Source organism: Glaciecola sp. XM2 (assembly GCF_018595715.1).
Taxonomy (GTDB): domain Bacteria; phylum Pseudomonadota; class Gammaproteobacteria; order Enterobacterales; family Alteromonadaceae; genus Glaciecola.
Map to the genome: position 1 here is coordinate 1 of NZ_JAHEOJ010000027.1, position 81,668 is coordinate 81,668.

The 81,668-nt window shown below is 44.9% G+C and carries 68 protein-coding genes and 1 tRNA gene; 39 read left to right on the top strand and 30 right to left on the bottom strand.

Going from position 1 to position 81,668, the window contains the following annotated elements:
* The first annotated feature begins 128 nt into the window (after nt 1-128).
* Both KJ365_RS14810 and KJ365_RS14815 read left to right on the top strand, forming a co-directional pair.
* Nucleotides 129-1,106 carry an integron integrase gene (locus KJ365_RS14810; protein ID WP_214452458.1) on the top strand — a complete coding sequence of 326 codons (978 nt, stop codon included), beginning with the start codon at nt 129-131 and terminating at the stop codon, nt 1,104-1,106.
* A gap of 452 nt (nt 1,107-1,558) precedes the next feature.
* On the top strand, nt 1,559-4,276 hold the full coding sequence (locus tag KJ365_RS14815) for a TonB-dependent receptor plug domain-containing protein (RefSeq protein ID WP_214452459.1): 2,718 nt from the start codon (nt 1,559-1,561) through the stop codon (nt 4,274-4,276).
* A 142-nt stretch (nt 4,277-4,418) separates the two neighbouring features.
* On the opposite strand, the gene KJ365_RS14820 is transcribed toward KJ365_RS14815, so the two are convergent.
* Complete coding sequence (locus tag KJ365_RS14820) at nt 4,419-6,848, bottom strand: zinc-dependent metalloprotease (protein WP_214452460.1); 2,430 nt, start codon at nt 6,846-6,848, stop codon at nt 4,419-4,421.
* A gap of 192 nt (nt 6,849-7,040) precedes the next feature.
* Here KJ365_RS14820 and hemB point away from each other — a divergent pair, with 192 nt between their 5' ends.
* Nucleotides 7,041-8,039, top strand: coding sequence for a porphobilinogen synthase (gene hemB / locus KJ365_RS14825; protein ID WP_214452461.1), 999 nt, complete (start codon nt 7,041-7,043; stop codon nt 8,037-8,039).
* Here the strand turns inward: hemB and panC are convergent.
* The 7 genes from panC to sfsA form a co-directional block, all read right to left on the bottom strand.
* Nucleotides 8,029-8,877: a pantoate--beta-alanine ligase gene (gene panC / locus KJ365_RS14830; protein ID WP_214452462.1), complete on the bottom strand. Its 849-nt coding sequence runs from the start codon at nt 8,875-8,877 to the stop codon at nt 8,029-8,031. The genes hemB and panC overlap by 11 nt on opposite strands.
* 1 nt (nt 8,878) lies before the next feature.
* Entirely contained in the window at nt 8,879-9,673 is a 795-nt protein-coding gene (gene panB, locus KJ365_RS14835) for a 3-methyl-2-oxobutanoate hydroxymethyltransferase (protein ID WP_214452463.1), read from the bottom strand.
* Between the two features lie 10 nt (nt 9,674-9,683).
* A complete protein-coding gene (gene folK / locus KJ365_RS14840) occupies nt 9,684-10,202 on the bottom strand; it encodes a 2-amino-4-hydroxy-6-hydroxymethyldihydropteridine diphosphokinase (RefSeq protein WP_214452464.1) in 519 nt (172 codons plus the stop codon).
* Nucleotides 10,199-11,473 carry a polynucleotide adenylyltransferase PcnB gene (gene pcnB / locus KJ365_RS14845; RefSeq protein WP_502793497.1) on the bottom strand — a complete coding sequence of 425 codons (1,275 nt, stop codon included), beginning with the start codon at nt 11,471-11,473 and terminating at the stop codon, nt 10,199-10,201. Before pcnB ends, folK begins: the two co-directional genes overlap by 4 nt.
* Before the next feature lie 83 nt (nt 11,474-11,556).
* Nucleotides 11,557-12,468: a tRNA glutamyl-Q(34) synthetase GluQRS gene (gluQRS, locus tag KJ365_RS14850; protein WP_214452466.1), complete on the bottom strand. Its 912-nt coding sequence runs from the start codon at nt 12,466-12,468 to the stop codon at nt 11,557-11,559.
* 118 nt (nt 12,469-12,586) lie between these two features.
* A complete protein-coding gene (gene dksA / locus KJ365_RS14855) occupies nt 12,587-13,033 on the bottom strand; it encodes an RNA polymerase-binding protein DksA (protein ID WP_214452467.1) in 447 nt (148 codons plus the stop codon).
* 188 nt (nt 13,034-13,221) lie between these two features.
* Nucleotides 13,222-13,923, bottom strand: coding sequence for a DNA/RNA nuclease SfsA (gene sfsA, locus KJ365_RS14860; RefSeq protein WP_214452468.1), 702 nt, complete (start codon nt 13,921-13,923; stop codon nt 13,222-13,224).
* 48 nt (nt 13,924-13,971) lie between these two features.
* Here sfsA and pepB point away from each other — a divergent pair, with 48 nt between their 5' ends.
* Nucleotides 13,972-15,252, top strand: a complete 1,281-nt coding sequence (pepB, locus tag KJ365_RS14865) for an aminopeptidase PepB (RefSeq protein WP_214452469.1) — start codon at nt 13,972-13,974, stop codon at nt 15,250-15,252.
* A gap of 69 nt (nt 15,253-15,321) precedes the next feature.
* Here the strand turns inward: pepB and KJ365_RS14870 are convergent, their stop codons facing one another.
* Nucleotides 15,322-15,504, bottom strand: a complete 183-nt coding sequence (locus KJ365_RS14870; protein ID WP_214452470.1) for a helix-turn-helix domain-containing protein — start codon at nt 15,502-15,504, stop codon at nt 15,322-15,324.
* A gap of 97 nt (nt 15,505-15,601) precedes the next feature.
* Here KJ365_RS14870 and KJ365_RS14875 point away from each other — a divergent pair, with 97 nt between their 5' ends.
* On the top strand, nt 15,602-16,207 hold the full coding sequence (locus KJ365_RS14875; protein WP_214452471.1) for a YhgN family NAAT transporter: 606 nt from the start codon (nt 15,602-15,604) through the stop codon (nt 16,205-16,207).
* Nucleotides 16,208-16,225: 18 nt separating this feature from the next.
* Nucleotides 16,226-16,822 (top strand): YjaG family protein, encoded by a 597-nt coding sequence (locus KJ365_RS14880; protein WP_214452472.1) that lies wholly within the window; start codon nt 16,226-16,228, stop codon nt 16,820-16,822.
* On the opposite strand, the gene rsmD is transcribed toward KJ365_RS14880, so the two are convergent.
* Nucleotides 16,788-17,399 (bottom strand): 16S rRNA (guanine(966)-N(2))-methyltransferase RsmD, encoded by a 612-nt coding sequence (gene rsmD / locus KJ365_RS14885; RefSeq protein WP_214452473.1) that lies wholly within the window; start codon nt 17,397-17,399, stop codon nt 16,788-16,790. The genes KJ365_RS14880 and rsmD overlap by 35 nt on opposite strands.
* A 117-nt stretch (nt 17,400-17,516) precedes the next feature.
* Between rsmD and ftsY the strand changes: the two genes are divergently transcribed.
* The 3 genes from ftsY to ftsX are packed head-to-tail and all read left to right on the top strand — an operon-like array spanning nt 17,517 to nt 20,411.
* On the top strand, nt 17,517-18,704 hold the full coding sequence (ftsY, locus tag KJ365_RS14890) for a signal recognition particle-docking protein FtsY (protein WP_250884274.1): 1,188 nt from the start codon (nt 17,517-17,519) through the stop codon (nt 18,702-18,704).
* 40 nt (nt 18,705-18,744) lie between these two features.
* Nucleotides 18,745-19,434, top strand: a complete 690-nt coding sequence (ftsE, locus tag KJ365_RS14895; protein WP_214452475.1) for a cell division ATP-binding protein FtsE — start codon at nt 18,745-18,747, stop codon at nt 19,432-19,434.
* Entirely contained in the window at nt 19,431-20,411 is a 981-nt protein-coding gene (gene ftsX / locus KJ365_RS14900) for a permease-like cell division protein FtsX (RefSeq protein ID WP_214452476.1), read from the top strand. Before ftsE ends, ftsX begins: the two co-directional genes overlap by 4 nt.
* A gap of 3 nt (nt 20,412-20,414) precedes the next feature.
* Here ftsX and KJ365_RS14905 read toward each other — a convergent pair whose 3' ends face one another.
* Together KJ365_RS14905 and KJ365_RS14910 are read right to left on the bottom strand one after the other, a co-directional pair.
* Nucleotides 20,415-21,635, bottom strand: coding sequence for an EAL and HDOD domain-containing protein (locus KJ365_RS14905; RefSeq protein WP_214452477.1), 1,221 nt, complete (start codon nt 21,633-21,635; stop codon nt 20,415-20,417).
* 1 nt (nt 21,636) lies between these two features.
* Nucleotides 21,637-22,875: an EAL and HDOD domain-containing protein gene (locus tag KJ365_RS14910; RefSeq protein ID WP_214452478.1), complete on the bottom strand. Its 1,239-nt coding sequence runs from the start codon at nt 22,873-22,875 to the stop codon at nt 21,637-21,639.
* 247 nt (nt 22,876-23,122) lie between these two features.
* On the opposite strand from KJ365_RS14910, the gene rpoH reads away from it, so the two are divergent.
* On the top strand, nt 23,123-23,974 hold the full coding sequence (rpoH, locus tag KJ365_RS14915) for an RNA polymerase sigma factor RpoH (RefSeq protein ID WP_214452479.1): 852 nt from the start codon (nt 23,123-23,125) through the stop codon (nt 23,972-23,974).
* A 135-nt stretch (nt 23,975-24,109) separates the two neighbouring features.
* Here the strand turns inward: rpoH and KJ365_RS14920 are convergent, their stop codons facing one another.
* Nucleotides 24,110-24,679: a hypothetical protein gene (locus KJ365_RS14920; protein ID WP_214452480.1), complete on the bottom strand. Its 570-nt coding sequence runs from the start codon at nt 24,677-24,679 to the stop codon at nt 24,110-24,112.
* 347 nt (nt 24,680-25,026) lie between these two features.
* Between KJ365_RS14920 and KJ365_RS17070 the strand changes: the two genes are divergently transcribed.
* Together KJ365_RS17070 and KJ365_RS14930 are read left to right on the top strand one after the other, a co-directional pair.
* Nucleotides 25,027-26,433: an ATP-binding protein gene (locus tag KJ365_RS17070; protein ID WP_214452481.1), complete on the top strand. Its 1,407-nt coding sequence runs from the start codon at nt 25,027-25,029 to the stop codon at nt 26,431-26,433.
* On the top strand, nt 26,423-27,814 hold the full coding sequence (locus tag KJ365_RS14930) for a sigma-54-dependent transcriptional regulator (RefSeq protein ID WP_250884275.1): 1,392 nt from the start codon (nt 26,423-26,425) through the stop codon (nt 27,812-27,814). The genes KJ365_RS17070 and KJ365_RS14930 overlap by 11 nt, the downstream gene beginning before the upstream one ends.
* 97 nt (nt 27,815-27,911) lie before the next feature.
* On the opposite strand, the gene KJ365_RS14935 is transcribed toward KJ365_RS14930, so the two are convergent.
* The 3 genes from KJ365_RS14935 to pip all read right to left on the bottom strand — a co-directional run bounded on the left by KJ365_RS14935 (nt 27,912) and on the right by pip (nt 30,283).
* Nucleotides 27,912-28,814 (bottom strand): bifunctional GNAT family N-acetyltransferase/hotdog fold thioesterase, encoded by a 903-nt coding sequence (locus KJ365_RS14935; protein WP_214452482.1) that lies wholly within the window; start codon nt 28,812-28,814, stop codon nt 27,912-27,914.
* 78 nt (nt 28,815-28,892) lie between these two features.
* Nucleotides 28,893-29,330: a D-aminoacyl-tRNA deacylase gene (dtd, locus tag KJ365_RS14940; protein WP_214452483.1), complete on the bottom strand. Its 438-nt coding sequence runs from the start codon at nt 29,328-29,330 to the stop codon at nt 28,893-28,895.
* Nucleotides 29,330-30,283, bottom strand: a complete 954-nt coding sequence (pip, locus tag KJ365_RS14945) for a prolyl aminopeptidase (RefSeq protein ID WP_352109424.1) — start codon at nt 30,281-30,283, stop codon at nt 29,330-29,332. The genes dtd and pip overlap by 1 nt, the downstream gene beginning before the upstream one ends.
* A 167-nt stretch (nt 30,284-30,450) precedes the next feature.
* Here pip and KJ365_RS14950 point away from each other — a divergent pair, with 167 nt between their 5' ends.
* A complete protein-coding gene (locus KJ365_RS14950) occupies nt 30,451-31,104 on the top strand; it encodes a DUF2959 domain-containing protein (protein ID WP_214452484.1) in 654 nt (217 codons plus the stop codon).
* On the opposite strand, the gene metJ is transcribed toward KJ365_RS14950, so the two are convergent.
* The gene (gene metJ / locus KJ365_RS14955; RefSeq protein ID WP_214452485.1) at nt 31,101-31,418 is read right to left on the bottom strand and encodes a met regulon transcriptional regulator MetJ; all 318 of its coding nucleotides are present in this window, start codon (nt 31,416-31,418) and stop codon (nt 31,101-31,103) included. The two genes, KJ365_RS14950 and metJ, sit on opposite strands and share 4 nt — an antisense overlap.
* Before the next feature lie 138 nt (nt 31,419-31,556).
* On the opposite strand from metJ, the gene metF reads away from it, so the two are divergent.
* A complete protein-coding gene (gene metF / locus KJ365_RS14960; protein WP_214452486.1) occupies nt 31,557-32,444 on the top strand; it encodes a methylenetetrahydrofolate reductase in 888 nt (295 codons plus the stop codon).
* 80 nt (nt 32,445-32,524) lie between these two features.
* A complete protein-coding gene (locus tag KJ365_RS14965; protein ID WP_502793496.1) occupies nt 32,525-33,496 on the top strand; it encodes a virulence factor BrkB family protein in 972 nt (323 codons plus the stop codon).
* Between the two features lie 33 nt (nt 33,497-33,529).
* Here KJ365_RS14965 and KJ365_RS14970 read toward each other — a convergent pair whose 3' ends face one another.
* The 3 genes from KJ365_RS14970 to mutH form a co-directional block, all read right to left on the bottom strand.
* Nucleotides 33,530-34,795 (bottom strand): threonine synthase, encoded by a 1,266-nt coding sequence (locus tag KJ365_RS14970; protein ID WP_214452487.1) that lies wholly within the window; start codon nt 34,793-34,795, stop codon nt 33,530-33,532.
* A gap of 206 nt (nt 34,796-35,001) precedes the next feature.
* Nucleotides 35,002-35,247 (bottom strand): YfhL family 4Fe-4S dicluster ferredoxin, encoded by a 246-nt coding sequence (locus tag KJ365_RS14975; protein WP_214452488.1) that lies wholly within the window; start codon nt 35,245-35,247, stop codon nt 35,002-35,004.
* Between the two features lie 68 nt (nt 35,248-35,315).
* Nucleotides 35,316-35,993 (bottom strand): DNA mismatch repair endonuclease MutH, encoded by a 678-nt coding sequence (mutH, locus tag KJ365_RS14980; RefSeq protein WP_214452489.1) that lies wholly within the window; start codon nt 35,991-35,993, stop codon nt 35,316-35,318.
* Between the two features lie 87 nt (nt 35,994-36,080).
* Here mutH and rppH point away from each other — a divergent pair, with 87 nt between their 5' ends.
* From rppH to KJ365_RS15005, 5 genes are read left to right on the top strand one after another with little or no spacing between them, the layout of a single operon-like run.
* Nucleotides 36,081-36,611 carry an RNA pyrophosphohydrolase gene (gene rppH, locus KJ365_RS14985; protein WP_214452490.1) on the top strand — a complete coding sequence of 177 codons (531 nt, stop codon included), beginning with the start codon at nt 36,081-36,083 and terminating at the stop codon, nt 36,609-36,611.
* 30 nt (nt 36,612-36,641) lie between these two features.
* A complete protein-coding gene (gene ptsP, locus KJ365_RS14990) occupies nt 36,642-38,927 on the top strand; it encodes a phosphoenolpyruvate--protein phosphotransferase (RefSeq protein WP_214452491.1) in 2,286 nt (761 codons plus the stop codon).
* Nucleotides 38,927-39,733: a sulfite exporter TauE/SafE family protein gene (locus tag KJ365_RS14995; protein WP_214452492.1), complete on the top strand. Its 807-nt coding sequence runs from the start codon at nt 38,927-38,929 to the stop codon at nt 39,731-39,733. Before ptsP ends, KJ365_RS14995 begins: the two co-directional genes overlap by 1 nt.
* Before the next feature lie 3 nt (nt 39,734-39,736).
* Nucleotides 39,737-40,588 (top strand): prolipoprotein diacylglyceryl transferase, encoded by an 852-nt coding sequence (gene lgt / locus KJ365_RS15000; protein WP_214452493.1) that lies wholly within the window; start codon nt 39,737-39,739, stop codon nt 40,586-40,588.
* 1 nt (nt 40,589) lies between these two features.
* A complete protein-coding gene (locus KJ365_RS15005; RefSeq protein ID WP_214452494.1) occupies nt 40,590-41,441 on the top strand; it encodes a thymidylate synthase in 852 nt (283 codons plus the stop codon).
* A gap of 4 nt (nt 41,442-41,445) precedes the next feature.
* On the opposite strand, the gene KJ365_RS15010 is transcribed toward KJ365_RS15005, so the two are convergent.
* Entirely contained in the window at nt 41,446-42,903 is a 1,458-nt protein-coding gene (locus KJ365_RS15010; protein ID WP_250884276.1) for a capsule assembly Wzi family protein, read from the bottom strand.
* Between the two features lie 267 nt (nt 42,904-43,170).
* Between KJ365_RS15010 and KJ365_RS15015 the strand changes: the two genes are divergently transcribed.
* The gene (locus KJ365_RS15015) at nt 43,171-44,226 is read left to right on the top strand and encodes a response regulator (protein WP_214452496.1); all 1,056 of its coding nucleotides are present in this window, start codon (nt 43,171-43,173) and stop codon (nt 44,224-44,226) included.
* A complete protein-coding gene (locus tag KJ365_RS15020; protein ID WP_214452497.1) occupies nt 44,226-45,173 on the top strand; it encodes a sensor domain-containing diguanylate cyclase in 948 nt (315 codons plus the stop codon). The genes KJ365_RS15015 and KJ365_RS15020 overlap by 1 nt, the downstream gene beginning before the upstream one ends.
* Nucleotide 45,174: 1 nt before the next feature.
* Here the strand turns inward: KJ365_RS15020 and KJ365_RS15025 are convergent, their stop codons facing one another.
* The 4 genes from KJ365_RS15025 to rapA all read right to left on the bottom strand — a co-directional run bounded on the left by KJ365_RS15025 (nt 45,175) and on the right by rapA (nt 50,239).
* Nucleotides 45,175-45,498, bottom strand: coding sequence for a hypothetical protein (locus KJ365_RS15025; protein WP_214452498.1), 324 nt, complete (start codon nt 45,496-45,498; stop codon nt 45,175-45,177).
* 135 nt (nt 45,499-45,633) lie between these two features.
* Nucleotides 45,634-46,632: a DUF3530 family protein gene (locus tag KJ365_RS15030; RefSeq protein ID WP_214452499.1), complete on the bottom strand. Its 999-nt coding sequence runs from the start codon at nt 46,630-46,632 to the stop codon at nt 45,634-45,636.
* Nucleotides 46,633-46,720: 88 nt separating this feature from the next.
* Nucleotides 46,721-47,389, bottom strand: a complete 669-nt coding sequence (locus KJ365_RS15035; RefSeq protein ID WP_214452500.1) for an RluA family pseudouridine synthase — start codon at nt 47,387-47,389, stop codon at nt 46,721-46,723.
* A 24-nt stretch (nt 47,390-47,413) separates the two neighbouring features.
* A complete protein-coding gene (gene rapA, locus KJ365_RS15040) occupies nt 47,414-50,239 on the bottom strand; it encodes an RNA polymerase-associated protein RapA (protein ID WP_214452501.1) in 2,826 nt (941 codons plus the stop codon).
* A gap of 223 nt (nt 50,240-50,462) precedes the next feature.
* On the opposite strand from rapA, the gene KJ365_RS15045 reads away from it, so the two are divergent.
* The 5 genes from KJ365_RS15045 (at nt 50,463) to KJ365_RS15065 (ending at nt 58,071) form a co-directional block, all read left to right on the top strand.
* On the top strand, nt 50,463-51,893 hold the full coding sequence (locus KJ365_RS15045; RefSeq protein WP_214452502.1) for a PhoH family protein: 1,431 nt from the start codon (nt 50,463-50,465) through the stop codon (nt 51,891-51,893).
* Nucleotides 51,894-51,994: 101 nt separating this feature from the next.
* On the top strand, nt 51,995-52,861 hold the full coding sequence (locus KJ365_RS15050) for a hypothetical protein (protein WP_214452503.1): 867 nt from the start codon (nt 51,995-51,997) through the stop codon (nt 52,859-52,861).
* A 98-nt stretch (nt 52,862-52,959) separates the two neighbouring features.
* Nucleotides 52,960-55,494, top strand: a complete 2,535-nt coding sequence (locus KJ365_RS15055) for a TonB-dependent receptor (RefSeq protein ID WP_214452504.1) — start codon at nt 52,960-52,962, stop codon at nt 55,492-55,494.
* A 134-nt stretch (nt 55,495-55,628) separates the two neighbouring features.
* Nucleotides 55,629-56,756: an adenylate/guanylate cyclase domain-containing protein gene (locus KJ365_RS15060; RefSeq protein ID WP_250884277.1), complete on the top strand. Its 1,128-nt coding sequence runs from the start codon at nt 55,629-55,631 to the stop codon at nt 56,754-56,756.
* A 145-nt stretch (nt 56,757-56,901) separates the two neighbouring features.
* A complete protein-coding gene (locus KJ365_RS15065) occupies nt 56,902-58,071 on the top strand; it encodes an HDOD domain-containing protein (RefSeq protein WP_214452505.1) in 1,170 nt (389 codons plus the stop codon).
* Between the two features lie 74 nt (nt 58,072-58,145).
* Here the strand turns inward: KJ365_RS15065 and gorA are convergent, their stop codons facing one another.
* Nucleotides 58,146-59,504: a glutathione-disulfide reductase gene (gorA, locus tag KJ365_RS15070; RefSeq protein ID WP_214452506.1), complete on the bottom strand. Its 1,359-nt coding sequence runs from the start codon at nt 59,502-59,504 to the stop codon at nt 58,146-58,148.
* A 247-nt stretch (nt 59,505-59,751) separates the two neighbouring features.
* Here gorA and prlC point away from each other — a divergent pair, with 247 nt between their 5' ends.
* From prlC to KJ365_RS15105, 7 genes are all read left to right on the top strand, one after another.
* Nucleotides 59,752-61,818, top strand: a complete 2,067-nt coding sequence (prlC, locus tag KJ365_RS15075) for an oligopeptidase A (protein ID WP_214452507.1) — start codon at nt 59,752-59,754, stop codon at nt 61,816-61,818.
* 3 nt (nt 61,819-61,821) lie between these two features.
* A complete protein-coding gene (locus KJ365_RS15080) occupies nt 61,822-62,523 on the top strand; it encodes a DNA-3-methyladenine glycosylase I (RefSeq protein ID WP_214452508.1) in 702 nt (233 codons plus the stop codon).
* Between the two features lie 175 nt (nt 62,524-62,698).
* Complete coding sequence (gene ubiE, locus KJ365_RS15085) at nt 62,699-63,481, top strand: bifunctional demethylmenaquinone methyltransferase/2-methoxy-6-polyprenyl-1,4-benzoquinol methylase UbiE (RefSeq protein ID WP_214452509.1); 783 nt, start codon at nt 62,699-62,701, stop codon at nt 63,479-63,481.
* On the top strand, nt 63,482-64,126 hold the full coding sequence (locus tag KJ365_RS15090) for a ubiquinone biosynthesis accessory factor UbiJ (protein ID WP_214452510.1): 645 nt from the start codon (nt 63,482-63,484) through the stop codon (nt 64,124-64,126). It abuts the gene before it with no gap.
* The gene (gene ubiB, locus KJ365_RS15095; RefSeq protein ID WP_214452511.1) at nt 64,123-65,754 is read left to right on the top strand and encodes a ubiquinone biosynthesis regulatory protein kinase UbiB; all 1,632 of its coding nucleotides are present in this window, start codon (nt 64,123-64,125) and stop codon (nt 65,752-65,754) included. The genes KJ365_RS15090 and ubiB overlap by 4 nt, the downstream gene beginning before the upstream one ends.
* A 138-nt stretch (nt 65,755-65,892) precedes the next feature.
* A complete protein-coding gene (locus tag KJ365_RS15100) occupies nt 65,893-66,474 on the top strand; it encodes a hypothetical protein (protein ID WP_214452512.1) in 582 nt (193 codons plus the stop codon).
* Between the two features lie 361 nt (nt 66,475-66,835).
* A complete protein-coding gene (locus KJ365_RS15105; RefSeq protein WP_250884278.1) occupies nt 66,836-70,180 on the top strand; it encodes a TonB-dependent receptor domain-containing protein in 3,345 nt (1,114 codons plus the stop codon).
* Nucleotides 70,181-70,295: 115 nt separating this feature from the next.
* On the opposite strand, the gene KJ365_RS15110 is transcribed toward KJ365_RS15105, so the two are convergent.
* Complete coding sequence (locus KJ365_RS15110; protein WP_250884282.1) at nt 70,296-71,726, bottom strand: Ppx/GppA phosphatase family protein; 1,431 nt, start codon at nt 71,724-71,726, stop codon at nt 70,296-70,298.
* 93 nt (nt 71,727-71,819) lie between these two features.
* The gene (rhlB, locus tag KJ365_RS15115) at nt 71,820-73,118 is read right to left on the bottom strand and encodes an ATP-dependent RNA helicase RhlB (RefSeq protein WP_214452514.1); all 1,299 of its coding nucleotides are present in this window, start codon (nt 73,116-73,118) and stop codon (nt 71,820-71,822) included.
* Nucleotides 73,119-73,217: 99 nt separating this feature from the next.
* Between rhlB and trxA the strand changes: the two genes are divergently transcribed.
* Both trxA and rho read left to right on the top strand, forming a co-directional pair.
* Nucleotides 73,218-73,544, top strand: a complete 327-nt coding sequence (gene trxA, locus KJ365_RS15120; protein WP_214452515.1) for a thioredoxin TrxA — start codon at nt 73,218-73,220, stop codon at nt 73,542-73,544.
* Nucleotides 73,545-73,834: 290 nt separating this feature from the next.
* The gene (rho, locus tag KJ365_RS15125) at nt 73,835-75,100 is read left to right on the top strand and encodes a transcription termination factor Rho (protein ID WP_214452516.1); all 1,266 of its coding nucleotides are present in this window, start codon (nt 73,835-73,837) and stop codon (nt 75,098-75,100) included.
* 43 nt (nt 75,101-75,143) lie between these two features.
* Here rho and KJ365_RS15130 read toward each other — a convergent pair whose 3' ends face one another.
* Entirely contained in the window at nt 75,144-76,202 is a 1,059-nt protein-coding gene (locus KJ365_RS15130; protein ID WP_214452517.1) for an SMP-30/gluconolactonase/LRE family protein, read from the bottom strand.
* Nucleotides 76,202-79,528: a S41 family peptidase gene (locus tag KJ365_RS15135; protein WP_250884279.1), complete on the bottom strand. Its 3,327-nt coding sequence runs from the start codon at nt 79,526-79,528 to the stop codon at nt 76,202-76,204. The genes KJ365_RS15130 and KJ365_RS15135 overlap by 1 nt, the downstream gene beginning before the upstream one ends.
* Before the next feature lie 326 nt (nt 79,529-79,854).
* On the opposite strand from KJ365_RS15135, the gene purE reads away from it, so the two are divergent.
* The 3 genes from purE to KJ365_RS15150 all read left to right on the top strand — a co-directional run bounded on the left by purE (nt 79,855) and on the right by KJ365_RS15150 (nt 81,599).
* Nucleotides 79,855-80,340 (top strand): 5-(carboxyamino)imidazole ribonucleotide mutase, encoded by a 486-nt coding sequence (gene purE, locus KJ365_RS15140; RefSeq protein ID WP_214452518.1) that lies wholly within the window; start codon nt 79,855-79,857, stop codon nt 80,338-80,340.
* Nucleotides 80,340-81,485, top strand: a complete 1,146-nt coding sequence (locus tag KJ365_RS15145; protein ID WP_214452519.1) for a 5-(carboxyamino)imidazole ribonucleotide synthase — start codon at nt 80,340-80,342, stop codon at nt 81,483-81,485. Before purE ends, KJ365_RS15145 begins: the two co-directional genes overlap by 1 nt.
* 38 nt (nt 81,486-81,523) lie before the next feature.
* A tRNA-Thr gene (locus KJ365_RS15150) sits at nt 81,524-81,599 on the top strand.
* The last annotated feature ends 69 nt before the right edge of the window (nt 81,600-81,668 follow it).

Below are 81,668 nucleotides of genomic sequence, written 5' to 3' on the forward strand. Positions count from 1 at the left end.
ATATTTGTGTAGGCCCCAAAGCACAAGCATTTTTGTCATGCCGCCTTTTTGCGGGGAGGGAAATGCGGAGTTTTTCGCAAACATGCTGTTAGGCGTATGGGATAAGTTTTTTAATCAATGGAGTGATTATGTCGTCTGTGTTTTTGGCAGAGATATCGGAGTTAATGTATCGCAAGCGTTATGCTAAGCGCACAATTGACATCTATCTAAAGTTTATAAAGGCATTTATTCGTTTTCATCAATACAAACATCCTAAAACCTTGCATGATGCTGAGGTGGAGGCATTTTTGAGTCATTTGGTACATATCAAAGATGTGTCTGCCAGCACACAAGCACTTGCTCTAAACGCATTGGTGTTTTTGTATAAACATGTTTTACATCAGCCGCTAAGTGTTGAGCTTGGGTTTGTACGCAGCCGTCACCGCCCAAAACTGCCAGTGGTGCTAACGCAATCGGAAGTTACTCAGTTTTTCAACAACACGTCACCCGAAACTAAATTACCCATTGCGCTTTTATATGGCAGTGGGTTGCGGTTAATGGAATGTTTACGCTTGCGCGTGCAAGACATCGATTTTGACTATAAAGCCGTTAAGGTTTGGAATGGCAAAGGGGGCAAGCATCGCATTGTGACGCTCTCTCAGCAATTAATTCCCGAACTCCTTACGCAAATAAATACCGTAAAATCTTATCTATCTATCGACTCAAGCAACCCAAACTATGCAGGGGTGTATATGCCGCACAGGCAAAGAGATAAGTTCCCAAATGCCGCATATGATCTTAGCTGGCATTACTTATTTCCCTCGGCAAAACTATCAAAAGATCCAGAAGACAATAGCATTCGCCGCCACCATATCGATCAACGAACATTGCAAAAAGCAGTGAAAAAGGCGGCGCAAAAAGCCGGGCTTGAAAAGCAAGTCACACCGCATACTCTCAGGCATTCCTTTGCCACTCATTTATTGCAAAATGGCGCAGACATTCGCACCGTCCAAGAACAGTTAGGCCATACCGATCTTCGAACCACCCAAATTTACACGCATATATTACAAAGAGGGGGCAATGCCGTTGTTAGTCCATTTGAGCGAATAGCCAATATCGTTGGCTAGCGTGCCATCAAAATACTTCAGAATGAGAATGGGTGCACCCAGCTCTCTTTTTTTAAATATTATGCACAAACTTAGTGCTCAAAATGATTTCCTTTGCACCATTTTAGCGCCACAAATCACACAATAACAATATGTCGCCTTTTTATTTATCAGATGAACTAGACCACAGGCGTGGTCTAGCGGTCGCTTTAACTTATTGATTTCTTATAAGTATATGTAATTATTGGGCTTTTTATAGCGTTTGACTGAGGTTAGAAGAAGCTTGTGTTTCGGGCGCAAACCTAAATAAATGATGGTACGTTGATTGCTCCTAGTGTAAGTTGTCTGTGAAGGTTTTGAAAAGTATGTATTTTTGCAAAACATTCAACGTTCACGCTCTCTTATAAAAACAAAAGCAAGTAGACGAGTTTGGGTGTCATCGACACCAATTAATCTAAATCATAGGGAAAATCATGAAACATAAGTCTTACAAACATAAGAGCTTTAAGAAAAATGCTATTGTTTTAGCGTGCGCTATACCATTAGCAACGTCGCTTCCTTTTCATACTTCTGCTCAAGAAGAAGATGAAGCCACCGAGCAGATTATCGTTACCGGTACGAGGATGACCAATCGTTCTGCAGCCGATTCACCTGTTCCTGTAGATGTTATCAGTGGTGAAGAGTTCCGTCAGAATTCTTCATCAGATGTTCAAGATATGCTGCGCACAGCCGTACCTTCATTTGATATCAACACCCAGCCAATCAGTGATGCAGCCACAATAGTGCGCCCTGCTAACTTACGTGGTCTCTCACCAGACAATGTATTGGTATTGGTAAACGGTAAGCGCCGTCACCGTGGGTCAATTATTTCTTTCCTTGGCGGTGGTATCTCTGATGGTGCTCAGGGTGTAGATATTTCAGCTATTCCTTCAATGGCGCTTAAAAGAGTAGAAGTGTTAAGAGACGGTGCCTCTTCACAATATGGTTCTGACGCAATAGCCGGTGTACTTAACTTTATTCTAAGAGACAGCTCGGAAGGCTTTGAAGTTAACGCAAGATACGGTTCAACCTATGAAGGTGATGGCGATAACTTTATTGTTTCAGCCAATGCGGGCTTTGCGCTAGGGGATGCTGGTTTTGTTAACGTTACCGGTGAAATCAGAGAAGTAGATGGCACCATTCGTTCTGTTGTTCGTGACGACGTAGCCTTTCAAATTGCAAATGGCTACACACCAGTGGCCGACTTCCAAGCTATAAACACTTACACCAGCGAAGTGCCTCAATACTGGGGGCAACCTGATGTAGAAGATGATATTAAGCTTTTCATAAACTCTGAGTACGATATAACTGACACCGACCAAATTTACCTTTTTGGTAACTATGGTGAGCGCATGGTTACCGGTGGCTTTTTCTACCGTAACGTAGTGGGCGGCCCATCAGGTCAGCGCGGCGGTGTTTACCGTGGTCCGTTGGTCGATCCTGCAACAGGTTTGTCAGATCCAAACGGTGTGCCATCGGTCTTAGTGGGTGATTTAGATGGGCTAGGTGTAGGCGGTTCATGTATCGACGGTATTCCATTGGGCGGGCAAGGCGGTGTTAACCCTGACCAAACCTTATTTGGCCAAGTGGCAGCTGACGATAACTGTTTCTCGTTCTTAGAAACCATTCCAGCCGGTTTTGTGCCTCGTTTTGGCGGTACCAACGAAGATATGGCCCTTACGGTAGGTATTCGTGGTGAATTGGCAGTGGGTAATGGCTTAACATATGATTTGAGTGCACAACGCGGCTCAAACAGAACCGATTTCTTCATCAACAATACTATCAACGCATCGCTCGGTCCTGATACACCTCGTAACTTTGTACCAGGCGGGCAAGAACAAACCGAAACGTTGTTTAACCTTAACTTTGTATACACCATGGATGTTGGCCTATATTCTGACCTAAACATTGCGTTTGGTGCTGAATACAGAGAAGAGGAGTTTGATTTGTTTGCAGGTGATGCGGCATCTTTTGCATTAGGTCCGCTAGCAAGCCAAGGTTTTGCGTCTAGTTCAAACGGTTTTGGTGGCTTCCCTGAAACTACCACAGCGTCTCAAGACAGTACTGCATTTTATGTTGACTTTGAGGCTGACATTACTGAGCAGTTAACTGTTCAGGCAGCGGTTAGGGCAGAAGACTTCAGTGAATTTGGTAACACAACCGACTTTAAATTAGCCGGTATTTATCACCTTTCTGACACCGTTCGCTTACGTGCTGCGTACTCTACTGGATTCCATGCGCCAACTGCCGGCCAAGCAAACATCACTAACGTAACAACACAAAACGTAAATGGTGTGTTGATTGACCAAGGAACCTTGCCACTTTCATCAGTGGCTGGCCAATTAGCGGCAGACTTTGTAGAAAGTGCTGGAAATGGTCGTCCTCAGTTAGGTCCTGAAGAAGCGGTAAACTTCTCGTTTGGTATTGGGTTTGAAATTGCCGATTCAACATGGACAGTCGATTACTACAACATCGAGTTGACCGACCGTGTTGCTCTGGGTGCTAATGTAGATTTCTTGGATGCGCTTAACTTTACAGGCGGTGTAGGTTCAAACTTCACTAGTGTTTCTCAAGCCCTAACAGCTTTAGATGCAAGCGGTGTTATTGATCGTCAAGACTTTATTGGATTAGATGATTTGTCACAGTTCAGGTTCTTCTCTAACAGCTTCGACACCACCACAACTGGTATTGATATCGTGGGTAACTATACCTTTGATTTCTTGAGCGGTGAATCGCGTCTTACTGTTGCAGCCAACTACAACAAAACAGAGGTGGATGATGTAGGCACGGTTAACCCAATCAGTGATGGCCGTGTAAACGCAATTGAAGACTTGTTGCCGAATACTCGCGCAAACATTTCTTGGAGTCATACCGAAGGCAAATTTAGAACACTTGTACGTGCTAACTACTATGGCGGTTGGGATGACACAGGTAACGGCGTGCCGGGTATTGGCGCAGAAGTTTTGATTGATGCGCAAGTCGCTTATCAATACTCCGATAACCTAGAACTCACCGTAGGCGTCGACAACTTGTTTGATGCCTATCCTGAAGAAAACCCAAGCGCTGGTAGCTCAGGTCAATTGTATTCTGAAGCGAGCCCATTTGGTTTCAACGGCGGCACTTGGTATGTGCAAGCGCGTTATATTTACTAAATAACCCGCTTTGTAATACGTTAAAAGCCAAGCACTTCAGTGCTTGGCTTTTTGTTTAGAGCATTGCTCTGGTGTGGTTGCGAAAGTTCAAAAACAAGCGGTTGACGCTACTAAATCATTGCCCTTTCTCTCTCTTTATTACCTACTTGTTTTCCATCGCGTCATTAATGCGCGCAACAAGATCTTCGTAATGAATGATCAATGTACCGTCCATCTTTCTGCGAGATTTCAGCGCTGAAAGTAGCTCCTCTTTAAGCGAGTTTAGCTCAAAACGGCTTAACGCAGGCACTTCGGTTGCTAGCACTTCTTCATCTTCGGTGTTCATCGTTGCTGCTAATGTGTTGATGTAGGTACGCTGCAAATTACGTCTCACGATGTCAGATTTCACACGTGTATGAAATTCTGCAAATATACCTTTGCTCGTATCTGAAAAGAGTGCACGGGCAGTGTAGCTATCATCATTAAGGGCTTCAGTTTCTATCAAGCGCTTAATACGCGGCGTTTCCATCAATCGATTTAGCGAGCGTACTTGAAAGGCATTGATGCGCTCAACCACGTTGTTTGACTCAATGCGTTGTAATATTTCGTCGTTCATCAACCAATAAGGCGTTGCAAAAACGTTGTCATTTACCCATTTGACCGAGGCGGCCTGTTTTTCTTTTTCAACGTGGGTAAATACCGCACCGTCTTCATCTGAGGTTTTACGATACTCATAAATGCCGCCTACATAAGATGCAACATGGCCAGTATAGCGATTGAACTGCCCAAGCACTTGTCCGTAAAGCTCTTCTAAATCGTCATAACCAATTGCTTCTTGAGCAGACCATGTTGGTAGTTCAGGTAAAATGCGTTTCAAATTAGCTAAACCTAGACTACTGGCTTCTATCACATCATCACCAATGTCTTCGGTTTGTGACGTTGGATCTGGGCCACTTCTGCGCTGCTGGCCATAGCGAAAGTGTGGATTACCCGCGCGCTCTTTTACCCAACTGTTCAAGACTAAACGTTCTTCTTCGGCGCTTGATGCCTCTGGAATAGGGCGGTAACCATACATAATTGACCAAGTATCGTAAGGTCCAATTTTAGGTAAAAAGCCTACGCCTTCATCTTCCGGTTGGGCAACGTAGTTAAAGCGTGCGTAGTCCATTATCGAAGGTGCAACACCCATTTCTTGCACAAAACCAGGCGTGCGCAATTGCTCAATGGTGTAACCGACGCTTGAACCCATATTGTGCGGTAGCCCAAGGGTGTGACCAACTTCATGTGCAGATACAAAGCGAATGAGTTCACCCATCACTTCGGTGTCAAATTGCACTGCTCGTGCCTCTGGGTTGGCAGCAGCGGTTTGAATTAAGTACCAGTTGCGCAATAAATTCATTACGTTGTGATACCACAAGATATCACTTTCTAAAATCTCGCCGGTGCGAGGGTCATGCACGTGCGGGCCTTGGGCATTTTGTATGTCGGTGCTGATGTAGCGGATTACGCTATAACGTACATCTTCAGGTGACCAGTCAGGGTCTTCTTCGGCCGTGGGTGGCTCTTTAGCAATAATGGCATTTTTAAAACCGGCCTTTTCAAAGGCCACTTGCCAATCGTTTACGCCTTGCATGATATAAGGCTTCCACTCTTGTGGTGTGGCCGGGTCAACGTAATAGACGATTTGCTTAACAGGCTCAACGAGTTCACCGCGTTTCCACGCTTCCATATCCGACGGTTCAAGTCTCCAACGCGTAATAAAGCGTTGTTCCTTGGCTTTTTGTGCATTTAAGCTGTAGTTGAACTGCTCAATAGAAAAATACCCAACACGCGCATCGTAAACGCGCGGCTGCATTGGGTCGTCAGGCAGTTTGATGAACGACTGATTCATCTCAATAGACAGCGTACCGGTTAATTGATTGCTAGGTAGTTCGCTGCTGCCGGTGTAGGTAAGTACGTGTCTGACTTCTGTATTTTCTGGAAAGCTTTTTATCGATGAAATAAAGCTGCGCGACGTATCAAGCCCTTTTACGCCAAACTCTTTGCGATCGTCTGCTCTTAATGCACCAATCATTTCTACATCGGTGGAGAACAATGGGTTAACTTCAATCACCACGCTTGTTTCATCTTCGTTTTTGACTTCGATATCAAAGGTCATGATAACCGGTTCGAAATTATTATTTTTGACCGACTGATAAATAGGATCTTCATCATTAGCAACGCTGTTATAACTAACAGAGCGAAGCAGCAGTTTGTCGTCCAATTGCTGCCAGCGAATAACCTGCTGCGGGCGAGACTTCATGCCTGCGCCACCAAAATTAAGCCCTTTTACATGACCAGATATACGGCTGACGACTAAAATCTCTTGGTCAAGCAATTCAACTGGGATTTCAAAATAGTATTTGTCTTTGACTTTATGAACCGTAAACAAGCCTTCATCGGAGATGGCTTCGTCGGTAATAACATCAGTATAGATTTTAGGGCCTTTGTCTTTATCGTCTCCTGATTTATCGCCGCTATCTTCTTGTGCAAAAACAAATAAGCTGAATGTGAGAAGCAAAATAGACAGCGCGGAACGTGAAAGGTATTTCATGGTATATCCATCGTCTTATTATATTTGTGTTAATTATGTTAACGGCTTTTGTGGCATCTGTAGAGCAGTTTTTATTTACTGACCATCATGTAAGGGTCTGAATTTGGCTATAATGCTCGCGCTAAACCATGATCGTAAAATAATATAATGATAGACTCTTCCCATTCGTTATTTGGTTAATCAAGGGTATACATGTTTCCGCATTCTCGTCCACGACGCCTGCGTCGCACCGCTGCTTTGCGCAGCTTAGTTAGTGAAAATAGCCTCAGTGTAAACGATCTTATTTTTCCAATGTTTGTGCTTGAGGGCGCTGAGCAGCGTGAAAAGATTGATTCTATGCCTGGTATTGAGCGTTTGAGCATAGACTTGCTGCTAAATGAAGTAGCAGAATGTGTCGCGTTAGGGGTGAGCAGTTTTGCTATTTTCCCAGTTACGCCACAAGCGCACAAAAGCCTTGATGCTAGCGAAGCGTATAACCCAGATGGATTGGCGCAGCGAGCCTGTAGGGCCTTAAAAGCAGAGTTTGGAGACCGCATATTGGTGATCACCGACGTCGCCCTCGACCCATTCACGGTGCACGGTCAAGACGGGATTATCGATGAAGATGGCTACGTACTTAATGACGAAACCACCGAGGTGCTAATCAAACAAGCGCTTTCTCATGCCGAGGCGGGCGCCGATGTGGTTGCCCCTTCTGATATGATGGATGGCAGAATAGGGGCAATACGCACCGCGCTTGAAATTGAAGGCTTTATTAACACCTGCATAATGGCCTATTCAGCCAAATATGCGTCTAATTATTATGGACCCTTTAGAGATGCAGTGGGCTCAGCAGCTAATATTAAGGGTGGCGATAAAAAGAACTACCAGATGGATCCTGCTAACTCAGACGAGGCTTTACTTGAAATATCGTTGGACCTTGAGGAAGGTGCCGACATGGTCATGGTAAAACCCGGTATGCCATACTTAGATGTGGTTCAGCGCTGCAAATCAGAACTGAAAGTGCCTACGTTTGCCTATCAGGTAAGCGGTGAGTATGCCATGCATCAAGCGGCTTTTGAAAAGGGATACTTGGCAAAAGACGCGGTTATTTTAGAATCGCTAATGGCATTTAAACGCGCCGGTGCCGACGGGATCCTCACCTACTTTGCAAAATATGCCGCGAAGCTACTCGCCAACGCTAAAGCGTAAATTGAATGTTATCGATGAGCCGCGTTTTGCCTAAAAACGCGGCAGCTAAAATCACCAAATCTTTATCTTCATGACCAGGCTGTAACAGTGTGTCAGACGCCCGTACTTCAATATAGTCGGGTTTAAACCCCGCTTCACTCAAGGCGCTTTTTACGTTTGATATCAATACTGAAAAGTCTCTACGCCCAGATTTAATCGCATCGGCCATTGCGGTTATTTGTGCATACAGCAATGGCGCAATTTCGCGTTGCTCATCGGTGAGATAATGATTGCGCGAACTCATTGCCAAGCCGCTTGATTCACGCTCAGTCGGCACGCCATAAATACTCAAATTCATTGATAGATCGGTGACCATGGCTTTAATCACTTGGAGCTGTTGAAAGTCTTTTTCTCCAAAAAATGCTTGGTTGGGCTGAACCATATTAAACAGTTTGCAAACAATGGTGGCCACACCGCGAAAATGTCCGGGTCGACTGGCGCCGCATATCATGTAAGATAGCCCAGGTACTTCTACAAAGGTTTGCTGCTCTAATCCGCGCGAGTAGATGTCTTCTGCTTTGGGCATAAACAATAGGTCTACGCCAAGTGCTTCAAGCGCTTCGGTGTCTCGCTGTATGGTTCGAGGGTATGCTTCTAAATCTTCTTCTGGGCCAAATTGCAGTGGATTAACAAATATAGAAACCACCACTTTGGTGGACGTCTTTTTCGCCTCTTTGACTAACTTTAAATGCCCTTCATGCAGATTGCCCATGGTGGGAACAAATGCGATGACTTCTTTGACAGTCTGCCAGCTTCTGCGAATTTCTCGCAAATGAGTGATGTCGGTGACTATTTGCATGTTAATTAAACCAGTGTGCTTCGGTGGGGAAGTTGCGCGCTTTTACATCTTCAATGTAGGTGGCAACCGCTTGTCTGATGTCGCCCGTTTGAGCGAGAAAATCTTTACTGAATTTAGGCATATAGTTGGCACTTATGCCAAGCATGTCGTGCATGACTAGAATTTGCCCGTCGGTATCAACACCTGCGCCTATGCCAATAACTGGTATGCTTACGCTTTGGGTTACGCGTTTTGCCAGTGCAGCAGGCACGCATTCAAGTACAAGCAACTGTATTCCTGCTTTTTCAAGCGCTATTGCCGATTCTAACAAGGCGTCGGCCTGACTCTGTTCACGCCCTTGCACTTTAAAACCGCCAAACACATTTACCGATTGCGGGGTTAGTCCTAAGTGCCCGCATACAGGCACTGAGCGTTCTACCAAGCCGCTTATTGTGTCTAATAACCACTCACCGCCTTCTACTTTGACCATGCTAGCGCCGGCCCGCATCAAGGTTGCCGCGTTTTGATAACTTTGCTCTGGGCTTGCATACGACATAAAAGGCATATCAGCAATCACAAACGCCCGCTGCGCGCCATTTCGAACTGATTTTGTGTGGTAGGCGAGCTCATCAACGCTCACGCCTAATGTATCTTCTTCTCCCTTAAGTACCATCCCCAACGAATCGCCGATTAAAATGACATCGATGTTTTGTTCGTCAAACAGCTTCGCGAAGCTGGCATCATAAGCTGTGATTGCCGCAATTTTTTCTTGCTCGGCTTTCATTTTCAATAGGGTCGAAACGGTGATTTTTTTCATATTGAGCTCTTTAAGAAGCGATGCTTTCGAAATCTATGGCATCAGGCAGCCTTTGTAAACCGTTAAGGCTGCACTTACTGATCCACGCGGCAAGGGTTTGGCCGTCGTGCATAATTAGGTCGGGGGCAATTTCAAACATGGGCACTAGCACAAACTCTCGGTCTTGCATGCCGTAGTGTGGCAGTATTAAACGCTCGCTACGCATGCGCAAGTCATTGAACATGAGCATATCAAGATCAAGGGTTCTCGGGCCCCATTTGTCTTTTAAACGTTCGCGCCCGTGGTTATTTTCAATGCTCTGCAACACATCGAGCAGTTCAAGCGGTTGCAATGACGTTGTAATATGACACACCGCATTAATATAATCTGGTTGGTCTTGCGGTCCCATCGGTGCGCTTTTGTATAAATGTGAGCAGCGTTGTAAGCATATTTGAGTATGCTGATGCAGCTCTACTAGCGCATTTTTAATCTGTTCGGCGGGCGTGCTTAAGTTACTGCCTAAGCCAATAAATGCGTTGTCAGACATCATTGCTTGGGTTTTCTCTTTTTGTGACGACGTGGGCCGCCGCCTCGTTTAATTAACTCGCGCATCATATTTGCTTTTGCATCTTGAGGGACTTTTTGAAACTCAGTCCACCAATCGGCAAGCTCGAGTAATGCGCCGCCCTCTACTTGGCCGCGAAGTAATAAAAAGTCGTATGCGGCTCTAAATCTCGGATGGGTCAAAAGCTGATACGGACGCTTGCCAAACCGTTTGCTCAAACGACTCTGTAACGCCCAAATCTCTCTTACCGGAATACTGAAGCGTTTTGGCAACATGATCCGCTGTACCTGGCGGTGAATAACTTCAGAGCTTGCGATGTTAAATGCATCGTGTGGGCTGATTTGCGTGTCAAATACCAGTTGCTCAGCACGCTCTTCCATTGGATACCACAACACGGTGGCATATAAGAACGCCGGCGTGATACGCATCTCTTGGGCGATGCGCGAATCGGTGTTTTTGAGCATTAACTCAATTAACTGCTGCTCTTTACCTTTGGGGTCGTTTAACATGCCTTCTAGAGCAGGGAACAAAACCTTAAACAACTTGAACTCTTGCAGTAGCTTAAGCGTTGCAAGACCTTTGCCCGATAGTAACAGCTTACTTACTTCTTCAAATAAACGCGCTGGAGGAATGTTACCAAGCAAGTGAGCATGGGTTTTAATCAGTGTCTGCATATCTTCAGGGATGCGCATGTTGAGCTTGACGGCAAAGCGCACGGCTCTGATCATGCGCACTGGGTCTTCTCTAAACCGTGTTTCTACATCACCTATCATCTCAACTTGGCGCGTCGAAATAGCCTTCATCCCGTCAGCAAAATCAAGAATGCTTTCGTCGGTAGCATCAAAGTACATGGCATTAAAGGTAAAGTCGCGCCTTGCGGCATCTTCTTCAATGCTGCCAAAGATGTTGTCTCTAATCAGTTGACCATCTTGCGATTGTTTGGCCATCGACTCTTTGTTGTCTTCGCCATGATGACCTCGAAAGGTGGCAACTTCTATAATTTCTCGTCCAAAAGTAATGTGTGCTAAGCGAAAGCGTCGACCGATAAGCCTACAATTTCGAAAGCATGCTTTAATTTGCTCAGGGGTAGCGTTAGTAACTACGTCAAAGTCCTTTGGAGTAATGCCCATCAGCCGGTCTCTAACGCACCCACCCACCGCGTATGCCTGATAATCATGCTCAACGAGCGTGCGCAAAACCTTTTGTGTGTTTGGCGTCAGATCAGTTAATCGCATGGTGTGGTCATTGCGTTTTATAAGCTTCGCTTCAAGGCGCAACGGTGAGGGTGGGGGGCTTGGTAGCATCTAGTATTAATTCTCTTTATTTATCAATGATGGTTTTATTGCTTGAGAGCATAAACGCCATCGACCGCTTCAACAAGTATCTCAGTTTGTGTTGATAACCTAGATACCTGCCAATGATTTATTGCCCATTGTAACAAGCTATCAACACTTTGCAGATGTTTAATTTCTGCCGCGCTTGCGCCAAAGAAAACTAGCGCCGATTTAAGGTTGCTCAGGGCCTTGCTATCATCAATGGCGGGGGCATGATGCTGCTTAGATAACTTTTGGCTCGGTACATCGCAGGCAACGGGAATATGAAAATACGCTGGAGGGTTACCCCCTAGCGCTTTAAATAGGCTCATATGCAGCGGTGTTGTATCGATTAAGTCCGCACCGCGCACGATGTGCGTGACGTTTTGGGCAATATCGTCGCTCACGACCGCTAGGTGGTATGCAAAAATGCCGTCGGCGCGTTTTAAAACTGGATCTTCTTTCGCTAAGCGCTCTTCAACACGGCAAGTCCCCATATGCAAATCTTCAAAGGTATCGATGCCAGCATCGTTTTTCCATCTTAAGGCGTGTCTATCAAAGCTTAAATTTGCGTCTCTGCACAATCTATCATAGTACGCAGCGCGCTGATTAATCTCTCGGCGACTGCATCGGCATCCATAAATTTGTTGGGTCTGTGCGAGGTAGTCTAGATTTTTATTATACCGCTGGTGACATTCGCTTTGATATATCACCTCCCCATCCCATTGCATGCCGTGGGCAAGCAAAGAATTGAGTATCACCGGGCTCATCTTGCTGTCGACGCGAGGGGTGTCGATATCTTCAATACGCACAAGCCACCTTCCGTTGTGCTGACGGGCGTGCAAATAGCTCGCTAATGCGCAAACAAGAGAACCAAAATGAAGCGGCCCAGAGGGCGATGGGGCAAACCGACCAACGTATGCAGATGGCATGGTCATAGAGACAGTAAGGTGGTTAAAGGCATATACAAAAAGCCTGTAAGTGTGTGGTTTATTAGCCTTATTACAGTATAGACCACTGGCTAGCTAATAAACCATCAAAGCCGCAAGGTAGGATTTAACCTTGTAGCTGCTTTTCTTTAATCTCTGCCATGGTTTTGCAGTCTATGCATAAATCGGCAGTAGGACGTGCTTCAAGGCGTTTGATTCCAACCTCAATGCCGCAAGAATCGCAAAAACCAAAATCGTCGTCTTCAATGCGCTTGAGTGTTTTTTCAATTTTCTTGATGAGTTTACGCTCGCGATCACGGGTGCGAAGCTCAAGGCTGAACTCTTCTTCTTGTGCCGCTCTGTCTACCGGATCAGGGAAATTTGCAGCTTCGTCTTGCATGTGGTGAACGGTGCGGTCAACTTCCTTTCTTAATTGATCGCGCCACGCTAATAAAATCTTTCTGAAATGACCCAGTTGGTCATCGTTCATGTACTCTTCGTTTGCTTTTTCTTGGTACGGCGTTAGTCCTGCTAACGCAAGTAGACCAATCGATTTCGTCTTTTCTGTTGGCATTGCCATTCTCCTAAGCAAAAACATGTAAGGTTGTAAGGCCATCCTGGTTAGCCAAAAATGTCGTTACACGTGCATTTCCACTAAAGCCGATAAACCTTAAGTGCACATCACTTGATGTGGTTGACCATCGACCTGAAAAATTTTAAGGACGGTAATATGGTCATTTTTTTGAAAATTGCAATCTTTTTTTATGAAGATATTGCTACCTTCGCCTTTAGTTCGACCCCTATTTGCGTCATTTTGCACGTGTAAACCAGTATCTCCACGCCATTTTTTTGTGCATATTCAAAGGCTTCAAAATATTTGGGGTCAATATCTTTTGCCACTTTAAAGTCGGTAATGTTTTCTCGTTGAATACAAAACAAAAGCGCCGCTCGATGCCCCTGCCTAATTATCTCAACTAATTCATGACAATGCTTTGTACCTCGTTTGGTCACCGTATCTGGAAACATGGCTGTGGTATTGTGCGCAAGTGTCACCGACTTTACTTCTATATACGCATCGGGCGCACCGTCTTCCTGCAGCATGAAATCTATTCTGCTATCGCCAAACTTAGTTTCAGCGAAGCATTGAGAGTAGTGTGCAAACTCACTGATTTGTTTGTTGGCAATGGCCGATTTCACAATTCGATTGGCGTTTGCGGTGTTTACCCCAATTTTATTACCGTCTAAATCGCTAGAATATTCCCAAGTATATGCATATTTACGCTTAGGATTATTGCTCTGGCTCAAATAAACCTCGACGCCTTCATGAGCGCACCCGGTCATAGCGCCGGTATTGGGACAATGCGCGGTGATAACGTCACCGTTCTCTAGCATTACGTCGGCTAAAAAACGCTTGTATCTTTTAATCAAGCGTCCGCGAATTAAGGCAGAAGTAAAGCGATACATTTGTTATTATCCGTGCAAAGAAAAAACGCGCCTTATTCTGGAGGAAGAATGTCCGCATTTGTAGTAAAACTTTCCACACAAGCACCACCGGCTTTTTTGGCCACTTCTACGCCAATGCAGTTAAATGGCGATAGCGGAGAAATATTTGTAACGCCTAACGAGCTCGATCTGCACACCATTGCTTTGTGTGCCCGTAAATTAACCTCTATGGTGAGCTCAAACATTTCTCTTGAGGGTGATTGGCACTTGGAGCAACAATGGGCATTTGCACAAAGCTTCTTTGGCCCTAAAACCACGGCAAAGCTTCATTGGTGCGAAAATACCGATAAGGTCAAGCTTCAGCAAATGTTGGAGTCACTTTTGTTTACGCGCAGTATCGTCAATCAAACCCCAGAGCAGCTCAGCCCAGAAAGTTTGTCAGAACAAGCAAGCACATGGTTGCGTTCACTTTCGCCATCTAACGTCAGCATCAAGGCATATGTGGGTGAGCAGCTCGTAGAAGCCGGTTGGAATGGTATTTACGAAGTCGGACGCGGTAGCGTGCGTCCTCCGGTTCTACTTGAGGTAGACTACAACCCCACACAAAACGCAGATGCATCGGTGGAAATTGCATTAGTAGGTAAGGGCATTACTTTCGATAGCGGCGGCTACAGCATCAAATCAAGCGAAGGTATGCTCGATATGAAATGCGATATGGGCGGTGCAGCCACCGTTACCGGGGCATTGGGCTTAGCGATTCAACAAGGGTTAAGCAAGCGAGTAAAACTGTTTTTGTGCTGTGCAGAAAACTTAATCTCAGGCCATGCCTATAAACTTGGTGACATCATCACTTACAAAAATGGCACAACAGTAGAGATTGTAAATACCGATGCTGAAGGGCGTTTAGTCTTAGCAGATGGCTTAATGGCCGCCACTGAGTCAGGGGCGCCAATTATTGTGGATGCTGCCACACTTACTGGCGCTGCAGTGATGGCAGTGGGTCGCGAGTACAATGCCGTATTTAGTATGGATAAGGACCTATGCGCTTCGTTTTTAGCCATCAGTGAACAGGTAAATGAGCCACATTGGCCACTGCCACTTACTCCAGCGCATAAATACAAGTGCCCATCGCCATTTGCCGATACAGCAAATAGTCGTCCACAAAAGGGTGGCGGTGCGGGCGGTGCATCTAATGCCGCTGGGTTCTTATCTCGCTTTGTAAATGAAGAAGGTAAAGGATGGTTGCATATAGATTTAGCCGCTGCTTACAATCGTGACGGCAACGAAGTCATGCCAGCAGGTGGCACAGCGATGGGTATGAGAAGCATAAGTGAGCTGTTATTAGGCTAGGTGCTCAATCGAAGGTTTGAGCATCACCAGTGAGTGCTTATGAGGCGGTTTTAAACATTTATTAAATGTTTATAAACCGCCTAGTCTTTCGGCAAGCTCTTTGTATTTCTCTACATCATTCTTGTCGAATAATGGATTACCTTGTGCATCTTTATCTTTTGATAGCAGTAGGCTCTCGCGTTCAAGACGTTGCACGCGCACGTCTTGTACCGACAAAAAGTCAGCAACTTCGGTAACGGTCATTAGGCTCATTCAATGGCTCCATGGTAAAAGCAAGTTTTCGTACATTCTTTAACGACAGCTTGCGATAAAATATTAGCAATAATCATACAGTAGGCACATATTAATTATGCTCGAAACACTAGCGGTCGCTACCATGCTCTTTTTGATCATGGACCCTCTTGGCAATTTGCCCATATTTATGTCGGTCTTGAAAGGCATCGAACCAAAGCGCAAAACTAAGGTGGTGCTGCGCGAGTTGATCATTGCGTTGGTCATTTTAATGGTGTTTTTACACAGTGGTCAGGCTGTGCTCGACTTTTTGCAGATTGAGCAAGAAACCGTGAGCATAGCGGGCGGGATCATCTTGTTTATTATCGCGCTGCGTATGATTTTTCCTAAGCCCGGGGGTATCATGAACTTACCTGAGGGGGAGGAGCCTTTCATTGTGCCCCTTGCAGTGCCGATGATCGCGGGGCCGTCTACCATGGCGGCATTGATTCTAATAGCCAACCAAGAGCCCAACCAAATGACCAAATGGAGCATCGCTTTATTTGCTGCTTGGTGTGCTAGCGCGTTAATTTTGATGATGTCGAATAAGGTACACAAATGGCTAGGCGAAAAGGGTCTTAGAGCAATTGAAAGGTTGATGGGGATGATCTTAATCATGATCGCCATTCAAATGTTGTTAAATGGTGTAACGTCCTTCGTTCATCATATAATGCAAAATTCTTAAATCAGTAGGCGTATGCGCATGGCTAATCATCAAAAACTTAATACTTTCGCGTTAATTCGTGAGCTCGATAAACCCCAAGCCTTAATCTTAAGCACTGCGCTTATTCAGCGGATGTTACCCAATTACCTGCTGTTTTGTGAGGCGATGAACCTGCCGCATGCTGATGCGGCTAAAAACTTGGTCAATCTTCTATGGGAAGTCAGTACCAATAAAGCCATGAAGCTGAGCACTGAAGCGCAAGGTGAAAAGCTAGAAGAAATTACGCCAAACACCGACGATTTCGATAATATTGGCGCCTATGCCGCGCTAGATTTTTGCATGGCATGTCATGCTACCTTGCAGTTATTGGCTAACGAAGAGCCTCAAGGTGCGGTGATGGTGGCAAAATTAAGCCAAGGTTGCGTGGAGCGATATATCAACGTGACCGAGGGCGAGGAGTTGACCGGCCCTGAACTTAAACAGCATCCGCTGATGCAGTTTGAACTTGAGTCATTAAATGAAATTTTGGCCGCGTGCCGCCACAAACGTTTAAAAGCCGATGAGGTTAAAGCGCTACGCTCAGATATCCTAGAGCAGGGTGTTAGCAGTTTAGGTATTGATATAAACGATAGCTAACTTGTGACGTACTTTTTTCCTTAAGCCTCTGCAGCCTAGCATCTGCGAACGGGGCTAATGCCACTTCGGTTTCCACATATATTAAGGCATCGGGATTCAGCAGTCCCTTTTCCAGCAGCTTTGCGATAGCTTTCTCTGCGAGCCCTTTTGTAAAGGGGGGATCAACAAAGACAATGTCAAAGGGCGTATTGAAGCGAGAAAGCGCGCTGAGGGCATCATCGCATATGACCTGCACGGCGCTTTGTGCCTTTAAGATGTTCACATTATCGTTAAGTTGTTTAGCCGCCTTTGCATCCTTTTCAACCATGACTACCTGTTTCGCATGTCGAGAGAGTGCCTCAAAGCCTAAGCTGCCTGCACCGGCAAACATATCCAGCACGCGTGCATCTGCGATATCATGCATTAACCAGTTAAATAGGGTTTCTTTGACTCTATCGGAAGTGGGTCTGAGCCCTTCAGACGCTAAAACTGGAAGCTTGCGACCACGATGCTGACCCGCAATAATGCGGATAGCGCCAGCTTTTGGTGACTTTGTGCGCGTGATTTTTGCTTTACCGAATTTAGAAGATGGCGTCATATGCAACCAAAGTGCTATCATAATTGAGATAATTGTACTGTATTTAATGCTAAAACAGGCAACAATATATTTTACTCGCGTCGAGTGGCATTCAAAATTTATTAAGAGGAAGTGGCGTTGTTTAACTGGTTAAAAAAAGACAAATCTAAAAAAGACAATCAAGATATTGACCAACAGCCGAGTGATAACGCGCAAGACACCTCGCCAAACGACAACGACGCCGACACCCTTGCGGATGAAAAAGCAGTCGACGTTGAGATAAACACACCATCGCCTAGCTCAGAGCCTGAAGCAGAGGTAACGACTGAGCCTGCATCTACTAATGAACATAATGAGGCTGTGGCTGAATCAAGTGATGACAACAAAGGCTTCTTTTCGCGTCTCAAAAACAGCTTATCTCGCACTAAAGAAAACATCGGCAGCGGTTTTGTCGCCTTACTCAAGGGCAAGAATATCGACGATGAGCTTTACGAAGATTTGGAAACCCAACTACTCGTAGCCGATGTGGGCATGAAAACGACACAAAAAATTATTCAGCAGTTAACTGACAAAGCCAAGCTTTCGCAATTAAAAGACGGCGATGCGCTAGGCAAGCTTTTAAAACAGCAGATGCAGGATATTTTAACACCCGTGGAAGTGCCATTAAGCCTAGATGCTGGTGTTGATGAGCAAGGGCAACGTTTACCGTTTGTGATTTTAATGGTGGGGGTGAACGGTGTAGGTAAAACCACAACTATTGGTAAGTTAGCCAAACAGTTTCAATCCCAAGGCAAAAAAGTCATGTTAGCGGCGGGTGACACCTTCAGAGCGGCTGCGGTAGAGCAATTGCAAGTATGGGGTGAACGCAACGATATCGCCGTTATTGCCCAGCCAACGGGTGCTGACAGCGCATCGGTTATTTTTGATGCAGTTGCGTCAGCTAAAGCGCGAGGGGCCGACGTATTAATTGCCGATACGGCAGGGCGGCTGCAAAACAAAGATAATTTGATTGAAGAGCTCAAAAAAGTCGTCAGGGTGATGAAAAAGCAAATACCACAAGCCCCTCACGAAATTATGTTAACCCTCGATGCAAGCACTGGGCAAAACGCCGTTAGTCAAACCAAAATATTTAATGAAGCGGTGGGTATTACGGGTATCAATTTAACCAAACTCGACGGCACCGCAAAAGGCGGAGTCATTTTTGCGTTGGCAGATGAATTTAACATCCCAGTGCGCTACATTGGTATAGGCGAGGCTATTGATGACCTGCGCCCATTCTCATCACAAGCATTTGTCGATGCACTGTTTGATGATGGTAAACAATAAGAAGACTATGCGATGAGCAACGGCGCATTACGGAAGAATCATGATTAAGTTTGAACAGGTCAGCAAAACCTATCCTGGCGGGCAAAATGCATTGTCTAAGGTAAGCTTTCATGTTGAACAGGGTGAAATGGCCTTTTTAACCGGTCACTCGGGTGCAGGAAAAAGCACCTTGCTCAAATTGATAAGCATTATGGAGCGTCCAACCGTTGGCAACGTGCTTATCAATGGGCACAACTTAAGTAACATCACCCGTAAACAAATCGCTTATATTCGCCGTGATATCGGTATGATCTTTCAAAGCCATCAGTTGTTGATGGACAAATCGGTGTTCGACAATGTGTCTTTGCCTATGGTCATAGAAGGTCATACACGCAAAACCATTGCTAAGCGCGTAGACGCAGCACTTGAAATGGTCGGCCTAAAAGATAAAGCGCGTAACTTACCCATTACCTTATCCGGTGGTGAACAACAGCGTGTTGGTATAGCGCGCGCTGTGGTTAATCGTCCTCCACTGCTATTAGCAGATGAGCCCACCGGGAATTTAGATCCGAAACTTTCGATGGAAATCATTCGTTTATTTGAAGATTTTAATCAGGCCGGTGTATCGGTGTTTATTGCCACTCACGATCTAGGTTTAATCGCCCGCATGAAATACAGAACCCTGACCTTAAAACAAGGCAGAATGATCACCGATGGTTTAAGCGATAGCGCAGAGGATGGTTATCTATGAGCATCCTGTTTAAAGGGCGTCAGCAGGGCGCAAGCTCAAAAAAAGTAGGGCCTTTGCAGCGCCTGTTTATGTTTTTTACGGATCATTTACGCCAAGCCGTGAATAGTTTAGGAGAGCTTTACCGCGCGCCCTTCGCCTCTCTTATGACCATTGGGGTGCTTGGTTTTAGTTTAACCTTACCTAGTACCTTATACATTTTGGTAAAAAACACCGAGCAGATCTCCGCTCAATGGCAGCAAGCCAGTGAGATTTCATTGTTCTTGCATAGCAACGTAAGTGAAGCTAACGCACAGCAACTCATGACTCGGCTGTCGGTTTGGGATGAAATAGCCGATTTAACCTTTGTGCCTGCAGACGAGGCGCTAGAGGAGTTTCAGCGTATCTCAGGACTGGGGGATGCCCTAAATTACCTCAATGAGAATCCCTTACCCGACGTCGTGCTGGTGGTGCCCACCTCAAAGCATGCAACGCCTACCGCTGCCGCTAAGCTACTTGATAAGTTACGTAAAGAACGAGAAGTCGAAATCGGTAAGCTGGATATCGAATGGCTGGAGCGCTTATATGCGCTACTTGATATTGCCAAAGAGCTCGTGTATCTGCTTGCGGTATTGCTATTTTTTGCGGTGGTATTGATCATTGGCAACACCATTCGGCTCAATATTCTTAATCGGCGCTCTGAAATTTTGGTAATGAAACTCGTGGGTGCCACCGATGCGTTTATTCAACGACCATTTTTATACACCGGCTTTTGGTTTGGCTTGTTAGGCGGCGTAATGGCATGGCTCACAGTGAGCATCATTTTATGGTGGATTGGTATGAGCCTCGAAACATTTATGCAACTGTATCAAGTGCAGCTCGATATCACCGGCATGGATTTAGAGGCATTTGGTATTATGCTCGCGCTTTCCATAGGCCTAGGTTTAATGGGCTCTATGATCTCGGTGAATCGTCACGTCAAAGAGATTGAGCCCGAGTAGCTTTTAAGGTCTTGCCTTAGGAAACAGCGTACTTTGTTGATGATGCAGGTCATTATTCCAGTTTACTGCTTCTTGATAGGCTTGATGCAGCACTTCTTCTGATAAGTCTAGCCCCTGGGCAAGGCTCTTAAAGTTCAGCCAGTTGCTCGACTCAAGTGCTTTGATACTGCTAAGTATTTTGCAATATTCACCGCTTTGGGTAAGCAGGGCGTCTGAAATAGATTCAGAAATTTGGACTTGCCCAAGTAAAATGGCCATATCTCGGTCTAATATCACGTCAAGTAACGAAAACAATCCCACCATAAATGCCGACATCGCATCTTGCTTGTTTGCGATTTTTGCATCAATTAGCTCACAATATTTTGCGCGTACTAATGACACTTGCAGCAGCTCTTCTGCATTCCCTTGGTTAAGTTGCGCGATAGAGATGATTGCCACAAACTTGCGCAACATTACTTCGCCTAAGTAGGTAATAGCATGTTTAATCGACGTGATCCGATGAGATTTGTTAATCAAAGGGTTGTTAATGAATCTTAAGAGCAAGTAAGACAATGTGGCATCTTGCTCGAAGGTATTGCGCACCCGTTCCATATCGATTTGTGGGTTGGAGGTTTGACCAAGCAAATCAAGCAAGGCAATTCGGCTTGCAGGTAAGTCGTCTTGCGGCTGATATTTTCGAGCAAGAAAGAAGTGCCCTTGAAAATAGTCAAATTCCGCTTTTATGCATTTTTCAAATTCTTCATGGGTTTCAATGCCGGTTGCAATGATTTGTATATCCATCGCGACAGCATTTTTTTGCAGTTCTCTAAGCTCAACAATCGAGACAGAATTAATATCTACCTTTATGTAGTCTGCTAAGCGAATGCAATCAAGATCTATTGGCAATTCGGCACTCATTGCAATGCGATAGCCTTGTTTGCGAAGCCGGTTTAGCGCTTGTAACAGTTCTTGCTGTTCAGGTTCGATGGTTTTGACTTCGATAATCGTCTCTTGCGGGAAAAAGTCATCGGGGATCCCCGCAAAAACAACCTCATGAGAGATACTAATTAACGATACATAGCCCTGCAGTAGCGCGTTTAGACCCACACCACTTTGATACGCAGATTGCTGCGCCGTAATCAGTTCTTCGGGCAATGAACCTTCATCGCCGTCTCTAAACACTAGCTGATAAGCAAAAAGCGCTTTTTTGCTATCAAAAATCGGTTCACGAGCAAATACGATCATATCAGTTTGATTCCGCTACTTGGGCTTGCATGGCATTCGCCCAATGCACAGAGTCGTAGTACATTTGAAATAGGTCTGCTTCTGGGATATTGGCCTTTTGACTCATTTCATAAATTACCGCCCAATCAGCGCGTTCAAAGGCAATACAAATACGCAGCTGAAGCGCTAGATCAGTGTTGCTATGAACTTCGCACAGGGCAGTTTTTACATCGTCAGAAAACGGTAGGTTTTTCATGATTTCTGGCATGGGCATATCCATCATCGCGTCCATCTGCGAAAACAAGCCTAAGATGTAGCTGCTCGGTGGATTTTCTTTGTGCGTCATGGCTAGGCCCATTAACTTACAAAAATTCGCCCGAACCAAACTCGATAGAATAAGGTCAACGGGCTTATTGCCACGCAGATTGGCAATCGCTAGCAAAGCGATGAATTTTTTCAGTTCTAGCTCCCCAAGGAAGCGAATGGCATGATGCAGCGAGTTGATGGTTTGACGCTTATTAAATAGCGGGTTGTTGATAAACCGCATCAACTTATATGTTAGGCCTATGTCTTTTTCAAACACGTCGTTAATTTCTTGAAAATCAAAGGTGTCGCTCGAGCTTGCCGCAACGAGTTGCAAAATAGAGGTGGTCGCAACCTGCACATTTTTGTGTTTGACTACTTCTGGTCGAGATAAAAAATACCCTTGAAAGTAGTCAAAGCCCGCATCTTTAAATCGATTGAAATCCTCTAGCGTTTCTACTTGTTCAGCAATCAGTATTTTGCCGTCCTCTCGAAGCGCTTTGATTTTTTGCATGATATCTGGGTTATTGAAATCGATTAAATCGGCTTCAATTTTGACGTATTTAGCAAGCGGTGTAAGTGGTTCCCACTTGTCGGAGAAATCATAGTCATCTAGCGCAATTTTATAACCTTGTTTGCTAATTTGTTCGCAGGCGGTTACAAATTGCTCATTTACATCTACTGATTCGACAATTTCAATGACAACATTTAATGGGTCGAGCGTTGACGGAAAACGATGGATGATGGTGTCTTGATGGAAATTGATAAACGAAATTTTGTTGAAACAAATATTTTCTACGCCCACAGAGAGATGACTGTCTGCCAGCATCGAACTGGTGGCTTCATCTAACGAGATGTCGGGAAAACAATTGCTCACCCCATCTCTGAATAATAACTCGTAAGCAAAAACGCGTTTTTCGGTGTCATAAATTGCCTGACGTGCAACATACGCAAACATAACGTTTCCTTATTAATCGATTAAATTAGCTATACACATTTTTGTTTGAACTGTGTCTTTATCTCTTTCGTAGACTACTTCATTAGTGTTTTGCGCTAGTTATGCAAAATCGCTATAAAAGATTCAAACAAATACTTGTGTTTTCAAATTCAATCCTTATATTTGTTAGATTGAATTTTGAAATAAATTTTGCGAACTATTGGTCATTTATACAGTCATATACTGTAGAAAAATGAATGAGGTAACGATGAAAGAAAAAATGCAATCACTCGCTTTAGCCGTCCCCAATAGCGGAAGCATTGAAACTTATATTCAAGCAGTTTCCAGCATTGACATGTTATCGGCAGAAGAAGAGAAATCTTTGGGCCTGCGTCTTTTTGAAGATGGGGACCTTGAGGCTGCGCGTAAATTGGTTATGTCACATTTGCGCTTTGTTGTGCATATTGCTAAATCTTATTCAGGATACGGCCTTCCTCAAGCAGATCTTATCCAAGAGGGTAATATTGGTTTGATGAAAGCGGTTAAGCGCTTCGACCCGCATGTGGGTGTACGTTTGGTGTCGTTTGCTGTGCATTGGATCAAAGCTGAAATCCATGAATTTGTATTGAAAAACTGGCGCATCGTAAAAGTCGCTACCACCAAAGCTCAGCGTAAACTCTTCTTTAATCTGCGCAAAGCGAAAAAGCGCTTAGGTTGGTTTACGCATGCTGAAGTACAAAAAGTAGCAGAAGAACTCGGTGTAAGCACTAAAGAAGTGTTGCAGATGGAAGCTCGTATGAGCAGCCAAGACCAAGCCTTCGATTTAGGTGCTGACGATGATGACTCAGCGATATTCAGTCCCGCGCAATATCTAGAAGATAAGTCAGAAGATGTTGAATCTTCAGTTATCAACTCTGATTGGGATGAGGCAGCGACCAAACGTTTGTATGCAGCGATAAAAACCCTTGATGAGCGCAGTCAGCATATTATTGAAACGCGCTGGCTAGCAGACGATAAAACAACATTGCAGGATTTAGCCGACGAATATCAGGTTTCTGCAGAGCGTGTTCGACAGATCGAAAAGAACGCGATGAAAAAACTTCAGGCAGCAATGCTCTAAAGCCTTTCAAAACACGTTGAACATTATAAAAAAGACCTTTTTGAAAGGTCTTTTTTTATGCCCGCGGATTCTTATCGACTCACCGGCGGCTTGCATTGAAGCATACTTGAAGGTCTCGCGATGCGAGTTTAGCGACTAATACTTAGCGTCTAGTGCTGCACGAATTTCATTTAGCTGTTCACGGGTAAACTCACCGTGCTCAATCAACTTCACGATACTTTGATGATGACCTTTTAAGGCACCTTTAAATTCAATGCCCTCGCCATCATTTAACACGAACACTTCAACATCTTTACGCAGCTCACTGCCCTCCAACATTTTGTTTAGCCGCATAGTGGTCTCTTGAGAGCTTGCGCCGTCCGAGTTAGGGAAAAAGAATCGTCCTTTCCCTTTTTTATCTCGTTCAGACATCAAGCTTAGCACTAGGGCTTGGGTTTCAGAATCAAGCCCAGTCAGTTTTGATTCTAGCAACGCTAAGTCTTCTATCTCACTGCTATCTAATTCAATCACTTTGCGTTCGCCATTGTCGTCAATTTGAATAATAGTAGGTAAGCTAGACTTGGCTTTGATTTCGATGACTTTGTGTTTTACTTTTTCACTTGTCTCTTGCCCAAGTGCTTGCGTGCTCATTAGTAATGCAGCCGTCGTAAGCGCAAGCACTACCGGTAATTTTTTGAAATTGTTTTGACGTGTTGTGTAACGCATATGGATAATCCTTCTATCGGTCTAAAGTGCTTGAAGCTATGATGAGTATTGTTGCAACAGCAAAGCTTCAAAGGTGTTTGTTCTATGTGGTGTATTCCAAGCTTTATGCCAACTTTGAATACCAGCTATAAAACATACACTTACCACTATTTGATAAGGTAACATGGCATGCTTTATAAAGATAACTCGCGCAAATGGGGAAGGGTATTCCTTATATGAGGAAGTTTTTGCATACTATTTTAATTCACTCTTAAAATAGTATGTAAAATCATCAGGTTAAATATCTTTAATCACGGTCTAATTGTTGCTTTACTCTATATGTAAGAGCGAAAACATAGGATGCATGCGTGTCATTACGAAACTACCTTTTTATACTATTTGCACTTTTTATACTGCTAGTATCAGGTATTCAGTTTTACCTTATTGAGCATTTGCGTACACAAGTGAGCGAAGAGATTGGTGCAAAGACCAACACCTTATCGAACCTAGCAATCAACAGCTTACAGGAGCGCTTTAAAGGCCAATTCACGTTGCCTACACTCACAAATCCACCCGCAAATCAGATCTCTATTACTATTCAAAATACGCCAAACAAGGAAGTTCAACTAGATAAGGACTTTGTAATGGTCACAGGTGATAAAACCAAAACAGTGACCGTAACTGAATCCTCTGGCGCGGGCCGTTTATTAGAGCAGTTAGCGATAGACTCACCAATACAGGCGGTGACAGGTGTTCAGAACATGTATGCGCTAAATTTACCGAGATTGGATGAACAGGCCGTGCAAACAATTATCAGTTTTGATGAAAAAGAGTCAGCGGTGGATGCGTATTTCTATCGATTACGCAATATGCTTGTTGCCATTACAGTATTTGCACTTGTGCTCGCATATGCACTAGCGGCCGTCATCAGTAGGCCGCTGCTAAAGCTTAGCTTGGGTTTTGAGCGTTTGAGACAAGGGGAGTTCGGTGCGCAATTGCCCGAGAAGGGCGTCAAGGAAATGCGCGATACCCTGAAAATGTTTAATCACACCAGTACGCGCCTACAAGAATTGCATGCGATTGAAAACGACTACCAGCAGCAGCAACAATTAGCAGAGCTTGGTGAAGTCGCCAGGGGCTTAGCCCACAGTTTACGTAATCCTTTAAATACAATTGGTTTGGGTATCGAACATTTACAACAAACGGATTTAACACCGCAAGAGCGCAGTAAGATTACAGAAGATATACAAGTTAAAATTCAACGTCTTGATAAAGTCATTTATCATCTTCTCGACCTCGCCAATTACCAAGAAGAAAGAAAGCAGCCTGTCAATTTAGTATTAGTGATTGAAGATATCATGATGGAGCTTTCATCAAGCTCAAAAGTGCGCTTTGAATTTGCGCCGCACGATGACGTGGTGTTTTGTTGCTCCGAGCACGAAGTCAGGGCAATGTTTCATGTGTTGCTAAACAACGCTGTAGAGGCAAGTGAACCCGGCTCCGTTGTGAGCATTACTTTGCATGCTATTGAAGCAGGAAATAGCCAGGCACATCAAGGTATTGAATTGAACGTTGTTGACGGTGGTGTTGGCATTGCTGAGGCGATAAGAGAAGACTTGTTTAAACCACATATAACCACTAAACCAGAAGGAGCTGGGATGGGCCTTTTCATCTTAAAGCGCTTAGCGCATTTGCATTACAGAGGGCGAATTGAACTTATGAATATCAAGCCGCGCGGTTGCCTTGCTCGATTGCAGTTGTTCCATGATGAATAGCAATACTGACAGCAGCGTTTCAACCTCCGTCCATGTGTTAGTGGTGGAGGATGATGCCGCGCAGTGCGAGCTCATCGCCTCTATTTTGCGTTCGCAGCACTACACGGTATCAACGGCACAAAGCGCTGAAGCGGCAATGGTGTTGCTCAAGCAAGACGGCACTATTGATGTTGTCTTGAGTGACTGGAAGCTAGGTAGTTTAACGGGGATGGACGTGTTGAAATTTGCACGTAAGCAAAACCCTTTAGTCGGCTTTGCGATTACCACCGCCTACGGAACCATCTCTCATGCGGTTGCGGCGATGGAGGCGGGAGCAGATGACTATTTAAGTAAGCCTTTTCAACGTCAAACCCTGCTGATGTGCATTAACAAAGTGCAAAAAGCCCACGCAATGAGACTGCAAAACAATCAACTCAATGCGCAACTAAGTGAGCAAGGCCAACTGGTTGATTTAGTGGGTAATGCGCCTTGCATGCAGCGCGTATATGAACGCATAAAGCGCATCAGCACGACCAATGCAACGGTTTTGATTACGGGCGAAAGCGGCACAGGCAAAGAGCTTGCTGCTCGCGCGTTACATGAACTGTCGCTACGAAATAGCGCGCCTTTTATTGCGGTGAACTGCGGAGCAATCCCTGAAGCGCTTGCCGAAGCCGAACTTTTTGGGGCAAAGAAAGGCGCCTTCACAGGGGCCCATCAAGACAAGTCTGGTCTATTATTAAGTGCTGATACCGGCACACTGTTTTTAGATGAAATAGGCGAGCTGTCATTAAACAGCCAAACCAAGTTACTACGCTTTTTGCAAGAAGGCACTTTAACCCCTGTGGGCGCCGTCGATGATGTCAAAGTGGATGTTCGTGTTATTGCCGCTACTCATCGAGATTTACAAGATATGATTGCACGAAACGAATTTCGTGAGGACTTGTTTTATCGCCTAAATGTAATTCCGATTGAGATGCCTTCGCTTCGCGAGCGTATAGAAGATATTCCCACGCTAGTGCAATTTTTTACAAAGAAATTTAGCATGCAGCATGGGCTAGCACCTTTCAAGCTCAGTAAGGCAGCTTTAAAGGCTATTTTAAGTTACAAATGGCCCGGCAATGTCCGTGAGTTGTCTAACCGAGTTGAGCGCTTAGTGTTGCTCGGTGATGAAAATGCACTCATCGATGAGCTGCAAAACAGTGATGCAAAGCGACAAGATAGATTTGAGCTGGCGAGCTTTAAACTCCCCAAAAATGGTATCAATTGGGATAAATTCGAACGCCAGTGCTTAGAGCAGGCTATGCATATGTGCCAAGGGAATAAAACGAAGGCCGCAGCATTACTAGGGATGTCTTACAAAACATTTGTTTATCGTTTACAAAAGTACACGATTGACTGATAGAACAAAAAGCACGGGTTCTTAACGACAACAATGTTCGATATTTGTGAACATGATGGGCGATCGTTTTTTCGGCATCATACAGCTTATCATTTAATTATGTCTTGGGAGGTAACACCCAATACTGTCCCGTAAACTGTGCAACGCTTGTTTCATTGTCTAGCACCTCCACTGTGAGAGATACAGGCGTTTTTTTGCCTTGTTTAAGTAGCTCAAACTTGGTGTTCATGGATTCAATATTACATATGGCGCGGGGCTTTTTGTTGATTGGCTTATGATATTGAATACTGCCTTCGCCCAATACAATCTCTCCCTCTAAGTCTTTTTGCTTTAGCTGCAAAAAAATCATGCCCCAACCGGTTAAGGTGGCAAGCGAGTAAATACTGCCCGCAAACATTGTACCGTGCAGATTGACGTTTTTGTTCAAAGAAGCTCGCGTTTCAATGGTGCGTTCGGTGTACTGGTGAAGCTTAATACCCATGTGTTCGGTGATTGGGATTTGCTCATGCCATGTAGTCTGTAGCTCTCTACACCATTTTGGATGCATTAGAAGCGTATTGGTATCAAACAGCTTCTTGCACATTTGCTTGCGCTTAAGCTTACCTAATTCATTAGGTGCATCATCGATAATACGAAAACCGTTGTGTTTAAAAAAGTTAATCGACGATTCACGTGAATTTGTGACGGCTCGTTCGGCACCTAAATCTCGGGCAACTTGTTCAAGGCCGGCCAACATGATTTGCCCAATACCTTTGCGTCGATAGTCATCATGCACCGCAATGTGCCTAATTTGAGCTTCTTCTGTGGTATTGAGATGCACGCGACCACAAGCGAGAATCTCACCGTTTAGGTTTTTCACCACTCTATGTTCACTCACTCCTTCGTACTCATCTTTTTCCGAGCCTTGAGGATAGCCAAAAGGCTGGCGCAACCATCGCCAGCGAAAAGCAAAATAGTCTTCGATATCTTTTTCGGAAGTAGGATTTTCAATCGTATACAATGCCGAAGATTTCCTAGAGTAAATGATTATGTGATTGTAGCTTGAATTTTAAAAATGTCACCTAGCGGAATATGTAGCCTAGACCTTAAAATAGAATGTCGCTGGTCCATCGTTTACGAGAGAAACTTGCATGTCATCACCATAGCTACCGGTCTGGCAAGTAAGGTAGTGCTGATTAACATGTGCAATAAATGCCTCATACAGCTGTTTTCCTTGCTCAGCACTTGCGCCGGTTGAAAAGCCGGGGCGATTGCCTTTGTCAGTTTGTGCCACAAGTGTAAATTGCGATACCACCAATAATTCACCGCTGATATCGAGCAAGCTTAAATTCATTTTGCCATCATAATCACTGAAAATTCGATAGTTGACCACTTTGCGAGCAAGCTTCTCTATGCTCGCTTCGGTATCGGTTTTTTCTACGCCTAGCAACAATAAAATACCCTTATCGATTGCGCCTACGGTTTTCCCCTCCACGTTCACACTGGCCTTTTGAACGCGCTGAATGAGTCCGATCATTATACGCTTTCCTCGAGTGCTTTTTGTGCCAGCACATGCTTTGCCATGATATCGATAAGCTGACTGCGTATACCCGGTTCTGACGCGCTATGTCCGGCGTTATCGACAATGTATAGTTGAGATTGCGTTAGCGCGTCATGAAGTGCTTGCGCGGCGGAAACTGCGCAGACCATATCGTATCTGCCATGCACAATTTCCACTGGGATATCAGATAGGACATGGGCGTTTTCAAGAATGAAATTTTCAGCGATAAAGCAATGATGCTTTAAATAATGGCACTCCAACAACGCCAAGCTTTTTACTTGTTGCGTGGATGCGACTTCACTTGAGGGGCTTTTATCGGGCAGTAGCTTGGAAATAGCCCCCTCCCAATTAAACCATGCGCTTAACGCTTTTTGCGCCACTGTTTCATCATCGCTGGCAAACATGGCATAAAATGCGTTCGTAATATCTGTAGTGTCGTGTAGGCGAGGGACCAACGCCTTAAAGGTTTGATATGCGTCAGGGTAAACTTGGGCTGCCCCACCGTGAGGATTTAAAAACCAGTCGAAATCTTGTTGGCGGGCTAAAAAAACGCCCCGTAACGTCAGCTGCGTTACTCGTTTGGGGTGGGCGATAGCATATAATAGTGCCAAAGTGGCGCCCCAAGAGCCACCAAATACGGACCAGCGTTCAATACCAAGATGCAGGCGAATCGCTTCGATATCCTCTATGAGGTCTTGCGCCGTGTTATGTTCTAAACACCCAAACGGTTTAGACTGCCCGCAGCCGCGTTGGTCAAAAGCAATAACGTCGTATTCTTCTAAATCAAATGGCCATCGATAGTTTCCGTTTATCCCTGCGCCTGGCCCGCCATGCAAAAACAACACGGGGATACCAGATGGGTTACCTGCACGCTCAACGTGCAGCATATGATCGTGGGTAACAAGCAGTTTAAAAGAATGACTAGACACAAATTCCTCATAGATGTAGTGTTTGCGTAAGAACGTGAGACGTTCTAAAGCATTTAATTATCAGTATTGTTATCTACAGCGCTATGCTTTGAAACGCAGATTTCACATATATTGTTCAACATTTTGTTTACAATCTCACGTACTCATCATCAGGTAAAGGACTTAACATGAGAAAAAACGCACTCTTAATGATATCGGCGGTATTACTGCTGACCGGTTGCCAAGCGGCAATTCAAGATGCCTACTTTAATATGTGGGAGAAAATTGGCTTTGAAAAACGGGAAATTTTAGTCGACAGAGTGGAAGATGCCCAAGAATCTCAGCAAGAGGCGCAACAAGAGTTTGCCAGCGCACTTGAAGAGTTTAGCACTCTGATTAACTTTGATGGTGGTGAGCTTGAAGACGTATATAACGACCTGAACGACCGCTATGAAGACAGCAAAGCAAGCGCAGAAGATGTAAGTGCTCATATAGAAAAGGTAGAAAGCGTAGCAGACTCCTTATTTAGAGAATGGGAAGCGGAGCTTTTAGAAATAAGCAATGCGAGCCTGCGTCGCGACAGTGAAAGGCAGTTACGAGCGACCAAGCGCAATTATTCAGATTTGATTAGCTCTATGCGTAAAGTTGAAGCGAGTATGGATCCAGTCTTAAGCGCTCTGCAAGATAACGTCTTGTATTTAAAGCATAATCTAAATGCAAATGCGATAGGCGCGCTGCAGGGGGAATTAAGCACCATACAGCGCGATGTGAATATTTTGATTAAAGAGATGAATACGGCTATTGAGCAGTCTGATCAATTTATCGCGACAATAAAGAGCTAATTGTCGCTCTTTGCACTGCCCTCATCCATCTTTTCCATGATTTCGCGCGCTTCTTTGGGGATTCGGTTTGGGTTATCTTTGCGCAAGTCTTCGTCGTTAGGTAATGGCTGACCGGTAAAAGCGTGTAAAAATGCTTCACATAACAACTCGGAGTTAGTCGCATGGCGCAGGTTACTTACTTGTCGACGGGTACGCTCGTCGGTGAGCACCTTGAGTACATTGATGGGGATCGACACCGTTACCTTTTTAACCTGTTCTGATTTTTTCCCATGTTCTGCATATGGGTGTATGTATTTTCCGTTCCATTGAGCCATTTTGTCGATCACTTGTTGTATGTGTTATATCAAAATTCTAACTGGAATAATAAAAAGGTCAATCTAGACGTGTAAACTGCTTGACGTCTAGACGATGTTTAAGTATTTTGGACGTCTAAACGTCCACTAGGTTTTTTCATGGTTTCTTACGCACAAGGTATTGATGCACTTAATCAATCGCTTTCAGAATTGCGCGACATTGATGTGTCTTTTGAATTCTTTCCTCCTAAAACGCCAGAGATGGAAAGTACCTTATGGAAATCGGTAGAGCGACTTGCACCACTCAATCCAAAGTATATGTCAGTCACCTATGGTGCAAATAGCGGCGAGCGAGACCGCACCCATGCTGTCGTCAAGCGCATTCATTCAGAAACTGGCGTACCTACTGCTCCCCACTTGACCTGCGTTGACGCCACGCCCGAAGAGCTCAAGCAAATTGCGCAAGACTATTGGGACTCTGGTATTCGCAGAATTGTTGCACTGCGAGGAGATTTGCCCGAGGGTGTGACCAAGACGGATATGTATGCAAGTGATCTTGTTACCTTGCTAAAAGATGTGGCAGATTTTGATATATCTGTAGCCGCATACCCAGAAAAGCACCCTGAAGCGCGCAATGATCAATTTGATTTACTTAATTTAAAGCGCAAAGCTGAGGCGGGAGCAAGTGAAGCCATCACGCAGTTCTTTTTCGACACTAGCGTCTTTTTACGTTTTAGAGATAGAGCCGCTGCTGCGGGCATTGATCTAGACATCGTGCCTGGTTTACTGCCGGTTACCAATTACCAAACCTTGCAGCGCTTTGCAGGTTTTACCAACGTCCATGTGCCCGGTTGGTTACATAAAATGTATGAAGGGCTTGATAAAGACGACCAGGCGACTCGTAACTTACTTGGTGCAAACATCGCCATGGATATGGTCAAGGTGCTTGCTAAAGAAGGGGTGAAGCACTTTCACTTTTATACCCTTAATCGTAGTGAATTAAGTTTTGCTATCTGCCACATGCTAGGCTTACGTCGTCAGGGATAAGCGCTCAAGTATCGCTATATTTGGCACTTAGTAGAAATAACGAGTAAACTACACCTTTATTCTTTCACCTAGAGGTTGATGTGAGTTTGCTATTGAATGCAAAAGCCTACTATGAGTCGCGCAAGCCACTTGTTATCGATATTGCGAAATGCTTTTTAAAACATCTAAAAGACGAGCGCATTACGGTGTCATCGGGGCATATGGCTTATGTGAGTTTGCTCTCTTTAGTGCCTGTGATCATGGTATTTTTTATGATCATGTCTGCATTTCCTGCTTTTAGCGATTTTCGTCAGGTCTTTGAAGACTTTATCTTTAGTAATTTTGTCCCCGCGTCAGGGGATGTCGTCCAAACTCATATTGGTGAATTTGTTGGTAACGCCTCGGGAATGGGGGCGGTGAGTATTGCCACCTTATTGGTGGTGGCACTTCTGTTAATTTCTAATATTGATAAAACGCTTAATCATTTGTGGAAAACCGAAATGAAAAGGCCAATGGTGTACACCTTTGCCATTTATTGGATGGTGATCACCCTTGGTCCACTTTTGATTGGCTCAAGCATTGCGGTGAGCTCATATTTGGCCGCTATCGCTGAGTTTGCAGATGATTATACCCCAGGCTTTGGTACTGCGTTTTTAAAACTCGTTCCTAGCTTTGCCGCTATTGGCGCTTTCATGATTTTATACATGGTGGTTCCTAATCGCACGGTACGTGCTAAGTATGCAATTTGGGGCGCAATTTTAGCGGCGGTGTTGTTTGAACTGTCTAAAGACGCTTTTGCCTTTTATGTGTCTAGTTTTCCATCATATCAGGTGATTTATGGAGCATTAGCCGCTGTTCCCATCTTATTTGTGTGGGTCTACCTTTGTTGGATAGTGGTGTTGGTGGGTGCTGTGTTCAGTTATGCCATTACCATTACCTGTGAAGCGCATCAACAAGAAGACGAAAATCAGGCTTCAAGGGAACAAGCTGAATCATTCCTAAACGAAGAGCAAAGGTCGCTAGAGTCAGACGAGCCAACTACGGTAGAAAATCTCAAAGTCATTCCCAAGTAAGCTGGCATAGCAACTTACTTGGCTCGATGGCACTTAAGCTTTGGCTGTCATTAAGAGGTGGCGCATTTGTGGTAAGTACTTCTCAGCGCTACCGGTATTAAAACACACGACTAAATCATCCTGTTTAACCAAGCCTTGCTCGACCGCATCTGTAAGTGCAGCAACTGCTGCTGCACCTTCTGGGCTTATCCACATATTGTATTGCTGATAAATAGCCGTTGTGTGCTTGGCCATCGCTTGTTCGCTAACGGCAATCGCTCCGCCTTTGCTTTCTCGTAGTATCTTGAGCACGGCTTTGTGGCCAACACCACCGGGCACATTTAGTCCCGTTGCCATAGTCTCTCCGCCGTCGGTGGGGATAGTGTCATCTAAGCCTTGTATGAAGGCATCGACCACGGGAGGATTTGCTTCACTTTGTATTGCGATGATTTTTGGGCGATGACTGTCGATAACGCCGAGCTGCTCAAGCTCGTTGAAGGCCTTCCACATGCCCAAAATGCCGGTGCCGCCGCCAGTGGGATATAAAATGACGTCGGGTAGCTTCCATTGTGCTTTTTCGTTAGGCCATGGCTCAGCAAGCTCCAAGCCCATGGTTTTCTTCCCTTCAATACGCCAGCCGGGCTCTTGGAATGTGGCGCAGTTAAAAAAGCCGTCGGGTAGGTACGTTTCTTTCATAAAGGCACCTGCCTCGCGAATAGTGCCTTTTACTAATGACAGATGAATGTTGTTATGTATCTTACTGTAGGCTGCTACCTTACCCATAATTGGCATGGGTGTGTCATCGGGCATGATAACAGCGACTTCAAAGCCATAGTGCAATCCGTATTCGCTTAAAGAGTCCCCGGCGTTACCTTGCGTCGGCACCGCCAGTTTTGATAGCTGGTAGTGTCTCGCCATGGTGGTCACCATCGACATGCCTCTATCTTTGAAACTGCCCGTCGGATTGGCGCCATATCCTTTATATGCTTGGCCCTCATCTTTGATGTAGACGTTTAAACCTAGCTGTTTGACCAGCGGATACTCACCAATATTAATCACCGGTGTATGGCCTTCACCAAGGCTTGCGATAACTTCTTTTTGCTGTGGATCGCCAATATTAAAAGGTAATAACTGGCCAAAACGCCACATAGACTTTTGCTGTGGATGAAACCATTGCATATCAGGGAAGTCACGTTTAATGGCGTCGGTATCAAGTATCAGCTGCACCGGACGACCGTCAGCGGGACATAAGTTCATAGGGCTTGTAACGGGATATTGCGTTGCACATTCCGTGCATTGCCAATGTTTTACATATTTCATAATAGGGATTTTGCTCGCAACAACAGGCTGTTCGAATCTTTGATTGGATATGTTACAGCAAAAAACTGACGATGGATTGCTTTGTGCGAGATGCGATTGCTTGGAGATGAGCTAGGTCGAGCTGATGTGCTCTTTATACACAAAATATATTTCAGTTAAGTAGATAAGTTAGAAGAAGACAAACTCACCTACTTAACGGCCCTGTATTACCCGTGCATAGCGGCAAACTTTTCAGCAAGTTGGTCAAGACTCTCTTTGCGATTAGGATCAGGCACAATACATTCGACAGGACACACACTCACGCAACTAGGCGTATCGTAATGACCCACGCATTCAGTGCATTTGTCGCTATTGATTTCGTAAATTTCGTCGCCCATATGAATGGCGTCGTTTGGACATTCTTCGGGACATAAGTCGCAGTTAATGCATTCATCAGTGATTAAAAGTGCCATAGGAAATACCTCGATTTTGACTGTGCATACAGTTTAGGTTAGCACTGATAAGGGTGCGTTGATCTTAATCAACGAAAGTGTGCGTCCAAAATCATCTGAGTCATTTCTTTGCGCAAATAAAAGCCTCGGGGGCGAGTTTGTATTATTGTGCCATCTTCACCGATAGCTTGGGTGAGTGCTTTGCCGTTAGCAGCTTTAGGTCGCAACTGCATCATCTGCCCCATCCGAGCGTTGATCGTTTCCACTTTGCCTAACACAATGAGATCCATAAGCTCTTCCCAATCTTGCTGAAGATAGGCATTTTGCTCTGCAGTAGGCTCCCACATGAATGCACTGCCGATGATACGCTCGGCTACAGGTATTTCTCGCTCTCCTTGAATAGGTACCCACAACACCTTTTGCAGTTTGTTTTTGACATTGCTAGTGTGCCATGTGATCCCCGCAAGATTCGTCAGTGGGGCATAACACACGTATGTAGTCTCCAATGGCGTATTGTCATAACTTAGGGGCAGCGTTTTTAACTCAATGCCTAAATCAACAAAGTCTTGTTGTGCTTTGCTGCCCGCGCTGGCGCCTAAAGCGATTTCAAGTAGTTGACCGGTCCAACCTTTATGGCGTTTAAAGTTTTCGGGAACTTGAATGTTTAGCTCATCGGCTAATTCTTTAAAACTCATACCAGCTATGGCCTTGGTACGGTTTAACAACACCGATTCTGATTCAGGCGCGGCTGGTTTATTCTCAATCATTTGCTAATTACAACATTTGCTTTGCATAACTACTAGTTTATGAAAGAATGAAGACATATTAAAGTATAACCGCGCTAGGTCATCTAAGTGATTGATACCGAAGGATTCCGCGCGAATGTTGGCATTATTATCTGCAATAAACAGGGCCAAGTTTTTTGGGCTAGGCGATATGGCCAGCATTCATGGCAATTCCCGCAAGGAGGGATTGACCAAGGCGAAACAGCCGAACAAGCGATGTACAGAGAGTTGTACGAAGAAGTTGGGTTGAAAGAAAAAGACGTCAATATCCTTGCCGTTAGTCGAAACTGGCTGCGTTATAAACTCCCGAAACGGCTAGTGCGCAAAGGCACCGATCCGGTATGTATCGGGCAGAAGCAAAAATGGTTCTTGCTATCACTAAGCTGTCATGAAAAAGATGTAAATTTAGCAGCGTGTGGTCATCCAGAGTTTGATGATTGGCGGTGGGTGAGTTTTTGGTATCCCATTCGCAACGTTGTCTCATTTAAGCGAGACGTATACCGAAAAGTGTTAAAAGAGTTCGCGCCAGTAGGCATGCCGTCGCAGCGGTTAAACTCCTCACATCCAAATAAAAAAGGACGAAGGCGTAAGCCAAAATAGTTACGTCTCTTTGTTCATCAAGGGTGGTTCATGTTAAGTAGCCTTAAAACGATTATCCAAGAAGTCAGCCAAATACCAGAGCTTGATAAAGCGTTGGTGAGGTTGGTGAGTATGGTGAAAGCTACTATGATGGTCGACTCTTGCAGTATTTATCTGTCTAATTATGCGGAGCGGCATCTAGTGCTTACGGCCACAGATGGTCTTGATCCAGATGCTGTGGGCAAGGTGAAAATTGGGTTCTACGAAGGGGTAATAGGCCTGGTGGGCGATAGAGAAGAACCTCTCAATATAGAAGACGCCCCCTCCCATCCTCGATATAAGCACTATCCAGAAGTAAAAGAAGAAAGTTATCACGCCTTTATCGGTACACCTATCATTTATCAGCGTAAGGTGTTGGGCGTCATTACCATGCAACAAAAAAAGGCTAGACGTTTTAGCGAAGACGAAGAAGCTTTCTTAGTCACGCTAGCCGCGCAAATTGCCTTGGAAATTGTGAACGCACAAATGCGCGGAAATAGCGCAGCTTTAGATAATGGCACCCCATTTGAACCGCGCACAGTCAATGGAATACCCGGCTCACCAGGCCTGGCCATGGGTATAGGTTATGCCGTCAATTTTAAACACGATCTCGCCCAATTTATTCCGCGCAAACATAAAGATGTCAAAGAGCAAATCACCCGATATCGCAATGCGGTACAAATGACACGGACCCAAGTACGAGACTTGTCGGCAGACCTCAGTGATAAATTGCCTGACGATGTCCGCGCAATTTTCCAACTCTATGACCAATTGCTAGACGCAAACAGTCTCGGGCGTGAGGTAGAAAAAGAAATTCACGAAGGTTGGGATGCAGGAAGCTCTCTTAAGCTTGTGATTGATCGTTACGCGACCCGTTTTCGCAACATGGAAGACCCATATATGCGCGAGCGTGCGGTAGATATTGTAGATTTATCAAACCGCATACTTAACAACATCCTATATGCTGGAGATGACCCAAGCTCTTTACGGGTGCCTGATGGCCCTTGTATTTTGGTGGCGCAAGAGGTCAGCGCTCCGATGCTCGCAGAATTTCCGCGCGATAAGTTAGCCGGCATTATTTCCATAAAAGGCTCTAACAACTCACATGCGGCTATTTTGGCCAGAGCAATGGGTGTACCTGCAGTCATGGGTTTGCAACGCGTATCGATTAACGCCTTAAAAGCCAATGAGCTTTTTATTGATGGGTATTCAGGCGAAGTCGTCATGCAGCTTGATGAGCAAGTCAAACAAAGTTACCAAGTGCTCATCGATGAAGAAGAAGCGCTACAGCGAAAAATCAGTGTTGAAGGCGATTTGCCCTGCGTGACTGAAGACGGACAAAGCATGTCGCTATTGGTTAATGCCGGTTTGACAGCCAACATCGAAATGGAGCAGTTTAAGCAGGGCGAGGGAGTGGGACTTTACCGTACTGAGATCCCCTTTATGATGCGCGAACGGTTTCCGTCTGAGCGCGAGCAATATGAGCTTTATAAAAGCGTATTATCGACGCATCCGACGAAAGAAATTACCTTACGCACGCTAGATGTGGGTGGCGACAAGCCTCTGTCTTATTTCCCCATCAGTGAAGAAAATCCGTTTTTAGGTTGGCGCGGAGTGCGCTTGACACTCGACCATCCGGATATCTTTTTGGTCCAAGTCAGAGCGATGTTACGCGCCAGCATTGGGCTATCCAATTTGCATATTCTACTACCCATGATCACCAGTGTAAGTGAAGTGGATGATGCTAAAAGACTTATTAAGCAGGCTTTCTTAGAGGTAAAAGAGGAGGCGTCAGCCGAAAATCAGATGCTATCAAAACCTGCCGTTGGGGTGATGCTAGAAGTGCCATCGGTGCTGTTTATTTTGCCTCAGTTAGCGCAGCGCGTAGACTTCTTTTCTGTGGGAACCAACGATTTGACGCAATACCTATTGGCGGTAGATAGAAATAACGCGCGAGTTTCATCGCTGTATTCTAGCTATCATCCCTCGGTGCTTGCTGCGCTTCACCAAATCCAACAAGGCTCCCTTGCCAATAAGGTACCTGTGACGGTATGCGGCGAATTAGCCGGTGAGCCTTTAGGTGCGGTTGCGTTGATGGCGTTGGGCTTTCGTAAATTGAGTATGAATGCTTATAGTTTGCGTAAAATCAATTGGGTAATTCGTAACACCAATATGCAGGAGTTAAAAGCATTGCTACCTGAGCTTATGGCCAAAGACGACCCTGAAGCGGTCAAATCATTACTCAGTAAATATTTAGAATCGAAAAAGCTAGGCGGATTAGTAAGGGCTGGAGGTTAATGGAGCCACTATTATTGCTGATGTTGCTTTGCACAGGCTTAGGCGCGATTGTGGGGGTCTTAGCCGGTCTGCTAGGGATTGGCGGTGGCTTGGTGATTGTGCCAGCCTTACTATATATGTTGCAGCATTTGATGGGGATCAGCGTTGAAAATGCCATGCCCATTACGATTGCGACGTCCCTTTCTACCGTTATTTTTACTGGCTTATCATCAGCGCTTACTCATTATCGCTTAGGCAACTTAGATGTTGATATCTTCAAATACTCGGGCATTGGCATTGCGATTGGTGCCTTACTTGGCGCTCAGTTTGCCGCCAGTATTTCGGGTGTTTTATTACAGCGTATTTTCGCTATTTTAGTGGTGTTGATTGCCCTGCAGATGGTGTTTAATCGAAACCGCGTATCGGTTCACGATGTGAGTAAAGCAAAGCTTTCAACCATTGGCTTGGGTAGCGGCTTTATTTCGGCGCTCATGGGCATTGGTGGCGGTGCGCTAATAGTACCTTCGCTGGTATGGTTTAGAGTCAACATTAAAAAAGCGATAGGATGCGCGAGTGCTTGTGGCGTATTAATTGCCTTTTTTGGTAGCTTGAGCTTTGTATACGCAGGCTGGCAGCAACCTTATTTACCTGAGTTTTCGCTCGGATATGTGTTCTTACCGGCTACATTAGGCATTGCAATAAGCTCTATGCTGACCGCGCCGATTGGTGCTAAACTTACCAACAAATTGGATACCGTGAAACTGAAGCGCATCTTTGCCGTGTTTTTAGTCTTGGTAAGCATTCGAATGATGATAGGAATTGAGTAGCCAATGGCTAACCCCGTATATTTAACGTTTCCAACAATTAACCCCGTAATTATAGAAATAGGCCCACTAGCACTGCGTTGGTATGGCCTAATGTACCTTGTTGGCTTCGCTGCAGCCTATTGGTTAGCGTCACGGCGTTTATCGCGCACTAACTGGAGCAAAGACCAACTTTCTGATCTGTTGTTTTGGTGTTTCATGGGGGTCATTGTTGGCGGTCGCATAGGCTCGGTGCTGTTCTATAACTTTTCTAATTTTTTGGCTGATCCGCTATACCTCTTTCGCATTTGGGAAGGAGGAATGTCGTTTCATGGTGGTTGTTTAGGCGTTATTGGCGCGGCATTTTTATACGCTAAAAAACAAGGGTGGTCATTTTTGCAAGTGGGTGATTTTATCGCACCACTGGTTCCTATTGGCTTGGGTGCCGGCAGAATAGGTAACTTTATCAATGGCGAGCTGTGGGGCCGGGTGACTGATGTGCCTTGGGCATTTGTGTTCCCAGGGGCAGGGCCTGATCCACGTCACCCATCACAGCTATATCAGTTTGCGCTTGAGGGAGCGTTACTGTTTACATTGGTTTGGTTGTACTCTGCAAAACCTCGCCCAACCGGAGCGGTTGGTGGTTTATTCTTAGCGGGCTACGGTGTGTTTCGCTTTTTTGTGGAGTTTTACCGCGAGCCCGATGCGCATCTTAGCGACCTATATGGCTCGGTGATTACTCAAGGACAAATGCTCAGTATCCCAATGATTATTGCCGGCGTTGGCTTAATTGTGTACGCCTATCGCATGCGCCCAATAACTGCAAATACTCCAGAGAAACCTTCAGCGAAGGCGCAAAAAGCAAAAAAAGGAAAGTAAGTTGGATCAGTACGAACGCTTGTGTAAACGTATCATTGAGCAAGGCTCATGGGTCAGTAATGAACGCACCGGTGTGCGCTGCTTAACGCTTATTAATGCTGATTTAGAATATGACGTTGGAGCTAATCAATTTCCCCTAGTGACTACCCGAAAGTGCTTTTACAAAGCTGCCATTGCTGAACTCCTTGGCTATCTTCGCGGTTACGATAATGCTGCACAATTTCGCTCTATTGGTTGTAATACGTGGAATGCGAATGCTAATGAAAATCAAGCCTGGCTAAATAATCCTGCTCGTAAAGGTGAGGATGACATGGGGCGCGTTTATGGTGTACAAGGTCGCGCATGGCAACGCCCCGACGGCAAGTATCACGATCAGTTGAAGAAGGTTGTCAATAATTTATCAAAGGGTATTGATGACCGGGGTGAAATTATCACGTTTTACAACCCTGGAGAATTTGATTTAGGATGCTTGCGCCCGTGCATGCATACCCATACCTTCTCCTTATTAGATGGCACGCTTCACTTAACAAGCTATATGCGAAGCTGCGATGTACCCCTTGGGCTCACCTTCAATATGCCTCAGTGTTTTGTGTTACTTGCCCTGATGGCACAAATTACCGGCCATAAACCGGGCAAAGTCTTTCATAAGATTGTGAACGCCCATATCTATGAAAACCAGCTTAGCCTGATGGAAAGTGAGCAGCTCAACAGAGAGCCATACCCAATGCCATCGCTGTCGATTAATCAAGATATTCGCAGTTTAGAAGATATTGAAACGTGGGTAACAACCGATGACTTTCAAGTACACGACTATGAATGTCATCCGGCTATCGCTTACCCTTTTGCGGTGTAGTGCGTTAGAACGCGTATTGCGCTTTTAAATAGATCAGAGCGTCGGTTTGATCGCTTTGGGTCTCGAACTGACGGTTTGCAATGCTGCCACCTGCTTTAAGAAGCCAGTTGCCATAGGGGCGTTGATAAAAGCCTGAAAGTTCGATGACATCTTCACTTGCCGCTTCTGTTAATACAGGTGATGGACGTCGACCATCTTCATTAAGCTGCGCTGAACGCAGATAAATCTCTGCAACACCACCACCTTCAAAGCGCAGGTTGGCGCCCAGAGTTAGTTGCTTGGCGTCGGAGTCAAAGGTACTACCGAGCGTTCTGCCGTAGGTGCGATAACCGGTTTGATAAGTACCATTTTCGTAATAACAGTCACTTGCGTTGTTGTCTAAGCCTGTACAATTGACAATGGTATTGCTTGTTTCAACAAATATCTTCGCATTATAAATATAGGTTGATAAGCCAAATAGATTGGCATTGTCGGTAATTCGATAACCATCCACAGCGTCTTCTCCAATACGCTGCGCATACAGACTCACCGGACGCTCCAAAACATTAAAGGTATAGCTGAAATCAAATCCAGCAAGGTGATTACCTTCTTTGGTCACCTGTTCTTCAGTGCACCCGTTTTCTAGCCGGCATACCGCTTTAAATGTAATTAAATCAATGAAGGAACCGATATCTTCATTCTCGCCTTCACCGCCCCACATCGCAACCCAAGATACGCCCCATTCAAAACCTTTGAATGGTCGAGACGTAAAACGCCCGAGTATTAGTTTTGTGTCTGGCACCACCCGATCACTATCTAATTGCCCAAATTGCCCAGTGATATACCAAGGTCCTAACCATGAAAGCCAAGGAGATTCTGATTGCGTGTTCACCGAACGGGAGAATGCTAGAGATTTAATCGGACGAGTGTTGTTAGATAATATCAGGCTGCTCGACTGAGCCGGCCCCCAAAATTGATCGAGGGAGCCTAGTCGTAAATTCCAATCACCAAATTGATAGGCAATAAATGAGTTATCTAGGTTACGGCGTCCGCCAGAGGCATAGTTTGCGGTGACTTGCCCCGACCAGCGCCCTTCAAAGAAGGTTTTGGTAATGCTCAGCTCGCCAGTTTCTTCTACGCCATCATCTAAGCTTCTAAAGCGCACATCATCACTGGCGGCTTGTAGGGTAACAAATTGTCGTGAAATGCCACGCTTTTCTGCCGCTAAGTAATGCTGCAAGCGAGCAAGGGCTTGTGCTGGCATGAATGTCATGGCCTGTGCATCTAAACTTTCAATTTGCTCTGAGACACCCTTCCAAGGGATAGGGAAAGTGGTCACGCTGGCGTCTAAATAGCCCCACTCTGCAAGCGTTTGTAAATCATAATGCAGTTGTTTGTCTTGGGTGCCAATCCAAGCTGACGCGCCAGCCCCAAAACTGTAAAAAAACAAACAACAAACAGCAACAACAACTAAAGATCTCAATGGTTTTCCTAATTCGTTTATGACTTGCAGATACATCGACTATAAAAACACAGTCGACCATGCAAATAATATAGAGTTTTGCATCTGCGTCCTAGCGATAAACCCAAATATTTCAATATATTGTCGTTAAAATGTACAAATTGGGCACTTTTTTTAAAGTTTTAACGAAAGGCATTAACTTTCTTGGAACGCGTACGATATAGTGAATACAAGTATAGTTTCTGATAGTCAGCAGTTGTCAAACAAAACCCGTAAAAAGGATTTAGCATGTCACTTCCAGTCTTAATCTGTGATGACTCTTCGTTTGCGCGCAAAGCTATGGCGCGCTCGCTCCCTGATGGTTGGGACGTCGATATTTCTTACGCCAGTAATGGTCAAGAGGCGATCGAGCAAATCAAAGCAGGGCGAGGCGATATTATGTTTTTAGATTTAAACATGCCTGTCATGGATGGCTATGAAACTATGGAAGCGATTCGCGCACAAGATTTGCCAAGTATGGTCATTGTGGTATCGGGTGACGTACAACAAGAAGCCCGCTCAAGAATGCTTGCAATGGGCGCTATCGATTTTATTCGCAAACCCATTGATAACGCCAAGCTCATGTCTATATTGTCTAAGTACGGTATTTACACGGGTGAGGCCAGCGCATCAAAACGACTAAAAGATACTAGTATTTCGATGGGCTCTAGCATAGATGACAAGCTAGACGCATTTAGAGAAGTAGCAAACGTCGCGATGGGGCAAGCTGGAGAAAATCTAGCAAAAATACTAAACAGCTTCATTGACTTACCTATTCCCAACGTCAGCATCGTGCACTCTAATGAAATGTCGATGATGCTAACTAACATTGATTCTCAGCAAAGTGTCTCTGCGGTCTCAAAAGGTTTTGTAAGCCCTTCAATAAAGGGCGAGGCGCTCATTATTTTTAATGATGCGAATATCAGCGCTGTTCAACGCCTGATTGGTAACAATAAAAAATCTTCTGATGCAGCAGAAATTGAAGCATTGATGGATGTTTCTAACATCATCATTGGTGCTTGCCTCAATGCCTTATCACAGCAACTTAAACTAAACTTTACCCATAACACGCCAATATTACTTGGTATCCATTGCGATTTAGACGACATCGTTAACAACAATATTGCGCGCTGGGAAAAGGTATTGGTCATTGAAATTGCTTATTCAGTGGCCAGTGAAAATATTAATTTTGAATTGCTCTTGGTCATTCCTGACCGTGACATTGACGCTGCATTTTCGCGCTTGATTTTAAGTCAGCAACAAACTGAAGCGACCTTGTCTATCAGTCAAGCGGGGGCGAATTAATGACGGCGATGGATAAAGGACAATGGCAACAGGCCTTGCTTGGTTCAATCGAGGTTGGCATTGTGGTGGTCAACAAAGATTTTCAAGTTGAAGAGTTTAACCAGTTTATGGAAAACCACAGCGGCGTAGTGGCTAAAGATATCTTAGGCAATTCGTTGTTTGATTTTTTTAAAGAAATTGACCAGCCTTGGTTTGAAAATAAGTGTCAGCCAGTTTTTTCAATGAATACGCCAGTGTTTGTGATTTGGGAGCAACGTCAATACCTATTTAAGTTTGGTACTAGCCGCCCCATCACTTCAAGCTCTGACAATATGTACCAGAACATCACCATTCTTCCAATAACCGATGACAGCGGTGACGTAGATAAAATTTGCATTCTTGTGTATGACATGACCGACCAGGCCATGAGTAAAGCGAGAGTAGAAAAGCTAAACGAACAACTGCAGGTGATTAGCCGAGTTGATGGTTTGACCGGGCTTTATAATCGTCGTTATTGGCAAGAGCGATTTGAACGCGAGTTCAAACTCACGATCCGCAACAAAAAGCCAATTTCGGTGTTAATGCTCGATATAGACCATTTCAAAGCAGTGAATGATACATATGGGCATCAGGCTGGAGACAAGGTTATTCAGTCTTTGGCCATGTTAATTAAAAAGGCAACGCGCGAGACTGATATTTGTGGGCGCTATGGTGGAGAAGAGTTTGCTATTTTGCTGCCAGATACCACCACTGAAACTGCCCATATTGTAGGCGAACGCATTCGTAAAGTGTCCGAGCGCTATGTGGTTCAGCATGAGGGCTTGGAGCTGAAATTTACGGTCAGCGTTGGCATCGCAGAATTCAATTCAAAATACACAAGACCATTAGTGTGGTTGGAAGCAGCTGATCAGGCCTTATATAAAGCCAAAGAAAGTGGACGCAATAAAGTGATTATGGCTAAGCCATAATTTAAGGTCGCATGCCAACGACGTCGAGGGTGCAAGGGGTATCTTCTTTTAGATAAAGGGTATACAGCTGTAGCTCACTTCGTACACTGTCTTCATGACGCAAACTATGACCGCCCACAAACTGTACCTGATACAGAACATGCCAAAAAATACGCTCTCTGTGACTATAAACTTGTCGCTCTGCGTTTTTAATGTTCGTCCATTCCTCGAGAACATCCCATATGAATCCGTCTAGCTCTTTAAAGGCGATATTATCCGCCCAGTAGGCTTCCAAATAGAAGACTAACTGTTTTGATTTTTCATTGACAAATTCACTAACTAACAAGTAACACGCCTTTTCGACTTTATTCACCTTTAGTATAGACGTTAGAACAAATATGCCACGGTAGGGATAACAATGAATTTTAAGTACATGATTAACAGAGATATATTTTTTACATGAATGACGATCATCTAAGAATTACCAGCCTAAATAGCGAAACCAGCCTTTTGCTTCAGTAGCAATATCACTATGCATGGAGGGAGAAAACGCCAATGCATTTACTTCTCGTTGACGGTAGAAGGCTTTGATTTTTACCTCTGATTGCACCTGCCGCTGCTCTCTTGTGTACATTGACCAATAGTTGTCGGCGGGGCTGACAATGTCTAGCACTGGAAGCGTAGACCTTGCGACAAGATCGGGTACGTCTTTGTTGAGGGTGTTATTGGGTAGGTAAATATTATTGATAATCAATGCGTCGGGCAGATTCCCGGTGCTTTGTTCAAGCGCCGAAAGCATGATTTGCGCGCTTATTCCTTGTGCAAATAGCACTTTGTATCCGCTAAAGCTGACTTTCTTTTGTGTGGCTTGCACAAACATTGTTAGGTAGGTTGAAAATGCTTGATGATAGGCTTGTTCAAATAGACTGTCTTGTTGCTTAGCCGGCACCAGCACAAGCTCAGCCTCGCGAGGCTCCAGCGTGTTCGTCTGCGCATCGGTTTGCGCTTGCTCTGTCTCAGTGGCCGCTTTACTCGCTTGCTCGCTGGCGCGTTTGGCCTCAACTTCTGCAATTGCGATTAAAACTTGTGGAGTGGGCATAATGACACTGTTCCAACCCTGCATCGCAAATTCTTGCGCTAACGGCATCAACGCATTCAATGGTGTACCATTTTGTGAGGCGTCAGGAATGAGAAAAATCGTACCAAGGCTAATCGGGCGCTTGGCTCGCTCAACAAAGATGGGAAACTGATAGGCCTTTGATTCTATTTCTACATCGACCAATTGATATTCATCGTCGAGCATGCGTGATTGCACATCCTCGCTTATAAAATCTAGCTTAATAGGCGTAGGTTCGCTCGGTTGCGCGTCAGGAGTTTGTTCGCCCGGCGTTTGATCAACTTGATCATCTTGTGCCCATGCAAACTCAGTCGCTATGCAAGTCAGTACTATCAATACTGCAAAAGCGTTATATCTGTGCATCAAGTATTACCCAATCACCGGTTATATCGTATAGATATGGTTATCGGCACTCAGCAGGTTTTGTTTACGCTACTTTGAGGATGAAAGGTTATGGCTCGAGTTGGAAATCATGCGGGCTATAAAAGCGAACTTCATGCCCTGTACTTGGATGACAAAATGCGATGCTCTGTGCATGTAATAAAAGACGTGGAGACGCACTTAAAGCCTTATCTTTGGCATATAGCTTGTCTCCTAAAATCGGGTGGCCGATATGTAACATGTGCACTCGTAACTGATGAGAGCGCCCAGTCAATGGATGTAATCTAACCAAGCTAGAATAAAGCCCTTCTTCGACCACCTCATATTCGGTATGTGCCTTTTTACCGTTTTCTACATCTACCATTTGCTTAGGCCTATTTGGCCAATCGCAAATCAACGGTGCTGAAACATCACCACTGCGATGGTTTAAGTGCCCAAATACGCGCGCAAAATACGTTTTGTGCACTTGGCGTAGCTCAAATTGCTTAGAAATATGTCGGTGGCTCGCTTTATTTAATGCAAATAACATCAAGCCAGACGTTGCCATGTCGAGGCGGTGTACCACCGTTGCTTGCGGATATACGCGCTGCACCCGAAGCTGCAAAGAGTCCTTGTGCTCTGGCGCCTTGCCCGGCACACTCAGCAAGCCCGACGGCTTGTCGAGCACCAGCAGGTCTTCATCGGCGTGTAGTAAACGCAAATAAGGTGCGGTGGGCGGATTATAATGAATCAGAGCCATTAAAATTATCGATACACGGCAATGTTATTGTCGGTTATTCACAACAATGCGAACACTGTCTAAGTATGGCTCTGCCTTATCAATAATTCCGTGCAGTTGGCGTTGCTGAGTCATTAGATATTCAATTTCTTCATCACGAATACTTGGGTTAACGCGCTGCAACTCTTGCAAGCGGTTTATTTCATCGCTAAGGGTTGATGCCATCTTATCAAGTGCATTGTGCTTAATATCATCTAGTTGAGTCACCGCATGCGCGAGAGCCGCTTCAATACCTGCGCTAATTTGTGCCTGTAGCGCGCCAATCAGCTGCTTTGCCATTTTTGGTTTAACCGGATAAATCGGGTCGAAGATGTCATCACTTAGTTGGTTTTTCGCATCAACGCATATCCGAATAGGTGTTGGAGGTAAAAACTGAAAGAGCTGCAGTGAGGCATCAGCGCTTGGATTAAGTACTGCAATGATCTCAACAAAGTACGCGCCCACAGGTAGCTCGGGGTTATTGATGAAACACAAGCTACTTTTACCGATAACGTCGGTGAGCACGCTATCGATGCAATGTGTGACTAATTCACTGTCGCCGCTGAGGTAGGTAACATGTTCAAACTTGGTCGCTACGCTACGTTTGTAGGTAATTTCCATACCGTCATCTGGCAAACCCGGTAAAGGAAAGAGCATCGAATCACCGTGGCGGATAACGAAGGTGTGGTCGTCTTTTTCTTCCTGCACGACTCCAATGGCGTCAAATAACCTAGTCATAAAGTTGAGCATTTTAACCGGGTTTTCGGCCATTACGATGTTGTCCATCACTTCATCGATTTTGTCGCCCCCAGATGCATTTAGTTCAAGTAAGCGATCTCGGCCTTCTTCGATAGTAGCTTTAAGTGCTTTGGTGGTGTCACTGGCGCGCTCCACAACGTCTTGCCAATTCTCTTTGTCATGAGGCGAGGCAAGGGCGGAATGAAGTTCATCTTTGAGCGACTGCCATACTTGCGAGCCAACCGGACAGGTTTGCGTAAACGCACTTAATCCGTAGTGATACCAGTTATAAAGGACCTCTTGTGCGGTGCCTTCGAAATAAGGCACATGAAGATTCACATCTTGTGATTGACCAATGCGGTCAAGACGCCCAATGCGCTGCTCTAACAAATCAGGGTTAATGGGTAAATCAAACAACACTAAGTGGTGACTAAACTGAAAGTTGCGCCCTTCACTGCCAATTTCTGAACACAGCATAATTTGTGCGCCAAACTCGTCGGTAGCAAAGAAGTGCGCTGCCTTATCTCGCTCAACAATACTCATACCTTCATGAAACACCGTGTGCCTAATGCTGGTTTTTGCGCGCATATATTCAGCAATTTGCAAGGCCGTGCTGGCATGGGCGCAAATCAATAACACTTTTTGCTTGTGGGACTCTAAAAATTGGCACAACCATGCGACTCGCGGATCGTAAGAAGGCCATGTCTCATCAAGCATGGTGGCTCGCTCAGGGTGAAGCGTTTGATTAACGTCATCTTCCATTGCTAAAGCTAAATCGTATTCTTTCGGAAAGCGCATCGGATAAGGTGTTACTACCCGCTTGGGGAAACCCTCGATACCCGCCCGTCGGTTTCTAAACAACAAGCGCCCGGTTCCATGCTGGTCGATGAGCTCACGCAATAGTTTGCTGCGTTCACTTTGTTGCGACAGATCTAATTCATCTAAGGCTAGATTCGGGGCATGCTCAGCAAGGGCTGTGATATCTGATTCGTCAAGCGGATGGTCTTCAATCAAGGGAGTGACCGCTTGCGCTAATTCGCTATAGTGTGCCTCTTCTTCAATAAACTGTGGGTAACTATGAAATCGAGCTGGGTCAAGCAGTCTCAGGCGAGCAAAATGGCTTTCGTGGCCGAGTTGGTCAGGCGTGGCGGTAAGCAGCAATACGCCTTTTGCGATTTTGCTTAACTGTTCAACCGCTTGATAACTCTCAGATACAGTGGTTTGCGACCAATGAAGGTGATGCGCTTCATCGACGACTAAAATATCCCATGAGGATTGCGTTGCATATGCAAGCACTTCTGGTTGCTTGATAAAATCGACGCTACAAAGCACGCGCTGCTCTTGTTCAAATGGATTTTCGCCACTTTCTTTGACCGCTTCTATGCGCTCTTCGTCAAATACCGAAAAGCTTAAGTTGACGCGCCTTAGCATTTCCACCAGCCATTGATGAACCAAGCTACTAGGCACACAAATCAGCACTCGCTGCGCGCGCCCTGTGAGTATTTGTTGATGCAAAATAAGCGCCGCTTCAATCGTTTTACCTAGGCCGACTTCATCAGCGAGCAAGACCCGCGGCGCAAAACGCGATCCGACTTCGTGGGCGATATGAATTTGATGCGGAATGAGCTCTAAGCGAGCACCCACAAGGCCCACCGCACCAGAGGTTGAAAATTGGTGCTGATGTTGCCAGCACGCAAGCCTTGAGTCGAACCACTTTGGATGATCGAGTTGGCCATGTGCTAAGCGCTTTTCTGGTTGATTTAATTTAACGCTGTGATCGAGCGCTACTTCAACAATATCCGCAGGCTCTTGGGTATCTTCGCGTACCCCACAATAGGTGATCAAACCGTCTTGTTCTTGCACGCTTTCAATGCATATTTGCCAGCCGTCGATATGCGGGGCGGTTTCGCCCTCGCTCAATTGCAAGCGAGTGAGGGCATTATGAGAAATTGCGTAGTTACGTTCTTCGTTTACTGCTGGAAAGAGTACGGTGACTGAACGAAAATCGACCGCCATCACCACCCCTAATCCGAGGCTTGCTTCGGTGTTACTCAACCATCGTTGTCCGACCGCAAATTCACTATTATTTGGCATTCAAAGACTATTTTTATGTGTGTGGAGTTTGGCGCGTATTGTAATCCTCTAAAGCATAGATGTCAGCCTTAGTGTCTGAAACTTTGAAAAAAGCATAAAAAAACCGTGATAAAACCAGCATACTTGTTTATTGTTAATTGTAGTGCTTTGGCAGATGCGTAAAAGCCGTCTTGGCTTTGCTTGTACTCTGCTGTGTCTAGCGTTTTTTTAAACGGAGTAATGGATGCCTGAATCCCAACCTGTCGTAACCTCTTCTTCAACATCTACTCAAGATGAACCGCAAAAACTATATGTTCTCGATACCAACATATTGCTACACGAACCATTAGCGTTTACTTCGTTTAAAGAGCATAACGTGGTGGTGCCTATGACGGTGCTCGAAGAGCTTGATTACATCAAAGACAGCAAAAAGGATGTCGCTCGCGATGCTCGAGTGTCAATTCGGGCAATGGAAGATTTACTTCGCGATGCGTCACCAGAGCAAATGTTAGAAGGTGTGAGCATGCGCGGCATTGGTTCAGGTGAGGCTGCACCTACCGGTACGCTCTCGATTTTTGCTGACTTATCTATGAATGAAACACAGCAAGTGTTTACCAGCAATGAAAACGATAATCGAATCATCAATGCGGCCTTACATTTACAAAAGATCCTCGCGCCTCGTGAGGTGATATTGGTGACTAAAGATATCAATATGCGCTTGAAAGCCAAAGGCGCAGGTATGGCCCGAGTGCAGGATTATCGTACTGATCAACTTATCAGCGATATTAAATACTTAACCAAGGGTTACCACGAGTTTAAAGGTGAGTTTTGGTCCCGTGTAAAATCTGTTGAAAGCGTTACAGAAGGGCGCGACACTCTGCATAAGGTAGACAAGAGTATTGTGCCAGAACCATACATTAACGAGTTTCTGATTGATGAGGCGCATAGCTTTGCCGGCTTGATAGAAGCCATCGATGAGACCACCGTGGACGTTCTAGATTTGGGGTATGAACGACTTATGTCTAGACGTGCCTGGGGCATAACGCCAAAAAATATTGGTCAGGCGATGGCGTTGCATACTCTACTAGATCCGCATATTGATCTTGTGCTTCTTACTGGCCCAGCGGGCAGTGGTAAAACGCTATTAGCGCTTGCTGCAGCCTTAGAAATGGTCGTTGAAAAAAACATGTACGATAAAATTATCGTAACCCGTAGCACGCCAGAAATAGCCGAGTCTATCGGCTTTTTGCCCGGTACCGAAGAAGAAAAAATGGCACCGTGGTTGGCAGCTATAACTGATTCACTGGAGGTGCTTCACAAGAATGATGAAAACACCAAAGGCTCCCTGAGTTACATTATGGAAAAGGCCAACATTCAGTTTAAATCGGTCAACTTTATGCGCGGGCGCAGCTTGCAAAACGCCATTGTGATTTTAGATGAGTCACAAAATCTCACGGCGTCACAGCTTAAAACCATCATCACGCGCTGCGGCGAGGGTACCAAGCTAATATGTGCGGGGAACCTCTCTCAAATCGATAGCAATTACTTAAATGCATTAACCTCAGGTTTAACGTACATTGTTGAGCGCTTTAAAAACTTCTCTGGTAGCGCCACTATCAGCCTTGATGGCGTAGTAAGAAGTCGCTTAGCGGAGTTTGCAGAGAAAGAACTTTAACTACAGTTGATATGATGCGTTTGATTGCTACAAGAGCCGGCTTGATCATGATAGGGCTCTTGCTTTTTTCATGCTCTGATAGCAATAAACAAACGCAGTTTATGTCGTCACCATGGTATTTGCTTAGCGAGCAAGACTATAAAAAATTAAAAAGCGAAGAGGCCGCTGCTGAGCAGCAAGGTAATCTCGACCTTGACGCATTACGCAATTTGAACGTATCTACCTTACTCTTTTTGGATGATGCGAGCTTTGTTCGCTTTACGCCAAACAGCCAGAGCGTTGTTGTTGATAAAGGCGATCAGATGCCCGTCAATATTGATACCTTGTGGCACGATGATGCAATCACGCTTTTTGTGGATGCCAATAATAATTTTGACTTGCAAGCTTATGGCGAACGGGTAAATCAAGCAACAGACTTAGACGTTTGTGTGACAACATGTAGGCTGTTGCCTAGCCCTTTCTTCGGCGCCCCTGAGCCATCACCGTCAGCATTGTTTGAGGCGCTTACAATCGAGCATGATAAAGTGGCTCTACAAGCGCGCCAACAAAACCTTAAGCAGCGTTTGGCAATGTACTTAACTCATCAATTTACGAGCGCCGGCACTGTTCTGATGACATCGCCGGACCTATTGTTGACCCAACAAGACAAAAACTGGAAAAGGCTTTACAGCTCACTTATTGAGCTTCGCGAACGTTATGTAGACTTGTTTGTTCAAAAAAGCACCGTCTATGAGGCGGATAATGAGCGTCGCTTGTTGGCGTTTCGAACAAAAACAAGCGCTGGAGAAGCCGCCTATATTGTGTATAACTTCTCATTTGACATACATGAGGTGCCATTACCCTTTGGTTTCATGACGTCGACGAAAGTGACGCTGTGGCAGAGTGATACCGCGAACGTCACAACATTTGTTACTGACGCTCCTTTGATGATCAGTCCCTATAGTGCGGTGATTATTATTACCGAATAAAGAAACAAAGACCGAAGTGTTAAAAAAAGAACTTGATCCTGATATGTTTTGTTATATTATAACGTTCACAAATTAACGTAATAACATAACAAGAAACTATGAAACGGACGACTCTCTCAAGCTTACTTTTACTCACACCCTCACTTTTACTTGCTAATACCATTACGGGCACTGTAGTTGATCAAATGGGCAACACGGTCAGTTCTGGTGAAGTTCAGATTATGGGCACAAACAAACGTGTTCCTATCGGTAGCGATGGTAGTTTCCAATTTGAAAATGTGCGCTTAGGCACAGTCGAACTGCATGTTGCATCCCCCTCGTTTATTCACTCAAGCACATCGGTAGATGTCACAGAAGCGGGTGTAAGTGATCTTGCGATTAAAGTTACCAGCTCAAGCATTGAAGTGTTTGATGTTACCGCAAGTGCATTTCATGCGTCTAACATTGAGTCAGCTGCGCCGGTAACTGTGCTTGCAGGCGACCGTCTTAATCGTAAGCAAGCCGCAACACTTGGTGACACTTTGCGCGACGAAGTGGGCGTGCATAGCAGTGCACACGGCGGTGTGGTAAGTACGCCAATTATTCGTGGTTTAGATGGGCCTAGAGTGCTCATCACTCAGAACGGTCTTGATTCATCTGACGCGTCAAGAATAGGCCCTGATCACTTGGTCGCAACCGAAACATCGTCTGCACAACAGATTGAAGTGTTACGTGGCCCAGCTACGCTGTTTTATGGCAGCGGAGCAATCGGCGGCGTGGTCAATATCGTAGACCAACGTGTGCCAGATAATACTAACTCTGAAGGTGAGCTTGCGCTTACTCGTAACAGCGTGAATGCTGAAGAGGCAGTCTCAGGTTTTGTGAAAGGCGGCGTGGGTGATTTCGCATTCAATTTCCAAGGATTCTACCGTGATGCAGATGATTATCGCATTCCTGGCTTTGCAGAAAGTGAAGAAGCGCATAGCGATGAGCATGGACACGACGATGAACACGGGCATGACGAAGAACATGAAATGGGCAGTGAGGGCGTTGTAGAAAGTTCTCAATATCGCAATCAAGGCTTCACGCTCGGTTCGAGTTATGTGTTTGACCAAGGTCATATTGGCTTCTCGGTAGAACATTTGTCGTCGTTATATGGTATCCCAGGCCATGCACACGAAGATGAACATGAAGAAGAGCACGAAGAAGAAGGTCACGATCATGATGAAGAAGCTGGTGAAGAGGTTGTTGCTGATCTTAACCAAAATCGTTATCAGTTAAGTGGCGCACTTCAGTTTGATACAGACGTAATAAGCGCACTTAATTTTGGTGTGGCGTACACCGACTATGTGCATGTAGAAATCGAAAACGGTGAGCCTGGCACACGCTTTACCAATAACACCTTTGAAACTCGCATGGAGCTTATTCACCAGCCTTTAAATGGGTGGAGAGGTGGACTCAGCTTCCATACTAAATTAAGCGATTTTGCTGCAGTGGGTGAAGAAGCGTTTACTCCAGCGTCTGATACTCGTATGTTTGGTTTGGGTTTGATTGAAGAGAAGCACTTTGGTGATGTGCTAGTACAACTTGGAGCGCGCGTAGAACGAGTTGAGATTGACGTTCCCGCTATTTTCGAACCTGAGCTAGAAGTGCATGAGCATGATGAAGCACATGACGACGATATGATGCACGATGACCACGCACACGAAGAGCATGACCATGAACACGGTGGCATGGAGTCGGTATCCCTTGATTTTACTCCCGTAAGCCTTTCTGCTGGTGCAGTTTGGGACTTTGCTGATGGCTATAATCTTGGCTTATCATACATTTATGCGCAGCGTGCGCCTTCTGCCGCTGAGCTATTTAGCTTCGGGCCGCATATTGGTACGCAAACGTATGAAATTGGCGCGCTGTATCAACTTGATGGTGAAGAGTTTGAAGTAGGTAACGCAGACTTTGATTTAGAAACGTCTAACAACTTCGATATTAGTTTGCGTAAATTTGCAGGCGATGTCGGCTTTGTGGTTAACGTGTTCTACAACCAAATCGATAACTATTATTATGGAGCTGAGACGGGTCTATTTGCGGAGTTTGAGCATGCGCATGACGAAGAACATGAGCATGAAGAAGAACATATGGATGAGATGCACGCCGGTGTGGATGAGCATGATCATGAAGAGGGTCACTCAGACGAACTTCCGGTTGTCACGTTTATAGCATCTGACGCTACGCTCTACGGCGCAGAATTTCAGGTAAATTGGCAAGCGACTGATGCACTTAAGTTCCTTACCCAAGGAGATATCATTCGTACTAAGGTCGACACTGCCTCAGGCTCAAACGATCTCCCGCGCACACCGCCTGCAAGACTGACATTTGGTGCTGAATATGAACTCGCAAACTGGTTCATCGATGCGCAAGTAATGCACGTATTTGACCAAGATGACGTAGGAGACTTTGAAACATCTACCGACGGTTACACTATGGTAGACGCGAATATCTCATACTTTACTAGCATTAAAGGATATGACATTGAAGTGTTTGCTCGCGGTCGCAATCTAACCGACGAAGAAGCGCGCGTGCATACCTCTTACTTGAAAGACCTAGCACCACTACCAGGGCGTTCAGTAATGCTAGGTGTACGAGCTAATTTCTAGAAAGTAGAAATAAATCAATAGTTTTGATTGTAGGTCGTGACATATTAAATTAATCTATGAATAAGGAGAGCCTTTGTAAGCTAATAATGCTCACAAAGGCTCATAGATTTTAAGTGGATTAAAAAACAACCTACATGTCCTTAGTTCATCTCACCATTGTTGTAATTATCTTATTGACCCTTGTTCTCGGGGTGATGACCTATGTTATTGTGCGCTTGCGCCACCGTTTGAAGATGCTCACGCGAAACATGCTGGGTAATCTGCCGCAGCTACACAGTGAATCCTCTGATGAGCAAACAGACGAGCAAGCAGAAGACCGACGTAAAGTTGAAGACAGACGCTTTGTAGACAAAGCGGATGAAGCTCAACGCCTCATTAAGACATTTCAAAAGTTTGTTCCCAAGCAGTTTGTTGATCATATTAAAGGGCAAGACGCCAGCACCATCGAGCTAGGTAAAGCCGCCGCAGATGAAGTGGCTATTTTATTTTGTGATATTCGCGGGTTTACCGGCCTTTCAGAGCGTATGCAGCCCCATGAGTTAATGAAGTTTTTGAATTCTTATTTCTTGCGAATGAACGATGCAATTCATCAAAATAATGGTTTTATTGATAAATTTATTGGTGATGCCATCATGGCCTTGTTCGACCATCCAGGTGGCAACAACTCAAACAAAGCCTTAGATTCCATTCGCGCAGCCATAGACTTGCACGCTGCCCTTGCGATGTACAATCAGCAGCGAGAGAGTGTGGACTACCCGCCGGTAGAAATTGGTGTGGGCGTGCACTTTGGCCCTGTTATTATTGGCACCGTGGGTTGTGATGATCGTATGGATACCACGGTGATTGGCGACAGCGTGAACATTTCATATCGCCTCGAGTCGTTGGCGCCAAAATATGACGCAGATATCATTGTAAGTAGTCAACTACTTGATCAATTAACCATTGACTCAAAAACAGAAATTGCATATCGATTTGTAGACTTTGTGCGCGTTAAAGGGCGCAAAGAGCCTATCGAAGTGTATGAAATACTAAACCACCTTCCCAAAGACATCCAATTGTCTCGTTATAAAACGGGCTCTATGATTCAGCAAGGTGTTGAATATCGTAAGAATAAAGACTGGAAGAGTGCCATGAAGTGCTTCCATGGTGCGCTTATGATCGACCCGGAAGATAGCCTTGTTATCCATCATATGGAACAGTGTCACCGAATGAGAATTGCCGACTTGGCAGGTTCTTCGGATGGCGCATTAAATATGATATAGAAATATCCAAATCCGCCGATAACCTCCTTAGTAATTGTCGTGTGCGGCACTTATTCACCCTCAGTATAAAAACACATACCTTCGTGTAATATTGCGTGTGATATAAGTCTGCTTGATGTTTTAACACACAACCTAAGAATCGCGAATGGACATAAATATTATACTTATTCCTGTTGTCATCATTTTAGTAGTGGTGCTATTGGTATGGCGTCTGAGAGCCTCAAGCCAAAATAAGGACTATTCGAATACATTATTAAAAGTGCGTAAAAAACGTCAGGGTAGTATTTATTCGAATATACAACCTACTAATAAAATAGTGGATGCTGTTTCTAAAAAGACTCCTGAAAGCGTTAAGGCTGAGCCAGCGCCGGCACCGCCTGAAGATTTTATGGAAATTGCGCTTACCTCATATGCAAGCTATCAACAGACCGTAAAAGCACAAACTGAATTTCAGAGCTTAAGAAAGCCTCACCCCCTGCTTATGTCCCTTAGTCGGAGCATTACCGATGCCCAAGAGCTGATCAATATTATTAAGGGTGATCCAGAATTAGTTGCCAAAGTGTTAAACATGGCCAACTCGCCTTTCTTTGGTTTGCGCAAGCCCATTACAGACATAAACCATGCGGTTATTTACCTTGGTATAGCCCAGGTTAAAAACCTCGCGACTCAATTTGCCATCTCGCAAAGCTTTGAATTTTCAAGCCAGTCTCAACAAGACGCCTACGACAAAATCTGGAAAACCAGCTTTATTGCAAGCTCACTGGCGCTATTGATTGCCAGAGAAGCGGATTTAGAAAACCCTTCGGCCTTGTCTACGCGTTGTTTGTTAGGCTATCTAGGGGATATCGCGATGCTTTCAAAAGAGCCGCAGGTCGCCAACTTATATTTGCCCACCATGACCTTTTACAAACGTGTGCGCGCTATGCAAGCTATGCTAAATACCAATGCTGCAGCAATGGGGGGCGTGTTCGCGCAGCATTTGCAGCTGCCTAGTGAGATACACGTAGGCATTGGTTTAGGCTATCAGTGCATGACAAACGATTGGGAAGGCATCGATATCACGATTGAAGAAAAGCGCGATATCATATTTTGTTATGCGGTGAGTAGAATGGCAGAGTTTGTTGTGCTGGAAAACGATGCAGATTATCTTAAAGCACCTAGTCTCGACTATGAGCGTGTGCATCGCCCAGAGTTATTTCAACTATCACAACAATTAAAAGACACCGGCATTGCGGGTATTGAAAAAGTCATTGCAAGTGCGCAGTTTAAAGCAAAATCTGCCGACATGATCGCAAATTTACAGTACGCATTTTAGTAGCAGTTTTAAGGCTAAACGTCATATTTTAAAGCCCCGCCGAAACGCGGGGCTTTTGCATGTTAGGGGCTGCCCTACATAGTGACAAATTCCTCACCAGATGTTGGGTGTATTGCAACGCAGCTATCAAAGTCAGCTTTTGTTGCGCCCATTTTCATGGCAACTCCAAAGCCCTGTAAGATTTCATCCATACCAAAACCAATGCCGTGTAATCCTACTACGGTTTCTTCAGGCCCCGCGCACACTAGCTTCATTTTCGTCGCTTGGCGATGTTGCGTAACTGCGGTGTACATCGCGGCAAAGCTTGAGTTGTAGACTTTTATGTTATCTTGTCCATATGCTTCAACAGCCTCTTTTTCACTAAGACCCATAGTGCCGATGGCTGGGTGACTGAATACCACCGTAGGAATATTGGTGTAGTCCATTTTGGCATTATGCATACCGTTAAAGAGGCGTTCTGAGAGCAGTCTGCCGGCTTTTACGGCCACCGGGGTGAGTTCTACTTTTCCAATGTTATCGCCCACCGCATATATGTGCTTTGCTTTCGTATTTTGAAACTCGTCCACTTTGATATATCCGCGCTCATCTACCTCAACATCAGTATTTTCTAGCGCAATTTTATCGTTTGCTGGTTGACGTCCAATAGCCCAAATGAGCACGTCAGCTTCTAGTTTGCGCTCGCCATTGAGTTGAATATCTAAACTACCATCCGCTAATTTAGTGATGCTTTCTACTTCGGTAAATGGATGCAGCTTAGGTCCATCCTCTTCCATCATTTCAACGAGTGTATCGCTAAGCATATCGTCAAACGCGCGCAGTGGTTTTTCGCGTCTAACGAGCAAGTGCGTTTCGGTGCCTAACGAATGCAATACGCCAGCAAGTTCAACAGCAATGTAGCCGGCACCAACCACGACAACTCGTTTAGGTTGTTCATTAAGTGCAAAGAAGCCATCTGAATCGATACCTAACTCTGCGCCAGGTACGGGCGGCTTAATGGGGCGGCCGCCAACGGCAATGGTGATATGGTCGGCGGTATAGGTTACGCCATCTACATCAAGCGTGTTGTTGTCGATAAATTTAGCAAACCCGTTGATGAGGGTGACATTGTTGTTGCCCAATACGCGATCATAAGATTGGTGGATGCGGTCAATGTAGGCATCACGACTTTTCACCAAAGTCTTCCAATCGAATTGCTTTACGTTGACATCAAAACCATAGTCGGGCGCATACTTGTGAATCGCTTCGGCAACTTGTGCGCCAAACCACATTGCTTTTTTAGGTACGCAACCAACATTGACGCAGGTTCCACCGATAGCCTTCGCCTCAATAATTGCGACTTTTTTACCGTAGCGTGAGGCTCTATTTGCCGATGCAATACCGCCGCTGCCGCCGCCAATACATATGTAGTCAAAGTGGTTGTTTGAAGTTGTCATGAGTTTCCGTTTTATGTAGTTAATCTAAATTTCTTTGGGCTATGCCAATAAGACCGAGAGTTTGGGGTAATATTTCATAATATTGCACGTTGTGGGTAAAAGCACACATACGCATTCGGGTAAAATAGTTATTTTAGCCTTGTGTTTTATTAATCTTCACCCCACCTATTACCGTAACAATATTCTACAACGATTTCGCCTGTTAGTGCGCTTTGTTATTTCACGCTTCATGCAATAAGGTTTCTTTATGATAAACAGCATTTCTGCTCAAGCCTCTATGGTTGATTTAGCCAACCTCCCACAGTTTAGCCAAATATCCACAAATAGCATTGTTGAATCGGTGCAAACGGCGATTGCTAAATGTAAAGACACAGTTGAACAAGCAGTGAGCGATGGGGAAATCAGTTACGAAAACTTAGTGTCTAAGCTTGAGCAAGCAGACGATGAGCTTAGCCAGCTTTGGTCGCCTATCGGACATATGAACTCTGTCGTCAGCAACGACGATTTGCGCGCGGCTCACGATGCATGTTTGCCTTTATTGTCTGAATATAGCACTTACCTAGGTCAGCATGAAAAGCTTTGCGCTTTATATCAAGCTTTGCAAAAAAGCCCAGCGTATGATGCCTTGTCGATGGCGCAAAAGAAGGTAGTAGATAATGCCGTGAGAGACTTTACCCTGTCGGGCGTGGCATTGCCTCAGGAAAAAAAGACGAGGTTTGCGGCGATTAGAAGTGAGCTATCTGACTTGTCTTCGCAATTTTCGAACAACGTAATGGATGCAACACTCGATTTTACCAAGCACGTTACCGATGAAGCACAATTGTCGGGTTTGCCAGATTCGGCAAAAGCAGCGGCACGCCAAGCAGCAGAGCAAAAATCTTTGGAAGGGTATTTATTTACGCTCGATATTCCTAGTTACCTTCCCATCGCTATGTATGCAGATGATCGCAAGCTACGCGAAGAAATGTATCGCGCCTACAGCACTCGAGCATCAGAGCTCGATAGCACCGAGGGTAAGTTTGATAACACCGACAATATTAAAAAGACACTCCAACTGCGTTATGAAATGGCGCAGCTTTTAGGCTTTGATAGCTATGCGCAATATTCACTTGCCACAAAAATGGCCGAGAGCCCCGAGCAAGTCACCGGGTTCTTGCGTGACCTAGCTAAGCGTTCTAAGCCTCAAGCACAGCAAGATGTGGAAGAGTTAAGAGCGTTTGCCCTTCAAGAGTATGGTGTATCGACGCTTGAGGCGTGGGACTACAGTTATTATTCAGAAAAACTCAAGCAGCAAAAATATGCGGTCTCTGACGAGCAACTGCGCCCGTATTTTCCTGAAGATAAGGTATTGAGCGGATTGTTTGAGGTTGTAACGCGTTTGTATTCCTTAAACATAGTGGAAGTTACTGGTGTAGATACCTGGCACAAAGATGTACGTTTTTTTGAAATTCGTGATGAGGCGGGTGAGCTTCGCGGTAGCTTCTACCTTGACTTATATGCTCGTGAGAAAAAGCGAGGCGGAGCGTGGATGGATGAGTGTCGTGTAAAACGCACAAACCTTAACGGGGAAGTGCAATCTCCTGTGGCATTTTTAACGTGTAACTTTAATGCGCCGGTAGGTGATAAACCTGCGCTGTTTACTCATGATGAGGTGGTAACGCTGTTCCATGAGTTTGGTCACGGCATTCATCATATGCTCACAAAAGTCACAGTCGGTGGTGTATCAGGTATCAATGGTGTGCCGTGGGATGCGGTTGAACTACCCAGTCAATTTTTAGAAAATTGGTGCTGGGAGCCCCAAGCCCTAGCGTTCATTTCAGGCCACTTTGAGACCGGTGAGCCTTTACCGCAAGATTTACTCGATAAAATGCTAGCTGCCAGAAACTTTCAATCTGCTATGCAAATGGTGCGTCAACTAGAGTTCAGTTTGTTCGACTTTGAGTTGCATCGTTTGCCGTCGGACCAAGCAGATGTGCAAAAGGTGTTAAACGAGGTGCGCGATGAAGTATCGGTGATTAAACCACCTTTATTCAATCGGTTCCAAAATAGCTTCGGCCATATCTTTGCCGGTGGGTATGCAGCGGGCTACTACAGTTATAAATGGGCCGAAGTACTATCTTCTGATGCCTTCTCCCGATTTGAAGAAGAGGGCATTTTTAATTCGCATGTAGGGCAAAGCTTTTTACAGAATGTATTAGAGCAAGGCGGCTCTCAAGAGCCTATGGCCTTGTTTGTTGCGTTTAGAGGCAGAGAGCCTAATATCGATGCGCTTTTGCGTCACAGCGGCATTAACCCAGATGCACAGGCTGCATAAGTAATGGGTTTGGAGCATTTTGACGCCATTTATCAAAGAGCAGTCGAGCGTAAAGGTAGTGTGGAAATGGTGGAGTCACTACTATCTACACCCTTAACGCATACACAATTACTCGTAATTACCGACGATCGGTTTTTGGCGGAGTTCACCAAAAAAGTGTTTCAATCTGGCTTTGTATGGCGCGTTGTGCGTCAAAAGTGGCCCGACTTTGAAGACGTGTTTTGGCAGTTTGATATCGACAAATTATTGTTGATGCCAGATGAGATGGTTGAGAAAAAAGCCACCGACCCTAAAATTATTCGTAATTTATCGAAAGTCCGTACGATTCGAGAAAACGCGCTGATGATCAAAGAAGTGTCCAACGAGCATGGTTCATTTGCCGCGTTCGTTGCTAATTGGGACCCACAAAATGTCGTCGGTTTATGGGATGAGCTAAAGCAGCGCGGCACCCGTCTAGGTGGCAACACTGGGCCTTACGCACTGAGGTTTTTGGGAGTCGATACGTTTTTATTATCACGAGATATTGAGGCTTACTTCACGCAGTATAAAATCATTTCAGGTTCATGCCGGTCTAAACGCAGCTTGCGCGCAATTCAAGATGCTTTTAATACTTGGCGCAAACAAAGCGGCCGCTCTTTAACCGAAATATCCCAAATTCTTGCTTATAGCTCTGGTGATAACTACGTCGGTTTGCAGGTAAGCTAATCAAGTATTGTGTAAAAATGAATGCTTTTCCCAAATAAGCACAGGCATGCCTGTGCGCTGCGGCTCACTTCTCAATAGGATTTACGCGTAAGCCGTTAATTAATGTTCGCTAACGTTTAATATGCCTTGTAATTAGGCTACACTAAACAGCATCAAATCAATGAGTTATTTTCTTATGAGTACCGATAGCGCACGCAGCGCAGAGCCAACATCTGAGCAAGAAAAAACAGACTTTGGGTTTACGCAGGTCGATAAATCTGAAAAAGTCGCGATGGTGGCAGATGTTTTTCACTCTGTTGCCGCAAAATACGACGTGATGAACGACTTGATGTCGCTGGGTATTCATCGTTTATGGAAGCGCTATACCATCGATTGCAGCGGCGTAAAGGCTGGGCAACGTGTATTGGATCTCGCCGGCGGCACCGGTGATTTGGCCGCAAAATTTAGCCGCATTGTGGGTAAAACCGGTCAAGTAGTGCTGGCCGACATCAACCACTCCATGCTCATGGTGGGTAAAGAAAAGCTCACGAATATGGGCATTGTCGGCAACATCGATTATGTACAAGCGAATGCAGAGAATTTACCCTTCCCAGATAATCATTTTGATTTAATTACCATTGCCTTTGGTTTGCGCAATGTCACCGACAAGTCGGCTGCCCTTGCATCTATGTTCAGAGTGCTCAAGCCAGGTGGTCGTTTGTTGGTGTTGGAGTTTTCAAAACCTACAAGCGAAGCGTTGAGTAAAGTCTACGATACCTACTCTTTTCACGTGTTACCCAAGATGGGCCAGTTAGTGGCAAATGATGCGGACAGCTATCGCTATTTGGCAGAATCTATTCGTATGCATCCTGACCAAGAAACACTGGAACAGATGATGAAAGACGTAGGTTTTGAACAAACTAGCTACCATAATTTGACAGGTGGCATTGTGGCGCTACACAGAGGATTTAAATTTTAAATGCCTGCTTATCAAGCGCTCACAGGCTTAATCGAAACCGCTATTAACCAAGCGTTAGAGATTTCATTAAACGCCGCTGAGCTTTTGGCACCATTAGACGCAAAGCGCTGTATTGTGTTTTTGCAGGAGTTTGACCTCACGTTAGCGTTTCAATTCTCGGGGCAACGCGTCGACGTGTTAAGTTTACCTGCATATGATGAAGATGCACTAGATGCGCTTGCAGACGACGAAGCGTTTATCAGCGTGTCATTGTTTGCTTTGCCAGAGCTTAAAAAAACCAGTCAATTGACCAAACTGATCAAGCAAAACAAGCTGGATTTCTATGGTGATCTTGCCGTCGTGCAAAAATTCTCTCAGCTTCTTAGCGATATTGAGTTTGATTTTGAAGAAACATTGTCGGCTTATATTGGCGATGCTGGTGCCTATACCCTCATCAAGCAGAGTAAGCTTTTGAAGGCGCATGCTAAGCAACAGCACGAACTGCTTATGAATATGCTAAAAGACGCAGCATTAGAAGAAAAGCCTATTGCGGTGCGGCCAATAATGGTGGCTAACTTTGTAGACGAAGTACGTCAATTGAAAACCGACACTGAGCGGCTTGAAGCAAGGATAAACATGATAATTGAACGCAGGAATGCTAAATGAAGCTTCGTCGTATTTATCGTATTGGTAGCGTGCTATTAGAGCATGGTCTTGATGAACTTATCCCTAAGCGCTTTCGACCCTGGTATTTCAGATGGTGGCGCAAGACCGCGTTTTGGTTGCCCAATAAGCACAAAGGCGAGAGTGCTGGCCGCAGATTACGTTTAGCATTAGAAAAGCTTGGCCCGGTGTATATTAAATTTGGTCAGATGTTATCTACGCGTCGAGATTTGCTTTCTCCCGAGATTGCCAGCGAATTAAAGGTCTTGCAGGATAAAGTGCCACCCTTTGATTCAGAGCAAGCACAAGAAATTATCAAGGTCGCATTAGGCATAGAGAGCCTTGATGAAATATTCGATGAATTTGATCCACAGCCTCTAGCCTCAGCATCTGTTGCGCAAGTGCATACTGCTCGGCTGCGCGAGGAAGACCAAGAAGTTGTCATCAAAGTATTACGCCCTAATATCAAGCAAACAATAGAAGACGACGTAGATATATTGTCATCTGTCGCCAAGGTCGTGCAGCGCTGGATACCAGATGGCAAGCGCTTGCGTCCGGTAGAGGTGGTCAGAGAGTACCGCCGTACTATCTTGGATGAGCTAGACTTGCTCAGAGAAGCCGCAAACGGGATTCAAATTAGACGGAATTTTGAGAATTCTAAAGCGCTATACGTGCCCCATTTTTACAGCGAGTACTGTACCAAACAAGTCATTGTGCTCGAACGCATATATGGAATTCCAGTCTCGGATGTTGAGGCGCTAGCTGCTCAAAACACCAATTTTAAATTGCTTGCGGAGCGCGGCGTTGAGCTTTTCTTCACGCAAGTGTTCCGAGACAGCTTTTTCCATGCTGACATGCACCCCGGTAACATATTTGTGTCTAGAGAACATCCTGAAGATCCAAAGTATATCGGTATCGACTTTGGCATTGTGGGTACCTTAAACAAAGAAGATAAACGTTATTTAGCTGAAAATTTCATTGCGTTCTTTAATCGCGACTATCGTAAAGTTGCCCAGTTGCATGTGGATTCCGGATGGGTGCCTGCTGATATCAATATCGATGATTTTGAAATGGGTATACGCACCGTATGTGAGCCCATTTTTCAAAAGCCCTTGGCTGAGATCTCTTTTGGGAATGTGTTGATGCAACTGTTTGCAACTGCTCGACGATTTGATATGGAAGTACAGCCACAACTGGTGTTGCTGCAAAAGACCTTGCTATATATAGAAGGTCTTGGTCGCCAGTTGTACCCACAGCTAGATTTGTGGAAGACTGCCAAACCGTTTTTAGAAAACTGGATGAAAGATCAAATCGGTCCAAAGGCGATGTACAATCAAATCAAAGAAAACTTGCCTTTTTGGAGTGAAAAGCTCCCAGAAATGCCAGACTTGTTGTTTGACACGATGCGCCAAATGCGCCAGCTCCCACTACAAATGCAACAACAACATAAAGAGGCGATGGAGCATGCGGCTAAGCTTCAGAAGTCGCGCATTACCGGGCATTTGGCTATCGCATTTTCAGTGGGTGCATTGGCAGCTCATATGCTCGGCCATCATGTTGGGTATAGCACACTGCTAGCGATATTGGCACTTTGGTGTTGGCGCCGCTCATTTCGTTTGTTAAAAAAGTGAGACCCATGCAAAGCCTTGGCTGCGTGACGCTGTGAAGATGCGTTCGCATTGCAGATGCTGTCAATACTGTTTATTCTATCGATTGGCGATGTCTCGCCCACAACAATACTCATGATAAGGGTAGGGGAGTAGTAAAAAGTGAAAAGCCAATATATGAAGGCCTTATTTTACAGTGCAGTGATGTTTGCCAGCGCGGCACAACATGTTAATGCACAGACCGTCGCGGATGCGATTGGCAACTGTTCAAAGGAAGAAAATGCACTTAAACGTTTAGTGTGTTTTGATGAAATTGCGAAATCGATTAATCGCTTAGACGGCGCGAATCAAACCATTTCTGAACTTGCAGGTCAAACCCAGAATATACAAAACCAAACAAGCACTGCTCCTAGCGCGCCAGTTGCCCCACCGGTTACCGTTGCCTCAAATGATGCTGAGCAAGAGCAAGTTGACTCATTTGGTCTTGATGAACCTACAGAAGACAAAACATTCTTGGTTGACGGTGAGTTAAATTCAACAATTAAAGAGATAGAGGAACGCACCGCTAGGCGCACACGATTTATATTAGAAAATGGTCAAATTTGGGAATTAGCCGAGAGTACATCCGTTGGCTTGCCTCGCGTCGGCGACAAAATAGTCATACGCGAGAGGGCATTAGGCTCTTACTTTTTGCGAAAGGCTAGCGTTAACCGAAGCTTTCGAGTAAAGCGTGTAGAAAATTAGCGCCTGAGCTTACCCTTAAGTGATATGAACAATGGTGGCTTTAAACTCAATGAGTTAAAAAGCCACGATTTACTGTCTGATTTTATACATTCAAAATACCCCGTTTTTCATCCTTTTTTGGCCACTGTAAACTAAACCTTCCTCCTCAAACCAAAGAAACACGGAAAACTTAGACTTTAGTCACTCATATTCTAAAAAAGCGATAGAAATAAAATGTTACAACCCTTTTACACTTTATTATTTTCTGCTAAGGTCGGATAACTGCCGAAGAGTACAGTGTACACGAAAGATACAACACTTTGGACGGTAACATTAATGGGAAACATAAACCTGGAACAATAACCAGGATCGGAGAAACTCAATGAAAAAATCAAAAATAGCGAAGTCGATCGAGCAGTTGCTGATCGGGTCTATGCTAACTGGTGCTGCTTTAATTGCAGCACCCGCTATGGCACAAGACAATAGCACCGACACAGCAGACACAGAATCCGTTGAAAAAATCAAAGTAACAGGTTCTCGTATCGGTCGTTCAGAGCTTAGCGAAAATTCACCTGTCTTTACTTTTGACGCTGACGAATTAAACGTTCGCGGCTTTACCAACGTTGCCGACTTGCTTGTGCAGTCACCACTATTTGGTGGCAACCAAACGCCACTCGGCGGCCAGAACGGTTTTACTGCTGGCCAGAACAACGTTAACTTATTCGACCTTGGTACCCAACGTACGTTAACGCTAGTTAACGGTCGTCGTTTGGTTACAGGTACTTCTGCTGCCTTAGGTGGTAGCCAAGTTGATTTGAACACTATCCCTGCTGCACTTGTTGAGCGTATAGAAATTGTGCCACTTACTGGTGCTGCAATATACGGCGCGGATGCTATCGCGGGTACTGTAAACATCATCCTTAAAGATGATTACGAAGGATTTGAAATCACTGCTCAGTACGGTGATAACGATAATACTAATGCGAGAAGCTTCCAAGTTAGTACACTTGGCGGTGGTAACTTTGCAGACGGACGAGGAAACATTGTATTCGGTTTAGAATATACTGATGATGCAGGTCTTCTTCAGTGTGAACAACGCTTCTTGTGTGAAGGCAGTAACGACCTTGATAACGCACTAGGCCGCTATGTTGATCTAAACGGCGACGGTCGTCCAGATGACACAAATGGCGATGGCGTAATTGATGCTGGTGACCGTACTTCTGTCCAACTATCTTACCCAGATCTTCAGCTACAGCTATTTACCGAATATGGAGCAGTAACCCCAGGTGGTGGTTTCTTACCAGACCGTGGTTTAGGTCGTTTCCCTGACGGAAATTTCTACGAGTTTACAGAAAATGGTGATATACAAACGTGTCAGCCTGGTCAAGCGGTAGTTAGAAACCTAATTACACAAGGCGCGGGTACGTGTAGTGATGATTTCTTCGACAGTGTTAACCAAATCCGTTCACCTGTTACACGTTTCAACACGTTCTCAGCTTTCTCATTTGACATTACTGACGACATTACCTTCAAGCAAGACTTGTTATATGCAAACACAGAAGGTAGTGAGCTAGTAAACCAAGGTGGCTTCCAAACTGCATTCTTTGGTGGTACATCTGCTGGTATTTCACAAAACATCAATAACCCGTTCTTGTCACAACAAGCACGCGACACATTGTTGAACGCTGGCCTGACTGGTGATACGTTCTCTATCATGCGTTTTAATAACGATATTGTTGGTTTAGGTGCTAACTCGAACGAAACGCACACTTGGCGTGTGTCAAACATTATTGAAGGCTTTTTTGAGCTTGCCGACAGAGAGTGGAACTGGGATGCTGCTGTTGTGGTTGGTAAATCAGACGTTGAGGTAAGAACCACAGGTATTGTTGATGGTCGTTTCTTAAACGCTGTTGATGCTCGTCTAGTCGATGATACATTGCTAGAGCAAATTCGTATTGGTGACCCAGACGATGCTACAGATGACTTAGCTGACCTAGATGCAGCGCTTGCTGCCCTTCAAGGTGCTAACTCAGAGTTCACTGGCACGTTTGACCGCGGTGATATTATTTGTGGTGCTTACGCTGATTTAGCTGCAGGAACACTTTCTGGCTTCAATGACAGAGCAAGAGGGTCTGGTCTTGTAGATGAAGACTTACCGTTCTTGGATGGTTGTGTACCGTTAAATTTATTCGGTAGAACTGCGACTCCAGAGGCACTAGAGTTTATTACTGGTGGTCAGCAAATCGACTCTTCAAGTAACCGACAAGTTGTATACACGTTTAACCTTGGTACTACTTTGGTTGACTTACCTGCTGGTCCATTAGATGTTTTAGTTGGCTATGAGTCACGTATCGAAGCGTCTACATACACTCCAGGTGTTGGTCAGCGCGTACCAATTACTCGTTCAACTATTTCTCAACCAATTTCTGGTGGATTTGATACGTCTGAATACTACTTCGAGTTTGTTGCTCCGTTAGTATCTCAAGATATGGACATCCCGCTAGTGCAATCTTTCGAATTAAGTGGTGCGTACAGAAACCAAGAGTTTAATACAGATGCTCCGCGTGGTTTCTCTGACCGTACAACTGACGAAGATGTATATTCAGCAAGCTTAAAGTGGGATGTGGTTGACGATTTCGCAGTTCGCGCAACATATGCAACTGCTTTTAGAAATCCGTCGATCAACGAGCTGTTCCTTCCAGCGGTACAAACCTTTATTTTAGGTGATGACCCTTGTGATGCACGCTCTGTTGACCAAGGTCCAAACCCATCAGTACGTCGTCAAAACTGTGAATCTATCGGTATTGATACAAGTACATTCGTATCGAATATCCAAGATGGTACGATCCCTGGTGGTACAGTACTTGGTAACCCTGGATTGAATCCTGAGTTAAGTGAAGCTTACTCAGCTGGTTTCATCTTTACGCCTAGCTTTGTTGAGAACCTGCAAATAACGGTTGATTACTACAACCTAGAAATTACAGATTCGATTAACGAAGTTGACTTTGAGACGTTGGCAGCTACTTGCTTTGACTCAAATGCGTTCCCTAATGAGCCAGCGTGTGACAGCTTTGTTCGTGACGAAAATAACCAAGTTATCTCTGCAACTAACCGTTCAGAAAACGTAGCGGTATCAACGTTTGAATCTGTAGCGTTTAACGTATTCTACGGATTTGATGTCGCTGACGCGTTTAACTTCCTTGGTGGAAACAGTGATACTTACATGGGTGAGTTATCTATAAGATCTCAGTCTCAACACAACATCACCAACGAGTTCCAGGCAACTCCGGCATCTGAAGTAACAGAAGATGTAGGTGACTTCGCAGATCCAGATTGGATTGGTACAGTTGATACTAACTATACCTACAACGACTTGCGTATTAACTGGCGTATGCGTTGGCAGAGCAGTGTACTTATCGATGCACTTGAGCAGACATTATATGCTGCTGAGTCAGAGACAAGTACTATCACTGGTCAGCTAGATGATGGAACTGACGTAACTGTATATACAGCAGACGGTCTAACTAATGAGACAGATGCACGTTTCATTCACGACCTAAGCATTAGCTACATTTTGGCTGAAAACACTACTATTCAAGCGAACATCTTGAACGTATTGGACAGAAAGCCAGACGAAGCTAGCCGTATTGCAGACGCTGTTGGTCACTTTGGTGTAGACGAGCAACTAGGTCGTCGTTTCTCTATCCGAGTAAACCACAAGTTCTAAGCCTTTCTTAGAAATACAAATAGCGAGCTTCGGCTCGCTATTTTTTTTGCCTGAGTTTTAAAGAAAGCTAACCGCTATATTTCTATGGAAATTTATCGACGGAGTTTGACCATTATTAGTTTATGGAGAGGCGCCAGCCAGCTTTGTGTTGTAGCCAGCATTCGTGAGTGAGTTCGGTGTAAATGAGGGGATGTAGACGTTTTAAATCCACGCTAAAATTCAACTGCCATTCGTCATCTTCAATACTTAAGTCCACAGCGGGTATCGCATCACCTTTCCTGCGGTTGATGAGTATGATGGTGATACGCAGAATTCGCATTGCGTTTACCAACATCGTTTGAAGGGAAGGCTTATAGTTTTTCAACACAGACAAATCGATATCGAGCCTATGCATTCTTACAAGATCGGTAATCATCATCTGTTGTAACGACGTATATCCAGTGAGCTCAACATGAGAGAGTATGTATGCCCCATGCTCATGATAGGCTTTAAAGCCAATATGCAAGCCAATTTCGTGAAGTGCAGCAGCTGCCGTTGTCACTACTTCCGTATCAAGGTCGCAATACTGAGTGAGCTTGCACATTTGTTGGCACAACCTTGACGAAAGCTTTTTGGCATTCTTGCTTTGTTGCGGGTCGATATGAAAACGAGAAATTAACTGATTTATGCCTTGTTGGCGCCTATCGCTTTTTTGATAATTTTCCAACATACCATACAAGATCCCCTCTCGTAACGCGCCGCCAGATATTTGCATGTTGTTAATGCTTAAGCTTTCGAACAAAGCAATAAGAATGGCTAGCCCGCTTGGAAATATAGCTTGCCGAGCAGGCACTAAACCATCTATCTCAAGGGCTCCTAAGTGACCTGCTTGAATACATTCATCTCTAAGTTGATACAAATAACTTAGTCGAATGGCGTCATTAATGCCTTGTTTAACTAGAATGCTGGTGATTGCTTGCGGTGTCCCAGATGCGCCTAAACACTGCTCCCAGTCAAAACACAGGAACGTATGCTTATGGGCGTCAATTGCTGCATGTGCTTCGCTTACAGCATCCTTAAACCCTCGCTCGGTGATCATGCCGTCCACAAAGAACTTATCCATGAAGGTGACACAACCCATATTTAGGCTAGTCAAATATAGGGGCTGTAAGTCTCGTCCAATAATGATTTCTGTGCTCGCCCCGCCAATATCTATCACAAGGGAGTTACCTTGGTTAGCTGATGTGTAGGCAACCCCTAGATATATTTGCTTGGCCTCTTCCTCTCCACTGATGATATTGACTTTATGACTTAATATTGTCTCTGCAGGGGTTACAAAATCAGGTGCGTTAGATGCTAAGCGAAGTGTTGCTGTCGCGACGATTTTAATATTTTTTGGGGGAATATCTTGGAGCTTTTCAGCAAAGTTTCTTAGGCAAACCAGACCGCGTTCGATACTTTCGTCGCTAAGCACACCGTGTTCATCTAAACCCGCGGCTAGGCGAACCTTTTGCTTGTTTTTACTGACAATCTGAACGCTACCGGCAAGTACGCGCACTATGACCATATGAAAACTATTAGAACCGAGGTCAACCGCGGCATAGTACTCGTCCTGTGTTGTGGACAACTGATATGTATCCATCGGCGCGCTCAGATAGACTTAGCTTGGTTTTCTTGCTGGACGGCGACGATTGGTATCTTTGCGCGGTCCTTTTGTATTACGGGGGCCAGAGCGCCCATTCGAGGGTCTACCACGTGGCGATCGTGGACGCATTTTAGGCGGTTTAACATCCTCTAATAAATGCAAAGGATTGTAGTCAGTAACCGGTATATCGTGCCCTATGTATAATTCTATTGCCGTGAGGTTTTGCGCATATTTTTCGCAAGCAAAGCTGATGGCAATACCTAACTCTCCGGCTCTACCGGTTCGTCCGATTCTGTGGATATAGTCTTCCGCATCGTCGGGCAAGTCATAGTTAAATACATGAGTCACTTTATCGATGTGTAATCCACGTGCAGCTACGTCTGTAGCCACTAGGATATCAAGGTTGCCCTTGGTGAAGTCTTCCAAAATTGTCAGGCGTTTCTTTTGCTGCACATCGCCGCTTAATAACCCAACGCGGTGACCATCACCTTCAAGCCATCCGGCAATCCATTCACAATCATTTTTGGTGTTGGCAAACACAATCGCCTTATCTGGCCATTCTTCTTCCATAAGCGTGAGCAATAAAACGGGCTTATCTTCGTTTGACGGATAAAACAATTCTTCAGAAATACGTGAGTTACTTTTGGTTTCTGGCGTAACTTCAACACTGATGGGGTTATTCATATGCTCGTACGCTAACTCTTGTACACGATAACTCAGCGTTGCTGAAAATAGCATGTTCAAACGTTGTTCAGGCGCTGGCATGCGACGGAACAAATAACGAATGTCTTTAATAAAGCCTAAATCAAACATGCGATCTGCTTCATCAAGTACTGCAACCTGTATATTTTCAAGTGAAAACACGTCTTGCTTGTAGTAATCAATGATACGGCCACACGTACCAATGAGAATATCTACCCCTGCTTGCAAAGATTCCCGTTGAGTTTCGTAACCTTCGCCCCCATAAATGACTGCAGACGATAATCCGGTGTGTTTACTAAGCAATAATGCGTCGTTATGAATTTGCACAGCAAGTTCACGCGTTGGTGCCATAATAATCGCACGCGGACCGTGTTTCGTGTTTTCTTTCGGATTGTTAAGCAAATAATGAAAGGTCGCCACAAGAAAGGTAATAGTCTTACCTGTGCCTGTTTGTGCTTGACCTGCTATATCGTTCGCTGAAAGTAATTGCGGCAAACTCATGTCTTGTATCGGAGTACATTGAGTTAAATTTGCTTCATCCAGCGCCTTTAGCACTAAAGGATGGATCGGAAGTGATGAAAATAACGTATCGGTTAAATGTGTAGTTGGCATAGCTAATAGCTTATCATTGCTTGCATTGAGAACCGGATCTATATAACACTATTAGACAAATCTGAAAAGTACAGACTAGTTTCTAAATTGGAGAAAAGAATGAGCGACAAAATTATCGCACTAAGTGACGAAAAGTTCGAAGCCGATGTTATCAATGCATCTGGTCCTGTTTTAGTTGATTTTTGGGCAGAATGGTGCGGCCCGTGTAAGATGATTGCTCCCATTCTAGATGAGATCGCAACCGAATATGATGGCAAGGTAACAGTTGGAAAGCTGAATGTCGATGAAAATAATGAAACACCACCTAAATATGGCATTAGAGGTATCCCTACCTTATTGCTTTTCAAAAATGGTGGCGTTGCAGCAACGAAGGTTGGTGCCCTTTCAAAGACGCAGTTACAAGAGTTTCTTGACGAAAACATCTAAGCTCAGTGTAACAAAGACGGTCAACTAACCTAGTTTGGTTGACCGTTATTTTTAGTTTTATGCTAAATATCCTGTAACACTGGACGATAACTGAAATAGGTGCTACCTTTACCTTACTCACCAAGTGTAATCGCTTCGCCCTAGGGCATCTCAACTTTTATATCGCACGATAATTACACGTGTAACTGAGCGCCTTATTCGCGATACTGATTATTAACGTAAACAAATCATAACTTTCTAACTCGCAGATCAACATTCCGTTGCCTGTAAAAACTCAAAGACCCACCAAAATGAATTTAACCGAATTAAAAGAAAAACCCATTAGTGAACTTGTTGCTTTAGCTGAAACGATGGGCCTTGAAAACCTTGCCCGAGCGCGTAAGCAAGATATCATATTTTCAATTTTAAAAGCGCATGCAAAAGGCGGCGAAGATATCTTCGGCGACGGCGTGCTTGAGATTCTGCAAGATGGCTTTGGCTTTTTACGCTCCAGCGACTCGTCATATTTAGCTGGGCCTGATGATATTTACGTATCACCGAGTCAGATAAGACGCTTCAACCTGCGCACGGGCGACACAATATCTGGCAAGATTCGTCCACCTAAAGATAGCGAACGATATTTTGCACTTTTAAAGATTCGCGAAGTTAATTTCGACAAACCTGAAAATTCACGTAGTAAAATCCTTTTTGAAAACCTTACCCCATTGCATGCGAATCAACGTTTACGTATGGAGCGTGGAAATGGGAGTACTGAAGATATTACCGCTCGCGTTTTAGACTTGGCATCGCCAATTGGCTGTGGTCAGCGTGGTTTGATTGTTGCACCGCCAAAAGCGGGTAAAACATTATTGCTGCAAAATATTGCTCAATCGATTGCCGCCAATCATCCAGAGTGTCTCTTAATGGTATTGCTGATAGACGAGCGTCCAGAAGAGGTGACCGAAATGCAGCGTTTGGTGCAGGGTGAGGTAATTGCATCCACATTCGACGAACCAGCAAGCCGCCATGTTCAAGTGGCTGAAATGGTGATTGAGAAAGCTAAACGTTTAGTTGAGCATAAAAAAGATGTTGTGATCTTGCTTGATTCTATTACACGACTAGCGCGTGCATACAACACTGTCATCCCATCCTCTGGTAAGGTGCTTACTGGTGGTGTAGACGCAAATGCTCTGCATAAGCCTAAACGTTTCTTTGGTGCGGCGCGTAATGTAGAAGAGGGTGGTAGTTTAACGATTGTTGCTACGGCACTTATTGATACCGGCTCTAAGATGGATGAAGTCATCTATGAAGAGTTTAAAGGTACCGGTAATATGGAGCTACATCTGAATCGTAAGATTGCAGAAAAACGCGTTTTCCCTGCGATTGATTTCAACCGCAGTGGTACACGTCGTGAAGAGTTGCTGACTAAACAAGACGAATTACAAAAAATGTGGATTTTGCGTAAAATCGTCCATGAAATGTCAGAAATTGACGCGATGGAATTTCTCATCAGCAGACTGTCGATGACTAAAACCAATGACGAGTTTTTCGATTCGATGAAACGTCAGAAGGGATAGACGTTTTTAGAATATAAAAAAGCCGCTTGCGGCTTTTTTGTTGTTAGGGTTGGGTAAAAACACCAATACCATCGCTATGCAAAGATCCTAAGTACAACTTCCCCTGATGCTCGTAAGCTGCGGTTATCGCTGTATAAGCCTCCTGCGTTTGATAGTTTGCAACCACGTTACCACTAAGGTCAAATCCCAGTACAAAGCCATAAAACGTTTTAGGTGCGATCCACTCGGTAGGAACCGATGCAAGAATGCGTCTTAGCTCAGGCAGGGGCGCTAGAGATTCTACTCGCCAGTCGCGCAGACTGACCATCCCAGCCCAAAAGATGCCATCATCATTAAAGCTTAAATTATCAGGCATAGCCGGAAGATTGTTGGCAAAAATGGTGGTTTCTCCCGCAAGTCGACCGCGCAGATGATATTTTAATATGCGTGATTTACCTGTTTCGGCCACAAGCAAGTATTCATCGTCTGGCCCTAAGGCCACGCCATTGGCGAAAAATAAATTACTCATGATACGCACCGTGTCGCCGGTTTGTGGCGAATATTTATAAATGCTCCCGGTGGCGCTGGCTTCTAAAAAATCAAATAAATAATTGTCTAAGGTATAGCGTTCACTTGCATCAGAAAAGTAAATATCACCATTATCTGCGATATCATGATGGTCAATAAAACGCAGTAGGCGGCCTTGATATTGATTGACTAATACCGATACTTCACCGCCAAGTGTTACTTTAAGTAGTCCCTTCATAGCATCTGACACAATTAAATCGCCGGCACTGTCGACACGAATTCCAAGCGGACGGCCACCCGTATTTGCTACCACCGTGATGTCATTTGGTGAATCAACATTAAAGCTGACGATGTCGCCTGAAATTAGCCCCGTGTATACGGTGCCATCATCAGTAACGACAAGGTCTTCAGGCTTCGCTAAGCGACTCGCACCAATAACTTCAAGACTATTTAGCGCGTCATTTACACCAAACATGTTTTTTAGGCCTGCATCTGCATCGGGCTCCCAGATCACTGGGCGGATGGGGGATATCGCATAAAGGGCTATTAAAGCGATTAATAGCGCCAATATGAAATAGGAGAATATACGTCTCACTAATTAACTCCTGCATTAGGCAAGATATCGTCTGCTGCCTGCTCAACGGGGCCAAATGGCTTAGGCTCAAGTGCTTTAATAGGCTGAGCTTTGAGTTTTTCTTGTAGATAAGCCAAGGCCGCTTGAAGCTGAGCATCTTCGCCATTAAACGTGGCGTGGGGATAATTTCTGACTTCTATGTCGGGGCTAATGCCTTCACCTTCCGTTATCCATCGCCCGTCCATAGCAAATACAGGGAATTCAGCCACACGCGCAATACCGCCATCTGTTGCACGGTTGCCGCCGCTTAGCCAAACACCGGCACCGGCTGTTTTACGACCGATGACCGTGCCTAAGTCTAACGCTTTAACGCCCGCGGTAAAGGTCTCACCATCGGAATAGGTGAACTCATCAGCTAGCACGACCAAATGCCCTCTAAATGTTTGCTGCATATTGGTTTGATTAAGGCCATTTGTCGAATGCCAAAACGACCATGCTCTGCGAAGAAGCTTTTCGATAATCACGCTATCGATGTTTCCGCCGCGGTTGCGTCTAACATCAATAATCAAACCCGGCTTGTCGTATTGCGCATAAAAGTCCCGCGCAAAGCTTGCTATATCGCGACCGCCCATGGCGTACAAGTGCAAATAGCCAATATCAGGGTTTTGCGCGGTGACTTGCGATAACTTCGTATTGGTCCAATCGTTATAGCGATAAATCGCTTCTCTGCCACTGCTTTGAGGGATGACAATGGTTTTGTGTGTGTCGCCATCGCGCACTAAGGTCAGCAAGGTTTGTTGACCAGCTTGATTAACTAATTGCTGCATAAGCTCTGCAACAGTATCAATCTCTTGGCCATTAACATGGGTGATCAGATCACCATTTTGAGCATCTACCCCTGGTTGCGCAAGGGGTGGCGCGGCCTCTAAGATTTCAGCATCAAATTCATATATCTTTCTGATTTGAACACCGCGATCGGTATCTACGAACACACCCCCTAGCGAAGCGTATGAAGGTGCATTTTCAGCGCGTGCTATGTCACCCCCTCTTACTTGTGAGTGCAGGGCGTTTAGTTCACCCATCATTTGCTCAAAAATGTCATTTAGCTCAGAGCGCTCAGTGACTCGTGCGAGTAAAGGTGCGTATTTTGCCTTTGTCTCAGCCCAGTCAATTCCGCGCATATTAGGATCAAATAGCGAGTCACGATGCATCAGCCATGCGTCTTTGAAAATCTGTTGCCACTCCATACGCGGTTCGATTACTAAATTCCAAGCATTCAGTTTTACCAGCGCATCATCAGCCTTTTTAGGGAAGTCAGGCTTTGCAGGAACGATATACATTTTAGCGCTGGTGCCTCGACCTTTTTGCACCAATAAATGCTCAGTATTGCCCGAAAGTTGAAATGCGCTTACCCCTGAAGTAACGGTTTCAGGCTTTTTGTCATGACCAAACGCTAGACCTTGCAACTCGTCACCGTTGCCATCGCTGTCTTTCAACCAAAATAAGTGACTTTCGGTTGCAACCAAGTCACTGTAATCACCCGCTGGGACCGGTAGCTGCCATAGGCGCTTATCAATTCCCTGCCATTCAATGCTTGGAGCGTCTGTATTTTCTTCATCTTCATCTTCATCTTTATCTTTATCTTCACTTTTCTCCTTGCCCGCGGTTAATTCGGTAGGCGGCGCAAAAGGAAATACGGCTTGCTCGTTAAGGGCAATAGCAAAGATAAGCGTTCTGTCTTCAAAAGCCTGCCCCATATTTCTGTCGCCCCATGGCGAGCCCGGGTTTGGGTTAAATGAACGGTCTGATAAAAAGTAAAGCCATTGCCCGTCACGACTAAATGCAGGTGCGTATGAAGCGTACTTGTCTGTGGTGAGCAATTGTGAGTTTGAGCTTTCTAGATCTCTTAAGTAAATCCTCGGACGCTCGTTGTCTGCATCAAGGTAGCCAAAGCTCAGCCATCTGCTGTCTTTTGAAAATGCAATATCATCAGGCGTAGCGCCTAAGTTATCGAGCAATAGAGTGTTTTTTGCTGATTCAATATCCAATAAAAACAAGTTTCCATCTTTGTCAGCATGCACGAGTGATTCGCCATTTGGCGATAGCCAAAGTCCTGTGCGCAAAACCTTGCCATCATCAGTCAGTTGTTTCGCGGTGCTACTACCGTCTGCATTAAACTGCCAAATTTCATACTCTCCAGTGCGATCGCTGACGCTATAAACATGCTTATTGTCTTGGCTAAGCACTGCATGGCGATTTCTTGCACTTTTATCTGAGGCGATATTTACCAGCCGGCTAACATCATTATCGGCAACCGCCATGCGACCTCTTGCCGTAATTACTACCTTTTCACCGTCGTTAGCTAAGCTTGCGCTTTCAAGGTATTGCAAAGGCTCATTAACATACTTTGTTTTGAGATGGGCAAAATCAGATTGCAGAGTAATATCAAAACGACTTGTTTGGTTGTTCAAGAGATTAAACGCTTTAATATCAGCGCCATGTTGAAACACCATTTGATTGCCGTGTAGATAAATGGCTCTAACTGCAAAGTCATCAAAGCTGGTGTGCGGTCGAATATCACTTCCATCTAACTCCATCGACCAAATGTTGTCGATGCCGCCAGCGTTGCTTAAAAAGAACAGTCGTCCACCATAAAGCATCGGGCTTCTGACAGAGCCTTCATGCGCGGCAGTCAAATGCACCGCTTCGTCATTTGAGTCAAGGTCAAAACGCCATAGTTCGCCGCGCGCGCCGCCTTTGTAATGGTTTGCATTATCGGTGGAGACTTGTAAGCCAAACTGCGTAAAAAACAAGGTATTGTCGTTGTTTGAAATAACACCTTCAACGGCATCCGACACGGGGATAGTGCGTGTTTTTAATGAATCAATATTGAGTGTTTTGAGTACCCAACTATTGTGCATACCTAGCTCGCTCAACGTGCTATATAAAACCTCTTTGTTATTTTGCCAACCATGCAGTTTAATGTTGCTAAGTTCAAAACTAACTTGACGGCTCTTTCCACCGTTGATTGGCATCACATGGATGCCTGGGCCAGAACCATAGTTGGCTACAAAGGCAACGTTACTCCCATCTGGCGATATAGTCGCTGCCGTTTCTAACCCTACTTGTGTGGTGATGCGCGTTGCCAACGTCGTTTCGCTGCCATTCACATTTGCTCGCCAAAGATCACCTTCGGAAGTGAATATTAAGGTGTTTTTGTGTAGTGCCGGGTCGCGCAAATATGCTTGCGTTGCCTGCGCAAAACTTGCAAACGTCATACAACATAATGCGGTCGATATGGTCAGTAAAAAGCGGCGGTTTAACTTCTTTGTTGCGATGGTTTTCATGGATGCTGTCTCATCGGAATAATAGTTATTGGACTTATAGGCTCATTCAATACTTTTCATAACCCTAAATATCAAGGAGCGGTTCCTTTATTTGCCAAGAGCATAACGGTGATATGGTCATGCTGTCAAAGTAACACGCACTTTTGTGCTTGCGAACTTCCAAACGCCCTAGATTTTGCAGGCCCAGTGGCGTTTTGAGATAAATTAAGCGGTTAAATCCTCTAAAAGAACAAGCAGGTATCGCTCTTTTTGTTGAATTTGCTTATAATCAACGGTTTCCTCTTCCACTTTCGCGTGGGTTTCACAAATTATTAAGAAGGTAATACATGGCTCACGTCGCTATCGTAATGGGTTCTAAATCTGATTGGCCGACTATGCAGCACGCCGCTAGTATGCTCAAGTCGTTAGGGGTAGCGTATGACGCAAAGGTCGTATCAGCGCATCGTACTCCGCATTTACTGACGGAGTTTTCTGAGACAGCAGCAGATAATGGCTATCAAGTCATTATTGCCGGTGCCGGCGGTGCAGCGCATTTACCAGGCATGATTGCTGCTCATACACATCTACCTGTGTTGGGTTGCCCTGTGCGTTCAAGTCAGCTCAATGGTTTAGACTCGTTGCTCTCGATTGTGCAAATGCCTAAAGGCGTTGCCGTTGGGACGTTAGCTATAGGAGAGGCGGGTGCAGCAAATGCGGGATTAATGGCGGCTCAAATTATCGCGCTTAATGACCAAGCGATAAAAGATAATATTATTGCTTTTAGACAGCAGCAAACCCAGACCGTTTTAGCGAACCAAACCTTGGAACTGTAATGAAAGTATTGGTGTTTGGCGCGGGCCAACTCGCGCAAATGATGTATTTGGCAGCGGTACCATTGGGGGTTGAGGTGTACGCGGTAGACGTCAATGCGCGTGAAGTTGTCAATCCCATTACCAAGCAAAAATTAGATATGAGTATTGAATATGCAGTATCTGATGTGAGCGTGGTTACCGCTGAGTTCGAACACGTCCCTGAAGACTTGCTCGGCTTGGCTGAAAAGAGTGGGAAGCTCACACCGAATATGGCGGCGATTTTGACAGGCGCAGATCGTGTCCGTGAAAAGCGAGTGTTACAAAGCAGTGATATTGCCAATTGCCCGCATCATATCATCGATAATATCGAACAATTAAATAACAGTATTGCTTCGCTTGGCGATAAATTAATCTTTAAAGCGAGTCGAGACGGTTATGATGGTTATGGTCAATGGCGTTACACAGCGCCAGAAGACTTGCCCAAACTGCAACAAGCGTTCAGCAGCTTAGACTTATCGCAAGTACCTTTGGTCGCTGAGAAGATGCTGAACTTCGATAGGGAAATATCCCTGATTGGTGCACGAGACGCTCAAGGTAATACAGCTTGTTATGAAATTGCAGAGAACCTCCATTATGAAGGACAGCTGCATGTCTCTATTGCGCCGGCTACCGCGCTCAATGCAAAAATTAAACAAGATGCACAAGCTATTTTTGACCGCCTCGCTAATGCGTTGTCGTATGTGGGGGTGTTATCGGTCGAAATGTTTCAAATGGGTGAACAGCTCATCGTAAATGAAATTGCTCCACGGGTGCATAATTCTGGTCATTGGACACAAAAGGGTGCCGATACCTGCCAGTTTGAGCAACATATGCGAGCGGTCCTTGGTTTCCCGCTAGGTGATACGCAAACTCATGGCGTAACGGCGATGGTGAATATTATTGGTTGCACAAGTTTTAGCCGAGAGCTAATCAGTATCCCAGGTTGTCATCTGCATTGGTATGGCAAGGAACTTAGAGCAAAGCGCAAAATGGGGCATATCAATGTGGTTGCGCCTTCTTATTTTGCTTTGGGCGAAAAGCTGATGCTGTTGCTTGAATACTTGCCCGCAGAGTATTTTCCTTTGCTAGAGAAAGAAGCAATAAGATTGAAGTCACTTGACGCTTGACAACTGCGTGCAAATTCCTAAACTTGCGGTTCTAGTGTGCCGACTTAGCTCAGTTGGTAGAGCAACTGACTTGTAATCAGTAGGTCGCCAGTTCGATTCCGGCAGTCGGCACCATTTTCCACACTAGCTAAAATTTCCAAATTAGCAGCTTAAAATAAGTCAGCTCGAACTAGCCACCTACTG

What these genes read in the sequence shown, in the direction of transcription:
- KJ365_RS14810 (WP_214452458.1), top strand. Translation starts at nt 129, where the DNA reads ATGTCGTCTGTGTTTTTGGCAGAGATATCGGAGTTAATGTATCGCAAG.
- KJ365_RS14815 (WP_214452459.1), top strand. Translation starts at nt 1,559, where the DNA reads ATGAAACATAAGTCTTACAAACATAAGAGCTTTAAGAAAAATGCTATT.
- KJ365_RS14820 (WP_214452460.1), bottom strand. Translation starts at nt 6,848, where the DNA reads ATGAAATACCTTTCACGTTCCGCGCTGTCTATTTTGCTTCTCACATTC.
- hemB (WP_214452461.1), top strand. Translation starts at nt 7,041, where the DNA reads ATGTTTCCGCATTCTCGTCCACGACGCCTGCGTCGCACCGCTGCTTTG.
- panC (WP_214452462.1), bottom strand. Translation starts at nt 8,877, where the DNA reads ATGCAAATAGTCACCGACATCACTCATTTGCGAGAAATTCGCAGAAGC.
- panB (WP_214452463.1), bottom strand. Translation starts at nt 9,673, where the DNA reads ATGAAAAAAATCACCGTTTCGACCCTATTGAAAATGAAAGCCGAGCAA.
- folK (WP_214452464.1), bottom strand. Translation starts at nt 10,202, where the DNA reads ATGATGTCTGACAACGCATTTATTGGCTTAGGCAGTAACTTAAGCACG.
- gluQRS (WP_214452466.1), bottom strand. Translation starts at nt 12,468, where the DNA reads ATGACCATGCCATCTGCATACGTTGGTCGGTTTGCCCCATCGCCCTCT.
- dksA (WP_214452467.1), bottom strand. Translation starts at nt 13,033, where the DNA reads ATGCCAACAGAAAAGACGAAATCGATTGGTCTACTTGCGTTAGCAGGA.
- sfsA (WP_214452468.1), bottom strand. Translation starts at nt 13,923, where the DNA reads ATGTATCGCTTTACTTCTGCCTTAATTCGCGGACGCTTGATTAAAAGA.
- pepB (WP_214452469.1), top strand. Translation starts at nt 13,972, where the DNA reads ATGTCCGCATTTGTAGTAAAACTTTCCACACAAGCACCACCGGCTTTT.
- KJ365_RS14870 (WP_214452470.1), bottom strand. Translation starts at nt 15,504, where the DNA reads ATGAGCCTAATGACCGTTACCGAAGTTGCTGACTTTTTGTCGGTACAA.
- KJ365_RS14875 (WP_214452471.1), top strand. Translation starts at nt 15,602, where the DNA reads ATGCTCGAAACACTAGCGGTCGCTACCATGCTCTTTTTGATCATGGAC.
- KJ365_RS14880 (WP_214452472.1), top strand. Translation starts at nt 16,226, where the DNA reads ATGGCTAATCATCAAAAACTTAATACTTTCGCGTTAATTCGTGAGCTC.
- rsmD (WP_214452473.1), bottom strand. Translation starts at nt 17,399, where the DNA reads ATGACGCCATCTTCTAAATTCGGTAAAGCAAAAATCACGCGCACAAAG.
- ftsE (WP_214452475.1), top strand. Translation starts at nt 18,745, where the DNA reads ATGATTAAGTTTGAACAGGTCAGCAAAACCTATCCTGGCGGGCAAAAT.
- ftsX (WP_214452476.1), top strand. Translation starts at nt 19,431, where the DNA reads ATGAGCATCCTGTTTAAAGGGCGTCAGCAGGGCGCAAGCTCAAAAAAA.
- KJ365_RS14905 (WP_214452477.1), bottom strand. Translation starts at nt 21,635, where the DNA reads ATGATCGTATTTGCTCGTGAACCGATTTTTGATAGCAAAAAAGCGCTT.
- KJ365_RS14910 (WP_214452478.1), bottom strand. Translation starts at nt 22,875, where the DNA reads ATGTTTGCGTATGTTGCACGTCAGGCAATTTATGACACCGAAAAACGC.
- rpoH (WP_214452479.1), top strand. Translation starts at nt 23,123, where the DNA reads ATGAAAGAAAAAATGCAATCACTCGCTTTAGCCGTCCCCAATAGCGGA.
- KJ365_RS14920 (WP_214452480.1), bottom strand. Translation starts at nt 24,679, where the DNA reads ATGCGTTACACAACACGTCAAAACAATTTCAAAAAATTACCGGTAGTG.
- KJ365_RS14930 (WP_250884275.1), top strand. Translation starts at nt 26,423, where the DNA reads ATGATGAATAGCAATACTGACAGCAGCGTTTCAACCTCCGTCCATGTG.
- dtd (WP_214452483.1), bottom strand. Translation starts at nt 29,330, where the DNA reads ATGATCGGACTCATTCAGCGCGTTCAAAAGGCCAGTGTGAACGTGGAG.
- KJ365_RS14950 (WP_214452484.1), top strand. Translation starts at nt 30,451, where the DNA reads ATGAGAAAAAACGCACTCTTAATGATATCGGCGGTATTACTGCTGACC.
- metJ (WP_214452485.1), bottom strand. Translation starts at nt 31,418, where the DNA reads ATGGCTCAATGGAACGGAAAATACATACACCCATATGCAGAACATGGG.
- metF (WP_214452486.1), top strand. Translation starts at nt 31,557, where the DNA reads ATGGTTTCTTACGCACAAGGTATTGATGCACTTAATCAATCGCTTTCA.
- KJ365_RS14970 (WP_214452487.1), bottom strand. Translation starts at nt 34,795, where the DNA reads ATGAAATATGTAAAACATTGGCAATGCACGGAATGTGCAACGCAATAT.
- KJ365_RS14975 (WP_214452488.1), bottom strand. Translation starts at nt 35,247, where the DNA reads ATGGCACTTTTAATCACTGATGAATGCATTAACTGCGACTTATGTCCC.
- mutH (WP_214452489.1), bottom strand. Translation starts at nt 35,993, where the DNA reads ATGATTGAGAATAAACCAGCCGCGCCTGAATCAGAATCGGTGTTGTTA.
- ptsP (WP_214452491.1), top strand. Translation starts at nt 36,642, where the DNA reads ATGTTAAGTAGCCTTAAAACGATTATCCAAGAAGTCAGCCAAATACCA.
- KJ365_RS14995 (WP_214452492.1), top strand. Translation starts at nt 38,927, where the DNA reads ATGGAGCCACTATTATTGCTGATGTTGCTTTGCACAGGCTTAGGCGCG.
- lgt (WP_214452493.1), top strand. Translation starts at nt 39,737, where the DNA reads ATGGCTAACCCCGTATATTTAACGTTTCCAACAATTAACCCCGTAATT.
- KJ365_RS15015 (WP_214452496.1), top strand. Translation starts at nt 43,171, where the DNA reads ATGTCACTTCCAGTCTTAATCTGTGATGACTCTTCGTTTGCGCGCAAA.
- KJ365_RS15020 (WP_214452497.1), top strand. Translation starts at nt 44,226, where the DNA reads ATGACGGCGATGGATAAAGGACAATGGCAACAGGCCTTGCTTGGTTCA.
- KJ365_RS15030 (WP_214452499.1), bottom strand. Translation starts at nt 46,632, where the DNA reads ATGCACAGATATAACGCTTTTGCAGTATTGATAGTACTGACTTGCATA.
- KJ365_RS15035 (WP_214452500.1), bottom strand. Translation starts at nt 47,389, where the DNA reads ATGGCTCTGATTCATTATAATCCGCCCACCGCACCTTATTTGCGTTTA.
- rapA (WP_214452501.1), bottom strand. Translation starts at nt 50,239, where the DNA reads ATGCCAAATAATAGTGAATTTGCGGTCGGACAACGATGGTTGAGTAAC.
- KJ365_RS15045 (WP_214452502.1), top strand. Translation starts at nt 50,463, where the DNA reads ATGCCTGAATCCCAACCTGTCGTAACCTCTTCTTCAACATCTACTCAA.
- KJ365_RS15050 (WP_214452503.1), top strand. Translation starts at nt 51,995, where the DNA reads ATGTCGTCACCATGGTATTTGCTTAGCGAGCAAGACTATAAAAAATTA.
- KJ365_RS15055 (WP_214452504.1), top strand. Translation starts at nt 52,960, where the DNA reads ATGAAACGGACGACTCTCTCAAGCTTACTTTTACTCACACCCTCACTT.
- KJ365_RS15060 (WP_250884277.1), top strand. Translation starts at nt 55,629, where the DNA reads ATGTCCTTAGTTCATCTCACCATTGTTGTAATTATCTTATTGACCCTT.
- KJ365_RS15065 (WP_214452505.1), top strand. Translation starts at nt 56,902, where the DNA reads ATGGACATAAATATTATACTTATTCCTGTTGTCATCATTTTAGTAGTG.
- gorA (WP_214452506.1), bottom strand. Translation starts at nt 59,504, where the DNA reads ATGACAACTTCAAACAACCACTTTGACTACATATGTATTGGCGGCGGC.
- prlC (WP_214452507.1), top strand. Translation starts at nt 59,752, where the DNA reads ATGATAAACAGCATTTCTGCTCAAGCCTCTATGGTTGATTTAGCCAAC.
- KJ365_RS15080 (WP_214452508.1), top strand. Translation starts at nt 61,822, where the DNA reads ATGGGTTTGGAGCATTTTGACGCCATTTATCAAAGAGCAGTCGAGCGT.
- ubiE (WP_214452509.1), top strand. Translation starts at nt 62,699, where the DNA reads ATGAGTACCGATAGCGCACGCAGCGCAGAGCCAACATCTGAGCAAGAA.
- KJ365_RS15090 (WP_214452510.1), top strand. Translation starts at nt 63,482, where the DNA reads ATGCCTGCTTATCAAGCGCTCACAGGCTTAATCGAAACCGCTATTAAC.
- ubiB (WP_214452511.1), top strand. Translation starts at nt 64,123, where the DNA reads ATGAAGCTTCGTCGTATTTATCGTATTGGTAGCGTGCTATTAGAGCAT.
- KJ365_RS15105 (WP_250884278.1), top strand. Translation starts at nt 66,836, where the DNA reads ATGAAAAAATCAAAAATAGCGAAGTCGATCGAGCAGTTGCTGATCGGG.
- KJ365_RS15110 (WP_250884282.1), bottom strand. Translation starts at nt 71,726, where the DNA reads ATGGTCATAGTGCGCGTACTTGCCGGTAGCGTTCAGATTGTCAGTAAA.
- rhlB (WP_214452514.1), bottom strand. Translation starts at nt 73,118, where the DNA reads ATGCCAACTACACATTTAACCGATACGTTATTTTCATCACTTCCGATC.
- trxA (WP_214452515.1), top strand. Translation starts at nt 73,218, where the DNA reads ATGAGCGACAAAATTATCGCACTAAGTGACGAAAAGTTCGAAGCCGAT.
- rho (WP_214452516.1), top strand. Translation starts at nt 73,835, where the DNA reads ATGAATTTAACCGAATTAAAAGAAAAACCCATTAGTGAACTTGTTGCT.
- KJ365_RS15135 (WP_250884279.1), bottom strand. Translation starts at nt 79,528, where the DNA reads ATGAAAACCATCGCAACAAAGAAGTTAAACCGCCGCTTTTTACTGACC.
- purE (WP_214452518.1), top strand. Translation starts at nt 79,855, where the DNA reads ATGGCTCACGTCGCTATCGTAATGGGTTCTAAATCTGATTGGCCGACT.
- KJ365_RS15145 (WP_214452519.1), top strand. Translation starts at nt 80,340, where the DNA reads ATGAAAGTATTGGTGTTTGGCGCGGGCCAACTCGCGCAAATGATGTAT.